Annotated in this window: 103 protein-coding genes (2 of these 103 cut by a window edge); 59 read left to right on the top strand and 44 right to left on the bottom strand. The window is 70.9% G+C overall.

The annotated features are described in order from the left end of the window. The 7 genes from BW996_RS05755 to BW996_RS05725 all read right to left on the bottom strand — a co-directional run. Window positions 1-1,088, bottom strand: the 5' portion of a protein-coding gene (locus BW996_RS05755; RefSeq protein WP_037480880.1) for an ABC transporter substrate-binding protein. Its footprint begins 730 nt before the window's first position; 1,088 of the gene's 1,818 nt are visible here — the first part of the coding sequence; its start codon is at window positions 1,086-1,088; its stop codon lies off the left edge, out of view. A gap of 62 nt (window positions 1,089-1,150) precedes the next feature. Then, window positions 1,151-1,975, bottom strand: a complete 825-nt coding sequence (pyrF, locus tag BW996_RS05750) for an orotidine-5'-phosphate decarboxylase (protein WP_037480882.1) — start codon at window positions 1,973-1,975, stop codon at window positions 1,151-1,153. 23 nt (window positions 1,976-1,998) lie between these two features. After that, on the bottom strand, window positions 1,999-3,375 hold the full coding sequence (gene purB / locus BW996_RS05745) for an adenylosuccinate lyase (RefSeq protein WP_037480883.1): 1,377 nt from the start codon (window positions 3,373-3,375) through the stop codon (window positions 1,999-2,001). A 134-nt stretch (window positions 3,376-3,509) separates the two neighbouring features. Then, window positions 3,510-4,415 carry a DUF7092 domain-containing protein gene (locus tag BW996_RS05740; protein ID WP_037480885.1) on the bottom strand — a complete coding sequence of 302 codons (906 nt, stop codon included), beginning with the start codon at window positions 4,413-4,415 and terminating at the stop codon, window positions 3,510-3,512. Window positions 4,416-4,510: 95 nt separating this feature from the next. Next, a complete protein-coding gene (locus BW996_RS05735) occupies window positions 4,511-5,614 on the bottom strand; it encodes a DUF898 family protein (RefSeq protein ID WP_037480887.1) in 1,104 nt (367 codons plus the stop codon). Between the two features lie 106 nt (window positions 5,615-5,720). Continuing rightward, the gene (locus BW996_RS05730; RefSeq protein WP_051631823.1) at window positions 5,721-6,803 is read right to left on the bottom strand and encodes a M48 family metallopeptidase; all 1,083 of its coding nucleotides are present in this window, start codon (window positions 6,801-6,803) and stop codon (window positions 5,721-5,723) included. After that, a complete protein-coding gene (locus BW996_RS05725; protein WP_037480889.1) occupies window positions 6,790-7,923 on the bottom strand; it encodes a YjgN family protein in 1,134 nt (377 codons plus the stop codon). The genes BW996_RS05730 and BW996_RS05725 overlap by 14 nt, the downstream gene beginning before the upstream one ends. A 137-nt stretch (window positions 7,924-8,060) precedes the next feature. Here BW996_RS05725 and BW996_RS05720 point away from each other — a divergent pair, with 137 nt between their 5' ends. The 5 genes from BW996_RS05720 to BW996_RS05700 are packed head-to-tail and all read left to right on the top strand — an operon-like array spanning window position 8,061 to window position 14,168. Next, on the top strand, window positions 8,061-9,101 hold the full coding sequence (locus BW996_RS05720; protein ID WP_037480891.1) for an SPFH domain-containing protein: 1,041 nt from the start codon (window positions 8,061-8,063) through the stop codon (window positions 9,099-9,101). Between the two features lies 1 nt (window position 9,102). Then, on the top strand, window positions 9,103-10,737 hold the full coding sequence (locus BW996_RS05715; protein WP_037480893.1) for a DUF4178 domain-containing protein: 1,635 nt from the start codon (window positions 9,103-9,105) through the stop codon (window positions 10,735-10,737). Between the two features lie 19 nt (window positions 10,738-10,756). After that, window positions 10,757-10,972 (top strand): DUF350 domain-containing protein, encoded by a 216-nt coding sequence (locus BW996_RS05710; protein ID WP_037480895.1) that lies wholly within the window; start codon window positions 10,757-10,759, stop codon window positions 10,970-10,972. Continuing rightward, window positions 10,969-12,555, top strand: coding sequence for a polyamine aminopropyltransferase (locus BW996_RS05705; protein WP_037480897.1), 1,587 nt, complete (start codon window positions 10,969-10,971; stop codon window positions 12,553-12,555). The genes BW996_RS05710 and BW996_RS05705 overlap by 4 nt, the downstream gene beginning before the upstream one ends. Continuing rightward, on the top strand, window positions 12,552-14,168 hold the full coding sequence (locus BW996_RS05700) for an FAD-dependent oxidoreductase (RefSeq protein WP_037480898.1): 1,617 nt from the start codon (window positions 12,552-12,554) through the stop codon (window positions 14,166-14,168). Before BW996_RS05705 ends, BW996_RS05700 begins: the two co-directional genes overlap by 4 nt. On the opposite strand, the gene speD is transcribed toward BW996_RS05700, so the two are convergent. Then, window positions 14,113-14,508 carry an adenosylmethionine decarboxylase gene (gene speD / locus BW996_RS05695; protein ID WP_051631824.1) on the bottom strand — a complete coding sequence of 132 codons (396 nt, stop codon included), beginning with the start codon at window positions 14,506-14,508 and terminating at the stop codon, window positions 14,113-14,115. The genes BW996_RS05700 and speD overlap by 56 nt on opposite strands. 206 nt (window positions 14,509-14,714) lie before the next feature. Between speD and rplC the strand changes: the two genes are divergently transcribed. The 11 genes from rplC (at window position 14,715) to BW996_RS05640 (ending at window position 20,161) form a co-directional block, all read left to right on the top strand. After that, on the top strand, window positions 14,715-15,386 hold the full coding sequence (gene rplC / locus BW996_RS05690) for a 50S ribosomal protein L3 (RefSeq protein WP_037480901.1): 672 nt from the start codon (window positions 14,715-14,717) through the stop codon (window positions 15,384-15,386). Further along, on the top strand, window positions 15,386-16,009 hold the full coding sequence (gene rplD, locus BW996_RS05685; protein ID WP_037480903.1) for a 50S ribosomal protein L4: 624 nt from the start codon (window positions 15,386-15,388) through the stop codon (window positions 16,007-16,009). The genes rplC and rplD overlap by 1 nt, the downstream gene beginning before the upstream one ends. Next, window positions 16,006-16,320: a 50S ribosomal protein L23 gene (gene rplW / locus BW996_RS05680; protein WP_037480905.1), complete on the top strand. Its 315-nt coding sequence runs from the start codon at window positions 16,006-16,008 to the stop codon at window positions 16,318-16,320. Before rplD ends, rplW begins: the two co-directional genes overlap by 4 nt. Next, window positions 16,320-17,144 (top strand): 50S ribosomal protein L2, encoded by an 825-nt coding sequence (gene rplB, locus BW996_RS05675; RefSeq protein WP_037480907.1) that lies wholly within the window; start codon window positions 16,320-16,322, stop codon window positions 17,142-17,144. Before rplW ends, rplB begins: the two co-directional genes overlap by 1 nt. Window positions 17,145-17,157: 13 nt before the next feature. Next, window positions 17,158-17,433, top strand: a complete 276-nt coding sequence (rpsS, locus tag BW996_RS05670; RefSeq protein ID WP_037480908.1) for a 30S ribosomal protein S19 — start codon at window positions 17,158-17,160, stop codon at window positions 17,431-17,433. Between the two features lie 12 nt (window positions 17,434-17,445). Next, on the top strand, window positions 17,446-17,775 hold the full coding sequence (rplV, locus tag BW996_RS05665; RefSeq protein ID WP_037480910.1) for a 50S ribosomal protein L22: 330 nt from the start codon (window positions 17,446-17,448) through the stop codon (window positions 17,773-17,775). 16 nt (window positions 17,776-17,791) lie between these two features. Continuing rightward, the gene (gene rpsC / locus BW996_RS05660) at window positions 17,792-18,616 is read left to right on the top strand and encodes a 30S ribosomal protein S3 (protein ID WP_037480912.1); all 825 of its coding nucleotides are present in this window, start codon (window positions 17,792-17,794) and stop codon (window positions 18,614-18,616) included. 12 nt (window positions 18,617-18,628) lie between these two features. Further along, complete coding sequence (gene rplP / locus BW996_RS05655) at window positions 18,629-19,045, top strand: 50S ribosomal protein L16 (RefSeq protein ID WP_037480914.1); 417 nt, start codon at window positions 18,629-18,631, stop codon at window positions 19,043-19,045. A gap of 15 nt (window positions 19,046-19,060) precedes the next feature. Further along, window positions 19,061-19,261 carry a 50S ribosomal protein L29 gene (gene rpmC, locus BW996_RS05650; RefSeq protein ID WP_037480916.1) on the top strand — a complete coding sequence of 67 codons (201 nt, stop codon included), beginning with the start codon at window positions 19,061-19,063 and terminating at the stop codon, window positions 19,259-19,261. Then, window positions 19,258-19,530 carry a 30S ribosomal protein S17 gene (gene rpsQ / locus BW996_RS05645; protein ID WP_037480918.1) on the top strand — a complete coding sequence of 91 codons (273 nt, stop codon included), beginning with the start codon at window positions 19,258-19,260 and terminating at the stop codon, window positions 19,528-19,530. The genes rpmC and rpsQ overlap by 4 nt, the downstream gene beginning before the upstream one ends. Before the next feature lie 124 nt (window positions 19,531-19,654). Beyond that, window positions 19,655-20,161, top strand: a complete 507-nt coding sequence (locus BW996_RS05640; protein ID WP_037480992.1) for a peroxiredoxin — start codon at window positions 19,655-19,657, stop codon at window positions 20,159-20,161. A gap of 22 nt (window positions 20,162-20,183) precedes the next feature. Here the strand turns inward: BW996_RS05640 and BW996_RS05635 are convergent, their stop codons facing one another. The 10 genes from BW996_RS05635 to BW996_RS05590 all read right to left on the bottom strand — a co-directional run bounded on the left by BW996_RS05635 (window position 20,184) and on the right by BW996_RS05590 (window position 30,821). After that, complete coding sequence (locus BW996_RS05635) at window positions 20,184-21,701, bottom strand: zinc-ribbon and DUF3426 domain-containing protein (protein WP_037480921.1); 1,518 nt, start codon at window positions 21,699-21,701, stop codon at window positions 20,184-20,186. Between the two features lie 27 nt (window positions 21,702-21,728). Further along, window positions 21,729-22,658 (bottom strand): 50S ribosomal protein L11 methyltransferase, encoded by a 930-nt coding sequence (prmA, locus tag BW996_RS05630; protein ID WP_037480923.1) that lies wholly within the window; start codon window positions 22,656-22,658, stop codon window positions 21,729-21,731. After that, a complete protein-coding gene (accC, locus tag BW996_RS05625) occupies window positions 22,658-24,013 on the bottom strand; it encodes an acetyl-CoA carboxylase biotin carboxylase subunit (RefSeq protein ID WP_037480926.1) in 1,356 nt (451 codons plus the stop codon). The genes prmA and accC overlap by 1 nt, the downstream gene beginning before the upstream one ends. A gap of 13 nt (window positions 24,014-24,026) precedes the next feature. Beyond that, window positions 24,027-24,488 carry an acetyl-CoA carboxylase biotin carboxyl carrier protein gene (gene accB, locus BW996_RS05620; protein ID WP_037480929.1) on the bottom strand — a complete coding sequence of 154 codons (462 nt, stop codon included), beginning with the start codon at window positions 24,486-24,488 and terminating at the stop codon, window positions 24,027-24,029. 395 nt (window positions 24,489-24,883) lie between these two features. Beyond that, window positions 24,884-25,447: a TlpA family protein disulfide reductase gene (locus BW996_RS05615; protein ID WP_037480932.1), complete on the bottom strand. Its 564-nt coding sequence runs from the start codon at window positions 25,445-25,447 to the stop codon at window positions 24,884-24,886. Continuing rightward, entirely contained in the window at window positions 25,447-26,052 is a 606-nt protein-coding gene (locus BW996_RS05610; RefSeq protein ID WP_037480935.1) for a hypothetical protein, read from the bottom strand. The genes BW996_RS05615 and BW996_RS05610 overlap by 1 nt, the downstream gene beginning before the upstream one ends. A 27-nt stretch (window positions 26,053-26,079) precedes the next feature. Continuing rightward, window positions 26,080-26,895 (bottom strand): transglycosylase domain-containing protein, encoded by an 816-nt coding sequence (locus BW996_RS05605; protein WP_051631825.1) that lies wholly within the window; start codon window positions 26,893-26,895, stop codon window positions 26,080-26,082. Between the two features lie 25 nt (window positions 26,896-26,920). After that, on the bottom strand, window positions 26,921-27,766 hold the full coding sequence (aroE, locus tag BW996_RS05600; RefSeq protein WP_037480937.1) for a shikimate dehydrogenase: 846 nt from the start codon (window positions 27,764-27,766) through the stop codon (window positions 26,921-26,923). Window positions 27,767-27,825: 59 nt separating this feature from the next. Next, window positions 27,826-28,710 carry an energy transducer TonB gene (locus BW996_RS05595; protein ID WP_037480939.1) on the bottom strand — a complete coding sequence of 295 codons (885 nt, stop codon included), beginning with the start codon at window positions 28,708-28,710 and terminating at the stop codon, window positions 27,826-27,828. Window positions 28,711-28,751: 41 nt separating this feature from the next. Next, complete coding sequence (locus BW996_RS05590; RefSeq protein WP_037480941.1) at window positions 28,752-30,821, bottom strand: RNB domain-containing ribonuclease; 2,070 nt, start codon at window positions 30,819-30,821, stop codon at window positions 28,752-28,754. Between the two features lie 256 nt (window positions 30,822-31,077). Here BW996_RS05590 and BW996_RS05585 point away from each other — a divergent pair, with 256 nt between their 5' ends. Beyond that, window positions 31,078-32,973 carry a bifunctional metallophosphatase/5'-nucleotidase gene (locus tag BW996_RS05585; protein WP_037480943.1) on the top strand — a complete coding sequence of 632 codons (1,896 nt, stop codon included), beginning with the start codon at window positions 31,078-31,080 and terminating at the stop codon, window positions 32,971-32,973. A 20-nt stretch (window positions 32,974-32,993) separates the two neighbouring features. Here BW996_RS05585 and fabG read toward each other — a convergent pair whose 3' ends face one another. From fabG to mpl, 3 genes are read right to left on the bottom strand one after another with little or no spacing between them, the layout of a single operon-like run. Further along, complete coding sequence (gene fabG / locus BW996_RS05580; protein WP_037480945.1) at window positions 32,994-33,734, bottom strand: 3-oxoacyl-ACP reductase FabG; 741 nt, start codon at window positions 33,732-33,734, stop codon at window positions 32,994-32,996. Next, entirely contained in the window at window positions 33,725-34,375 is a 651-nt protein-coding gene (locus BW996_RS05575) for a YqiA/YcfP family alpha/beta fold hydrolase (protein ID WP_051631826.1), read from the bottom strand. Before BW996_RS05575 ends, fabG begins: the two co-directional genes overlap by 10 nt. Before the next feature lie 2 nt (window positions 34,376-34,377). Then, a complete protein-coding gene (mpl, locus tag BW996_RS05570; RefSeq protein ID WP_037480947.1) occupies window positions 34,378-35,760 on the bottom strand; it encodes a UDP-N-acetylmuramate:L-alanyl-gamma-D-glutamyl-meso-diaminopimelate ligase in 1,383 nt (460 codons plus the stop codon). A gap of 124 nt (window positions 35,761-35,884) precedes the next feature. Between mpl and BW996_RS05565 the strand changes: the two genes are divergently transcribed. Next, window positions 35,885-36,946, top strand: a complete 1,062-nt coding sequence (locus BW996_RS05565) for a 6-phosphofructokinase (protein WP_037480949.1) — start codon at window positions 35,885-35,887, stop codon at window positions 36,944-36,946. 118 nt (window positions 36,947-37,064) lie between these two features. Here the strand turns inward: BW996_RS05565 and BW996_RS05560 are convergent, their stop codons facing one another. Then, window positions 37,065-37,985, bottom strand: coding sequence for a LysR family transcriptional regulator (locus BW996_RS05560; protein ID WP_037480951.1), 921 nt, complete (start codon window positions 37,983-37,985; stop codon window positions 37,065-37,067). 188 nt (window positions 37,986-38,173) lie between these two features. Here BW996_RS05560 and BW996_RS05555 point away from each other — a divergent pair, with 188 nt between their 5' ends. The 8 genes from BW996_RS05555 to BW996_RS05520 are packed head-to-tail and all read left to right on the top strand — an operon-like array spanning window position 38,174 to window position 45,341. Continuing rightward, window positions 38,174-39,169 (top strand): Bug family tripartite tricarboxylate transporter substrate binding protein, encoded by a 996-nt coding sequence (locus BW996_RS05555; protein WP_037480954.1) that lies wholly within the window; start codon window positions 38,174-38,176, stop codon window positions 39,167-39,169. Window positions 39,170-39,172: 3 nt separating this feature from the next. Beyond that, window positions 39,173-40,846, top strand: a complete 1,674-nt coding sequence (mdcA, locus tag BW996_RS05550) for a malonate decarboxylase subunit alpha (RefSeq protein WP_037480957.1) — start codon at window positions 39,173-39,175, stop codon at window positions 40,844-40,846. 52 nt (window positions 40,847-40,898) lie between these two features. Further along, on the top strand, window positions 40,899-41,234 hold the full coding sequence (mdcC, locus tag BW996_RS05545) for a malonate decarboxylase acyl carrier protein (RefSeq protein WP_037480959.1): 336 nt from the start codon (window positions 40,899-40,901) through the stop codon (window positions 41,232-41,234). After that, window positions 41,231-42,121, top strand: a complete 891-nt coding sequence (locus BW996_RS05540; protein WP_037480960.1) for a biotin-independent malonate decarboxylase subunit beta — start codon at window positions 41,231-41,233, stop codon at window positions 42,119-42,121. Before mdcC ends, BW996_RS05540 begins: the two co-directional genes overlap by 4 nt. Before the next feature lie 14 nt (window positions 42,122-42,135). After that, complete coding sequence (locus BW996_RS05535) at window positions 42,136-42,846, top strand: biotin-independent malonate decarboxylase subunit gamma (RefSeq protein WP_037480962.1); 711 nt, start codon at window positions 42,136-42,138, stop codon at window positions 42,844-42,846. A 13-nt stretch (window positions 42,847-42,859) separates the two neighbouring features. Continuing rightward, on the top strand, window positions 42,860-43,540 hold the full coding sequence (gene mdcG, locus BW996_RS05530) for a malonate decarboxylase holo-[acyl-carrier-protein] synthase (protein ID WP_037480965.1): 681 nt from the start codon (window positions 42,860-42,862) through the stop codon (window positions 43,538-43,540). Beyond that, complete coding sequence (mdcB, locus tag BW996_RS05525; protein WP_051631827.1) at window positions 43,537-44,409, top strand: triphosphoribosyl-dephospho-CoA synthase MdcB; 873 nt, start codon at window positions 43,537-43,539, stop codon at window positions 44,407-44,409. The genes mdcG and mdcB overlap by 4 nt, the downstream gene beginning before the upstream one ends. Continuing rightward, entirely contained in the window at window positions 44,406-45,341 is a 936-nt protein-coding gene (locus BW996_RS05520) for an ACP S-malonyltransferase (protein ID WP_037480967.1), read from the top strand. Before mdcB ends, BW996_RS05520 begins: the two co-directional genes overlap by 4 nt. Window positions 45,342-45,372: 31 nt before the next feature. Here the strand turns inward: BW996_RS05520 and BW996_RS05515 are convergent, their stop codons facing one another. Then, window positions 45,373-46,098 carry a hypothetical protein gene (locus BW996_RS05515; RefSeq protein ID WP_241461931.1) on the bottom strand — a complete coding sequence of 242 codons (726 nt, stop codon included), beginning with the start codon at window positions 46,096-46,098 and terminating at the stop codon, window positions 45,373-45,375. 150 nt (window positions 46,099-46,248) lie between these two features. On the opposite strand from BW996_RS05515, the gene BW996_RS05510 reads away from it, so the two are divergent. Then, a complete protein-coding gene (locus BW996_RS05510; protein WP_037480971.1) occupies window positions 46,249-46,896 on the top strand; it encodes a response regulator in 648 nt (215 codons plus the stop codon). Window positions 46,897-46,911: 15 nt separating this feature from the next. Here BW996_RS05510 and BW996_RS05505 read toward each other — a convergent pair whose 3' ends face one another. The 4 genes from BW996_RS05505 to thiD all read right to left on the bottom strand — a co-directional run bounded on the left by BW996_RS05505 (window position 46,912) and on the right by thiD (window position 51,912). After that, entirely contained in the window at window positions 46,912-48,660 is a 1,749-nt protein-coding gene (locus BW996_RS05505; protein ID WP_051631828.1) for an ATP-binding response regulator, read from the bottom strand. Between the two features lie 40 nt (window positions 48,661-48,700). Beyond that, entirely contained in the window at window positions 48,701-49,576 is an 876-nt protein-coding gene (locus BW996_RS05500; RefSeq protein ID WP_051631829.1) for a D-hexose-6-phosphate mutarotase, read from the bottom strand. A gap of 19 nt (window positions 49,577-49,595) precedes the next feature. Then, window positions 49,596-50,888, bottom strand: a complete 1,293-nt coding sequence (hemL, locus tag BW996_RS05495) for a glutamate-1-semialdehyde 2,1-aminomutase (protein ID WP_037480973.1) — start codon at window positions 50,886-50,888, stop codon at window positions 49,596-49,598. A gap of 88 nt (window positions 50,889-50,976) precedes the next feature. After that, window positions 50,977-51,912 carry a bifunctional hydroxymethylpyrimidine kinase/phosphomethylpyrimidine kinase gene (gene thiD, locus BW996_RS05490; RefSeq protein WP_037480975.1) on the bottom strand — a complete coding sequence of 312 codons (936 nt, stop codon included), beginning with the start codon at window positions 51,910-51,912 and terminating at the stop codon, window positions 50,977-50,979. A 146-nt stretch (window positions 51,913-52,058) separates the two neighbouring features. On the opposite strand from thiD, the gene BW996_RS05485 reads away from it, so the two are divergent. The 7 genes from BW996_RS05485 to BW996_RS05455 all read left to right on the top strand — a co-directional run bounded on the left by BW996_RS05485 (window position 52,059) and on the right by BW996_RS05455 (window position 63,263). After that, the gene (locus BW996_RS05485; protein WP_037480977.1) at window positions 52,059-52,211 is read left to right on the top strand and encodes a rubredoxin; all 153 of its coding nucleotides are present in this window, start codon (window positions 52,059-52,061) and stop codon (window positions 52,209-52,211) included. Between the two features lie 146 nt (window positions 52,212-52,357). Then, window positions 52,358-52,726 carry a response regulator gene (locus tag BW996_RS05480; protein WP_037481004.1) on the top strand — a complete coding sequence of 123 codons (369 nt, stop codon included), beginning with the start codon at window positions 52,358-52,360 and terminating at the stop codon, window positions 52,724-52,726. 14 nt (window positions 52,727-52,740) lie between these two features. Further along, window positions 52,741-53,106, top strand: coding sequence for a response regulator (locus BW996_RS05475; protein WP_037480979.1), 366 nt, complete (start codon window positions 52,741-52,743; stop codon window positions 53,104-53,106). 29 nt (window positions 53,107-53,135) lie between these two features. After that, window positions 53,136-53,666: a chemotaxis protein CheW gene (locus tag BW996_RS05470; protein ID WP_037480980.1), complete on the top strand. Its 531-nt coding sequence runs from the start codon at window positions 53,136-53,138 to the stop codon at window positions 53,664-53,666. Between the two features lie 61 nt (window positions 53,667-53,727). Further along, window positions 53,728-56,043: a methyl-accepting chemotaxis protein gene (locus BW996_RS05465; protein WP_037480982.1), complete on the top strand. Its 2,316-nt coding sequence runs from the start codon at window positions 53,728-53,730 to the stop codon at window positions 56,041-56,043. Window positions 56,044-56,053: 10 nt separating this feature from the next. Continuing rightward, window positions 56,054-62,152, top strand: a complete 6,099-nt coding sequence (locus BW996_RS05460) for a hybrid sensor histidine kinase/response regulator (protein ID WP_076458731.1) — start codon at window positions 56,054-56,056, stop codon at window positions 62,150-62,152. A 13-nt stretch (window positions 62,153-62,165) separates the two neighbouring features. After that, window positions 62,166-63,263, top strand: coding sequence for a GGDEF domain-containing protein (locus tag BW996_RS05455; RefSeq protein WP_081837901.1), 1,098 nt, complete (start codon window positions 62,166-62,168; stop codon window positions 63,261-63,263). Between the two features lie 21 nt (window positions 63,264-63,284). Here the strand turns inward: BW996_RS05455 and BW996_RS05450 are convergent, their stop codons facing one another. Beyond that, on the bottom strand, window positions 63,285-64,784 hold the full coding sequence (locus BW996_RS05450; protein ID WP_051631449.1) for a cryptochrome/photolyase family protein: 1,500 nt from the start codon (window positions 64,782-64,784) through the stop codon (window positions 63,285-63,287). A gap of 34 nt (window positions 64,785-64,818) precedes the next feature. Here BW996_RS05450 and BW996_RS05445 point away from each other — a divergent pair, with 34 nt between their 5' ends. Genes BW996_RS05445 through BW996_RS05405 form a run of 9 tightly spaced genes read left to right on the top strand, consistent with a single transcriptional unit; the run spans window position 64,819 to window position 71,175 of the window. Continuing rightward, window positions 64,819-65,400, top strand: coding sequence for a YqgE/AlgH family protein (locus BW996_RS05445; RefSeq protein ID WP_037477396.1), 582 nt, complete (start codon window positions 64,819-64,821; stop codon window positions 65,398-65,400). Then, window positions 65,397-65,879, top strand: a complete 483-nt coding sequence (ruvX, locus tag BW996_RS05440; protein ID WP_081837902.1) for a Holliday junction resolvase RuvX — start codon at window positions 65,397-65,399, stop codon at window positions 65,877-65,879. Before BW996_RS05445 ends, ruvX begins: the two co-directional genes overlap by 4 nt. Window positions 65,880-65,882: 3 nt before the next feature. Next, the gene (gene pyrR, locus BW996_RS05435; protein WP_037477398.1) at window positions 65,883-66,392 is read left to right on the top strand and encodes a bifunctional pyr operon transcriptional regulator/uracil phosphoribosyltransferase PyrR; all 510 of its coding nucleotides are present in this window, start codon (window positions 65,883-65,885) and stop codon (window positions 66,390-66,392) included. Then, window positions 66,392-67,354 carry an aspartate carbamoyltransferase catalytic subunit gene (locus BW996_RS05430; protein WP_037477400.1) on the top strand — a complete coding sequence of 321 codons (963 nt, stop codon included), beginning with the start codon at window positions 66,392-66,394 and terminating at the stop codon, window positions 67,352-67,354. The genes pyrR and BW996_RS05430 overlap by 1 nt, the downstream gene beginning before the upstream one ends. Continuing rightward, complete coding sequence (locus BW996_RS05425; RefSeq protein ID WP_037477401.1) at window positions 67,351-68,643, top strand: dihydroorotase; 1,293 nt, start codon at window positions 67,351-67,353, stop codon at window positions 68,641-68,643. The genes BW996_RS05430 and BW996_RS05425 overlap by 4 nt, the downstream gene beginning before the upstream one ends. Window positions 68,644-68,658: 15 nt before the next feature. Beyond that, complete coding sequence (locus BW996_RS05420; RefSeq protein ID WP_037477403.1) at window positions 68,659-69,417, top strand: lysophospholipid acyltransferase family protein; 759 nt, start codon at window positions 68,659-68,661, stop codon at window positions 69,415-69,417. Window positions 69,418-69,474: 57 nt separating this feature from the next. Next, window positions 69,475-69,798 carry a DUF1840 domain-containing protein gene (locus tag BW996_RS05415; RefSeq protein WP_037477405.1) on the top strand — a complete coding sequence of 108 codons (324 nt, stop codon included), beginning with the start codon at window positions 69,475-69,477 and terminating at the stop codon, window positions 69,796-69,798. Between the two features lie 43 nt (window positions 69,799-69,841). Then, window positions 69,842-70,483 carry a YbhB/YbcL family Raf kinase inhibitor-like protein gene (locus BW996_RS05410; protein WP_037477407.1) on the top strand — a complete coding sequence of 214 codons (642 nt, stop codon included), beginning with the start codon at window positions 69,842-69,844 and terminating at the stop codon, window positions 70,481-70,483. A gap of 14 nt (window positions 70,484-70,497) precedes the next feature. Further along, entirely contained in the window at window positions 70,498-71,175 is a 678-nt protein-coding gene (locus BW996_RS05405) for a histidine phosphatase family protein (protein WP_037477409.1), read from the top strand. Window positions 71,176-71,229: 54 nt separating this feature from the next. Here BW996_RS05405 and ruvB read toward each other — a convergent pair whose 3' ends face one another. The 4 genes from ruvB to BW996_RS05385 form a co-directional block, all read right to left on the bottom strand. Then, complete coding sequence (gene ruvB / locus BW996_RS05400; RefSeq protein ID WP_037477411.1) at window positions 71,230-72,303, bottom strand: Holliday junction branch migration DNA helicase RuvB; 1,074 nt, start codon at window positions 72,301-72,303, stop codon at window positions 71,230-71,232. A 59-nt stretch (window positions 72,304-72,362) separates the two neighbouring features. Then, complete coding sequence (gene ruvA, locus BW996_RS05395) at window positions 72,363-72,941, bottom strand: Holliday junction branch migration protein RuvA (RefSeq protein ID WP_037477413.1); 579 nt, start codon at window positions 72,939-72,941, stop codon at window positions 72,363-72,365. A 58-nt stretch (window positions 72,942-72,999) separates the two neighbouring features. Continuing rightward, window positions 73,000-73,671 carry a response regulator gene (locus BW996_RS05390; RefSeq protein ID WP_037477415.1) on the bottom strand — a complete coding sequence of 224 codons (672 nt, stop codon included), beginning with the start codon at window positions 73,669-73,671 and terminating at the stop codon, window positions 73,000-73,002. 169 nt (window positions 73,672-73,840) lie between these two features. Continuing rightward, window positions 73,841-75,889: a sensor histidine kinase gene (locus BW996_RS05385; protein ID WP_051631435.1), complete on the bottom strand. Its 2,049-nt coding sequence runs from the start codon at window positions 75,887-75,889 to the stop codon at window positions 73,841-73,843. 130 nt (window positions 75,890-76,019) lie between these two features. Here BW996_RS05385 and BW996_RS05380 point away from each other — a divergent pair, with 130 nt between their 5' ends. The 5 genes from BW996_RS05380 (at window position 76,020) to BW996_RS05360 (ending at window position 81,797) form a co-directional block, all read left to right on the top strand. Beyond that, on the top strand, window positions 76,020-77,027 hold the full coding sequence (locus BW996_RS05380; RefSeq protein WP_037477417.1) for a PhoH family protein: 1,008 nt from the start codon (window positions 76,020-76,022) through the stop codon (window positions 77,025-77,027). A gap of 61 nt (window positions 77,028-77,088) precedes the next feature. Then, window positions 77,089-77,550: an rRNA maturation RNase YbeY gene (gene ybeY, locus BW996_RS05375; protein WP_037477419.1), complete on the top strand. Its 462-nt coding sequence runs from the start codon at window positions 77,089-77,091 to the stop codon at window positions 77,548-77,550. Beyond that, complete coding sequence (locus BW996_RS05370; protein ID WP_037477421.1) at window positions 77,547-79,658, top strand: prolyl oligopeptidase family serine peptidase; 2,112 nt, start codon at window positions 77,547-77,549, stop codon at window positions 79,656-79,658. Before ybeY ends, BW996_RS05370 begins: the two co-directional genes overlap by 4 nt. A gap of 11 nt (window positions 79,659-79,669) precedes the next feature. After that, on the top strand, window positions 79,670-81,373 hold the full coding sequence (locus BW996_RS05365) for an ABC1 kinase family protein (RefSeq protein WP_037477423.1): 1,704 nt from the start codon (window positions 79,670-79,672) through the stop codon (window positions 81,371-81,373). A gap of 160 nt (window positions 81,374-81,533) precedes the next feature. Further along, a complete protein-coding gene (locus BW996_RS05360; protein ID WP_037477425.1) occupies window positions 81,534-81,797 on the top strand; it encodes a hypothetical protein in 264 nt (87 codons plus the stop codon). 90 nt (window positions 81,798-81,887) lie between these two features. Here the strand turns inward: BW996_RS05360 and BW996_RS05355 are convergent, their stop codons facing one another. After that, window positions 81,888-83,069, bottom strand: coding sequence for an acetyl-CoA C-acyltransferase family protein (locus tag BW996_RS05355; protein WP_037477427.1), 1,182 nt, complete (start codon window positions 83,067-83,069; stop codon window positions 81,888-81,890). A gap of 97 nt (window positions 83,070-83,166) precedes the next feature. Between BW996_RS05355 and BW996_RS21635 the strand changes: the two genes are divergently transcribed. Beyond that, window positions 83,167-83,328, top strand: a complete 162-nt coding sequence (locus BW996_RS21635; RefSeq protein ID WP_156027796.1) for a hypothetical protein — start codon at window positions 83,167-83,169, stop codon at window positions 83,326-83,328. Between the two features lie 100 nt (window positions 83,329-83,428). Next, window positions 83,429-84,859, top strand: coding sequence for an NYN domain-containing protein (locus BW996_RS05350; RefSeq protein WP_076458726.1), 1,431 nt, complete (start codon window positions 83,429-83,431; stop codon window positions 84,857-84,859). Here the strand turns inward: BW996_RS05350 and BW996_RS05345 are convergent. Then, window positions 84,841-85,479 (bottom strand): response regulator, encoded by a 639-nt coding sequence (locus BW996_RS05345; protein ID WP_037477429.1) that lies wholly within the window; start codon window positions 85,477-85,479, stop codon window positions 84,841-84,843. The genes BW996_RS05350 and BW996_RS05345 overlap by 19 nt on opposite strands. Beyond that, complete coding sequence (locus tag BW996_RS05340) at window positions 85,476-86,933, bottom strand: histidine kinase (RefSeq protein WP_051631436.1); 1,458 nt, start codon at window positions 86,931-86,933, stop codon at window positions 85,476-85,478. Before BW996_RS05340 ends, BW996_RS05345 begins: the two co-directional genes overlap by 4 nt. A gap of 171 nt (window positions 86,934-87,104) precedes the next feature. On the opposite strand from BW996_RS05340, the gene BW996_RS05335 reads away from it, so the two are divergent. Beyond that, the gene (locus tag BW996_RS05335) at window positions 87,105-89,453 is read left to right on the top strand and encodes an esterase-like activity of phytase family protein (protein WP_037477431.1); all 2,349 of its coding nucleotides are present in this window, start codon (window positions 87,105-87,107) and stop codon (window positions 89,451-89,453) included. A gap of 27 nt (window positions 89,454-89,480) precedes the next feature. Here the strand turns inward: BW996_RS05335 and icmF are convergent, their stop codons facing one another. Beyond that, the gene (gene icmF / locus BW996_RS05330) at window positions 89,481-92,771 is read right to left on the bottom strand and encodes a fused isobutyryl-CoA mutase/GTPase IcmF (protein ID WP_037477433.1); all 3,291 of its coding nucleotides are present in this window, start codon (window positions 92,769-92,771) and stop codon (window positions 89,481-89,483) included. Between the two features lie 485 nt (window positions 92,772-93,256). On the opposite strand from icmF, the gene BW996_RS05325 reads away from it, so the two are divergent. From BW996_RS05325 to BW996_RS05305, 5 genes are all read left to right on the top strand, one after another. Continuing rightward, a complete protein-coding gene (locus BW996_RS05325) occupies window positions 93,257-94,510 on the top strand; it encodes a CmpA/NrtA family ABC transporter substrate-binding protein (RefSeq protein ID WP_037477435.1) in 1,254 nt (417 codons plus the stop codon). Window positions 94,511-94,565: 55 nt separating this feature from the next. Then, window positions 94,566-95,465 (top strand): nitrate ABC transporter permease, encoded by a 900-nt coding sequence (gene ntrB / locus BW996_RS05320; RefSeq protein ID WP_076458723.1) that lies wholly within the window; start codon window positions 94,566-94,568, stop codon window positions 95,463-95,465. 34 nt (window positions 95,466-95,499) lie between these two features. Further along, window positions 95,500-96,321 carry an ABC transporter ATP-binding protein gene (locus BW996_RS05315; protein WP_037477437.1) on the top strand — a complete coding sequence of 274 codons (822 nt, stop codon included), beginning with the start codon at window positions 95,500-95,502 and terminating at the stop codon, window positions 96,319-96,321. 266 nt (window positions 96,322-96,587) lie between these two features. Continuing rightward, window positions 96,588-97,103, top strand: coding sequence for a hypothetical protein (locus BW996_RS05310; RefSeq protein ID WP_076458721.1), 516 nt, complete (start codon window positions 96,588-96,590; stop codon window positions 97,101-97,103). Window positions 97,104-97,183: 80 nt separating this feature from the next. Continuing rightward, the gene (locus BW996_RS05305; RefSeq protein ID WP_037477441.1) at window positions 97,184-97,954 is read left to right on the top strand and encodes a type III pantothenate kinase; all 771 of its coding nucleotides are present in this window, start codon (window positions 97,184-97,186) and stop codon (window positions 97,952-97,954) included. On the opposite strand, the gene BW996_RS22055 is transcribed toward BW996_RS05305, so the two are convergent. The 7 genes from BW996_RS22055 to BW996_RS05270 all read right to left on the bottom strand — a co-directional run bounded on the left by BW996_RS22055 (window position 97,933) and on the right by BW996_RS05270 (window position 106,871). After that, window positions 97,933-98,688: a potassium channel family protein gene (locus BW996_RS22055; protein ID WP_241461798.1), complete on the bottom strand. Its 756-nt coding sequence runs from the start codon at window positions 98,686-98,688 to the stop codon at window positions 97,933-97,935. The two genes, BW996_RS05305 and BW996_RS22055, sit on opposite strands and share 22 nt — an antisense overlap. Window positions 98,689-98,783: 95 nt before the next feature. Continuing rightward, window positions 98,784-101,108, bottom strand: a complete 2,325-nt coding sequence (locus BW996_RS05295; RefSeq protein WP_139330759.1) for a putative bifunctional diguanylate cyclase/phosphodiesterase — start codon at window positions 101,106-101,108, stop codon at window positions 98,784-98,786. Between the two features lie 162 nt (window positions 101,109-101,270). Next, window positions 101,271-102,650, bottom strand: coding sequence for an ATP-dependent protease ATPase subunit HslU (gene hslU / locus BW996_RS05290; protein WP_051631438.1), 1,380 nt, complete (start codon window positions 102,648-102,650; stop codon window positions 101,271-101,273). 14 nt (window positions 102,651-102,664) lie between these two features. Beyond that, window positions 102,665-103,207 (bottom strand): ATP-dependent protease subunit HslV, encoded by a 543-nt coding sequence (gene hslV / locus BW996_RS05285; RefSeq protein ID WP_037477443.1) that lies wholly within the window; start codon window positions 103,205-103,207, stop codon window positions 102,665-102,667. A gap of 104 nt (window positions 103,208-103,311) precedes the next feature. Then, entirely contained in the window at window positions 103,312-105,051 is a 1,740-nt protein-coding gene (locus tag BW996_RS05280; protein ID WP_037477445.1) for a hypothetical protein, read from the bottom strand. A 73-nt stretch (window positions 105,052-105,124) separates the two neighbouring features. Beyond that, window positions 105,125-105,598: an RNA polymerase-binding protein DksA gene (gene dksA / locus BW996_RS05275; RefSeq protein WP_037477448.1), complete on the bottom strand. Its 474-nt coding sequence runs from the start codon at window positions 105,596-105,598 to the stop codon at window positions 105,125-105,127. A 184-nt stretch (window positions 105,599-105,782) separates the two neighbouring features. Next, window positions 105,783-106,871, bottom strand: a complete 1,089-nt coding sequence (locus BW996_RS05270) for a CobW family GTP-binding protein (protein ID WP_037477450.1) — start codon at window positions 106,869-106,871, stop codon at window positions 105,783-105,785. A gap of 118 nt (window positions 106,872-106,989) precedes the next feature. On the opposite strand from BW996_RS05270, the gene BW996_RS05265 reads away from it, so the two are divergent. From BW996_RS05265 to BW996_RS05255, 3 genes are read left to right on the top strand one after another with little or no spacing between them, the layout of a single operon-like run. Then, window positions 106,990-107,859 carry a CorC family transporter gene (locus tag BW996_RS05265; RefSeq protein WP_037477452.1) on the top strand — a complete coding sequence of 290 codons (870 nt, stop codon included), beginning with the start codon at window positions 106,990-106,992 and terminating at the stop codon, window positions 107,857-107,859. Window positions 107,860-107,875: 16 nt separating this feature from the next. Then, complete coding sequence (gene lnt / locus BW996_RS05260; protein WP_139330758.1) at window positions 107,876-109,384, top strand: apolipoprotein N-acyltransferase; 1,509 nt, start codon at window positions 107,876-107,878, stop codon at window positions 109,382-109,384. Window positions 109,385-109,403: 19 nt separating this feature from the next. Beyond that, a complete protein-coding gene (locus BW996_RS05255) occupies window positions 109,404-110,624 on the top strand; it encodes an RtcB family protein (RefSeq protein WP_037477456.1) in 1,221 nt (406 codons plus the stop codon). A gap of 6 nt (window positions 110,625-110,630) precedes the next feature. Here the strand turns inward: BW996_RS05255 and BW996_RS05250 are convergent, their stop codons facing one another. Continuing rightward, on the bottom strand, window positions 110,631-111,371 hold the 3' portion of the coding sequence (locus BW996_RS05250; RefSeq protein WP_037477458.1) for a YbdK family carboxylate-amine ligase. The gene runs 375 nt beyond the window's last position; the window shows 741 of its 1,116 coding nt (coding positions 376-1,116); its start codon lies off the right edge, out of view; its stop codon occupies window positions 110,631-110,633.

Below are 111,371 nucleotides of genomic sequence, written 5' to 3'. Positions count from 1 at the left end.
AGGCCGCCGACCACCGGGTCTTCCATGTTGAAGACGGTCAGCGTGACGTCGCTGGCGGCGACCCGGCTGTGGCGGATGCCCTTCTTGGCCAGATGGGGCGCCAGCTCGCCCTTGACCAGCGCCTGCGGGATGTAGTCGGCCGGCACCCGCTCCAGCAGGTCCTGCTCGCCGTTGAGGAAGGCCAGCCAGCGCGGCTGCGCCTCCTCGATGATGGCGATCTCGACGCGGTCGATCATCGGCAGGCGCCGGCCCTTGAAGCGCGCCAGCAGCGCCTGGCCCTCGGCGTCGTCGGCGTTGGGCTGGGCGTCGTAGCGCACATCGCGGTAGCCGGTGAAGCGCTCCATGACGATCTTCGAGCTGCGCCGCCACTCGGCCAGCCGGAACGGCCCGGTGCCGACCGGGTGCTCCATGATCTTGTCGCCATAGGCCTCGACCACCTCGCGCGCCATCGCCGGCAGGCCGGTGAGGGTGTAGAGGAAGCGCGGGCGCGGCTCGCGCAGGCGGATGCGCAGCGTGTGGCGGTCGATCGCGGTCAGGCCCTCGACCGGGCGGTCGTAGTCGAAGGGCTGCTTCGACTTCAGCGCGGCCTCGCGCAGCTCGCGCAGGCCGATGATGCCCTGCTCCTCCAGCGAGCTGTGGCCGGGGCTCTTGGTCGCCGGGTCGTAGAAGCGCTTGATCGTGTAGATGTAGTCCTCGGCGACCAGCTCGCGGGCACGGCCCTTGAAGGCCGGATCGTCGTGGAACAGGATGCCCGGGCGCAGCCGCAAGGTGAAGCTGCGGTGGTCGTCGGCGATCTCGGGCAGGGCCAGCGCGGTGCCGGGCCGGATCAGGAAGGGCCGCGCCAGCGGGTCGTAGTCCAGCGGGGACTCGAAGACATGCGCGGTGACGGTCAGCGAGTAGACATCGCTGAGCTGGACTGGATCGAAGCCGGTCTCGGCGGCCGGGAAGGCGTAGCGCAGCACCTTCGGCGCGCCGCCGGCGCTGGCGCCATCGGGGCGAGCCGGGGCGGCGTGCAGCCAGTCCGGGGTGCCGGTCAGTCCGGCGCCGGCGGCGGCACCGGCCAGCAGATCACGTCGCGTCAGGGTCACGGCAGCGGCTCCAGCAAAGGCATCGCCGCCGATTATCGTCACCCCGGGCGCCGTGCTCCGCTTCAGGCCCGCGCGGCGTTGAGCTGGTCGCGGGTGGCCATCGCCACGCGGCGCGCCGCTTCGGCGAAGTCCTCGCCGCGGCTGGCGTAGAGCACCGCGCGCGAGCTGTTGACGACGATGGTGCCCTGCGCGGTCAGGCCGGCCTTCACCGTCGCCTCGGCGTCGCCGCCCTGTGCGCCCACGCCCGGGATCAGCAGCGGCAGCGTCGGCGCGATCTCGCGCACTCGCGCGATCTCGGCGGGGAAGGTGGCGCCCACCACCAGGCCGATCTGGCCGGTGCGGTTCCACTCGGTCTGCGCCAGGTGCGCCAGGTGCTCGAACAGCCGCGGCTGGCCTGGCACGTCGGACAGGCGCTGCATCTGCCAGTCGTTGCCGCCGGGGTTGGAGGTGCGGCACAGCAGGATCACGCCCTTGTCGGCGTAGGCCAGGAAGGGGTCGATCGTGTCGCGGCCCATGAAGGGCGAGAGCGTCACCGCATCGGCCTGGAAGCGCACGAAGGCCTCGCGGGCGTACTGCTCGGCCGTCGAGCCGATGTCGCCGCGCTTGGCGTCCAGGATGACCGGCACCTCCGGGGCGACCGCCTTCATGTGCGCCATCAGGCGCTCGAGCTGGTCCTCGGCGCGGTGCGCGGCGAAGTAGGCGATCTGCGGCTTGAAGGCGCAGACCAGGTCCTTCGTCGCGTCGACGATGGCGGCGCAGAAGTCGAAGATCCTCGAGGCGTCGCCGGCCCAGGCGCCGGGAAACTTCGAGGGCTCCGGGTCGAGGCCGACGCACAGCAGGGACTGGTTGAGCTGCGTGGCGCGGGCGAGCTGGTCGGTGAAGGTCATCGCGGGACTCCAGCGGCCGGGGGTCAGACGCGCTGCGCCAGCGCGGTGGCCAGGCCGGTGTAGCTGCCCGGCGTCATCGCCAGCAGGCGGTCCTTCTCGGCCTGCGGCAGGTCGAGGGCGGCGACGAAGCCGCGCATCAGCTCGGCGGTCATCGGCTGGCCGCGGGTGAAGGCCTTGAGCTGCTCGTACGGCTCGGGCAGGCCGTAGCGGCGCATGACGGTCTGGATCGGCTCGGCCAGCACTTCCCAGGCGCTGTCGAGGTCGGAGGCCAGCGCGGACTCGTTGAGCTCGAGCTTGTCCAGGCCGCGCATCAGGCTGTCGCAGCCCAGCAGCACGTAGCCCAGCGCCACGCCCATGTTGCGCAGCACCGTCGAGTCGGTCAGGTCACGCTGCCAGCGGCTGACCGGCAGCTTCTGCGCCAGGTGCGTCAGCAGCGCGCTGGCGATGCCGAAGTTGCCCTCGGCGTTCTCGAAGTCGATCGGGTTGACCTTGTGCGGCATGGTCGAAGAGCCGACCTCGCCCGCCTTGGTCTTCTGCTTGAAGTAGCCCAGGCTGATGTAGCCCCAGACATCGCGCGCCCAGTCGATCAGGATGGTGTCGACGCGGGTGAAGGCGTCGAACAGCTCGGCCATGTAGTCGTGCGGCTCGATCTGGATGGTGTACGGGTTGAAGCTCAGGCCCAGCGAGCCCTCGACCACCTGGCGGCTGAAGGCCTCCCAGTCGTGCTCGGGGTAGGCCGACAGGTGGGCGTTGTAGTTGCCGACCGCGCCGTTCATCTTGGCCAGCAGCTTGACGCCGGCGATGCGCTCGCGGGCGTTCTTCAGGCGCGCGACGACGTTGGCGACTTCCTTGCCGACGGTGGTCGGGCTGGCGGTCTGGCCGTGGGTGCGGCTGAGCATCGGCACCGCGGCGAAGGTGTGCGACATCGCGGTCATCTTGGCGATGATGCGGTCGAGCATCGGCAGCATCACCTCGTCGCGCGCGGCCTTGAGCATCAGCGCGTGGCTGGTGTTGTTGATGTCCTCGCTGGTGCAGGCGAAGTGCACGAACTCCTGCATGCGCTCGAGCTCGGCGTGGCCCGCGATGCGGCGCTTGATCCAGTACTCGACCGCCTTGACGTCGTGGTTGGTGGTCTTCTCGATGTCCTTGATCGCCTGGGCATCCTCTTCCTTGAAGTGGATGACCAGCGAGCGCAGCAGGCCACGGCTGGCTTCCGACAGCGCCGGGAATTCGGCGAATCCGGCATCCGACAGCGCGATGAACCACTCGATCTCGACCTGCACGCGGCGGTGCATCAGGCCGTACTCGCTCAGCAGCGGGCGCAGCGCGGTGAGCTTGCCCGCGTAGCGGCCGTCGAGCGGCGACAGGGCGTTGAGGGCGGTGAGCTGGGAGAAGGGCATGGTGGGGACTCGGGCGGGCTGGACAGGTGCAGGCGCGATCAGGCGCGGCACGCGCGGAGCCGGGGGTCGCGAGGCGATCCGGCGCGAAGGCAAAGGCGGGATTTTACGGCGGCGCCCGCGCCACCGCCCTGTGTTCAGCGCGTGCGCTCGATCGGCAGCCAGCGCGACAGCACCGGCCAGGCCACGGCCACGGTGGCGCTGAAATCCTCGAAGACCAGCCCGAGCAGCAGCGAGGCCGGCTCCTGGCGGGCCAGCGTGCGCAGGCCCTGGCGGCGCTGCACCTGCTGCAGCTCGCGGCACAGGGTGTCGAGCAGCGCCGGGGCGGCCTCGCCCGACAGGCTGGTCGGGCCGAGCCGGTCGTCGGTGATGACGATGGTGCCGCCGGGCAGGCCGAAGGCGCCGGCCACGCCGAGCTGGCCTCGCGCGCGGAACTGCGCCTCCCACGGCGCGGAGGCCACCGACGGGCAGTGGCTGGCGGCCTGCTGGCCCAGACGCAGGCGCAGGTGCTGCTGCTGCGTCGGCGGCAGCCGGCTGGGCTGCAGCCAGCCCTGGTCGAGCCGGCTGAGCATTTCACGGCCGATGTGGCGGTCGATCTGTGCCGGCACCCGGTCGACCAGGCGTTCGGCGGTGGCGGGCAGGGCCAGCCAGGCCATCAGCATCGCGATCAGCGCCAGCGCGGCCTGGCGGCGGCGTCGCCCTCTGGGACGTTCGAGGGTCTGGGGCAGGGCGAGCCACTGCTCGAGCCGCGCATCGGTGGGACAGTCGAGCATCGAGCCGTCGGGCAGCGTCAGCAGCATCCGGCCGGAGCTGCTGCGGTGGCCGATCCGGACCTGCGCGGCGGCCGGGCGCTCGGAAAAGCCCTGTCCGGTGATCTGCAGCACGCCGTCCTCGAGGCTCAGCGCGACCGGCTGCGGCGCACGGATCGCGCTGCCGAAGTAGTCGGCCTGCAGGCGCCAGTCGCTGCTGTCCTGCCGGCCGCCGTCCTGATGTTGCCGGCCTGCGGCCCGGAAGGCTCCGGTGCCCGCATGTGTCACGCCCATCCTGTTCTCCCTGTCGATGGAAGACCGCCATCATCGACATCACTCTAGCCGCCGCAGGGCGCGCTGGCAGTCCCCAGGAGGGTGGATGGATTGTTTCAATTCGTCCCAGGCAGGCGGCTCAGGGTGATCGACTCCAGCCGCAGCCGGGTGGTGGCGACCACCGCATGCGGCCAGTACAGCCCCAGCGTCAGCACGCACAGCAGCAGGTTCTTCAGCGACAGCAGCAGAAGGCGTGACAGTGGCAGGTGGCAGGCGAAGCGGTAGTGCGCGCTGCGGGTGTGGTTCCACAGCAGTGCCTGGGTGCCGGCGACCAGCCAGGCGCGCAGCGCCAGCAGCAGCGTCATGTCCAGCAGCAGGCCTGTGAGCACCGGTGCGGCAGCCAGCAGGGTGTCGATCCAGGTCGCGAACAGCAGGTTGATCAGCAGCGCCCCGGCCAGCCCGGCCAGCACGCCGCCATGCAGACGGTAGAAATGGCGCGGCTCCACGCTCGCGTCGAGCCCGGTGCGCTCGGCCTGCGCGGCCGGGCCTGTACCCGCGCCCGCGCCTGCGTCTGCGTTCAGGCCGAAATTCGCGTGGCGATAGCGGCTGAGCCGGGCATGCAGCCAGGGCAGCAGCGCCAGCAGCGCCAGCAGCGCCAGGCTGACCAGCGCGGGCATCAGCCAGCCGCCGCCGTCATCGAATTCGGCCTGTGGTCCGGCCAGCAGGGCCTGACCGATCAGCAGCACCGCCAGCGGCGCGGCTGCGGGCAGGAAGACCGCTCGCGCGCCGGCCGCATCGCCGTGAAAGGCCAGGCGCCGGCCGCGCCAGCGCGTGTGCGCCAGCCGCCAGCGCAGCGAGCGCAGCATCAGCGTCGGCCAGAACGGCAGCGCGCCCAGCAGCAGCAGCGCTGCGCCCAGCGGCATCTCATGGGCGATCAGGATGTAGAGCAGCAGCACCGCGCACAGCAGCAGGTGAGGGCGCAGCATCTCGCGGCCATCGCCGTCGAAGTCGAGCGCCTCGCCATCGACCTGGGTGTGCTGGCGAAAGAAGCGCAGCCGGTGCGCCCGTGCGAAAGGCAGGTAGAGCCCGAGCGTGATCAGCGTCAGGCCCAGGTTGCGCAGCCACAGCCGGGCATAGTCCCGCCCGGAGGCGGTGAAGCGGATCGGCAGCGTCTGCCCGGTGCCCGTGTGGTGCTGGTCTGGATCGGATGTGTTGGTCATGTGCGCAGGCCCCCCCGACGGTGCCGGGCCGCTTTATAAACAAATCCGCAGCGGGTCTGGCGGGAACCTGGAGGCTGGGGCGTCGAAAAGCGTCTGCGGGCGCGTGTCAGCGGGCCTCCGCGGCCTGCTGGAAGCGGGCGATGCGCTCGGCATCGGCCGGATGGCTGGCCAGCGCGATCGGCGGCGCGTTGTCGCGGCCGGTGCCGTCCGGGCCGGCCAGGCGCTCGAACAGCGTCACCATGACGGCCGGCGACAGGCCGGCGGCGCGCAGCAGCACGATGGCCTCGTCGTCGGCCTCGCGCTCGGCCTCGCGCGAGTAGGCCAGCTGGCCCAGCAGCAGCGGAATCTGGCCGACCAGGCTGCCGAAGTCGCCGAAGAGCACGCTGCCGGCCGCGCCCAGCAGCGTGGCCTGCACCAGCAGCCGCATGCCGTGGCGATGGCGAACGTGGCCGGCCTCGTGCGCGAGCACGCCCAGCAGCACATCCTCGCGGTCGTGCAGCAGCTCGACCAGCGCATCGGTCACCAGGATCGTGCCGCCGGGCAGGGCCAGCGCGTTCGGGCCGAGCTCGGCCTGCTCGCGGCTGCGGCACAGCCGCACCTGCACCGGAACGGGCGCCGGCCCGCCCTGATCGGCGCGCTGCTGCTGCGCCCGGGCCAGCGCCTCGCCGAGCCGCTGCGCGGTGGTGTCCGGCAGGTGGCTGGGCTCGCACCAGTGCTGCTCGATCTCGGCCAGCGTCGCCTGGCCGATCGAGGCATCGACCGATGCCGGCACCAGCACCAGCACGCCGCGCGCCAGCAGCGGCAGACCCAGCGCGTGGATCAGCCCGAGCGCCAGCACGCAGGCCAGCAGCGCCAGGGCGGTGGCGCGCCAGCTCTGCTGCAGCCGTTCGACCCAGGGGCGGCCGCCCGGACGCTGCAGCGCCCACCGGTCCCACACGGCGCCCTGGTGGCAGTGCAGCTGGCCGCCGTCGGGCAGATGCAGCAGCCGCGGGCCGTGGCGCTGGTGTTCGGGCCAGTCCAGGCGGTCGGCGGCATGCTCGGCGACGAGCTGGCCGCTGCTGCTGTCGAGAATGCGCAGGCGCAGGCCGTCCGGCGCCGGGACCAGCACCAGGCGGACCGCCCGGGCGGCCGCGCTGCGGCCGTCGAAATGCGCGACCGGCGCGGCCAGCGGGCGCTCAGAAGGCGACATCGATCCCCAGCAGGTCGTCGGCGGCCTCGCCGATGGCGCTCGGATCGCGGCGTGTCGACGTGCCGAGGAAATGCTCGACCGGGCAGTCGGTGGTGACCGACATCGCCTCGAGCTTCATGCGTGCGGCAGCCACCGCGGCGAACGGCCAGTACAGGCCCAGCGTCAGGCCGGTCAGCACCGCGTTCTTCAGCAGCAGGCCCCACAGCGCGCTGAACGAGAGCTGGCTGGCGAAGCTCAGATGCGCGCTGCGTGCGTGGTTCCAGAACAGGTTCTGCATCCGCGCGCCGGAGTAGGCCATCATCAGCGTGACCAGCGCCAGGTAGGCCAGCGGCCCGAGCACGAACATGGCCGGCGGCAGCACCATCGCCACCGCCATGCTGACCAGCGCCACGCCCAGGCCGGCGGCCATCATCAGCAGCATCGACTTGGCGCCGAGCTTCCAGAGATCGCGCACCCGCACGCCCTCCAGCCGGCTCTGCTCGCCGGCGAAGGTGAAGTGGTCGAAGCGGTAGCGCATCAGCCGCAGCAGGATCCAGGGGCCGCAGGCATAGAGGCCGAGCATCGCCGCCAGGAACAGGCCGATCAGCCAGATCGGCGGGGCGGCGGCCTCGCCCTCCGGCGTGACATCGGGTGCCAGCACCGGGCTCAGCGCCAGCACCGTGCCCAGCAGCACGATCAGCGGCAGGAAGACCCGGTAGGCTTCGGCGACCGTGCCGATGAAGCCGAAGCGCAGCCCGCGCCAGCTGGTCTGGCCGAGCCGGAAGCGCAGCGCCGAGCACAGCAGCCAGGGCCAGGCCAGCATGCCCAGCAGGGCGGCGCCGACCGCCAGCAGCGGCGCGAACTGGCTCCCCACCAGATAGACCAGCAGGGCCGCACCGATGATCAGGTAGCCGCGCAGCATCTTCCACGGGTCGCCGTGAAAGGCCAGCGGCGCGCCGTCGATCAGCGTGTTCTCGTGGAAGTAGCGCAGCTGCCGGGCTCGGGCGAAGGGCAGATAGAGCCCCAGCGTCATCACGGTCAGCAGCAGGTTGACCACCCAGATGCGGAAGTACTCGCTGCCCGAGGCGGTGAAGCGCAGCGGCAGCACGCGCGAAGACTGGCCGAGGTCCGGTTCCGTCATGGATCACTCCCTCCCTGAGCAGCTCAGGTTTTTCACTTTATAGCGTGTCGGCCGGTCGCGGACGATGAATTTCCTGTCGGCTGCGTATGATCCTGATCAGGGTCTCTGCCCCTTCCCCTGTTCGTCCGGAGTGCGCCATGTCGCTGTTCGATTTCATCCGCAAGCAGTTCATCGATGTCCTGGAGTGGACCGAGGCCGGCGACGGCACGCTGGCCTGGCGCTTCCCGATGGCCGACAATGAGATCCAGAACGGTGCCTCGCTCACGGTGCGCGAGTCGCAGATGGCGGTCTTCGTCAACGAGGGCCAGGTGGCCGATGTCTTCGGCCCCGGCCTGCACCGGCTGACGACGCAGACGCTGCCGCTGCTGACCAACCTCAAGAACTGGGACAAGCTCTTCGCCTCGCCCTTCAAGAGCGATGTCTATTTCTTCAGCACCCGCCAGCAGGTCGACCAGCGCTGGGGCACGCAGCAGCCGGTGACGATCCGCGACAAGGACTTCGGCGCGGTGCGGCTGCGCGCCTTCGGCAACTTCGCCTGGCGGCTGGTCGATCCGCGCGCCTTCATGAAAGAAGTCTCCGGCACGCGCGAGCGCTATACCGCCGCCGAGATCGACGGCCAGCTGCGCGGCTTCCTGCTGCAGCACCTGTCGGACGCGGTGGCGCAGTCGGGCATCCCCTTCCTGGATCTGGCGGCCAACCAGGTCGAGTTCGCCGCGCAGCTCAAGGCGGCGGCGGCGCCGGAGTTCGCCCGCCTGGGCCTGGCGCTGGAGACGGTGACGCTGCAGAACGTCTCGCTGCCGGAGGAGCTGCAGAAGATTCTCGACCAGAAGATCGGCATGGGCATGATCGGCCAGAACATTGGCCAGTTCATGCAGTACCAGGCCGCGCAGGCGCTCCCGAAGTTCGCCGAGAACGCCGGCCAGGGCAGCGGCATCGCCGGCGACGCGATGGGGCTCGGCGCGGGCATGGCGCTGGGCCAGACGATGGCGCAGGCGATGCAGCAGGGCCTGCAGCCGGCGCCCGCCGCTGCGGCGCCTGCGGCCGCGCCGGTCGCGGCGCTCCAGCCCGACGAGATCATGGCCACGCTGGAAAAGCTCGCCGACCTGAAGGCCCGGGGCATCCTCACCGACGAGGAGTTCACCGCCAAGAAGACCGAGTTGCTGAAGAAGCTGGTCTGAGGTGGCCGAGACCTACCGCACCTACCGCGCGGCCTGCCCGAACTGCGGCGCGCCGGTCGAGTTCCGCTCGGCGGCCTCGGCCAGCGCGGTGTGCGGCCACTGCCGCTCGACGCTGGTGCGCGAGGGCGAGGCGCTGCGCCGCATCGGCCAGAGCGCCGAGCTGTTCGACGACCACTCGCCGCTGCAGCTCGGCGTCACGGGGCGCTGGCAGGGCGCGGCCTTCACGCTGGTCGGGCGCGTGCAGTACGCCTATGCCGACGGCCGCTGGACCGAGTGGCATGCGCTGTTCGATGCCGGCGACGCCGCCTCGGGGCTGCGCAGCGCCTGGCTGTCGGAGGACAACGGCGCGCATGTGCTGGCGCTGGACCGGCCGCTCGACGACCGCGTGCCGCAGGCCGGCACGCTGTTCCCCGGCCAGAAGGCGCTGATCGACGGCCGCAGCTGGGAGGTCGCCTCGGTGGTGCAGGCGCAGGTGCACGCGGCCGAGGGCGAGCTGCCGCGCCCGCCGCAGCCTGCCGGCGCGCCGGCCGACCGCGAGTTCGTCATCGCCGACCTGCGCAACGCCCAGGACGAGGTCGGCACGCTCGACTACGCCGAGCCGGCGCGGCCGCAGTGGTCGGTCGGCCGCGCGGTGCGGCTGGCCGAGCTGCAGCTCGCCGGCCTGCGCGACCTGGGCAGCGAGAAGACGCTGGCGGGCCGCAGCATCGAATGCCCGAGCTGCGGCGCCTCGCTGGAGATCCGGCTGGACAGCACGCAGTCGGTCAGCTGCGGCCAGTGCCGCGCGGTGGTCGATGTCTCGCAGGGCGTCGGCGCCGATCTGGCGCATTTTGCGCAGAACGCGGTCATCGAGCCGCAGATCCCGCTGGGCACGGTCGGCACGCTGGCGCTGGGCGCGCCGCAGCCGCTGCCCTGGCAGGTGGTCGGCTACCTGGAGCGCTGCGACCTGCCCGCGCCGGGCAGCGACGACGAGCAGACCTTCTGGCGCGAATACCTGCTCTACCACCCGACCGAGGGCTTCGTCTTCCTGGTCGACACCGAGGAGGGCTGGAGCTGGGTGCGGCCGCTCACCGGCGTGCCGGTGGTGCAGGGCGACCGGGCCACCTGGGCCGGCGCGCGCCTGCGCCAGCGCTGGCGCTACCGCGCCAAGACGGTCCATGTGATCGGCGAGTTCTACTGGCGCATCCGCCGCGACGAGCCGGTCGAGGTCACCGACTACGAAGGCGAGGGACCGAGCCGGCGCAAGCGCCTGAGCCGCGAGCAGACCCCGGGCGCGGGCGGCGGCGAGGTCACCTGGTCGGCCGGCGAGACGCTGGAGGCCAGCGCGGTGGCCGCCGCCTTCGGACTGGACGCGCAGGCCGGGGCGGCCCTCAGGCGCGATGCCGCGCCGGTGGCGGCAGGTGCCAAGGGCCGCGGCCTGGGCTGCGCCGGTGTCATCATCCTGATCCTGCTGATCCTGTTCGTCGTGCTGCTGATCGCGCGCTGCAGCGAGGATCGCTGCGACGAGATCCGCAGCACCTTCGGCCCGGCCAGCGCCGAATACCAGCAATGCCTGGCGCGCCAGCGCACCTCGTCCGGCAGCGGCGCCTACGGCGGATCGTGGGGCAGCGGCGGCGGGGGCGGCGGCGGCCACAAGTAAGCTCAACCGGAGAGTCCCCATGGAGATGCTCAAGCCCGCCGTGATCCTCGGCTCCATCCTCTACGCCGTCATCGGCGTGGCGGTGCTGTGGATCAGCTTCATCGTCATCGACAAGCTCACGCCTTACAAGCTCTGGGAGGAGATCGTCGAGCACAAGAACCTGGCGCTGGCGATCGTCGTCGGCGCGATGTTCATCGCGATCGGGCAGATCGTGGCGGCGGCCATTCACGGGTGAGCGCTCCGGCCGACGCCCGCGCCGCGGCGGGTGCCGACGCGCGCATCTCGCCCGCCGAGGTCACGCTGCTGGCCTCGGTCTTCCTGATCGCCGCCTGCGGGCTGATCTACGAGCTGGCGGCGGGGGCGCTGGCGAGCTACCTGCTTGGCGACTCGGTGCTGCAGTTCTCCACCGTCATCGGCGCCTATCTGTTCGCGATGGGGATCGGCTCGTGGCTGAGCCGCTTCGTCGAGCGCCAGCTGGTGGCGCAGTTCCTGGGCGTCGAGCTGCTGGTCGGGCTGGTGGGCGGGCTGCTGCCGGCCGGGCTCTTCGTCGCGCACAACCTGCTGCCGAGCGGCGCCGACACCGCCTTTCGCACGCTCTTGTATGCGCTGGTGCTGCTGGTGGGTGCGCTGGTCGGGCTGGAGATTCCGCTGGTGATGCGCATCCTCAAGCGCCAGTTCAGCCAGCGCTATGCGCTGAAGGATCTGGTGTCGCAGGTGCTGACCTTCGACTATCTGGGCGCGCTGGCGGTGGCGCTGGCGTTTCCGTTGCTGCTGGTGCCGCACCTGGGGCTGATCCGCACCGGGCTGGTGTTCGGGCTGATGAACGCGGGCGTGGCGGTGTGGGCGCTGTGGCTGTTCCGGGGCGAGCTGCGTCGGGTGCGGCTGCTGGCGCTGGCCTGCGCCGGCGTGATCGGGCTGCTGCTGCTGGCACTGGCTGGCTCGGAGCGGCTGACCGCCTGGGCCGAGGACCGCTTCTACGGCGACCGCATCCTGCACGCCGCGTCGAGCGACTACCAGCGCATCGTCGTGACCGGCGGGCGCGCCGGCATCCGGCTCTTCCTCAACGGCAACCTGCAGTTCCACGAGCGCGACGAGTACCGCTACCACGAGGCGCTGGTGCATCCGGCGATGGCCGCGCACGGTGCGCCGCGCCGGGTGCTGGTGCTGGGCGGCGGCGACGGCCTGGCGGTGCGCGAGATCCTGAAATATCCCTCGGTCGAGCAGGTCACGCTGGTCGAGCTGGATGCGCAGATGACGCGGCTGTTCTCGGCCGAGTCGCGGCTGGTCGCCCTCAACGCCGGGGCGCTGCGCTCGCCGAAGGTCACGGTGGTCAATGCCGACGCCTTCACCTGGCTGGAGACGCAGCGCGACGTGGCGGCGGTCTGGGACGTGGTCATCATCGACTTTCCCGATCCGAGCAACTTCGCGCTCGGCAAGCTCTACTCGACCAGCTTCTACGCCATCGTCGATCAGCATCTGGCCGCGGGCGGCTTCCTGGCGGTGCAGACCACCTCGCCGCTGGTGGCGCGGCGCAGCTTCTGGACGGTGGCGGCGACGCTGGAGGCGGTCGGCCTGACGACCATGCCCTACCACGCGCTGGTGCCGAGCTTCGGCGAGTGGGGCTTCATCGTCGCCGGCCGGCGGCCGTGGCGGGCGCCGACGGCGCTGCCGGCGGGACTGCGCTTCCTGACCCCTGAGGTGATGGCCACGCTGCGCCATTTCCCGCCCGACATGGCGCGCACCGAGGAGGCGCCGAACCGCCTGTCCGATCAGCGCCTGGTGCGGCTCTTCGAGCAGGAGTGGGGGGCGCCGCATTGAGGCGCCGCGAGGTGCTGGCCGGGCTGGCGGCCACGGCCGCCATGACCGGATCGGGTCTGGCCGGCTGCGACGCCGCGCTGCCGGCGCTGGACGGCGGCTGGATCGGCGCGGACGCGGCCGCGCGCGGCCACCGGCTGCGCGAGCTCGGCGGCACCAAGTCGGGCGCGCTGCCGGCGCCGGCGGTCACGCGCCGCGCAGCGGTGCTGGTGGTGGGTGCGGGCATCGCCGGGCTGGCGGCCGCGCGTGCGCTCGATCGCGCCGGCGTCGACGACGTGCACCTGATCGAGCTGGAGGACGAGGCCGGCGGCCATTCGCGCGGCCATCGGCTGGCGGGCTTCGACTGCCCGCTGGGCGCGCATTACCTGCCGGTGCCGGGCGAGGCGGCGGCCGAGGTGCGCGAGCTGCTGCAGGACTTCGGCCTGGCGCGCGTCGCCCACGGCCGCTGGCACTGGGACGAGCGTCACCTGTGCCACGCGCCGCAGGAGCGGCTCTTCATCGACGGCGAATGGCATGAGGGCCTCCTGCCGCCGGCCGAGCCCGGCAGCCGCCTGCTGGCGCAGTACCGCGCCTTTTCCCGCCTCGTCGCCGAGGCGCAGCGGCAGATCGGCTTCTCGATGCCGGCGCTGCGCACGCCGTGGACGCCCGCCCACGCGGCGCTGGAGGCGCAGACCTTCGCCGCCTGGCTGGACGCGCACGGGCTGGACGAGCCGCGGCTGCGCTGGTACCTCGACTACGCGTGCCGCGACGACTACGGCGCCGATGCCGCGACCGTCTCGGCCTGGGCCGGACTGCACTATTTCGCCAGCCGCCACGGCTTCCACGCCCCCGGCGACGCCGAGGCCGAGCGCGAGCCGGTGCTGACTTGGCCCGAGGGCAACGCCTGGCTGGCGCGGCGGCTGGCAGCGCCCTTCGCGGCCGGGCGGCTGCACGCCGGGCGGGTCGCGCTGCGGCTGGACGAGGGGCGCGGGGGCGTGCAGGTGCTGGCCTGGGATGCACGCGCCGATCGCGTCGAGGCCTGGCAGGCCGGGCGGGTGGTGCTGGCGCTGCCGCTGCATGTGGCGGCGCGGCTGTGGCCTGACGCACCTGAGGCGCTGCGCCAGACGGCCGCGCAGGCGCGCCACGCGCCTTGGCTGGTGGCGAATCTGCATCTCGATGCGCCGCTGCTCGCGCGTGTCGGCGTGTCGTCCGCCTGGGACAGCGTCGCCTTCGGCACCGCCTTGCTCGGCTATGTCGACGCGATGCATCAGTCGACACGGCCGCACGCCGGCCCGACGGTGCTGACCGCCTACCTGCCGCTGTCCCCGGCCGAGCGGCCGGCGCTGCAGGGCGCGGACTGGCGCCCCTGGGCGCAGCGGGTGCTGGCCGATCTGCTGCCGCTGCATCCGGACCTGCCGCCCCGGCTGCGCCGCATCGAGCTGGCGCGCCACGGCCATGCGATGCGCATTCCGCTGCCGGGCACGCGCTCGGCGCCGGCGCACCGGGCGCTGACCCGGCTGGCGGGCCGCGTCGCGCTGGCCCATGCCGATCTGGCGGGCTATTCGGTCTTCGAGGAAGCCTTCACGCTGGGGACGCTGGCGGGTCGGCGCACGGCGGACCGAGCGCACCGCGGGTGATCTCGCGCTCCTCGACGCGGGCGGGGCGCAGCAGGGGCCGCAGCGCCTCCAGAACCTGGCGCGCCTGCGCCGAGTGGTCGCCCGAGCGGTTGCAGACATAGACGTCGAGCGTCACCGCCGCCAGCTCCGGCCAGGTGTGCAGCGCCAGGTGCGACTCGGCCAGCAGCACGACGCCGGTCACCCCGCCGGGCTCGGGAAAGGCGTGGAAGACCTCGCCGACGACGCTCAGGCCCGCCTCGCGCGCAGCGCGGACACCGGCCTCGCGCAGCGCGTCGCGATCGTGCAGCAGCACTGTTGCGGCGCAGTCATGCCACTCGGCGCAGAGGTGAAGTCCGTCCATGGTGCGGGTCCGTCATGCGACTAGCATACACATGCCTTGCGGGTCCGGGGTGTCTGTGCGATACTCGCGAGCTTTTCGGGTGTTGGGATTCCTGCGCCCCATTTCGCCGTTGCGCGAGCGGGTCTGCCTTCTGAGGAAGCAAACCTTGCGCGTGCAGCCAGACAGGTCAGCCCGGCCAATCGCTGTCGGGTTATTGGAGAAGAACCATGAGTCTTAGCAATCGCCTCGGGTTGCTGGGCCGCAAGGTGGGCATGATGCGCATCTTCACGGACGACGGTGACACCGTGCCCGTGACCGTGCTGGACGTGTCCAACAACCGCGTTGCCCAGGTCAAAACCGTGGAAACCGACGGCTACACCGCCCTGCAAGTGGCGTTTGGTACCCGTAAGGGTTCGCGCGTCAACAAGCCGGAAGCCGGTCACCTGGCCAAGGCCGGTGTCGAAGGCGCCGAGCTGCTGGAAGAGTTCCGCGTCACGCCGGAAGTCGCCGCTGAATACAAGGCTGGCGCCTCGCTGTCGGCCACGCTGTTCGCCGCTGGCCAGCTGGTCGACGTGCAGGGCACCTCGATCGGCAAGGGCTTCGCCGGCACGATCAAGCGCCACAACTTCGGTTCGCAGCGCGCTTCGCACGGCAACAGCCGTTCGCACAACGTCCCGGGCTCCATCTCGATGGCGCAGGATCCGGGTCGCGTGTTCCCGGGCAAGAAGATGACCGGCCACATGGGCGACGAGACCGTCACGACCCAGAACCTCGACGTCGTTCGCGTCGACGAGGCTCGCCAGCTGCTGCTGGTCAAGGGCGCTGTTCCGGGTGCCAAGGGTGGCTTCGTCACCGTCCGCCCGGCCGTGAAGGTCAAGGTCAAGAAGGGAGCCAACTGATGGCACAGCTGGAACTCCTGAACGAGCAGGGTCAGGCCGCGTCGAAGGTCGAGGCCGCTGACGCCGTGTTCGCACGTGACTACAACGAGTCGCTGATCCACCAGATCGTCGTCGCCTACCAGGCCAATGCCCGCCAAGGCACCCGCGCCCAGAAGGACCGCGAGCAGGTTCACCACTCGACCAAGAAGCCGTTCCGCCAGAAGGGCACCGGCCGCGCTCGCGCCGGCATGACCTCGTCGCCGCTGTGGCGCGGGGGCGGTCGCATCTTCCCGAACAGCCCGGACGAGAACTTCTCGCACAAGATCAACAAGAAGATGTACCGCGCCGGCATGGCCGCCATCTTCTCGCAGCTGGCTCGCGAAGGCCGTCTGGTCGTGATCGACTCGCTGTCGGTCGAGGCGCCGAAGACCAAGCTGCTGGCCGCCAAGCTGAAGGCGATGAACCTGGAACACGTCATGGTCATCGCCGACCAGGTCGACGAGAACCTGTTCCTGGCCGCCCGCAACCTGGCCAACGTGCTGGTCGTCGAGCCGCGTTACGCTGATCCGCTGTCGCTGGTCTTCTACAAGAAGGTCGTCGTCACCAAGGGCGCGATCGACAAGCTGCAGGAGATGTTCGCATGAGCGCACTGAAGTTCGAAGAAGGCCGTCTGGCCCAGGTGCTCGTCGCGCCGATCATCTCGGAAAAGGCCACCAGCGTCGCCGAGAAGCACAACCAGGTGATGTTCAAGGTCCTCCAGGACGCCACCAAGCCCGAGATCAAGGCCGCTGTCGAACAGATGTTCGGCGTGCAGGTCGCGTCGGTGCAGGTGCTGAACCAGAAGGGCAAGACCAAGCGCTTCGGCGGCCGTCCGGGTCGTCGCAACAACGTGCGCAAGGCCTATGTGTCCCTGAAGGAAGGCCAGGAACTCAACTTCTCCGGGGAGGCCGCGTAATGGCTGTCGTCAAGGTCAAACCGACTTCGCCTGGCCGCCGTGCCGTGGTGAAGGTGGTGCACAAGCACCTCCACAAGGGCAAGCCGGAAGCTTCGCTGCTGGAGCCGCAGAAGCAGAACGCCGGCCGCAACAACAACGGCCACATCACCACCCGTCACAAGGGCGGTGGTCACAAGCACCACTATCGCGTGGTCGATTTCGTCCGCAACAAGGACGGCATCCCCGCGAAGGTCGAGCGCATCGAGTACGACCCGAACCGCACGGCGCACATCGCTCTGGTGTGCTACGCCGACGGCGCGCGCTCGTACATCATCGCGCCGCGTGGCCTGGAAGTGGGCCAGACCGTGATCAGCGGCGCCGAGTCGCCGATCAAGGCCGGCAACACGCTGCCGATCCGCAATATCCCCGTGGGCTCGACCATCCACTGCGTCGAGATGCTGCCGGGCAAGGGCGCGCAGATCGCGCGTTCGGCCGGTGCCAGCGTCACGCTGATGGCTCGCGAAGGCACCTACGCCCAGGTCCGCCTGCGCTCGGGTGAAGTCCGCAAGATCCACATCGACTGCCGCGCCACCATCGGCGCCGTGTCGAACGAAGAGCACAACCTGCGTCAGTACGGCAAGGCCGGCGCGATCCGCTGGAAGGGCATCCGCCCGACCGTTCGCGGCACCGCCATGAACCCGGTCGATCACCCGCACGGTGGTGGTGAAGGTCGCACCGGCGAAGGCCAGGCACCTGTCTCGCCGTGGAACACCCTGACGAAGGGCTACCGTACCCGCAACAACAAGCGCACGCAGAACATGATCGTGTCGCGTCGCAAGAAATAAGGGGTAGCACGACATGTCTCGTTCGCTGAAGAAGGGTCCGTTCGTCGACCATCACCTGCTCGCCAAGGTCGAGAAGGCGGTCGCCACGAAGGACAAGAAGCCCGTCAAGACCTGGTCGCGTCGTTCGACGATCCTGCCGGAATTCATCGGCATCACGATCGCCGTGCACAACGGCCGCCAGCATGTGCCCGTGTACGTGACCGACCAGATGGTCGGCCACAAGCTCGGCGAGTTCGCACTGACCCGCACGTTCAAGGGTCACCCCGCGGACAAGAAGGCCAAGCGCTAAGGAGTCCTGACGATGGAAACGAAAGCAGTCGTCCGCGGCGTGCGCCTCTCTTGCGACAAGGGTCGCCTGGTGGCCGACATGATCCGTGGCAAGAAGGTCGACCAAGCGCTGAACATCCTGACGTTCACGCAGAAGAAGGCCGCCGGCATCATCAAGAAGGCGCTGGAAAGCGCGATCGCCAACGCCGAGCACAACGATGGCGCGGACATCGACGAGCTGCGCGTCACCTCGATCTATGTCGAGCAAGGTGCCACGCTGAAGCGCTTCACCGCCCGTGCCAAGGGCCGTGGCAACCGCATCAGCAAGCCCACCGCTCACATCTACGTGACCGTCGGCAACTGAGGCAGGAAAGAGAACCATGGGACAGAAAATCCATCCGATCGGTTTCCGCCTGCCGGTCACCCGCAACTGGTCGTCGCGCTGGTACGCTGGCAACCGCCAGTTCGCCGTGATGCTGGCCGAAGACATCGAAGTTCGTGAGTTCCTGAAGAAGAAGCTCAAGAACGCCGCTGTCTCGCGCATCCTGATCGAGCGCCCCGCCAAGAACGCCCGCATCACGATCTTCTCGGCTCGTCCGGGCGTCGTGATCGGCAAGAAGGGCGAGGACATCGAGAACCTGAAGGTGCAACTCGCCAAGATGATGGGCGTGCCGGTGGCCGTCAACATCGAGGAAGTGCGCAAGCCGGAAACCGATGCCCAGCTGATCGCCGAGTCGATCACCCAGCAGCTCGAGAAGCGCATCATGTTCCGCCGCGCGATGAAGCGCGCGATGCAGAACGCCATGCGTCTGGGTGCCCAGGGCATCAAGATCATGTCGGGCGGCCGTCTGAACGGCATCGAAATCGCGCGTACCGAGTGGTATCGCGAAGGTCGCGTGCCGCTGCACACGCTGCGCGCCGACATCGACTACGGCTTCGCCGAAGCCAAGACCACCTACGGCGTCATCGGCGTCAAGGTCTGGGTCTACAAGGGTGATCGCCTGGCCAATGGCGAGCTGCCGGCTGCCGCACGCGAAGAGCGTCCGGAAGACGACCGCCGCCGCCGTGGCCCGCGCAACGACCGTCCGGGCGAGCGCCGTGGTCCGCGTGGCAATGGTGACCGTGGTGACCGCCGTGGCGGTGGTGCGAACGCGGGCGGTGCCGACGGCGCTGTCAAGCGCGTGGTCCGCACGCCGGCCGCTTAAGGAGAACAAGGAATGTTGCAACCTTCGCGTCGCAAGTTCCGCAAGGAACAAAAGGGCCGCAACACCGGCGTCGCCACCCGTGGCGCCCAGGTGTCGTTCGGCGAGTTCGGACTGAAGGCCACCGAGCGTGGCCGCATCACCGCTCGCCAGATCGAAGCCGCCCGTCGTGCCATCAGCCGCCACATCAAGCGCGGTGGCCGCATCTTCATCCGCATCTTCCCGGACAAGCCGATCTCGCAGAAGCCGGCCGAAGTGCGTATGGGTAACGGCAAGGGCAACCCGGAGTACTACGTCGCTGAGATCCAGCCGGGCAAGGTGCTCTACGAGATCAACGGCGTGCCGGAAGCACTGGCTCGCGAAGCGTTCACGCTGGCTGCCGCGAAGCTGCCGCTGAGCACCACCTTCGTGACCCGCCAGTTCGGTTCCTGAGCCGGGAGAGATTGAATGAAAGCATCTGAACTCCGCGCCAAGGATGTCGCTGCGCTCGAAAAGGAAATCAGCGATCTGCTGAAGGCCCATTTCAGCCTGCGCATGCAGAAGGCCACTCAGCAACTGGCCAACAACACCCTGCTCGGCAAGACCCGCCGCGACATCGCTCGCGCCCGGACCATCCTGGCCGAGAAGAAGAAGGAGGCCGCGCAATGAGCGAAGCCCAAGCCACCAAGAACACGCGCACCCTGGTCGGCCGCGTGGTCAGCGACAAGCGCGCCAAGACGGTCACCGTCCTGGTCGAGCGTCGCGCCAAGCACGAGCTGTACGGCAAGATCGTCGCCCGTTCGCGCAAGTACCATGCGCACGACGAAAACGGCGACTACAAGATGGGTGATCTGGTCGAGATCGCCGAAGGCCGTCCGATCTCCAAGACCAAGAGCTGGGTCGTGACCCGCCTGGTCGAGAAGGCTCGTCTGGTCTGATCTTTCGCGATCAGTAGCGATCCATCGTTATCGCATGTTTTCCGGGGTCTTTTGATTCCGGTCAACACAAGAACCGGCACGCTGGGATACTGGCGGCCGGTTTTTTTCATTGGAGATGACCATCATGCTGAAGATCGGTGACACCCTGCCGTCCGCGACCGTCTACGAATACATCGAGGTCGAGGGCAATGGCTGCTCGCTCGGACCGAACGCCTTCGACGTGGCCAAGGCCTGCGCCGGCAAGAAGATCGCGATCTTCGCGCTGCCCGGTGCCTACACCCCGACCTGCTCGGCCCAGCATCTGCCCGGCTATGTGCAGGCTGCCGAGGCGTTCAAGGCCGCCGGTGTCGACGAGATCTGGTGCCTGTCGGTCAACGACGCCTTCGTGATGGGCGCCTGGGGCCGCGAGAACGCCGCTGGTGGCAAGGTGCGCATGATGGCCGACGGTTCGGCCGACTTCACCCGTGCGGTCGATCTGGTGCTCGACCTGACGGCCAAGGGCCTGGGCGTGCGCTCGCAGCGCTACTCGATGCTGGTCGACAACGGCGTGGTCAAGACGCTGAACATCGAAGGCCCGGGCAAGTTCGAGGTCAGTGACGCCGCGACGCTGCTGGCCCAGGCGCGCGCCTGATCCCGTCCGGGTTCCTGGCCCATCAGGGATAGAAGGCCGCGAGCGTGTAGCCGGTGATGCGGCTGTCGGTGCTGCTGAAGTCCAGCAGCCAGGTCGCATCGGTCTGGGCCTGCAGGCGCTCGGGCTGCCTGAAGTCCTGGGGCGACAGCACCCGGCGCAGCACCACCTGACCGCGCGTGTCGGTCAGGCTCAGCTCGATGTGCGGCGCGGCGATCGGGTGCGTCGCCTTGTTGCGCAGCGTCACGCCAAGCTGGAAGCCGGCACTCTCCTGAGGTCGCTTCAGCGTGGTGTTGTCCACCACCAGCGCATCCAGTTGCCGCGGTGCCTGCAGCCGGCATTGGCACAGCGCCTCGAGCACCGGGCTCAGCACGGGCCAGCGCGCTCCGGCCAGATCGCGCCAGTGCGTGCCAATCTGCGCCAGCAATCCGATCCCCAGCAGCAGCGCCGAGGCGCTCAGCGCGCCGCGCACCCAGGGGCGCTGCCAGCGTGCTTGGCTGTTGGCCTGGCGAATGAAGTCCAGCGTCGGCTCCGGATCGACTTGCACCGCAGGCGGCGACGGCAGCGGCATGGCCGCCGTCGTGGCTGCTGCGGCTTGCGCTTCTTCCTGCTCGCCCTGCCGTGACAGCGCGGGCGGCGTCGCTTCGCCGCTCAGGTCGAGGGTCTTCTCGAATGGGTCCGGCGAGGGCTGCGGGCTCGAGGCCGGTTCCGTGACCGGCTGCGGCACCGCCTCCGGCTCCGGCGTGACGGCAGACTCGGCGGGCAGCGGCGCTACGGTGGCCGCCACGGCCACGGGCTTGTCGTCAGGCTGTGGTGCCGTCGGCATCGGCCCCGCCGGTTCGCTGGGCGCCACGGGGGCGACCGCTTCGACAGGCGGCATCGGTTCGGCGGGTGCCGCAGGGATCGGCAGCGACAGATCCACGTCCGGCTGCCCCTGATGCTGGTCCAGACGGGCACTGGCGAAGGCGCTGAAGGCTTCGGAGCGGAATTCCAGCGTGGTGGCCGGATAGCCGGCATCCTCCCGCGGCTCGGGCTCCGGGGGCGCGGGCATCAGCAGGCTGTCGTCGGCCTCGGAGAGCGGTCGGGCCGGATCATCGGGATCGCGCAGCAGTCGCCAGGAGCCGGTGTCGGGCTGGGTCGGGGCCATCGACAGGCCGGAATCCTGCGCGGTCGGATCCCAGGTGCCCATCTGTCGGGTGCTGATGCGCACCTGCGGCGCGGCCGGTGCGTGCCGCGGCGGCAGAGGGGGAGGCGGTGGTGTGGAGGGGGCTTTCCTGTCACGGCCCGAGAACATCGCCGGCCGGGTTTCGGCCCAGGCGGGATCGTTCGGGTCGGGAATGGCGGTCGGGCGGGCCAGATCCGGGGGCGCCTGGCGGCTGCTGCTGCCCGAGGTCTCGCGCCGGTCCAGGTCGAACAGGCCTTCGAGCGCGTTGAAGACCTCCTGGCACTGGCCGCAGCGGACCCAGCCTTCGGAGGTCTTCAGCTGATCCTGCTGGACGCGGAAGACGGTGCCACAGGAGGGACAGGAGGTAGCCAGGCTCATGACCGGATCATGCCATCCGCCCCCGGATCAGGGGCGTCGGCCGCTCAGCAGGACCCAGCCTTCTTCACGATCTGCCACTTCCAGCGCGAGCCACGGTGCATAGGCTGCCTGCAGATCCTCGATCTGGCGCTCGAGCAGGCCGGCCATCACCAGCGAGCCACCCGGCGCGACATGCTGGCTCAGCAGCGGAGCCAGCAGCTTCAGCGGCGCGGCCAGGATGTTGGCCAGCACGACCGGATAGAGGCCCTCGGCCTGGTCGGGCAGGCCGACCCGGTTCAGGCTCACGCCGTTGGCCGCCGCATTGGCGCGGCTGGACTCGACCGCGGCGGGGTCGATGTCGACCGCGTCGATGCCGGTCGCGCCGTGCAGCCCGGCGCCGATGGCCAGGATTCCTGAGCCGCAGCCGTAGTCCAGCACCCGCGGCCACGGCGCCGACAGGTCGGCGTGGCGCGCGATCCAGCGCAGGCACATGCGCGTGGTCGGATGCGTGCCGGTGCCGAAGGCCAGGCCCGGATCGAGCCGCATCACGCGGGTTGCGCCTTCCGGCGCCTTGTGCCAGGACGGCACGATCCAGAAGTCCGAGGTGATCAGCACCGGCTCGAACTGCGACTGCGTCAGGCGCACCCAGTCCTGGTCGGCCACCGGCTGCAGGCCGTGAATGTGCAGATCGTCGAACAGCGTCGCGCCGCTGTCGTCGTCCTGCGCCAGCAGCAGCGTGGCGGCCTCGGTGGCGGCATCCTCGTCGGTGAACAGCGCCTTGACGATCGAGCGCTGCCAGCCGCCGATCTGCGACGACAGCGTCGCGGGCATGCCCGGCTCGCCGAAGATCGGCGCCTCGTCGGGCGTGTCGGCATCGGCATCCTCGACCGTGACGGCCAGGGCGTCGAGCTCGTCGGTCAGCGCGTCGCTCAGCGCATCGACCTGGTCGGCGCGGGCCAGCAGCACCAGCTCGATCATCACAGTGCCGCCTTTCGTGCGGCCAGCCAGCCTTCGAGGTAGTGGATGTTGGTGCCGCCGGCGATGAAGGCGGCATCGGCCATCAGCTGGCGGTGCAGCGGGATGTTGGTGTTGATGCCTTCGACCAGCATCTCGCTGAGCGCGCTGCGCATGCGCGCCATCGCCTGCTCGCGGGTGTCGCCGTGCACGATGATCTTGCCGATCATCGAGTCGTAGTTCGACGGCACCACATAGTTGCTGTAGGCATGCGAGTCCACCCGCACGCCCGGGCCGCCCGGCGGGTGCCACACCGAGATGCGACCCGGCGACGGGATGAACTTGTACGGATCCTCGGCGTTGATGCGGCACTCGATCGCGTGACCGCGCAGGCCGATCTGCTTCTGCGTGAAGGGCAGCGGCTCGCCGGCGGCGATGCGGATCTGCTGCTGCACGATGTCGATGCCGGTGATCAGTTCGGTCACCGGATGCTCCACCTGCACGCGGGTGTTCATCTCGATGAAGTAGAACTCGCCGTTCTCGTACAGGAACTCGAAGGTGCCCGCGCCGCGGTAGCCGATCTTGCGGCAGGCGGCGGCGCAGCGCTCGCCGATCTTCTCGATGGTCTTGCGCGGAATGCCCGGCGCCGGCGCCTCCTCGATGATCTTCTGGTGGCGGCGCTGCATCGAGCAGTCGCGCTCGCCCAGCCAGACGGCGTTGCCGTGCTGGTCGGCCAGCACCTGGATCTCCACATGGCGCGGGTTCTCGAGGAACTTCTCCATGTATACGGCCGGGTTGTTGAAGGCCGAGCCGGCCTCGGCGCGTGTCGTCTCGACCGAGTGGATCAGCGCCGACTCGCTGTGCACCACCCGCATGCCGCGACCGCCGCCGCCGCCGGCGGCCTTGATGATGACCGGATAGCCGATCTCGCGCGCCATGCGGATGATCTCCTTCGGATCATCCGGCAGCGAGCTGGCCGAGCCGGGCACGGTGGGCACGCCGGCCTTGATCATCGCGTCCTTGGCCGAGACCTTGTCGCCCATCAGGCGGATCGACTCGGGGCGCGGGCCGATGAAGGCGAAGCCGCTCTTCTCGACGCGCTCGGCGAAGTCGGCGTTCTCCGACAGGAAGCCGTAGCCGGGGTGAATGGCCTCGGCGTCGGTCACTTCCGCGGCCGAGATGATGGCCGGCATGTGCAGATAGCTCTTCTGCGACGGCGGCGGTCCGATGCAGACCGCCTCGTCGGCGAGCTTGACGTACTTGGCGTCGCGGTCGGCCTCGGAATAGACGATCACCGCCTGGATGCCCATCTCGCGGCAGGCGCGCTGGATTCGCAGCGCGATCTCGCCGCGATTGGCGATCAGGATCTTCTTGAACATGGCGCAGGCCCTGTTATTCGATGATGAACAGCGGCTGTCCGTACTCGATGGCCTGGCCGTTCTCGGCCAGCACCTTCGTGATCGTGCCGTCGAACTCGGACTCGATCTCGTTCATGATCTTCATCGCTTCGATGATGCACAGCGCCTGGCCCTTCTTGACCGTGGTGCCGACATCGGCCAGCGGCTTGGCGCCGGGGTTGGAGGCGCGGTAGAAGGTGCCGACCATCGGCGACTTGACGACCGTGCCGGCGATCTCTGCGGCAGCCGGGGCCGCCGCGGGGGCCGCGGCAGCGGGAGCGCCTGCGGCCGCGGCCGGGGCGGGCGCGCTGGCATAGACCGGCGCCGGCATCGCCACGACCTGGGTCGGGCTCTGCTTGACGATGCGCACCTTGCCGTCGGCTTCGGTGATCTCGAGTTCGGAGACGTTGGATTCCGACACCAGGTCGATCAGGGTCTTCAGCTTGCGAAGGTCCATGGAGGAGGCTCCGGGATTCTTGGGTTGCGGTGGACGACGGGAGACCGTGCAGGCGCCGCGTCAGGGCGGCGGATCTGCCTGCGCGCGCAGGCGCCGGTTCAGGTCGTGTCCGTGTGGAAAGGCCGTCGGCCGGCCCGGGTCGGCGCGGTATCGCTGAGGCCGGACCTCATCCCGCGGGGATGCGCGGGACGGACCGACGGGAAGCTCTGGAGGCTGCCGATATGCATGGATACCGCGAGTTTCTGGAGGAAGCCCCGACTTTACGCGCTTTTCGTTTCAAGTCGATCAGCGATGCAACGAATTTGCGATCGGGCAGGAACCGGCCGGATGGCGCGGGGGCGCGATGATGCCACGAGCGGCGATGGCTCGGAAACCTGTCGGGCCCATCTCCCGGCTCAGGACCGGGGGGACGATGCGTCCTGACGACGCCAGTCTTTCATTTCCTTCAGATCGGTGGCGCCGAGCTTGCGATGGATCACCTCGCCGTGTGCGTCGAGCACCACGGTGAAGGGCAGGCCGCCGCCGCCGTTGCCCAGGCTGCGCGCCAGCTCGGTGCCGCCGAAACCGGCCAGACCGACCGGAAAGCTCACCGGCGTGCGGGCCAGGAACTCGCGCACCGGGGTCGGGCCGTCCACCGCCAGGCCGATCACCTGCCAGCCGGACGGCCCCAGTGCAGCCTGCTCCTTGGCGAAGGCGTCGAGCTCGGGCATTTCCTTGACACAGGGCGGGCACCAGGTGGCCCAGAAGTTGATCAGCAGCGGGCGCCCGCGCAGCGCGGCCAGCGCCAGGCTGCCGCCTTCGGGCCGGTCGAACTGCATCGACCACAGCGTGCCCGCGCCGTCCGCCGGGGCGGTCGCCGCCGCCGGCACGTCATGCGCGGTCGAGCGCCACCAGAGCCCGGCCCCCGCGCTGGCCAGCGCGGTGCCGCCCGCCAGCATCATCCAGGTCCTGCGTCGCATCAGTCCTCCTCCGCCTGCTTGTCCAGAAGCCTGCGCAGCGCCGCCAGGTCGCCGCGCTGGGTCAGGCCGCGTGCGTCCGCCTTCAGCGCGCCGCGCAGGTCGTCATGATCGAGCACCGAGAGGAACACCGTCACCGTCTCGCCCAAGGCGGGACAGCGCGAGGCCAGCGACAGCACGTCGATGTCGCGCCCCTGCGGCCCGCGCGTGCTGGCGATGTCGAAGTCGACGCCGCGGTCGAGCAGTGCGATCTCGGCCGACTTGCCGTCGTCGCAGTAGAGCTCCAGGTGCAGTGCCGACAGCCGCGTGGCGGTGCCGCGCCAGACCGCGCCGGTCAGGTGCGGGCGAAAGGCGGCCATGCGCTCCATCCAGACGGTGGCCAGCTCGCGCAGCGCGCGCAGCTCCTCCGGCTGGGTGTCGGCGCAGAAGATGTCGAGGTACTCGCGCACCGCGTCCTCGACCTCGTCGTTGCCGGGCAGCTCGGTCTGGCGCGCGCCGCGGCCCAGGTCGCGGGCGGCGCGGCGCTTGGCCGGGCCGTACTCCAGTCCTTCCTCGACGACGAGGCGGGCGGCGGCGGCAGCGATCTCCGCAGTCAGTGGCGTGGACATCCTGGCGATCCTCGCAGGGTTGGGAACTCAGCGCGGTGGCTGCACCGCGCCCATGCGCGCGGCGATGGTGCCGGCGCGGCTTGTCAGATAGCCCGAGCCGGGCCGGCGCTCGAAGCGCTTGGGCGCGGGCAGCATGACCGCCAGCCGCGCGGCCTGCACCGCCCCGAGCCGGCGCGCATCGGTGCGGAAGTAGTGGCGCGCGGCGGCCTGCGCCCCGAACAGGCCCTCGCCCCACTCGACATGGTTCAGGTAGATCTCGAGGATGCGCCGCTTGCTCAGCAGCGCCTCGAGCATGAAGGTGATGACAAATTCCTGCGCCTTGCGCGCTGCGGTGCGCTCGCCCGACAGGAAGAGGTTCTTGGCCAGCTGCTGGGTGATGGTCGAGCCGCCGACCACCTTGGGTTCGACCCGCGGCGGCGGCTCGGCCGGCGCCCGGCCGCGCGCCAGCGCCTGCTGCTGGCGCCGCTCGAGCTGCTCGTTGCGGCGCTCGGCCACCGCCTCGGCGCGCTGGTTGCGCTCCCAGGCCTTCTCGATCGCGTCCCACTCTACGCCGCTGTGCTCGACGAAGCCGGCATCCTCGCTGGCGATGACCGCGCGCGCGATCGGCAGGCCCAGTTCCTCGTAGTCGCGCCAGTCCTGCGCCCAGTCGACGCTGCCCTGGGTGGTGGCCAGACGCCAGATCTCGCTGCGCTGGAAGGTGGTCGAGGCCGGATCGATCACCGTCATCAGCGCGATGCGCAGCAGGAAATACAGCTGCAGCGCCAGGCCTGCGAGCAGCACCAGCACCAGCAGCCGGCCCAGCCGGGCCGGCCAGGACAGCGTCGCGACAGGGGCGTCCGACATCGCGGGTCTCTCCGGGCGGGCTGTTTCAGCGCGGTGCGTCGACCAGCGCGCGCAGCTCGGCCAGCACCGGCGCGGTGTCGGGCCGCACGCCGCGCCAGGCCAGGAAGGCTTCCGCCGCCTGCTCGACCAGCATGCCCAGGCCGTCGCGGCCGGTGGCGCCGTGCGCGCTCGCCCAGGCCAGGAAGCCGCGTGCGCCCGAGCCATACATCATGTCCAGCGCCAGCGCGCCCGGGCGCAGCACCTCGGCCGGCACCGGCACGCCCGCGCCCGACAGGCTGGAGGCGGTGCCGTTGATCACCACGTCGAAGGCCTCGCCGGGCGCCTCCAGCGCCGCGATCTGCAGCGCCACGCCGTGCTCGCGCGCCAGCGCGGCATGGCGCAGCGCCAGCGCCTGGGCCTTCTCGGCGGTGCGGTTGGCGATGACGATGCCGGCGGGCCGCGCCTCGATCAGCGGCCCGAGCACGCCCGCGGCCGCACCGCCGGCGCCGATCAGCAGCACGCGCCGGCCGGCCAGCGCGACACCGGCGTTCACCGTGATGTCGCGCACCAGGCCGGCGCCGTCGGTGTTGTCGCACCACCAGCCGCCGTCGGCCTCGGCGTCGAAGCGCAGCGTGTTGGCGGCCTGCGCCAGCTCGGCGCGTGGCGTGCGGCGCGCCGCCAGCTGCCAGGCCTCGAACTTGAACGGCACGGTGACATTGCAGCCGCGCCCACCGGCCGCAGCAAAGCCGCGCACCGTCCCGGCGAAGTCGTCCAGCGGGGCCAGCAGGCGCTCGTAGACCAGCGTCTGGCCGGTCAGGGCGGCGAAGCGGGCGTGGATGGCGGGGGAGCGGCTGTGCTCCACCGGGTGGCCGATCACGACATAGCGGTCCATGGCAGCAGGCGGGCGTGAGAGTGACTGAATGAAGAAGGGCGCGGGCGAGGGGCGGCGCGTCAGCGGCCCTGCGGCGCGTTCTGGTTTTCCTCGACCGTCGCCTGCAGGCCCTGCTCGCGGGTGAAGCGGAAGCGCGAGACAAAGACCAGCCGGTCGAACTGCGCGCGCATCTGCGGCGTGAAGTGGCCGTAGGGGCCGGCGCCGCGCACGATCGACTGCGCCTTGCGGTCGAGCAGCCGATTGCCGGAGGTCTGGATGATCTCGGCCTCGACGACGCGGCCCAGGCTGTCGATCTCCAGCAGCATGCTCAGCTCGCCGTAGAGCTTGACGCCCTTGTCCTCGGGAAAGTTGCGCGTGCCGATGTCCTCGATGCGGCTGCGCAGCGTGTCGTAGTAGATCGCGTGCACGCCCTCGCGGGCCGAGGGGCTGACATAGCGCCGGCGCGGGCGGGCGTTCTCGTCGTTGATGCGCTTCTCGATCTGCGCGAGCTGGTCGAGCAGCTGGCGGCGGCGCTCCTCTTCGGCGCGTGCGGCCGGACTGTCCTGCGCCGAAGGCCGAGCCGGGTCGGTGGCGGCCAGACGGGCGAGCTCGCGCTTCATCTGCGCCAGCAGCTGCATCTGCTGCAGCTGCATCTGCTCGATCTGGCGCTGCGTTTCCTCGAGCGAATCGCCCGCCTGATTGACCGGTGCCGGCGGCAGCGGCGAGGTCGCCCGGCCCTGCTCGGCATCGCCCCCGCCGGCCAGGTTGCGCTGCGCGATCACCTGCGCCTGGGTCGGCGCCTCGGCGGAGCTGGCGTTGACCAGCACCACCTCGAGCGAGGTGTCCTGCAGGATGCGGTCGAAGGCTTCCGGATCGACCACCCGCAGCGTCAGCAGGGCGGCATGCACGCCCAGCGACAGCAGCAGGGCGATCTGGAGGTTCGAGAGTTGCTTGAGGCGCTGCATCGGCGGGGCGTGGAGGCGGGGAGGAGGCAAAGGGGCCGGGCTCAGGCGGCCGGCGCGCCGCCGTCGGCCGCGGCCGGCGTGTCGGCATCGGCCACGTCGATGGCCAGGGCCAGGCCAGTGGCGGCGGCCTCGGCGCCTTCCTCGGCCTCGTCCTCGAGCGCGGCGTCGTCGTCCGCGCGGGTCGGATCGTCCAGGCGGGCGATGACGCTGCCGCCGATCTCCAGCGTCAGCAGGTCCGGCTCGCCCAGGCGCACCCGCACCCGCGCGCCACGCGGCAGGCCGTCGGCGCCGACCGCGCGCAGCACCAGGGGCAGCGTGTCGGCGCGCACCAGGCCGTCCTTCATCGCGGCGCAGTCGAGCTCGGTCACGCCGTTCTGCTGCAGCCAGCGCAGCGTCCAGTAGCGCTCGATGCCGTTCTGGAAGCCGTTGTAGGCCGAGTAGGCCGCGTCGAAGCCCGAGATGATCGCGAACAGCGCGGTGTCCTTGGGCTTGAAGTGCGCCGCCAGCGCCGCGGTGCGACCGTGGCGCGCGCAGGCGATGATCTGCCACTGGTTGACCAGATCGACATAGCGGCGCAGCGGCGAGGTCGCCCAGGTGTAGTGCGCCACGCCCATGCCGGCGTGCGGCAGCGCCTTGGTCGACATGCGCACCTTCACGCCCGGCGCCATGCTGGCCTGGCTGCGGTAGATGCCCGGCACGCCCAGCTCGGCCAGCCAGCCGCCCCAGGTGTTGTTGGCCAGGATCATCGCCTCGGCGACGATGGTGTCGAGCGGCGCGCCACGGCGGCGCTCGCTGATGAGCACCGTCTCGCGGCCCTCGGGCGGCGCCACCGGCGACTGGCCGTCGGCATCGACGAGGCGGAAGTTGTAGTCCGGCCGGTTGAAGTTCTCCGGCTTGCCGCGCACCACCTCGCGCTGGGCCTTCAGATGCTTGGCCAGGCGCCAGCCGAAGGCCAGCTCGGGCGCGAAGTCGAAGTCGGCGGGCGCCTCGCCGCTCAGCGCCGCCTCGGTCACCACCGCGTCGAGCTTGTCATGGCGCAGGTTGGCGACGATGGGCACGCGTTCGAGCTTCGTCTCGGTGGACTTCACCGCCAGCGTCGCCTCGTCCATCGTGACGTAGAGCGACACCGCCGGGCAGTCGCGGCCCTCCTGCAGCGTGTAGCTCTGCACCACCTCGTCGGGCAGCATGGTCAGCTTCCAGCCCGGCATGTAGACGGTGGAGAAGCGATCGCGCGCTACCTTGTCCACGGCCGAGTCCGGCTGGATCGCCAGCGCCGGCGCGGCGATGTGCACGCCGAAGACGATGGTGCCGCTGCCCAGGCCCTGCACCGAGAGCGCGTCGTCGATCTCGGTGGTGGCCGAGTCGTCGATCGAGAAGGCGCGCACGCCCGCCGCCAGCGGCAGCTCGTCGCGGATCTCGGGGGCCACCAGCGAGGCGGGGAAGTTCGTGCCCTTGGGGAACTGCTCGAACAGGAAGCGGCGCCAGTGGAACTGGTAGGGGCTGTCGATGGCGCCCGCGGCCACCAGCAGGTCCAGCGGCGCGCGCTGGGCCTTCTTCGCGGCGTCGACCACCGCCTTGTATTCCGGCGCGTTCTTGTCCGGCTTGAACAGGATCTTGTAGAGCTGCTCGCGCACCGGCTGGGGGCACTGGCCGGCGACCAGCTCGGCCGCCCAGCCTTCGATCTGCGCGGCGAGCTGCGCCTTCTTCTCGATCGCGAGCAGGGCCGCCTTCACGATGTCCTCGGGCGCCTTGCGGAACTGGCCGCGGCCCATGCGGCGGAAATAGTGCGGCGCGCCGAACAGGCGGAACAGCGCCGCGGCCTGGTGCGTCAGGCCGGCGCCGGCGTCGAAGTAGTCGCGCGCCAGATCCGCGAAGCCGAACTCGCCCTCGGGCGCAAATTCCCAGGCCAGGTCCAGGTCGATCTCCTCGGCCAGGCGCTGGCCCTCGGCGATCAGCACCGCCGGCGCGGGCTTGTCGAACTTCAGCAGCACGTTGGCCGCCTTGACCTTGACACGCTTGCCCGAGTCCAGCTCGACCTGCATCGAGCTCTCGGCCTCGGACAACACGCGGCCGGCGAGGAACTTCCCGGCGTCTTCGAAGAGGGCATTCATAGGGCCCGGATTGTCGCCGATGGCGAGCCCGCCCGGCGTGGCTGCCCGCCTGCGCGGGCATGACGGTGCAAGCTTGCCCGTCACCCTCGCGGAGGCCGTGGCCCACGCGCGCCCGCCCCGTCACCCTCGCGCAGGCGAGGGCCCACGCAGGGCACCCGCACCCCGGCCACCCCGGCACGCCCTCTGCATGTCATGACCCGTTCACCCTCATCACGCAGCATCGCGACATTTCTTCACATCCGCCCGGAGCCGCTCCATGCCCTGCCTGCGTCCCACCTCTGCCCGCCGTTTCCGGCCGACCCTGCTGGCGCTGATGGCCGCTGCCGTGCTGGGCGCCTGCGCGACCGATGATAGCGACAGCAGTGTCGCGCCCGCGCCGAGCTATGCCGCGCTGGAGCTCAACATCGCCCACATCAACGACCACCACTCGCAGCTGGAGGCTTTTGCCGGCACCGAGCTGACGCTCGACGGCGTGGCCACGCAGGTCGACCTGGGCGGCTTTGCCCGGCTGACGACGCTGTTCAAGGCGCAGCAGCAGGCCGGCACGAAGAACCTGCTGAAGCTGCATGCGGGCGATGCGCTGACCGGCTCGCTGTACTACACCTTCTTCAAGGGCGAGGCCGACGCGAAGATGATGAACACCGTCTGCTTCGACGCGGTCGGCTACGGCAACCACGAGTTCGACGACGGCGACGGCGTGCTCAAGACCTTCGTCGACCAGCTGCTGGGCGGGGGCTGCGGCACCACGGTCGTCTCGGCCAACGTCGTGCCGGCGACCGGCTCGCCGCTGGCGCCGACGGGCACGCCGGTGCACCAGCCCTACCTGATCAAGACCTACGACGGCGTGCAGGTCGGCATCATCGGCATCGACATCGCCGGCAAGACGACCAATTCCTCGCGCCCGCTGGCGACGACGCAGTTCCTCGACGAGACCACCACCGCGCAGAAATACATCGACGAGCTCAAGGCCCGCGGCGTGCGCCACATCGTGCTGCTGACCCACCAGGGCTACGAGGCGGACAAGAAGATGGCCGCGGCGCTGAGCGATGTCGACGTGATCATCGGCGCGGATTCGCACACGCTGCTGGGCGACTTCACCCGCTTCGGCCTGAGCAGCTCGGGCGCCTACCCGACCGTCGTGCAGAACCGCTCCGGCGAGACGGTCTGCATCGGCCAGGCCTGGGAATACAGCAAGGTCTTCGGCCTGATGAATGTCAAGTTCGACACCCGCGGCGCGGTGGCGAGCTGCGGTGGCCAGGCCTCGCTGGTGATCGGCGACAGCTTCAAGCGCAAGAACACGGCCGGCACCTTCGTCGCGGTGGATGCCGCGACCCAGGCGACGCTGAGCGCCCGGCTGGCCACCGACGCTGGCATCCAGGTGACGGCGCCTGACACGGTGGCCGCCGGCGTGCTGGCCGGCTATACCGCGCAGGTGGATGCCCAGAAGGCCCGGACCATCGGCACCGCCAGCCAGGCGCTGTGCCTGGTGCGGGTGCCGGGCGAGACGACCAACCGCTCCGGCGGCGTCGCCGGCTGCGAGAGCGCCAACACGCTGGCACGCGGCAGCGATGCGGCGCAGGTGGTGGCCGAGGCCTTCCTGCGCGCGAGCAAGCGCGCCGACATGGCGCTGCAGAACGCCGGGGGCGTGCGCACCGCGATCGCCGCGGGCCCGATCACGATGAACACCGCGTTCACCGTGCTGCCCTTCACCAACGTGCTGGTCGAGCTGGAGGTCACCGGCGCGCAGATCGTCGCGGCGCTGGAGGACGGGGTGGCCAACCACCTCGACAGCGCGCAGTCGAACGGCTCGCACCCCTACGCGGCCGGCCTGCGCTGGACGCTGGACCTGAGCCAGCCCAAGGGCAGCCGCTTCAGCCAGGTCGAGGTGAAGAACCGCAGCACCGGCGCCTGGTCGGCGATCGATCCGGCCCGCAGCTATGTGCTGGTCACCAACGACTTCGTCGCCAGCGGCAAGGACGGCTACGCCACCTTCGCGCCGATCTACGCGGCGGGCAAGTTCGTCAACACCTATCTGCTCTACACCCAGACCTTCGCCGACCATGTCACCGCGCTGGGCACGGTCGCCCGGCCGGCGGCGGCGGACTACTCGCACCAGAAGGTGACGACGAAGGCGGGCGTGGTGCTGCCCTGAGCCCGGAGCGGGGGGGCGCCTCAGACCGTCAGCCCGCCCGCCACTTCCAGCACCGCGCCATTCACATAGCTGGCATCGTCGCTGGCGAGGAAGGCGTAGACGCTGGCGATCTCCTCCGGCCGGCCCAGGCGGCGCAGCGGTACCTCGGCGCGCATCTGGTCCATCACCTTGTCGGGAATGGTCGAGAGGATCGGTGTCTCGATGAAGCCCGGGGCCACCGCGTTGACGCGGATGCCCTTCGGCCCCAGCTCGCGGCTCCAGGTCTTGGTGAAGCCGATGACGCCGAACTTGGCGGCGGCATAGTTGGTCTGACCGAAGTTGCCGTAGATGCCGACGACCGAGCTGGCGTTCAGGATCACGCCCGAACCCTGCTCGACCATCGTGTCCGTCACCGCCTGGGCGCAGTGGAAGACCGCGCGCAGGTTGACGTCGATGACCGCGTCGAACTGCTCGAGCGTCATCTTCTGCAGCCGCGCGTCGCGGGTGATGCCGGCGTTGTTGATCAGCACGTCGATGCGGCCGAACTGCGCCTTGACGGCGGCGACCATCGCATCGACCGCCGCGCGGTCGGTGACGTCGACCGCAAAGCCTGTCGCCTGCGCGCCGGCCTCGCGACACTGTGCGACCGCGGCGTCCACCGCCTCGGGCTTCATGTCGCAGACGATGACGATCGCGCCCTCGGCGGCGAACTTCAGCGCGGTGGCCAGGCCGATGCCCTGGGCGGCGCCGGTGATGATCGAGACCTTGTCCTTCAGTCGCATGCGTGTCTTTCGGCAGGGGGGTGGGAATCGTGGGGCAGGCGCAGGAAGCGCAGCATCGCGTCGCGGTGATCATCGAAGCTGCTGAGCGCGTGGTCGCCGCCCTCGAGCACATGCAGCTCGGTGGCGGCGTGGCGCGCGGCCATCTCGCGCCAGTCCAGCACCTCGTCGCCCTGCGCGACCCAGGTCTGCATCCGGCGCGCCGTCGTGGCCGCAGCGGCGCGGGCGGCCGCGTCGATCGTCTCCAGCTCGGCGATGAATTCCGGGCGGAAGAAGAAGCGCGTCTGCGGATCGTGCCAGGCGGTCTGCTCGCCGATGTACTTCGCCAGGTCGCGCGCCGGGTGCACCGCCGGGTTGATCAGCACCGCGCGCCAGCCGCCGTCGCCCGCCAGCGCGGCCGCGTAGAAGCCGCCCAGCGAGCTGCCCATCACCGCGCGCCGGTCGACCGGCCAGTCGCGTGTGCCTTCGCGCACCAGGGCCATCGCCTCGGCCGGCGAGGGCGGCAGCTGCGGGCACCACCAGGTGAGTCCGGGCTGCGTCGCCGCCCAGGTCGCCATCTTGGCCGCCTTCATCGACTGCGGCGACGAGCGGAAGCCGTGCAGGTAGAGCAGGTGCGTGGTCGGAGGGCGCGCGGCGCCGGTCATGCTCAGGCCTTCTTCGCGGCCAGCGCGTCCAGCAGCTTGGCGTGGATGCCGCCGAAGCCGCTGTTGCTCATGCACAGCACATGGTCGCCGGGGCGCGACAGCCGCACCACCGCATCCACCAGCTCGGGGATCGAGCCGTAGACCCGCGCCTGCTTGCCCATCGGCGAGAGCGCCTCGGCCGCGTCCCAGCCCAGGCCGCCGCTGTGGCAGAAGGACAGGTCGGCCTCCTCCAGCGCCCACGGCAGCTGCGACTTCATCGTGCCGAGCTTCATCGTGTTGGAGCGCGGCTCGAAGACGGCCAGGATGCGCGCCTGGTCGCCGACGCGCCGGCGCAGGCCGTCCACCGTGGTGCGGATCGCCGTCGGATGGTGGGCGAAGTCGTCGTAGACCTTGATGCCGCCGGCCTCGCCGCGCAGCTCCATGCGCCGGCGCACGTTCTCGAAGCGGCCCAGCGCCTCGGCGGCCACCGCCGGCGCCACGCCGACATGCTCGGCCGCGGCGATGGCGGCCAGCGCGTTGAGCTGGTTGTGCTCGCCCAGCAGGCTCCACTCGACGCGGCCGACCTTCAGGCTGCCGCGCAGCACGTCGAAGGCATGCGGCTCGCCGCGGGCGCGCAGCGCGCCGGGCTCTTCCTTGCGGGCGCCGAAATGCTGCACCGGGCTCCAGCAGCCGCGCGCCAGCACCCGCTTGAGCGCCTCCTCGCGGATGTTGACCACCAGCCGGCCCTGCGACGGCACGGTGCGCACCAGGTGGTGGAACTGCGTCTCGATGGCGGCCAGGTCGGGGAAGATGTCGGCGTGGTCGTGCTCGAGGTTGTTCAGGATCGCGGTGCGCGGGCGGTAGTGGACGAACTTGCTGCGCTTGTCGAAGAAGGCGGTGTCGTACTCGTCGGCCTCGATGACGAAGGGCGTGCGCTCGCCGGTCGCCCCGAGGCGGCCCAGCCGCGCCGACACGCCGAAGTTCTGCGGCACGCCGCCGACCAGGAAGCCCGGCTGCAGCCCGGCGGCCTCGAGGATCCACGCCAGCATCGAGGTGGTGGTCGTCTTGCCGTGCGTGCCGGCCACCGCCAGCACATGCCGCCCGGCCAGCACGTTCTCGGCCAGCCACTGCGGTCCGCTGACATAGGGCAGGCCGGCGTCCAGGATGGCCTCCATCAGCGGGTTGCCGCGGCTGACGACATTGCCGACCACGAACAGGTCGGGCTTCAGCGCCATCTGCTCGGGCGCGAAGCCCTCGATCAGGTCGATGCCGAGCGCGCGCAGCTGGTCGCTCATCGGCGGGTAGACGTTGGCGTCACAGCCGGTGACGCGATGACCGGCCTCGCGGGCCAGCGCCGCGACGCCGCCCATGAACGTGCCGCAGATGCCGAGGATGTGGATGTGCATGACGGCGATTCTAGGATCCGGCTCAAGGTCCGCCGAGCGGAGTCCCCCTAGACTGGCAAGCTTCCGGGCCCCGCATCTGCCGGGGCTGTGGCTTGACCGAAATGAAAACCGAGAGGTACCTCTGATGCGCATCGGCATGCTCACCGGCGGCGGCGACTGCCCCGGCCTGAACGCGGTCATCCGCGCCGTCACCAAGTCGCTGATCCGCCAGTGCGGCGCCGAGGTGATTGGCATCGAGGACGGCTTTCTCGGCCTGATCGAGCGCCGGGTGCGCCCGCTGGGCTGGGACGAGGTCAGCGGCATTCTGGCCACCGGCGGCACCATCCTGGGCACCAGCAACACCGCCAGCCCGTTTGCCTGGCGCGGCCGCGACGTCTCGGCCGAGGTCGTCGCCTACCAGCACGAGCTCGGGCTCGACGCGCTGGTGACCATCGGCGGCGACGGCACGATGACGATGGCGGCGCGGCTCGGCGAGGTTGGCGGCGTGCCGATGGTGGGCGTGCCCAAGACCATCGACAACGACATCGCCGGCTGCGAGCGCAGCTTCGGCTTCGACACCGCGGTGGCCACCGTGACCGAGGCGCTCGAGCGCGTCCAGACCACCGGCCAGAGCCACGGCCGGGTGATGATCGTCGAGACGATGGGCCGCTACGCCGGCTGGATCGCGCTGGAGGCGGGCCTGGCCGGCGCGGCCGACGTGATCCTGCTGCCGGAGATCGACTTCGATGTCGAGCGCATCGCCGCCGTCTGCCGCGAGCGCCATGCGCGCCGCCGCGCCACGCTGATCTGCATCGCCGAGGGCGCCAAGCCGGTCGGCGGCGCGCTGACGGTCGAGCGCACGGTGGCGGGCAGCCCCGACCCGATCCGGCTGGGCGGCGTGGCGCACCTTCTGCGCGAGCGGCTGCAGCCGCTGGTCCAGGCCGAGGTGCGCGCCACCGTGCTCGGCCATGTGCAGCGCGGCGGCAGCCCCACGCCCTTCGACCGGGTGCTGGCGACGCAGTACGGCAACGAGGCCGCGCACCTGCTGCGCCGGGGCCAGTTCGGGCGGATGGTCACGCTCCAGGGCGGTCAGCTCGCCAGCGTGCCGCTGGCCTCGGTGGCGGGTCAGAACCGCCGCGTGCCGCTGGATCACCCGCTGCTGGTCTGCGCGCGGGAGATCGGGGTGAGTCTGGGAGAGGCCGGCTGAGGCCTTGGCCGCGCTGCCGTCATCCTCGCGAAGGCGAGGACCCACGCCTGCCGCCGGCTTTGGCTCGTCGTGGGTGCCCGCCTTCGCGGGCATGACGATCTGCCGGGGCCAGATCGGCTCATGGCGACCGTGTGCTCTCGCCCAGCGCCGCCTCGATCATCGCCACCAGCGCCTCGGCCGACGGCGAGAGGTCGGCGCGGCGGCGCATCGCCAGCAGCAGCTGGCGCTCGACCGCCATGCCGTGCAGCGGCTGCACCTTCAGGTCGAGGGCCTGCGCGTACAGCGCCGCCGCGGCCTCGGGCAGGATGGCCAGGCCCAGGCCGCAGGCGACCATGCGGCACATCGAGTCGAAGCTGCGCACCTGCACGCGAATGCGCGGCGTGTGGCCCGCCGTCTCGGCCGCGGCCATGACCTTGCGGGTCAGCGAGGCGCTGCGCGGCAGCGTGACCAGGTCGTGCGCGAAGGCGGCCGCCACCGGCACGCTCGCGCCCTGCGCCAGCGCATGCGCCCGGGGCACCAGCAGCACCAGCCGGTCGATGTTGCACAGCCGCGTCTCCAGGCCCTCGCAGGGCACGTTGTCGCCGATGACCGCCAGCTCGGCCAGGCCCTTCTGCACCGCGCGCACGCCGTCCTCGCTGAGCGCGTCCTCCAGGTCGATGCGCACCTGGGGGTGGCGCGCCGCATAGGCCGACAGCAGCCGGGGCAGGAAGCCGCCGAAGGCCGAGGGGTTGGCCCACAGCCGCAGGTGCGCGTCGGCGCCGCCGTGCACGTCCTCGACCGCCAGCGCCAGCTGCTCCAGCCGGGCGATCACCTCGATGGCGTGGCGGTGCAGCAGCTGGCCGCTGGCGGTGGTGCTCACGCCGCGCTGGCCGCGCTGCAGCAGCGTCAGGCCGCAGTGCTGCTCCAGCTCGTTGATGCGCTTGCTGGCCGCTGCCAGCGAGATGCCGAAGCGGTCGGCGCCGGCCGTCAGGCTGCCGGCGTCCACCACCGCGACGAACAGGCGCAGCGAGACAAGGTCGAAACGGTTCAGGTTGATCACGGGGCAAGGGCTCCAGCGCCGGGCGGCGCGCCCTCAACGCAGGTCGAAGGCGGCCTCAATCGATGGCGAATGGCGCGATCGTGCCTGATGTCCGACGATGCGTGCAGCCCGGCCCGTCCGGGTCATGGATCGCAGATACCGCAGATACCAAGCCGAGGCAGCGCGCGCTGCCCACCAGGAGACAAGCCATGCCCCTTTCCCTCGTGTCGCGCCGCCCGGTGCTGGCGCTGTGCGCCGCAGCGGCGGCCGCCGCCGCCCTGCCGCTGCCGGCGCTCGCCCAGGCCGCCTGGCCGAACAGGCCGATCACGCTGGTCGTGCCCTTTCCGGCCGGCGGCGGCACCGATGCCTTCGCGCGGCCGCTGTCGGCGCAGCTCACGAAGCAGCTCGGCCATCAGGTCATCATCGACAACAAGGGCGGCGCGGGCGGCAACCTGGGCGCGGGCGTGGCGGCCAAGGCCGCGCCCGACGGCCAGACCTGGTTCATGGGCGGCGTGCACCACACCATCGCGCCGTCGATCTACCCGAAGCTCGACTACCACCTGGCGAACGACTTCGTGCCGGTCGCGCTGGTGGCCAGCGTGCCGCAGGTCATCGTCGTCAACCCGCAGAAGGTGCCGGTCAAGGACCTGAAGGAGCTGCTGGCCTTCATCCGCTCCAAGCCGGGGCGGCTGACCTACGGTTCGGCGGGCAACGGCTCCTCGCACCACCTGGCCGGCGAGCTGTTCAAGATGCAGACCGGCACCTTCATCACCCACATCCCGTACCGGGGCGCCGGCCCGGCGCTGCAGGACCTGATGGGCGGGCAGGTGGACATGATGTTCGACGGCCTGGGCTCATCGGCCACGCATCTCAAGGGCGGGCGGCTGCGCGCCATCGCGGTGGCCGGCGACAAGCGCGCCCCCGGCTTTCCCGACATCCCGACCGCGGCCGAGGCGGGCGCGCCGACCTACAAGGTCGCGACCTGGTACGGCCTGTGGGCGCCGAAGGGCACGCCCCGGGAGATCGTCGACAAGATGGGCGCCGAGCTGAGGACGGTGCTGGCCAGCCCCGAGCTGAAGGCGGCGTGGAACAACCTTGGCGCCGAGACGCCGACGCTGGCCGGCAAGGACTTCGGCGACTTTGTGGCGGCCGAGACCAAGCGCTGGGCCGAGGTGGTCAAGGCGGGCAACATCAAGGCCGACTGAGCGATGGATCACCGCCCCTGGAACCAGCGCCAGCAGGACCGCCAAGCCCGCCTGGCCCGCGCCGCCGAGGCGCTCGGCCCGCGACTGAGCGGCCGTCATGTCGCCACCGGCGCCGTGACCGACCTGTTGCACGCGGTGATCGAGCCGCACGACCGCGTCTGCCTCGAAGGCAACAACCAGAAGCAGGCCGACTTCCTGGCCCAGGCGCTGGCCAGCCTCGACCCGGAGCGGGTGCACCACCTGCACATGGTGCAGTCGGTGCTGGCGCTGCCCGAGCACCTCGACCTGTTCGAGCTGGGCCTGGCCTCGCGGCTGGACTTCAGCTTCTCCGGGCCGCAGGGCGCGCGGCTGGCGCGGCTGGTGTCGCAGGGGCGCATCGAGATCGGCGCCATCCACACCTACCTGGAGCTGTTCTCGCGCTACTTCGTCGATCTCACGCCGAAGATCTCGCTGGTGGCGGCGCAGGCGGCCGACCGGCACGGCAACCTCTACACCGGCCCGAACACCGAAGACACCCCGGCCATCGTCGAGGCCACTGCCTTCTCGGGCGGCATCGTCATCGCGCAGGTCAACGAGGTGGTGGACGGCGCGCTGCCGCGCGTGGACATTCCCGCCGACTGGGTCAGCTTCGTGGTTCCGGCGCCGCGGCCGAACTTCATCGAGCCGCTCTTCACCCGCGACCCGGCGCAGATCAGCGAGATCCAGGTGCTGATGGCGATGATGGCCATCAAGGGCATCTACGCCCGCTACGGCGTGCAGCGCCTGAACCACGGCATCGGCTTCGACACCGCCGCCATCGAGCTGCTGCTGCCCACCTACGGCGAGTCGCTGGGCCTGAAGGGCAAGATCTGCCGGCACTGGGCGCTGAACCCGCACCCGGCGCTGATCCCGGCCATCGAGGCCGGCTGGGTCGAGTCGATCCATTCCTTCGGCTCGGAGCTGGGCATGGAGGACTACATCCGCGCCCGCTCGGACGTGTTCTTCACCGGGCCGGACGGCAGCCTGCGCAGCAACCGCGCCTTCAGCCAGGCCGCGGGCCACTACGCCTGCGACCTGTTCATCGGCTCGACGCTGCAGATGGACCTCGACGGCAACAGCTCGACCGCCACGCTCGGGCGCATCGCCGGCTTCGGCGGCGCGCCGAACATGGGCGCCGACGCGCGCGGGCGACGCCACGCCAGCCCGACCTGGCTGCAGGCCGGCGAGGAGTCGCGCCGCGGCCGCCACGGCGCCGCGGGCACGCCGCGCGGCCAGAAGCTGGTGGTGCAGATGGTGGAGACCTTCCGCGAGCACATGCAGCCGGCCTTCGTCGAGCGGCTCGACGCCTGGACGCTGGCCGAGCAGGCGCGCATGCCGCTGCCGCCGATCATGATCTACGGCGACGACGTGACCCACATCCTCACCGAGGAGGGCATCGCCAATCTGCTGCTGTGCCGCAGCGACGAGGAGCGCGAGCAGGCCATCCGCGGCGTGGCCGGCTACACGCCGGTGGGCCTGGGCCGCGACCGGCGCCTGGTCGAGAACCTGCGCGACCGCGGCGTGATCCAGCGTCCGGCCGACCTGGGCATCGATCCGCGCGACGCCACCCGCAACCTGCTGGCCGCGCGCAGCATGCGCGACCTGGTGCGCGCCTCGGGCGGTCTGTACCGCCCGCCCCAGCGCTTCCGCAACTGGTGAACCGGCCGCCTGGTGACGGCCTGGTGGCGGCGAGAGATCGGAGAACACGACGATGAACACCCCCCCCGCAGGGATCGAAACCCTGGACTTCTCGTACGAGGGGCGCCATCCGGTCGGCCCCTTCGCCCCCGTGCTGGTCGGCGTGGTCGGCTCGGGCCACCTGGAGGTGCTGCTGGAGCCGGCCGAGCCGCCGGCCTGCCGGGTGCAGGTCGAGACCTCGGCGCATGGCTTTCGCCCCATCTGGCAGGCGGTGATGGACGACTTCCATGCCCGCCACGGCCTGGCCGGCGTGCGCGTGTCCATCCACGACATGGGCGCGACCCCCGCGGTGGTGAGCCTGCGGCTCGACCAGGCGGTGGCCGAGCTGTCCGCGGGAGGCCGGCCATGAGCGCGATCAGCTATTCGGAATGCACCGCGCGCGAGCGCGTCGCCCACCTGGCCGACGCTGGCAGCTTCCACGAGTGGCTGCCGCCGGCCGAGCGCCTGACCAGCCCGCACCTGGCGCAGCTCGGCGTGCCCTCGGCCTTCGATGACGGCGTCGTCATCGGCCGCGCCACGCTGGGCGGGCGGCCGGTGTTCCTGGCGGCGCAGGAGGGCGCCTTCCTGGGCGGCGGCGTGGGCGAGGTGCATGGCGCCAAGCTCGTCGGCCTGCTGCGGCGCGCGCTGCGCGAGCGCCCCGACGCGGTGCTGCTGCTGGCCGACTCGGGCGGCGTGCGGCTGCACGAGGCCAACGCCGGCCTGATCGCGGTGTCGGAGGTGATGCGCGCGGTGCTGGACGTGCGCGCCGCCGGCATCCCGGTGGTGGTGCTGGTGGGCAGCGCCAACGGCTGCTTCGGCGGCATGGGCATGGTCGCGCGCTGCACCGACCATGTCGTGATGAGCGACATCGGCCGGCTGGCGATGTCCGGCCCCGAGGTGATCGAGTCCTCGCACGGCGTCGAGGAGTTCGACGCCCGCGACCGCGCGCTGGTCTGGCGCACCACCGGCGGCAAGCACCGCTGGCTCACGGGCGACTGCGACGCGCTGGTCGAGGACACGGTGGCCGATTTCCGCGCCGCCGCCCTGGCCGCGCTGGATGCCCGCGCGCCGGTGACGCTGGCCGTGCTGGAGGCCGAGCATGCGCTGCTGCGCCGCCGCCAGGCGCTGCTGGAGGCCACGCCCGTGCCCGCGGGCGAGGACGACGCGGTGACGCTGTGGCGCCGCCTGGGTGTGGCCGAGGCCGCGCGGGTGTCCGATCTGAACGTGGACGAGGTGCGCGGCCTGCGCACCGTCTGAAGAAGGCCCCTCCCATGAACTGGACCGCATTGGCCGAGGCGCTGTTCGGCACCGGCCCCGCGCCGCACGGCATCACCCAGGACGGCGACTTCCTGCACGGCACGGTCGTCTTCGACGGCGCGCCGCTGACGGTGGTCGGCACCACGAACCACGCGCCCATCGGCGTGGACCTGGCGCTGCGCCAGGCCCGCGTGGTGCTCGACACCGTGCGCGATCACCCCGGACGACCCATCCTGCTGCTGATCGACACCCAGGGCCAGCAGCTGCGCCGCCGCGACGAGCTGCTGGGCATCCACCGCGCCATGGCCCATCTTGGCCAGGCCATCGACCTGGCGCGTCGCCAGGGCCACCGGGTGCTGGGGCTGGTCTATGACCAGGCGCTGTCGGGCGGCTTCATCACTTCGGGCCTGATCGCGGACGCGTGCGACGCGCTGCCCGGCGCCGAGATCCGGGTGATGCGCCTGCCGGCGATGGCGCGCATCACCAAGCTGGCGCCCGAGCGGCTGGAGGCGCTGTCGCGCGACAACCCGGTGTTCGCGCCCGGCGTGGACAACTACGTGGCGATGGGCGGCGTGCGCCGCCTGTGGACGGGCGACCTGGCCGCCGCGCTGCGCGCCGCCCTGGCCGAGGCGCCCCGCACCGACGTGCGCGCCGACGACGGCCGGGCGCGCGGCGGCCGGCGCCTGGCCGCATCGGTGATCCAGCGCGTGCTGGACGCGGCGTGAAGGCGCGGCCGCCATGCCCCCGCTGCACCGCCATCAGCTCGTCCACCTGAGCGCCTCAGGCTGGGCCGGCGTGCTCGACCAGCCCCAGGTGCCGCTCGCGCGGTCCTGCCTGACCTTCTGGGCCCAGAACGACCTGCCGCTGGTCGTGACCCGTCAGCCCGACGGGCGGGCCGCCTCCTCGGCGCCCGCGATGCTGGCGCTGGGCCTGCCCGCGCCTACCGCCTGGCAGCGCCTGCGCCTGGCGCTGCAGGTGCCGGCCACCGCGGTGGCCTGGCTGGACGAGTTTCCCGCAGCGAGCCAGGTGATGCGCCTGCTGCCGGCGGCGGCCCGCGCGCCGATGCAGCAGCTGCTCGCGGACCTGGCGGCCGTGTCGTGCCCGGCGCGGGTGCATGGCAGCCACGGCTGGCAGCTGGTCAGCGGCCAGGACTGCCTGCGCCCCGGTTCCGATCTCGACCTGTGCCTGCCGGTGCGCGAGGCCGCCCAGGCCGATGCGGTGGTGACGGCGCTGGCGGCGCAGGAGCGCTCGGCGCTGCCGCGCCTGGACGGCGAGCTGACCTGGCCGGACGGCTCGGCGGTGGCCTGGCGCGAATGGGCCGCCTGGCGCGCCGGGCGCACCCGCGAGGTGCTGGTCAAGCGGCTGCACGGCGTGGCGCTGGAGCGGCCCGAGCATCGCCTGGCCAGGGAGCGGGCATGAGCGCGCTGCCTTGCCTGCCGCTGCTTGCCGCCGCGGTCGAGCGCTCCGACGCCGCGCTGATCCTGGGCCGCGCCGCCACCGTCGCCCTGCACGACGAGCTGGCGCTGGCCCCCAAGCCGGGGCTGGTGTCCTTCGTCGACAGCGGCAGCCACACCGACATGGACGCCTCGACCTTCCTGCGCAGCCTGTTCTCGCTGCGCCGGGCCTTTCCGGCCTTTGCCCGGCTGGGCGCGGCCGGGGCACCCTTCGCCGCGCTGGAGCAGGAGGGCCTGGCGGCCGAGGCCCGCATGCTGCGCGCCACCGGCGGCATCAACACCCACCGCGGCGCGATCTTCACGCTGGGCCTGCTGTGCGCGGCGGCGGGGCGGCTGCGCGCGCGCGGGCAGGCGCTGCGGCCTGAAGGCGTGCGCGAGTCGCTGCGCCAGGGCTGGGGCGAGGCGCTGGCGGCACGGGCCGAGCGGGCGGCGGGCGCGTTGTCGAACGGCGCGATCGCCGCGCGCCGCCACGGCCTGCGCGGCGCCGGCATCGAGGCGGCCGAGGCCTTCCCCGCGCTGTTCGAGGTGGTGCATCCGGCGCTGGAGGCCGCCCTGGCGCGCGGCCTGGGCGCCGAGCGCGCGCGGCTGCAGGCGCTGTTCGCAGCGATGGCGGTGCTCGACGACACCAATCTGGCCCACCGCGCCGGGCTGGCCGGGCTGCGTGACGTGCAGCAGCGCGCGCGCGACTTTCTCGCCGCCGGCGGCGCGGCCGCGCCCGAGGCGATCGAGCGCGCTCGGGCGCTGCACCGCGACTTCGTCGCGCGGCGCCTGTCGCCCGGCGGCGCGGCCGACATGCTGGCCGCCGCCTGCTGGCTGCACCGGGTGAGCCGGTGACGCTGGCACTGCTGTTTCCCGGCCAGGGCACGCAGCACCCGGATCTGCTGCCGTGGCTGGAGCGCACGCCCGCCTGCGCGCCGGTGCTGGCGGCGATGGTCGCGCGGATCGGGCCCGACTGGCGCGCGGTGCTGGCCGACGCCGAGCGCGCCAGCGACAACCGCTTCGCCCAGCCGCTGCTGACCGGCCTCTCGCTGGCGTGCTGGGCGGCGCTGGCGCCGGGGCTGCCGGCGCCGGGCGTGATCGCCGGCTACAGCGTGGGCGAGCTGGCCGCGGCCAGCGCCGCCGGCCTGTGCGACGCCGCCACCGCGCTGACGCTGGCCGCGCAGCGCGCCGAGCGCATGTCGCAGGCGGCGGCGCTCACGCTGCCGGGGCGTGCCTCGGGGCTGCTGGCGCTCTCCGCGCTGGACGAGGCGCGGCGCGAGGCGCTGTGCGCCCGCCACGGCCTGGCGCTGGCGATCCGCATCGCGCCCGACAGCGCGATCGTCGGCGGCCCGGCCGAGGCGCTGGACGCCGCTCAGGCCGAGCTGGAATCGCAAGGGGCGGGCGTGCGCATCACCCGGCTGGCGGTGCGCATCGCCTCGCACACGCCCTGGATGGCGCCGGCGGCGACCGCCTTCGCCGAGGATCTGGCCGCGGCCGGGCTGCTGGCGCCGCGCACCTGGCTGGTCGGCAACGCCGATGGCGCGGCGCGGCGCGACCGGGCCGGCGTGCTGCGCGGGCTGGCCGCGCAGATCGCCGCGCCGGTGCGCTGGGACGTCTGCCTGGACAGCGTGGCCGAGCGCGGCGCGCGCTGCGTGCTGGAGGTCGGCCCCGGGCGCACGCTGGCGAAGATGTGGCAGGCGCGCCATCCGCACATTCCGGTGCGCTCGGTCGAGGACTTCGGCTCGCCCCAGGCGGTGGTGGACTGGGTGGAGCGCACGCTGCGGTGAAGGCCGTTCGGCCTTCCCGGGCGCCCGTCGATCAGAGGCTGGCCAGATACTTGGTCAGGGTCGCGACGTTCTTGTCGTAGGCCGTCGATTCGCCGAGGGACAGGCTCGGCTTGCGCACGAAGAACTCGAACGGCAGCTCGCGCGTCGCGAAGAACGGCAGGAGATTGTCAGGCTGCAGCGTGTCGCCATTCAGGCCGATCGCCCAAGTCTTGCTCTTATATTCGTTGAGGACGGCGATCGTGGCATTGACCAGCGCCTTTTCGTTGGCCTTGACCTTGTTGGTATAGGAATTCAGGACATTGATGTTCTTGTCATAGGCGCTGGCGTCGCCGAGGCTCACGTCCTTGCAGCGGACATAATAGGTGAAGGGCAGCTCGCGATTCGTGAAGAACGCCAGGAAACTGTCGGGGACGAGGGTATTTCCCGTCAAGCCGATACCCCAGTTCTTCGTCTTGTAGTCATTCAGCGCGGCGATGAGGGTCGTGATCGACTTGATCTCGGTCTTGGCGTTGACATTGATGCTCATGGTAGCTCCCTTTGATAAGACAAGAAAATTGAAAGATGTTTTCCTACTCGTCTGGCTTTTCGGTTCCGCCCCGGACTGATGTGGTTTCCGGATTCCACTGAAATGATTTTTGTCGTCGATGTCGTCGATGAATTGATTCTTCCGGATCTGGAAGGGGTTGCCAATGAGGCTTTGGTCGTAGGTTCGGGCCAGGGCTGGGACCTTGGTCCCGGCGAGCGTGTGCGAATTCATGCGGTCTCGGGTCGGTGCGCCAGGGGCTGCCCCTTGGGCAGGGGGGATCCGTGAGATCTGTTGGGACAGCAGGGGCTCCGACCGATCCGGTCCTAGGCACCCATGCCCTGAAGTGATCAAATCATCTGATTCCCGTTACCACGCTGTCCGATGAAGTTTCTGCTTGTGGATGACCACCCGATGTGGCGGCAGGGCATGGTCTTGTTCCTGCGGGGTCATGCGGCCGCGACGGACGTGCTGGAGGCGGCCAGCGGCCTCGAGGCGCTGGATCTGGTCGAGCGGCATGACGATCTGGCTCTCGCTCTGGTCGATCTCGACATGCGCGGCATGGGCGGGCTGGAGACGGTCACGCGGCTGCGCGAGCGCCGTCCCGGGCTGCGGTCGGTGGTGCTGTCGGCCTCGGACCGGCAGGACGACGTGTGGCGAAGCCTGTCGGCGGGGGCCTGCGGCTTCATCTCGAAGTCGGCCGATCCTCAGGAGATGAAGTCGGCCCTCGGCGAGGTGATGGGCGGGCGGCCCTGCGTGCCGACGCTGGGGACGCCGAGCGGGGCGGCCGTCGTTCCGGGTCAGGCCTCCCGGGCGGCGTCACCCTGCAGCCTGACGCTGCGGCAGCAGGAGGTCATGTCGCTGATGTGCCGTGGCCTGCCCAACAAGAGCATCGCGCAGGAGCTGTCGCTGACCGAGAAGACCGTCAAGGTCCACGTCGGGGCGATCTTCAAGGTCCTGGGCGTGACGAACCGGACCCAGGCGGTGATCGCCGCACGCGGTGGCGCCGGATGGGGCGCGGCGCTCCTGTAGGGCCGGCGGCGGTGGTCAGGGCGTGCCGGGCCCGGCCAGGCGGGCGATCGTGGCCTTCAGCAGATCGGGATCGACCGGCTTGTGCAGCAGCTGGTGACCGGCGGCGCGGGCCTCGCGCAGGCGCTCGGGCGCGGTGTTGCCGGTGATCAGCAGGGCGGGCAGGTCGGTGTTGAATTCCTCCCGCAGCGCCTCGATGGCCTCCAGGCCACCGGCGCCGTGTTCCAGGCCGAGGTCGGAGATGATCAGGGCGGGCAGGTCCGGGTCGCGGGTGGCGGCCGCCCGCAGGGCGTCCAGCGTGCCGGCTAGGACCGGCTGCCAGCCCCAGCGCGCCAGCAGCAGGCCCAGCGCGGCCAGGATCGACGGGTCGTCGTCGAGCACCAGCACGCGCCGGCCGGCGGTGCCGGGAGCGGGCGGGGGCACAGGTGGCGCTTCTGCGGGTTCGGGCCGCGGGTCGGGCGCCGTCATCGGCAGCACGACGCCGATGGCCGTGCCGTGGCCGGGCCGCGAGCGCATCTGGATCGGATGGTCGAGCAGCCTTGCCAGGCGCTGCACGATGGCTAGGCCCAGCCCGATGCCCTGCCGCTCCGCGGACGGCGCCTGAAGCTGGACGAACTCCTGGAAGCAGCGGCGCTGCTCCTCCTCGCTCATGCCGAGGCCGGTGTCGATGACCTGCACTTCGATGTGTGCGCCCCGCCGGCGCCCGCCCAGCACGACGCGACCCCGCTCGGTGTAGCGGACGGCGTTCGACAGCAGGTTGCGCACGATGCGCTCGAGCAGAACGGGGTCGGTCCGCACCGTGAGCTCGGGGGCGTGCAGGCGCAGATCCAGGCCCTTGGCCTGGGCCAGCGGCCGGGCCTCCTCGGCCAGCCGCCGCAGCAGCGGGCGCAGCGCTACGGCATGCGGCCGGACTTCCACCACGCCGGCGTCCAGGCGCGAGATATCCAGCAGCGACGAGAACAGCGTGCCCAGCGTGCGCACCGCCTCGCCGATGTGCTCGACGATCGGGCGCGCCGGCGTCGGCAGCGTCTCCTGCCGCAGTGTGCCCACCAGCAGCGACAGCGTGTGCACCGGCTGGCGCAGATCGTGGCTGGCGGCGGCCAGGAAGCGCGACTTGGCCAGATTGGCCTGCTCGGCGGCCTCTTTCTGCTCGCGCAGGCGCTCGGCCAGCATGGCGATCTCGAAGCGGGCCCGCAGCGACTCGACCAGCTTGCCGTTGAGCGTGCGCGCGAAGCGGATCGTCAGCAGCGAGTAGGCGAACACGGACAGCGCCACCGCCTGATAGAGCGAGCCGCCCAGCCAGAGGCTGCCGCTGACGGCGCCGATCGCGCAGGGCACGAAGAAGGCCATGAAGGCGGGCAGGTGGATGGTCTGCGAGTGCAGCGAGCTCGACACCATGCCCGCCAGCATGAAGATCACCAGCAGGTGGTGCTCGATCCGGCCATGCGGCAGGAAGACCAGCGCACCGCCGGCCCACAGCAGGCCGGAGCTCAGCGAGATCGCGGTGTGTCGCCGCAGCAGCGACTCGGCCTGGGTCGGCCAGTCCTGGCGCCGGGCGGCGTGGCGCCACAGCAGCAGGCGCAGCGCCGAGTGCAGCGCGAGCAGGGCCAGCCAGACGCCCAGCCACGCGTGGGGCACGACGCCGGCCAGCACGCCCGTCTGCGCGGCCGCCACCAGCAGGCTGCCGAGCACGATGAAGGGCGTGTTGCGCTGGAGCGCGGCCAGCTGGTGCAGCCGGACGCGGCGGGCATGCGGATCCTCGGGCATGGCGCGCGGCGTCGGCGTGGGGGGGCGGCTGGCGGGAGGCTCAGTCCTCGACGACCAGCGTCTGCATGCCCGTCCACTCCTCGCCCGGGCTCAGGCGCACCGGGTTGCCGATCTGCGCGGCCTCGACGCAGAGCATCTGCGGCCAGTCCTCGTCGGGCATGTCGGGCAGGCTGGCGCACTTCTCGGGGCCGGGGTTCCAGACCACCGTGTCCTCGAACTGGCTGGCGATGATGCGCACCTTGCGGCCGGCCTCGCGCAGCAGCAGCTCGCGCGGCGCCTCCCAGTAGATGCGGTCGAGCTCCTGGGCGATGGTCACCACATCGACCCACTGCTGGCGCGGCTGGTCGAGCACCGCGTCCTGGTAGTTCACGCCCTGCAGGCCTTCGAGCTGCGCGCGGCCCACGTCGCCGCAGCGCAGGTAGGTGTGCAGCGCGGCCTGGAAGTCGATCGTGCTGTCGCCGGTGTTGATGACGGCCAGCTCCATTTCCAGGCGGCGGCTGTCCACGCTGACGGTCATCTCCAGCGCGAAGCCGTGCGGCCAGATCGCGCGGGTGGCCTCGTCGGCCTCCAGGCGCAGCACCGCGAAGGCGTGCTCGCCGCGCATGGTGGCCTCCTGCAGCGTCCAGGCGCGGTTGCGCGCGAAGCCGTGCTTGGGCAGCGGACCCTGCTGGTTGAACTGCGGGAAGATCACCGGCACGCCGCCGCGCACCGCGGCCGTGCCGCCCAGCGCGCTGGTAGGCGAGAGGTAGAGCTGCTCCTCGCCGAGCGCGGGGATCCACGACACGACATGCGCGCCGTGCAGCAGGACGGTGGCCTGCGCGCCGGCGGGCGAGCGCAGGTGCACGGCCGGCTGGCCGTCGAACAGGCAGGCGCCGGTGGGTTGCGAGGCGCGGGGCAGGGCGGTGTCGTCGCTCATCGTGCGTGGGGAGCTGGGATCAGAGGGTGCGGAAGACCTCGGCGGCGGCGGCCACCGTCGCGGCGATGTCGGCGTCGGTGTGCGCGGCGCTGACGAAGCCGGCCTCGTACAGCGCCGGCGCCAGGTAGATGCCGCGCTCCAGCATGCCGTGGAAGAAGCGGTTGAAGCGCGGCTGGTCGGTGGTCATCACCGTGGTGTAGTTCTGCGGCAGCTCCGGCATCAGGAAGAAGCCGAACATGCCGCCCTGGCTGTCCACGCAGAAGGGCACGCCGGCGGCGTCGGCCGCGCCCTTCAGGCCCTCGACCAGCGCGCGCGTCCGGGCGCCCAGCGCGTCGAAGAAGCCGGGGCGGCTGATCTCGCGCAGCGTGGCCAGGCCGCAGGCGGTGGCCACCGGGTTGCCGCTGAGCGTGCCGGCCTGGTAGACGCCGCCCAGCGGCGCCAGGTGGGCCATGATGCGCCGCGAGCTGGCGAAGGCCGCCAGCGGCATGCCCCCGCCGATGACCTTGCCGAAGACCGAGATGTCGGGCTGGAAGCCAGGGATCGCCTGGGCGTACAGGCTCTGCGCCGAGCCCAGCGCCACCCGAAAGCCCGTCATCACCTCGTCGAAGATGAACAGCGCGCCGTGCTGGTCGCACAGCTCGCGGATGCGGCGCACGAAGGGCACCTGCGCGCGCACGAAGTTCATGTTGCCGGCGATCGGCTCGATCATCACGCAGGCGATCTCGGGGCCGTGCGCCTTGAAGGCCGCCTCGATCTGCTCGACGTTGTTGTACTCGAGCACCAGCGTGTGCTGCACCACCTCGGCCGGCACGCCGGCGCTGGTGGGATGGCCGAAGGTCGCCAGGCCCGAGCCCGCCTTGACCAGCAGCGCGTCGGCGTGGCCGTGGTAGCAGCCCTCGAACTTGATGATCTTCGAGCGGCCGGTGGCGCCGCGCGCCAGGCGGATCGCGCTCATGCCGGCCTCGGTGCCGGAGCTGACCAGGCGGACCTGCTCGATGCTCGGGACGTGGCGGATGATCTCCTCGGCCAGCTCGACCTCGCGCTCGGTGGGCGCGCCGAAGCTGAAGCCCTCGACCGCGGCCTTCTGCACCGCCTCCAGCACCGCCGGGTGGCCGTGGCCCAGGATCATCGGGCCCCAGGAGCCGATGTAGTCGATGTACTGCGTGCCCTCGGCGTCCCACATGTGGGCGCCCTGGGCGCGGGCGATGAAGCGCGGCGTGCCGCCGACGGCGCGGAAGGCGCGCACGGGGGAATTGACGCCGCCGGGAATCACCTGGCGGGCGCGCTCGAACAGCTGGTCGTTGGTGGTCATCGGTCGCGGGCCGGTCGGAGCCGGCGGTCTTGTGGGAGCCGCGGGCGTCCGTCCGGTCCGGGCAGACCCCGATCGGCCGAAGGAAGAATCAGTGGATGCTGCGCGGCTTGCCGGGCGCGGGCTCCAGGCCGACGGCCATCGGATCCTCGGCGCCTTCTTCGCCTTCCTCGTCCTCGGGCGGCAGTGCCCAGAAGAAGCGGTCGGGCACGACATTGCCCATGCCGGGGCGGAAGCCGGCGTCGAGCGACTGGTCGAGGAAGGCCAGGGCCTCCGACACCGCCAGGTGCAGCTCCTGCCCGGTGGCCAGGAGTGCGGCCAGCGCCGCCGACAGCGTCTCGCCGGCGCCGATGAAGCTGGTGTCGAAGCGCTCGAACTTCTCGCCGGTGATCGCGCCCTGCGGCGAGGCCAGCACATTGTCGACCTGGTTGTTGGGCAGCTGCACGCCGGTCACCAGCACATAGCTGGCGCCATGCTCGCCGGCGGCCACCGCCAGCTCGCGGGCGGAGGGCGGGCGCTCGGCATCCCACTCGGGCAGCAGGAAGTCGGTCAGCGTCTTCTGGTTGCCCACCAGCACCTCGGTCTGCGGCAGCACCAGCTCGCGCAGCGCGTCGAGGTAGGCCAGGGCCTCGTCCTCGTCGTCCATCCAGGACAGCGTGGGCAGGTAGGTGACCAGCGGCACGTCGGGGTAGTCGGAGAGCACCTCGGCGACGGCGCCGACCGTCTCGGCATTGCCGAGAAAGCCGACCTTCCAGGCCGAGATCGTCACATCTTCCAGGACGCCGCGGGCCTGCTCGGTCACCGCCTCGGCCTCGAGCGTGACCTGCTCGAAGACCTCGGCGGTGTCGCGCATCACGATGGTGGCGACCACCGGCAGCGCATGCGCGCCCATCGCGGCGATGGTGGCGATGTCGCCGGCGACGCCGCCGGCACCGGTGGCGTCACTGGCATTGAAGCTCATCACGCAAGCCGGGGCCGGCAGGTCCTGGGGGTCTTCGCTGGCGGGATCGGTTGCGATGGGGTTCATCCGGGGGTATTCGGGCGCGGGAGGTTTCTGGGAATTGTTGCGGAGCTTGCTGCCTGTTCTTGCTTTTCGGGCAAGGCCAGTGGCTACAATCCTCAGCCATTGTAGTGACAAGCTGACCCTCTGCCGTGAGTTCCCCGAAAACCTGGATGTGCCTGATCTGCGGCTGGATCTATGACGAGGCCGCCGGTGATCCCGAGCACGGCATCGCGCCCGGAACCGCCTGGGCGGACGTGCCGATGAACTGGACCTGCCCGGAGTGCGACGCCCGCAAGGACGACTTCGAGATGGTCGAGATCTGACCCCCGCAGGGTCCGCGGACCGGCGCCTGCTCCGCGGTGGCCGGCCCTGGCCCTGCAACGCTGACGATGGCTTCAACCGAGGAAAGGTCGCCGTGGAACTGGAACCTGATTCGACGCCCCTCGATGCGGCACGCGAGCGCACCGCGATGCGGGTGCTGGTCATCGACGACAGCAACACCATTCGCCGCAGCGCCGAGATCTTCCTGAAGCAGGGCGGCTGCGAGGTGGTTCTGGCCGAGGACGGCTTCGACGCGCTGGCCAAGGTCAGCGACCACCGTCCCGACCTGATCTTCTGCGACATCCTGATGCCGCGCCTGGACGGCTACCAGACCTGCGCGATCATCAAGCGCAATCCGCAGTTCGCTGGCGTGCCGGTGATCATGCTGTCGTCCAAGGACGGGTTGTTCGACAAGGCGCGCGGCCGCATGGTCGGCTCCGAGGACTATCTGACCAAGCCCTTCACCAAGGACCAGCTGCTGCAGGCCGTGCAGCAGCATGGCCGGGTCGAGGCGTGAGCGGGGCTGACCCGATGACCATCCGCAGCATCCTGCTGGTCGATGATTCCCGCACCGAGCTGCATGTGCTGTCGGACCTGCTGGTGCGCCAGGGCTACCGTGTCCGCACCGCCGAGAACGGCGACGAGGCGCTGCGCCGCATCGCCGAGGAAAAGCCCGACCTGATCCTGATGGATGTGGTCATGCCCGGGCAGAACGGCTTCCAGCTCACCCGCACCATCACCCGCGACCCGCGCTATGCCGACGTGCCGGTGATCATGTGCACCAGCAAGGGCCAGGAGACCGACAAGGTCTGGGGCATGCGCCAGGGTGCGCGCGACTATGTGGTCAAGCCGGTCGATCCGGGCGAACTCGTCCAGAAGATCCGGGCCTTCGGCTGAGCCGGCCCACCACAGGACGGGACGCGACGATGGCCAACAAGGAAGCGCTCAGGGCCCTGCAGGGGCGCCTGGCCGAGCGGCTGCAGGAGGTGCGCAGCCTCGAGCATGTGTCGGGCTGGCTGGCGGTCGAGTGCGCCGGCCAGGCGCTGCTGTTCCCGCTGGCCGAGGCCGGCGAGATCTTCCAGCCCGGTGCGCTGCTGGAGGTGCCGCACACCGAGCCCTGGTTCCTGGGCGTGGCCAATCTGCGCGGCTCGCTGACCGGGGTGATCGATCTGGCCGGGGTGCTGGGCCTGCGCGAGCGCTTGCCCGCCGCGGTGCGCGACCAGGCGCATGTGGTGGCCTTCAACCCGAGCCTGGACATCAATGTGGCGCTGCTGGTCGATCGGCTGGCCGGGCTGCGCCATCCTGAGCAGATGCAGGCGGTGGCATCGGCCGACGCGACGGCGCCCGCCTTCGCCGGGGGCTGCTGGCGCGACGGGGCCGGGCGGCTGTGGCAGGAGATCCGGTTGTCGATGCTGCCGCGCGAGGAGCGTTTCCTGCGCATCGTCGCCGCTCGATGACCCCGCCGGTCGCCGCTGTCGGCCCCGGACGACGACAAGACACAGGAAAGACGAGGCGTGGATGAGTTTCATGGACAGGCTCAAGGGGCGCGGCCGCAAGGACCGCGAGGCCGTGCAGCACGAGGATTCCTCGCTCTCCGGTCCGTACTCGGGCCTCGAGGCCGATCTGCGCGACACCATCCAGGACAGCGGGCTGGGCACCACCGTGTCGGTGCCTGACGCGATCATCAGCGAGGCCTCGCCCTCGGTGCTGGCGGTGGCCGGGCCGCGCCGCGCGGCCGAATCCCTCGAGCGCCAGCCGCAGCCGGGATCGGGCGCGCGTCTGCCGTTGATCGGCCACTGGTCGTCCGATCGCCAGCAGCGCCTGCTCGGCGGCGTGCTGGCAGCGGGCGTGCTCGGCCTGGTGCTGGCCTCGGTGCTGACCGCGCGCTCGGCCGGGGGCAGCGCCGCGCAGGTCGGCGCGACCGGCCAGGCGCTGATGCAGTCGCAGCGGCTGGCCAAGTCGGTGCTGCAGGCGGTGGCCGGCCGGCCCGAGGCCTTCGCCGAACTGCGCGATGCCGCCGCGGTGCTGTCGGCCGATGTGCGCGGCCTGCACGGCGGCCGGCCCGAGACCGGCCTGCAGGCGCTGCCGCTGCACGCACGCGGCCAGATCGAGCCGCTGCTGGCGGTGGTCGAGAAGACCGAGCGCCATGCCGCCACCGTGCTGGCGCAGGAAAAGCTGCTGACCCAGGTCTCGCAGGCGCTCAAGGCGATCAACCGCCAGTCCGGCGAGCTGCTGGAGACGGCCGAGGCGGTGGCCGCGGCCAAGGTGCAGCAGGACGCGCTGCCGGCCGAGGTGTCGGCCGCCGGCCGGCTGGTGATGCTGACCCAGCGCATCGGCAAGTCCGCCAACGAGGCGCTGACGATCGAGGGCGTCTCGCCGGAGGCGCTGTTCCTGCTCGGCAAGGATCTCAACAGCTTCCGCGACATCGCCCGTGGTCTGCTCGATGGCAATGCCGACCTGCGCCTGACCGCCACCCGCGACCCGGCGCTGCGCGCCCGGCTCGAGGCGCTGCTGAAGGCGCATGACGAGCTGCGCATCCAGGCCGGCGCGATCCTGGGCAATCTGCAGGGACTGGTGTCAGCCCGCGAGGCCCAGGCCGCGATCATCACCGACACCGAGGTGCTGCGCCTCGGCCTGGAGCAGGTGCGCACCGGCATCGGCTCGGCCGGCGGGCTGGGCTGGTTCAATGTGGCGCTGCTGGCGGTGTCGCTGCTGCTGGGCGCGGTCGGCGGCATCGGCCTGCTGATGGTCTTCACCCATGACCAGCGCACCCGCGCGCTGCTGTCGGACAGCCAGCGTCTGGAGGCCGAGCGCCAGGAGCGCGAGGCCAAGCGGGTCAACGACGCCAACCAGGCTGCCATCCTGCGCCTGATGAACGAGCTGCAGACCGTGGCCGAAGGCGACCTGACCCAGCAGGCCACCGTGACCGAGGACATCACCGGCGCGATCGCCGATTCGGTGAACTACACCGTGGAAGAACTGCGCTCGCTGGTCTCGCAGGTGCAAGGGACGGTCGCGCGGGTGACCGACACCACGCAGCAGGTCGAGGCCACCTCCACCGAGCTGCTGGCCGCCTCCGACGAGCAGCTGCGCGAGATCCGCGAGACCGGCGAGGCGGTGCTGCAGATGGCGGGCCGCATCCAGCGCGTGTCGGGCCAGGCGCAGCAGTCGGCCGATGTCGCGCGCCACTCGCTGTCGGCGGCGACCTCCGGCCTGACCGCGGTGCTCGACACCATCGGCGGCATGAACACCATCCGCGAGCAGATCCAGGAGACCTCCAAGCGCATCAAGCGCCTGGGCGAGTCCTCGCAGGAGATCGGCGAGATCACCGAGCTGATCTCCGACATCACCGAGCAGACCAATGTGCTGGCGCTGAACGCGGCGATCCAGGCCGCGTCGGCCGGCGAGGCGGGGCGCGGCTTCTCGGTCGTGGCCGAGGAGGTGCAGCGCCTGGCCGAGCGATCGGCCGACGCCACCCGCCAGATCGCGGCGCTGGTCAAGACCATCCAGACCGACACCGCCGATGCGGTGGTGGCGATGGAGCGCTCGACCCAGGGCGTGGTCGAGGGCGCCAAGCTCTCCGACAACGCCGGCACCGCGCTGACCGAGATCGACCGCGTCTCGCGCCAGCTCGCCGAGCTGATCGAGGCCATCTCGGCGCAGTCCCGTCTGGAAGCCGAGTCGGCGACCATCGTCGCGCAGAACATCCAGCACATCTTCGCGGTCACCGAGCAGACCGGCGAAGGCACCCGGTCCACCGCGCAGCTGGTCCGGCAGCTCTCGCGCACGGCCGAGGAGCTGCGGCAGTCGGTGGCGCGCTTCAAGATCAGCTGAGCGAGTTCCCATGTCATCGCCCCGAGACACTGCCCCGACCGACGATCTCAGCGCACTCGCCTGGGTCCATGACGAGCTGCGCCGCACGCTGGAGTCGGCCCAGAAGTCGCTGCGCCGCTACCTGCGCGAGGTCGGCGAGGCCGACCGCTCGGACCTCGACGATGTCGATCCGTCCATCCTGCGCCAGGCCCGCCAGCAGATCCATCAGGGCGCCGGTGCGCTCGAGCTGGTCAACCTGCCGGAGGCCGCGCTGGTGATGCGCTCGGCCGAGCAGCTGGTGCAGCGCTTCGTGGCGCGGCCGCAGCGCCTGGACAGCGCCGGCGTCGAGGCGGTCGAGAAGGCGCTGTTCGCGCTGCTCGACTTCCTGGCCCGCAAGCTCGCCGGCCAGCCGGTGCAGCCGGTCGGGCTGTTCGCGCAGTGGCGCACGCTGCTGGAGCTGACCGGTGCCGAGCGCATCCATCCGGCCGATCTGTGGCGGCGCGACTGGCAGTGGCATGCGCTGCCGGCCGCGGTCGAGGTGCCGGCGGCGCTGGTCAAGCCGGCCGACGCGACGCAGCTGGCGCGCTTCGAGAAGGCGCTGCTGGTGCTGATGCGCCAGAACCATCCGGGTGCCGCGGCCGCGCTGTCGCGCGAGTGCGCGGTGCTGGGCGCTACCAGCGCAGGTCACGAGCAGGCGCTGTGGCGGCTGGCTGCGGCCTTCTTCGAGGCCTGGGCGCTGGCGCTGCTGACGCCCGACCTGTATGTGAAGCGCAGCGCCTCGCGGGTGATGGCGCAGCTGCGCGGCCGGGTCAAGGGCGATCCGGACCTGTCCGACCGCCTGGCCCAGGATCTGCTCTTCCACTGCGCGCGCGCCTGGCCGGCCGAGGCGCAGGCGGCGCCGTGGCTGCGTGCGGTCCATGCCGCCTGGCATTTGTCGCGCGAGCCGCTGGTCAGCTACGACGAGCCGCTCTACGGCCGGCGCGATCCGGCGCTGGTGCTGCAGGCGCGCCGTCGCCTGCAGGCCGCCAAGGAGGCCTGGGATGCGGCCGCGGCCGGCGATGCGCAGCGCATGCTGCATCTGGGCGAGACCTTCTCGCTGGTGGGCGACTCGGTCAGCCGGCTCTATGCCGATGGCCGTGCGCTGGCCGATGCCCTGCGCCAGGCGGCCGAGACGACGCTGCGCAGTGGCCGCGCCCCCCAGCCCGAGCTGGGCATGGAGGTCGCGACCAGCCTGCTCTATCTCGAGGCGGCCATCGACGAGGGTGATTTCGACGGCGGCGTGGCCGCGCCCGCGCATCGGCTGGCCGAGCGCATCGGCCGGGTGCTGTCCGGCCATCCCGCCCAGCCGCTCGAGCCCTGGATGGAGGAGCTCTACCGCCGCGTCAGCGACCGCCAGACCCTGGGCAGCGTGGTGCAGGAGCTGCGTGGCGCGCTGCTCGAGGTCGAGCGCCAGATCGACCAGTTCTTCCGCTCTCCGCACGAGAGCGGCCTGCTGGCGCCGGTGCCGGGCCAGCTTGGCGCGATGCGCGGCGTGCTCTCGGTGCTGGGGCTCGATGCCGGCATCTCGACGCTGCAGCGCATGCGCGCCGATGTCGAGCAGCTGCTGCACGACGACCGCGGGCCGCAGGATCCGGTCACGCTGGGCGCCTTCCAGCGTCTGGCGGCCAATCTGGGCGCGCTCGGTTTCCTGGTCGACATGCTGGGCGTGCAGCCGCAGGTGGCGCGCACGCTGTTCGTCTTCGACGAGCGCCTGGGCGTGCTGGCGCCGCTGATGGGGCGCTCTGCGGTCGATGCCGAAGTGATCGAGCGCGCCGAGGCGCTGGTCGAGGCGGTGCGCGAGGCGACGTTGCCGCTCGACCAGATCTCCTCGCAGCTGCAGGCGCTGCAGGACGAGTCGAGGGTGGCGGCGGTGCCGGCGCTCAGCGACCGCCTCGATGCGGCCCGCCAGGCGCTGCAGCAGGCCGATGGCGCCGGGCTGGCGCAGGCGGTGCAGGACTTCGTCGCCACCGCGACCGCGCCGCTGGACTTCGATCCGCTCGGTCCGCCGCTGACCGAGCGGCCGCTGGCGCCGCCGCCGCTGGCCGAGCCGCCCGCCTTCGCGCCGACCGGCCTGGAGGACGATCACGAGATGCGCGACGTCTTCCTCGAGGAGTCGCGCGAGGTGATCGCCGATGCGACCGACGCGCTGCGGCAGCTCGAGGCCGATCCGGCCAGCCTCGCGCTGATCACCCGGCTGCGCCGCGCCTTCCATACCCTGAAGGGCAGCGCGCGTATGGTCGGGCTGAACGCCTATGGCGAGGCCGCCTGGTCCTGCGAGCAGCTCTACAACCACTGGCTGGCGGCCCAGGTGCCGGCCACGCCGAACCTGCGCACGCTCACCGGTGACGCCATCGCCTACCTGTCGGCCTGGACCGAGGCGATCGCCGGAGGCGACGCGCAGATCTTCCTGCCCGAGCCGCTGATCGCCGCCGCCGAGGCCATGCGCCAGGCCGGCGAGCTGATGCGGGTGGTGCTGCCGGGCGAAAGCCGGCCGCTGCCGATGCCGGCGCAGGCGCACACGCCCTCCGGCCTGTCCGGCGCCGAGCAGGCGGTGGATCTGGAGGTCGACCTGGAAGTGCCGATCGGCACCCAGACCGCGCCGCTGATGGAGCCGCTGCAGGCCACCCGGCCGATGGATCTGCCGCTGCTGCTGCCCGAGGCCGCGCACGAGGGACCGTCGCCGGTCGAGCTGCTGGATCTGGATCTGGATGCACCGCACCCGGTGTCGCAGGACGCCACGGCACTGGATCTGGACCTGGGCCTGGATCTCGACCTGACGCCTGAGCCTGCGCGCGATCCTGCGCCGGTCGAGCCGGTGACGGTGATCGCCGAGGCCGTGGTGGTCGACACCCAGTCTCCGGCCACCACGCATGCGGGCGGCCTGATGGCCGAGTCCGATCTGGTGCGCGAGCCGGTCGGTCCGATCACCGAGCTCGAGCCGCTGACGCTCGAGATGGCTGCCGCCGATGCGGCGCCGGCCGGGGCCGAGGTGATCCAGCTCGAGGAATTCCGGGCCCAGGTCGGCGCCGAGGTGCTGCGTGCGGCCCAGCCCGAGCGCGATCCGGATGCCGACCAGATCAAGGTCATCGGGCCGCTGCGGCTGCAGATCCCGCTGTTCAACATCTATCTGAACGAGGCCGACGAGGTCTCGCGCCGGCTTGGCACCGAGCTGACGCTGTGGTCGATGGAGCTGCCGCGCGCGCTCGATGCCGAGGTGGTGGTGCTGGCGCACCGGCTGGCCGGCAACTCCGCCACCGTGGGCTTCACCGATCTGGCCCAGCTGGCGCGGCTGCTCGAGCAGGCGCTGCAGCAGGTGTCCTCGCTGCAGCGCCATGCCCTGCTCGAGGCGGGCGATGCCGAGCTCTTCGTCACCGTCAGCGACGACATCCGCCGGCTGCTGCACCAGTTCGCCGCCGGCTTCCTGCGGCCGGCCTCGCCAGCGGTGCTCGAGCGGCTGCAGGCCTGGATCGACGAGGTGCCACGCCGTCTGCCTGCGCCGACGGACGGTCTGACCGGGGACCGGCGGGTGGACGCGGCGTCTGACGCGCCGCAGCAGCAGCAGCCTCTGCCCGTCCCGGCATCGTCGTCCGCGCGCCAGCCGGATCCCGAGCTCGAGGCCGACATCGACCAGATCGACCAGGTCGATGCCGACCTGTTCCCGGTCTTTGCCGAGGAGGCCCAGGAGCTGCTGCCGCTGATCGAGATGCAGGGCGCCGCCTGGCTGCGTGATCTCGACCTGCGCGAGCCGGCGCCGGCGCTGATGCGGGCGCTGCACACCTTCAAGGGCGGGGCCCGGCTGGCCGGCGCGATGCGCCTGGGCGAGATGGCACACCGCCTGGAGTCGGCGGTCGAGGCGCTGGGCATGGCGCCCGAGGTGGCGGGGCTGCAGCGGCTGTCGCGCCAGATCGATGCGCTGTCGGCGGCCTTCGAGGCGCTGTGTGCCCGCCAGGCCGGCGCACCCTCGACGCTGACGGTGTCCTGGGCCACCCGGCCGGCACCGCTGCCACCGGTCGAGCCGAGTCGCCCCAACCATCCGCCGGAAGCGGCGATGATCTCGCTGGTCGACCCGCCCCGGACGGCCACGACGCCCGCCGGTGCCGAGGCGGGGTCTGCGCCGCCGCCCGCCGAGTCCGCGCCCGTGCTGCCACCGGCGCAGCCCGGCGAGGGCGTCGACTGGAGCCGCTACCTGGCCGCTGCCGCCGCGATGCCGGCAATGCCGCAGCCGCCCGAGCGCGCGCCGGTCAACCCGCAGCCGCTGCGGGTGCGTGCGCCGCTGCTGGACCGGCTGGTCAACCTGGCCGGCGAGGTCAGCATCACCCGCTCGCGGCTGGAGTCCGAGCTGGCCCAGATCCGCGGCTCGCTGGGCGATCTCACCGACAACCTCGAGCGCCTGGGCCGCCAGCTCCATGATGTGACGCTGCAGGCCGACACCCAGCTCGAGTCGCGCCAGGCGGCCGCGCGTGCGGCGGCGCAGGAGTTCGACCCGCTCGAGCTCGACCGCTACACCCGGCTGCAGGAGCTCACCCGCATGATGGCCGAGTCGGTCAACGACGTGGCCACCGTGCGCGGCGCGCTGCAGCGCACGCTGCAGACCGCCGAGGACGAGCTGGCCGCGCAGGCCCGGCTGACCCGCGAGCTGCAGGGCGATCTGCTGCGCACCCGCATGGTCGAGTTCGAGAGCCTGTCCGAGCGGCTGTACCGCGTGGTGCGGCTGGCGGCCAAGGAGACCGGCCGCCAGGTGCGCTTCGACATCGTCGGCGGTTCGATCGAGGTCGACCGCGGCGTGCTCGATCGCATGAACGCGGTGCTCGAACACCTGCTGCGCAACTGCGTCACCCACGGCATCGAGCCGCCCGAGCAGCGCCAGGGCGCCGGCAAGGATCCGACCGGCAGCATCGTCATCCTGCTCGAGCAGGAAGGCAACGAGGTCAGCGTCGAGGTCCGCGACGATGGCGCCGGGCTGGATCTGCCGCGCATCCGCCGCCGTGCGGTCGAGATGGGCCTGATCGCCGAGGGCGCCCGGCTCGACGAGCATGAGCTGGCGAACCTGATCTTCGCGCCGGGGCTGTCCACGGTCGAGGTGCTGACCGAGGTGGCCGGGCGCGGCGTCGGCATGGACGTGGTCAAGTCCGAGGTGCAGGCGCTGGGCGGGCGCATCGAGATCCTCAGCCGCGCCGGGCGCGGCACGCGCTTCCGGCTGGTCATGCCGCTGACGACGGTGGTCACGCAGGTGGTGCTGCTGCGTGCGGGCAGCCGCTCGATCGCGGTGCCGTCCCACCTGGTCGAGCTGGTGCAGCGCCAGCCGCTCGAGCAGGTGCAGCAGGCCGCGCATGACGGCCAGTACCTGTATGGCGGCCTGCGCCTGCCGTTCTACTGGCTCGGCGCGCTGCTGGGCGGCAGCGGGCACAGCCTGGAGATGGCCGGCGCGCGCACCCTGCCGCTGGTGGTGGTGCGCTCGGCGCAGCAGCGGGTGGCGCTGCAGGTCGACGAGGTGCTCGGCAGCCATGAAGTGGTGGTCAAGAACCTGGGGCCGCAGCTCTCGCGCCTGCCGGGGCTGGCCGGCATGACGCTGCTGGCCTCCGGGGCGGTCGCGCTGATCTACAACCCGGTCACGCTGGCGGCGGTCTACGGTGCCGAGGCGCAGCAGCTGATGCAGGTGCCCGAGGCCCTGCCGCAGGGCGCCGCGCCGCTCGAGCCGGTGCGGCCGGCGCCGCTGGTGCTGGTGGTCGACGACTCGCTCACGGTGCGCCGCATCACTCGGCGGCTGCTCGAGCGCGAGGGCCTGCGGGTCGCGCTGGCCAAGGACGGCATGGAGGCGCTGGAGCTGCTGGCCGGCGAGCGTCCGGCGGTGGTGCTGTCCGACATCGAGATGCCGCGCATGGATGGCTTCGACCTGCTGCGCAACATCCGCGGCGATTCGGCCCTGGCGGACCTGCCGGTCATCATGATCACCTCCCGGATCGCGCAGAAGCATCGTGATCTTGCGCACGAGCTGGGCGCCGACGGCTATCTGGGCAAGCCCTATGGCGAGGAGGAACTGCTAAGGCTGATCCGTCGACATGCCGATGTAGCGGCACCTCTCCCGCTCTGACGGAGTTTTCCAGATGTCCCAGAACCCACCTAGCCGGTGTGCACCGTCCATCGCGGCACCGCTGGATCTGCTGATCGAGATGACCTGCACCCGCGAGCGGGTCATGATCGACTCGGCCCTGCTGGCCGCGCTGTCGGACACCGACGGGGTGCAGGAGGTGCGGCTGTGGCGGCTGATCGGCGAGGCCGACGGCCCGCGCTTCTGGATCCTGTGCGGCATCCAGCGTGCCGGCCGCGAGCCGCCGATCGTGGCCGACCAGCTGCCCGACGACGAGCGCGATCCGCTGGTGCTCTCCAGCCTGCCCTCGCACTGGCACTGCTTCGAGCGGGCCGAGGTGACGACGACCGTGCAGGGCGACCGGCATCTGCTGCTGCTGCCGATGGCCGGCGACCTGCACACCGCCGGCGTGCTCGAGGTCTGCTCCTCGCGGCCGGTCAGCGACTCGGTGCGCACGCTGCTGGCCTGCGTGCTGCGGGTGCACGGCAACTACATGTCGCTGCTCGATTACAGCGAGCGCGACACGCTGACCGGTCTGCTCAACCGCAAGAGCTTCGACTCCACCTTCCTGCAGGCCACGGTGGTCGACGCGCACCGGCTTTATTCGGTGCACGATGTGGCCGCCACTGCGACGACCGTGCCTGAGCGTCGCCAGGACCGGCCGCGCCGCTACTGGCTGGGTGTCATCGACATCGACCACTTCAAGCAGATCAACGATCGCTTCGGCCATCTGGTCGGCGACGAGGCGCTGACGGTGCTGGCGCGGCTGATGCGCTCGACCTTCCGCTATGACGACCGCCTCTACCGCTTCGGTGGCGAGGAGTTCGTCGTGCTGCTGTCGGCGCCCGACGAGGACAGCGCCCGCGCTGCCTTCGAGCGTTTCCGCCACGCGGTGGAGAGCCACTACTTCATCGGCATCGGCCGCTCGACGGTCAGCATCGGCTTCAGTGACGTGCGCGCGGGCGACACCCCGCAGGCCTGCTTCGACCGGGCCGACAAGGCGGTCTACTACGGCAAGACCCACGGCCGCAACCAGGTCTGCTCGCAGCTCGCGCTGGTGGCGGCCGGCGAGCTCGAGGACAACATGAAGTTCGGCTCGGTCGAGCTGTTCTGAGCCCGGTCGTGTTGCTGCGGCTCAGCGCCGCGCCGCGACCTTCTTCACCGTCTCGAAGCGCGCCAGCGTGCGTGCCCGCGCCTCGTCATGGTCGACGACCGGCTGCGGATAGGTCTTGCCCAGCTCGACGCCTGCCGCCAGCCGCTCCATCGGCCGGGCCTGCCAGGGGGCGTGGATCGCGTCATCGTCCAGCCCGGCCAGCTCCGGCACGTAGCGGCGGATGAAGCGCCCCTCCGGGTCGAACTTCCGGCTCTGCGTCATCGGGTTGAAGATGCGGAAATAGGGCTGCGCGTCGCAGCCGGTGGACGCCGCCCACTGCCAGCCGCCGTTGTTGGCCGCCAGATCGAAGTCGTTCAGATGCCGCGCGAACCAGGCCTCGCCGCGGCGCCAGTCCAGTCCCAGATGCTTGGTCAGGAAGCTGGCGGTGATCATGCGCAGCCGGTTGTGCATGTAGCCGGTCTGCGCGAGCTGGCGCATCGCCGCGTCCACGATCGGGTAGCCGGTCTGCCCGGCGCACCAGGCCTCGAACAGCGCCTCGGCCGCCTTGCCGTGCTCCCAGCGGATCGCGTCGTACTCCGGCTTGAAGCAGTGGCCGACCACGCGCGGATGGTGGTGCAGGATCTGGAAGTAGAAGTCGCGCCAGATCAGCTCCGACAGCCAGACCTCGGCGCCGCGCGAGCCTGCCGTCATGCGCTCGTGCGCCAGCCGCGCGAGCTGGCGGATCGACACCGTGCCGAAGCGCAGGTGCACGCTCAGGTAGCTCGGGCCCTTGATGGCGGGAAAGTCGCGCGTGCTGTCGTAGCGGTCGATGCGCTCGAGAAAGTCGAGCAGCAGGTGCTCGCCGCCGGAGGCGCCGGGGTGCAGCCGCGCGGCCATGTCGGTGGGCGCGAAGCCGAGCGCCTCCAGCGTCGGGATGCCGAGGTCGAAGTCGGCCGGCACCGCCGCCAGGTGGCGCGCGTGGCGCTCGACCGGATAGGCCTTCAGGTAGAAGCCGCCGCCCTCGGCCAGCTTCTTCAGCCAGGCGTTGCGGTAGGGCGTGAAGACCGAGAAGGGCGTGCCGGCCGCGGTCAGCACCTCGTCGGTCTCGAAGATCACCTGGTCCTTCCAGCTCAGGAAGGAGATGCCGGCGTCGGCCAGCGCGCCGCGCACCCGGGCGTCGCGTGCGATCGCGTCGGGCTCGTGGTCGCGGTTGACATGCACCGCCTGCACATGCAGCGCCCGCGCCAGCCGCGGGATCTCTTCGCGCGGGTCGCCCTGGCGCACGATCAGGCCGCCGCCGAATACGCGCAGCCGCCGGTCGAGCTCGTGCAGCGCATGCCAGATGAACTCGACCCGGCGGTCGGCCTTCGGCAGGCCGGCCAGGATCGTGGTGTCGAGGATGAAGACGCACCAGACCTGGCGGGCCTGGCGCAGCGCGCGGTGCAGCGCGGCATGGTCGTCGACGCGCAGGTCGCGGCGCAGCCAGACCAGCGCCCGGTCGACCGGGTCGAGCGTGGGGGAGGGGGGCAGTCGCGTGGGCATCTGCGCAGTGTGCGTGATCGCTACAATCCGCGCCATGTCCGGCCTTGGCAGCATCAACCTCACCAACCAGTTCCTGATCGCCATGCCCGGCATGGCCGACGATCATTTCGCCGGCTCGGTCGTCTACCTGTGCGAGCACACCGAGCGCGGCGCGCTCGGACTGGTCATCAACAAGCCGATCGACATCACGATCGCCAATCTGTTCGAGCGTGTCGAGATGGCGCTGGACCGCGAGGACCTGGCCGCCGTGCCGGTGCATTTCGGCGGACCGGTCCAGACCGAGCGCGGCTTCGTGCTGCACGACCGCCCGGCCGACGACGCGGCGGCCTACGCCTCCTCGCTGCTGGTGCCCGGCGGCCTGGCGATGACCACCAGCCGCGACGTGCTCGAGGCGCTGTCGGGCGGCAACGGCCCGCGCCGGGTGCTGATCACGCTGGGCTACGCCGGCTGGGGCGCCGGCCAGCTCGAGGACGAACTCTCGCGCAACGGCTGGCTGACGGTCGACGCCGATCCGGCCATCATCTTCGACACGCCGGCCGAGCAGCGCTACCAGCGCGCGCTGTCGCTGCTGGGCATCGACCCGGCCTTCCTGGCGCAGGAGGCGGGACACGCATGACCGCGCCGATGACCGCGCCGCGCCCGCCCGAGACCTACCTCGCCTTCGACTACGGCCTGCGCCGCACCGGCGTGGCCAGCGGCAGCCGCATGCTGGGCCGCGGCGCGCCGCTGACGACCGTCACCGCCGAGGGCAACGCCCGCTTCGCGCCGATCGAGGCGCTGATCCGCGAGTGGCGCCCCGACGCGCTGGTCGTGGGCGTGCCGCGTCACCCCGACGGCGCCGACCACGAGAACACCCGGCGCGCGCAGCGCTTCGCCCGCCAGCTGCAGGGCCGCTTCGGCCTGCCGGTGTTCGAGGTCGACGAGCGCTACAGCACCACCGAGGTGCTGGCCGCCGGCGCGCGGGACGCCGATGCGGCCGCCGCGGCGCTGCTGCTGACGCAGCACTTCGACGAGCTCGACCGGGCTACGCGGGTCGCTGCGCTCACGTCGCCGCAAGAACAAGACCCCGAAGAAACGAACCCACCGAAGGATTGATCCATGAGTCTGCATCTCGATGCCGAGGCGCTCTATGGCGAGCTGCTGGCCGGCGTGCGCGGGCTGCTGGAGCCTGACGCCGTTCTGGTCGGCGTGTGGTCCGGCGGCGCCTGGCTGGCCGAGCGGCTGCAGCGCGACCTGGGCCTGGCCACGCCCCACGGCGTCATCTCCAGCACGCTGCACCGCGACGACTTCAGCTCGCGCGGTCTGGGCTCGACCACCGACGCGACCAACCTGCCGTTCAGCGTCGACGGCCGCCCCATCGTGCTGATCGACGACGTGCTCTACACCGGCCGCACGACGCGCGCGGTCATCAACGAGCTGTTCGACTTCGGCCGGCCCTCCTCGGTGCGGCTGGCCGTGCTGGTGGACCGGGGCGGGCGCCAGCTGCCGATCCAGGCCGCCTTTGCCGCCGCGCGCATCGCGCTGCCGGCCACCCAGCAGATCGCGCTTGACCGCGACGAGACCGGCCGTTTCCGCTTCACGGTCCGCGACACCCAGGAGACCCGCTGATGCTCTCGCGCCGCAATCCCCAGCTCAACAAGCACGGCGAGCTGATCCATCTACTGTCGATCGAGGGCCTGCCCCGGTCGGTGCTCACGCACATCCTCGACACCGCCAGCACCTTCCTGGCGGTCAACGACCGCGAGGTCAAGAAGGTGCCGCTGCTGCGCGGCAAGTCGGTGTTCAACCTGTTCTTCGAGAACTCGACCCGCACCCGCACCACCTTCGAGATCGCCGCCAAGCGCCTGAGCGCGGACGTGATCAACCTCGACATCGCCAAGTCCAGCGCCTCCAAGGGCGAGAGCCTGCTCGACACCATCGCCAACCTGTCGGCGATGCATGCCGACATGTTCGTGGTGCGCCACAGCGAGTCGGGCGCGCCCTATCTGATCGCGCAGCACTGCGCGCCGCATGTCCACGTCGTCAACGCCGGTGACGGCCGCCACGCGCACCCCACGCAGGGGCTGCTGGACATGTACACCATCCGCCACTACAAGAAGGACTTCACCCAGCTGCGGGTGGCCATCGTCGGCGACATCGTGCACAGCCGCGTGGCGCGCTCGGACATCCATGCGCTGACCACGCTGGGCGTGCCCGAGATCCGCGCGGTCGGCCCGAAGACGCTGGTGCCGGGCAACCTGGCCGAGATGGGCGTGCAGGTCCACCACGACCTGGCCGAGGGCATCCGCGACGCCGACGTCATCATCATGCTGCGCCTGCAGAACGAGCGCATGAGCGGCGCGATGCTGCCCAGCGCCGGCGAGTACTTCAAGAGCTACGGCCTGACCGAGGAGAAGCTCGCGCTGGCCGCGCCCGACTGCATCGTGATGCACCCGGGCCCGATCAACCGCGGCGTCGAGATCGACTCGGTGGTGGCCGATGGCCAGCACAGCGTGATCCTGCCGCAGGTGACGTTTGGCATCGCGGTGCGCATGGCGGTGATGTCGATCATCGCGGGGAACGAAGCATGAAGATCCTGATCCAGAACGGCCGCGTCATCGATCCGGCCTCGGGCCGCGACGAGCTGGCCGACGTGGCGATCGCCGCCGGGCGCATCGTCGCCATCGGCGCGGTGCCGACCGACTTCCAGCCCAGCCGCACCCTCGACGCGCGCGGCTGCGTCGTGGCGCCCGGCCTGGTCGATCTGGCCGCGCGGCTGCGCGAGCGCGGCATGCTCGAGAGCGAGCTCAACGCGGCGGCCGCCGGCGGCGTGACCAGCCTGGTCTGCCCGCCCGACACCGATCCGGCGCTCGACGAGCCCGGCCTGGTGGAGATGCTGAAGTTCCGCGCCCGCAAGCTCTCGCTGTGCCGGCTGTTCCCGCTGGGCGCGCTGACCCGCGGCCTCAAGGGCGAGGCGCTGACCGAGATGGCCGAGCTGACCGCCGCCGGCTGCGTCGGCTTCTCGCAGGCCGAATCGGCGATCAAGGACACCCTGGTGCTGCAGCGCGCGATGATGTACGCCTCGTCGCACGACCTGTCGCTGTGGCTGCGCCCGGTCGATCCGTGGCTGGGCAAGGGCGTGGCCGCCAGCGGCGCGGTCGCCACCCGGCTGGGCCTGTCGGGCGTGCCGGTGGCCTCCGAGACGATCTCGCTGCACACCATCTTCGAGCTGATGCACGCCACCGGCGTGCGGGTGCACCTGTGCCGCCTCTCCAGCGCTGCCGGCGTCGAGCTGGTGCGCCAGGCCAAGGCCGAGGGCCTGCCGGTCACCGCCGACGTCAGCATCAACTCGCTGCACCTGACCGATGTCGACATCGGCTACTTCAATCCGGCGATGCGCCTGACGCCGCCGCTGCGCCAGGGCCGCGACCGCGACGCGCTGCGTGCCGGTCTGGCCGACGGCACGATCGACGCGCTGGTCTCCGACCACACGCCGGTCGAGGGCGACGCCAAGACGCTGCCCTTCGGCGAGGCCGAGCCGGGCGCGACCGGTCTGGAGCTGCTGCTCAGCCTGGCGCTGAAGTGGGGCCAGGACCAGGGCCTGACGCTGGCGCAGACGCTCGAGCGCGTCACCGCCGCGCCGGTGCGGGTGCTGGGCGACGCGCTGGGCTCGCTGGCCTCGAGCGCCGGTCGGCTGGTCGAGGGCGGCGTGGCCGACGTCTGCATCTTCGATCCCGAGGAGACCTGGCCGGTCACGCCCGACGTGCTGCACAGCCAGGGCAAGCACACCCCGTTCGCCTTTGCCGACACCGGCATGGCGCTGCCGGGCCGGGTGCGCGCGACGCTGGTCGCCGGCACCATCGCGCACGAGCTGCGCTGACCCCGGGCGGACCGCGTGCTGCGCAGCCTGAGGGCGGTCTGGCGCCTCGGCCGGGTGCTGGTGCACATCCTGCACGGTGTCTGGGTGGCCTGGCGGGAGTTCGACGGCGCCAGCGCCGCGCACCGCTGCGCGCGCATCCAGTGGTGGTCGGCCAAGCTGCTGGCGCTGCTGGGTCTGCGGCTGCGGCCGGACGGGCGCTTCGCGCCGGGTGCGCACCTGATCGCCGCCAACCATGTCTCCTGGCTGGACATCACCGCGGTGCACGCGGTCTGCCCGCAGGCGCGCTTCGTCTCGAAGGCCGACGTGAAGGCCTGGCCGGTGCTGGGCTGGCTGATCACGGCCGCCGGCACGATCTTCATCGAGCGCGAGAGCAAGCGCGACGCGCTGCGGGTGGTGCACCAGTCGGCCGAGGCGCTGACCGCCGGTGACACGGTGGCCTTCTTCCCGGAAGGCACCACCTCCGACGGCCATCATCTGCTGCCTTTTCACGCCAACCTGCTGCAGGCGGCGGTCACCGCGGGGGTGCCGGTGCAGCCGCTGGCGCTGCGCTTCTCCGAGCCCGGCCACCCGGTCAGCCCGGCGGCGGCCTACATCGGCGACACCACGCTGCTGCAGAGCCTGTGGCGCATCGCCTCGGCCGATGCGATCGAGGTGCGCATCGGCATCCTTGCGCCGATCGAGTCGGCCGGCCTGGACCGCCGCGCGCTGTCGCAGCGGCTGCGCGAGCGCATCGCCGCCGCGCTCGGCATCGCGTCCGACACGCCGCCGACCTGAGCCTGGGGCAGAATCGACCGGATCCGGCCACGACGAATCGATCGAGAAAGTCCGCCCATGCTCTACAAGTTCCGCTCCAAGGCCTCCGGCGACGTGATCATGACCTCCGAGGTCGGCGACCGGCTGATGCGCCTGATCGGCCGCGAGCCTGCACCGCAGGGCATCTTCCAGCCGGCGCAGATGCCCGAGCTGATCCGCCTGCTGGAGGCGGCCGTGCATGACGAGGAGGAGGCGCGCCGCCGCGCCGAGGCCGAGGCCGCCGCCGAGGGCCGCACGCTGCCTGCGCCCAAGGGCGTGAGCCTGCGCCAGCGCGTCTGGCCGCTGGTCGACATGCTGCGCCGCTGTGCGGCCGAGGACAAGGACATCGTCTGGGGCGTCTGAGCCTCGTCCCCCGTTCCCTCACCCTGGAAGGAGACCTGTTCCCATGCAACTGCGCAGCGACAGCCTGACCGACGGCGCCGCCATTTCCGCCCGCTTCGCCGCCGGCCGCCCCGACGAGGCCAGCATCGTCACCTTTTCCGACAACCTCAGCCCGCACCTGGCCTGGAGCGATCTGCCGGCCGGCACCCAGAGCTTGGTGCTGATCTGCCACGATCCGGACGTGCCCAGCCGCGGCGACGACGTCAACCAGACCGACCGCGAAGTGCCGGCCGACCTGCCGCGCGTCGACTTCTTCCACTGGGTGATGGTCGACCTGCCGCCAGCGCTGGGCCAGATCGCCGAGGGCGAGTTCAGCCAGGGCTTCACCGCCCGCGGCAAGGCCGGCCCCGAGACGCTGCACGGCGCGCGCCACGGCCTGAACGACTACACCGGCTGGTTCGCCGGCAACGCCGACATGTCAGGCCAGTACTTCGGCTACGACGGCCCCTTCCCGCCGTTCAACGACAGCCTGGTGCACCACTACGTCTTCACGCTGTATGCGCTGGATCTGGCGCGCTGCCCGGTCGAGGGCGCCTTCACCGGCGCGCAGGTGCGCGAGGCGATCGCCGGTCATGTGCTCGGCCAGGCCGAGATCACCGGCTCCTACACCCTGAACCGGCGCCTGGGCGCCGGCGCAGGAGCCTGACGGGACGGCGCGGCATGGGCCACGGCACCCGCATCCTCGCCATCCGTCACGGCGAGACCGCCTGGAACGTCGACACCCGCATCCAGGGACAGCTCGACATTCCGCTCAACGACACCGGCCGCTGGCAGGCCGGGCGGGTCGCCGAGGCCCTCGCCGGCGAGGACATCGCCGCGATCTACGCCTCCGACCTGGTCCGCGCCGCCGACACCGCCGCGGCGATCTCGGCGCGCGTCGGCCTGCCGGTCGTTCACGACCAGGGGCTGCGCGAGCGACGCTTCGGCCTGTTCCAGGGGCGCACGGTGGCCGAGGTCGAGGCGATCCACCCGGACCTGGTCCGGCGCTGGAAGTCGCGAGAGCCCGACTTCGAGCCCGAGGGCGCCGAGTCGCTGCGGGTCTTCTACCAGCGCTCGGTCGATGCCGCCCAGCGCCTGGCGGCGGCTCATCCTGGCCAGACCGTGGTGATGGTCGCGCACGGCGGCGTGCTCGACTGCCTCTACCGCGCCGCCTGCGGCATGCCCATCGAGGCGCCGCGCACCTGGCAGCTCGGCAATGCGAGCATCAACCGGCTGCTGTTCACCGGGGAGCGGCTGACGATGATCGGCTGGGGCGACATCCAGCACCTCGAAGGCGACGCCCTCGAGGAAAGCAGCGATGGCGGCCGCAGCCTCACGCCGGCGCACAGCCTGTCCTGAGCGCCTGTCGCGGCCCCCCGCCTGCGCGGGGGTGACGGGGTGGGGCGGTGTCCATCATTCGCCGAACAGGTCGGGGCCGCCGCTGACCAGCCCGGCGCGCTGCGGCGGCGTCACGCCCAAGTGGCGCCAGGCCGCCAGCGTCGCCACCCGGCCGCGCGGGGTGCGCTGCAGGTAGCCCTGCTGGATCAGGTAGGGCTCGATCACGTCCTCGATCGTGCCGGCGTCCTCGCCGATGGCGGCGGCGACGTTCTCCAGCCCGACCGGACCGCCGTCGAAGCGGTGCACCACCGCCTCCAGGAACTTGCGGTCCATCAGGTCGAAGCCGACCGGGTCGACGTCGAGCATGGTCAGCGCGCGGTCGGCCACCGTCTTGACGATGCGGCCGTCGCCCTTGACCTCGGCATAGTCACGCACCCGGCGCAGCAGCCGGTTGGCGATGCGCGGCGTGCCGCGCGAGCGCCGCGCCAGCTCCATCGCGCCCTCGACGTCGATCGGCGCGCCCAGCAGCCCGGCCGAGCGGGTGACGATCTTGGCCAGCTCCTCGGGCGTGTAGAACTCCAGCCGCGCGATGATGCCGAAGCGGTCGCGCAAGGGGTTGGTCAGCATGCCCGCGCGGGTGGTCGCGCCCACCAGCGTGAAGGGCTGCAGGTCGAGCTTGATCGAGCGCGCCGCCGGGCCCTCGCCGATCATGATGTCGATCTGGTAGTCCTCCAGCGCCGGGTAGAGGATCTCCTCGACCACCGGGCTCAGGCGGTGGATCTCGTCGATGAACAGCACGTCGTTCTTCTCGAGGCTGGTCAGGATCGCCGCCAGGTCCTTGGGCTTCTCGAGGACCGGGCCGCTGGTCTGGCGCAGGTTCACGCCCAGCTCGGCGGCGACGATGTGGCTCAGCGTCGTCTTGCCCAGCCCCGGCGGGCCGAACAGCAGCACGTGGTCGAGCGCCTCGCGGCGTTTCCGGGCCGCGCCGATGAAGATCTCGAGCTGCTCGCGCGCGCGCGCCTGGCCGATGTATTCGTCGAGCAGCTTCGGGCGCAGCGCGCGCTCCAGCGCTTCTTCCTGGGGCGTGCCGGCAGCGGCGCTGACGATGCGTTTCGGGGGCGCGGCGAAGTCGTCGGTCTGGATGGCCATGGCGGGAATTGTCCGTCAAAGCCGGCCGACGACCGGCCGGAAACCGTGCAAAGGACTGTCTATTTCACCAGTGATTTCAGCGCCGCGCGGATGCCGTCGCTCACGCCGATGTCGGCCGGCAGCGCCTTGATGGCGGCGGCCGCGTCCTTGTCGCTGTAGCCCAGCGCGACCAGGGCCTGGACGATGTCGGCCTGCGCGTCGCTGGTGACGACCGAGCCGGCGGGCACGCCCAGATCCGGCGCGAGCTTGCCCTTGAGTTCGAGCAGCAGCCGCTCGGCGGTCTTCTTGCCGATGCCGGGCACCTTGACCAGGCGGCCGGGCTGCTGCTGGCTCACCGCCTGCGCCAGCTCCTGCGCGCTCATGCCCGAGAGCACCGCCAGCGCGATGCGCGGGCCCACGCCGCTGATGCGGATGAGCTGGCGGAAGGTCTCGCGCTCCTCCAGCGTCAGGAAGCCGTAGAGCAGCTGCGCGTCCTCGCGCACCACCATGTGGATGTGCAGCGTGGTGCGCTCGCCCAGGTGCGGCAGGTTGTAGAAGGTGCTCATCGGCACGTCGACCTCGTAGCCGACGCCGCCGACATCCACGAGCACGAGCGGCGGGGATTTCTCCGCCAGGGTTCCGGTGAGTCGTCCGATCATGGGACGCGATTATGCGAGCGGCGCGCCGCAGGCGGATCAGCGGTGGATCAGCGGTGGATCAGCGGCGGAACAGTCCCAGGCGCTGCGCCTCGAGCGCCGCCTCGGCGCGCGAGCTCACGTTGAGCTTGCGGTAGATCTGCTTGACGTAGTCGGCGATGGTGTGGCGGCTCAGGCTGAGCTGCACGCCGATCTCCGGCAGCGTGAAGCCCTTGGCCACGCGCAGCAGCACCTCGCGCTCGCGCTCGGTGAGCTGTACGTTGGGCATCAGCGCGTCCTGGGTCTGCTGCGGCTGCAGCGCCGGGCGGTTCGCCTGCGCCGAGAAGTAGGAAATCATCCGGCGCGCGATCGAGGGCGACAGCGGCGGCTCGCCCTGGCTGATGCGCTGCAGGTGCTCCATCAGCTGCTCGCGCGGCTGCTCCTTGAGCAGGTAGCCGTAGGCGCCGGCCTGCAGGGCGGGGAAGAGGTGATCGTCGTCGTCGTGGATGGTGACCACCACCGACTGCGCGTCGGGCTGGGCCTCGCGCAGCGCCTGCACCACCTTGACGCCCGAGCCGTCGGGCAGGCCCAGGTCGATCATCGCCAGATCGAAGCGGTGGGCGCTGACCTGCTGCAGCGCGTCATGCACCCGCGCGGATTCCACCACCGTCGAGCCGGGAAACACCTGCACCACCAGGGCACGCAGCCAGGCACGGATTTCGGGAAGGTCTTCGAGCAGCAGGATCGTTTTCATCGTCTTTTCCTCGGGAGCGTTCGGCCGGATGGGAGTGTGGACCCGGCCGGGCCGACTGGAGCCCCACGGCGGATCTGGTTACGAAAATGACCGGATTTCGTGAAAGATCACTGGCGTTGCCAGGGCATTGGTACTTGGTGGTTTACATGATTCGCATGATTCACGCCGGTCACAGCGGCAGCGTCAGCCGGATCGTCGTGCCGTAGCCGGGGCCGGATTCCACCAGGCACTGGCCCTGGAGCTGCTTGGCGCGGCCCTTCATCGTCGACATGCCGTGGCCGCGGTCGAGCTTGCCGTCGAGCTCCATCGGGATGCCGCGGCCGTTGTCGGAGATGGTCAGCTCGAAGTCGTTGATGTCCATGCGCATCGAGATCTCGCAGTGGGTGGCGCCGCTGTGCTTGAGCACGTTGCTGACCGCCTCGCGCAGGATGCGGGTGGTCTGGACGTAGGCGCGTGCGCTCATCGCGCGCTCGCTCATCAGCAGGTCGTCGGGCGTGTTCCAGTTGAGCTCCACGCCGCCCTGGCTCAGGCGCATCATGACCTCGCTGCGCCAGTCGCCGATGGCGTCGCCGAGCTGCACCGCGCGGCCGGTCAGGCCGCGCACCGACAGCCGCATCTCCTCGAGCGCCTCGCGCGCCAGCGTGGCGATGCGCTCGCTCTCGCTGGTGTGCACGATGGTCAGCAGCTTGGCGCCGAGGTCGTCGTGCAGGTCGGCGGCGATGCGCTTGCGCTCCTTGGCGGTGACCTGCTCGACGCGCATCTCGGCCATGTGGCTGTAGTTGCGCTCCATGTCGCTGGTGATCTCCTCGACCCGGCGCTCGGCGGCCAGCCGGCCGGCCTCGGCCGCGCCGACCGCGGCCTGCATCTGCTGCAGCATGCGCAGCACCATGCCGGCGAACATCACCACCGCGCCGATGCTGATCGCACGCACGCCGGGCAGCAGGATCTCGTCGGCCACCATCATCCGCTCGAAGGCTGCGCCCACCAGCGTCATGCCCAGCGCGAAGCCGACGACGCGGAAGTCGGCCGGCGAGCGCATCCAGGCCCGGTGCAGGAACACGCCCAGCGCCACCAGCACCTCGAGCGAGAGGATCACCATCCACGGCTGGGTGATGGTGCTGATGCGGTCGGGCGCGGCGATCAGCAGGCTCAGCGGCACCACGATGCTCTGCAGTGCCACCGACAGCTCGATCCAGCGCACCTGGATGCCGCTGTAGCGCATCAGCGAGAGGATCGCCGCCACCGCGATCGGCGGCATCAGCGCGCCAGTCAGCCATTCGTAGGCGGGCACCGACAGCGGCAGGTGGGCGCCGGTCAGCAGCGCGCACAGCATCGCCCAGCCCAGGCACGCCGCGCCGAAGTAGCCGAGATAGGGCAGGCGGCTGAGCGCGGCCAGCAGCAGCGCGGCGGTGCCCACCGCGCCGACCAGCATCGCCAGCGCCTGGGTGACCCCGGTGTGCAGGGTCTGCAGGCGGCGCTGCATGCCCTCGAGCTGATGCATCGGGCCGATGCGCACCGGCGACAGGTAGCCGGCATGCTCGCTGACCGCCACCTGCGAGCGCACCTGCGCGGCCAGGATGATGTCGAGCTGGTTGTCGGCCTGTCGCAGCATCGCCGGCGGCAGCGCCACCAGCACCGGGTCGAGGCATTCATTGGGCCGTGGCGCGTCGAGCCGCCCCCGCACCGCCAGGCGCCAGCCGTTGAGTCGGATCTCGTGCGCGCCGCACAGGCGCTCGATGTACAGGCCCGCCAGGCCTGCGGCGCCCGCAGCGGACGCGCGGCGCGTCGGCAGATCGAAGCGGACCCGGTAGCCCAGCGGTGCCGACAGCCGCGGCGAATGATCCCAGGCGTGCGGCAGGGTGATCAGCCGGGGGGCGCCGGCCTGCGGCCGCTCGGGCGTCGGCATCGCCATCAGCGTCGCGCTGCGGATGACGGTCATGTCGTCCTGGCTGCCGCGGCTGCCGAGCTCGACCAGCCACAGGCCAGCGACGATCAGCGCCAGCACCAGCAGGCCCCAGCGCGCCGGGTGCAGGGCGGCCAGCAGCGATCCTCCCGTCAGACGCTCGATCCTCTGGCGCAGCGAGGGCCGGACGGCGCCCGCATCGGGCATCACAGGCTCGGGCAAGGCGCCTGGCGCGGCGGACTCGGGCGGCGTGTCGGTCGCCTGCGAGGCATGGATCGTCGGGACGTCGGCGGCCGGAACGGGAGGCGGGGTCACGGAAATGTGAAATCCGGAAGAGGTGGCAGAGGTGGCGGGCGGGCGCCCGATTCTGCCGGACCGCCCCGGAGGTCGGCGCGCGGCGACAATCGTGGCTCCGGCCCCGTGCCTCATAGTTCACACTCGACCCGTGATCCTGCGCCACGCCTTCATTCCCCACGACAACCAGCGCCTCGCCCATGTCTGCGGCGCGCTGGACGAGCACCTGCGCACGATCGAGGCGGCCTTCGACGTCAGCATCCGCCGGCGCAACGAGTCCTTCCGCATCGAGGGTGCGCGCCGCGCCGCCGAACGTGCGGTCGCGGTGCTGCAGCAGCTCCACGAGCGCGCCGCCGCGCCGATCGAGCCAGCCGAGCTGCAGCTGCTGCTGGTGCAGGCCCTGCAGGACGAGGGCCCGGCGCTGCGGGTGGTGCAGTCCGGCGAGACGGTGATCGAGCCGGCCGGCGAGGCGCCCGAGATCGTGCTGAAGACGCGCCGCGCCGAGCTGGCCGGGCGCACCCGCAACCAGGTCGCCTACCTGCGCAACATCCTCGGCCACGACATCACCTTCGGCCTGGGGCCGGCGGGCACCGGCAAGACCTTCCTGGCGGTGGCCTGCGCGGTCGATGCGCTCGAGCGCGGCAGCGTGCAGCGCATCATCCTGACCCGCCCGGCGGTCGAGGCCGGCGAGCGCCTGGGCTTCCTGCCCGGCGACCTGGCGCAGAAGGTCGACCCCTACCTGCGCCCGCTCTACGACGCGCTCTACGACCTGATGGGCATGGAGCGGGTGGCCAAGGCCTTCGAGAAGGGCCAGATCGAGATCGCGCCGCTGGCCTTCATGCGCGGGCGCACGCTCAACCACGCCTTCGTCATCCTCGACGAGGCGCAGAACACCACGCCGGAGCAGATGAAGATGTTCCTGACGCGCATCGGCTTCGGCAGCCGCGCGGTGGTCACCGGCGACACCACGCAGGTCGATCTGCCCCGGGGCCAGAAAAGCGGCCTGGTGGACGCCGCGCAGGTGCTGCGCCAGGTGCGCGGCATCGCCATGACCCGCTTCACCGCCGCCGACGTGGTGCGCCATCCGCTGGTGGCGCGCATCGTCGAGGCCTACGATGCGGCGCGGCCGCGCCCGGTGGGTGACCGGCCCGAGGCCTGAGCCGCCTGTCGATCTGTCTTTCGATCCGCTCTTCGATCCGATCCCGAGAAAGTCCCGCCCCATGCCCGTTGCCCGCCCCGAACTGAGCCTGTCGCTGCAATTCGCCGATCCGCGCCACCGCGCGCTGCTGCCGCGCCACAAGGTCGCGCGCTTCGTGCGCGCCGCGCTGGAGCGGCCCGGCGAGATCACCGTGCGCATCGTCGGCGCCGAGGAAGGCCAGACGCTCAACCGCGAGTACCGCCAGAAGGACTACGCGACCAACGTGCTGACCTTCGACTACGCCGACGAGCCGGTGGTGATGGCCGACCTGGTGCTGTGCGCGCCGGTGGTCGAGGCCGAGGCTGCCGCCAACGGCAAGGATCTTCTGGCCCACTACGCGCACCTGCTGGTGCACGGCACGCTGCACGCCCAGGGCTACGACCACGAGGACAGCGAGGAGGAGGCCGAGGCGATGGAGCAGCGCGAGCGCGAGGTGATGGCCGCGCTGGGCTTCGCCGATCCGTACGCGGAAGGTGCGGCATGAGCGCCGTCGACCGCCCCGAGGGCGATGCCCCAGACCTTTGGCTGGAGGAGGTTCACGGCGAGGCCGCGCTGGCCTGGGTGCGCGAGCACAACGCCCGCACCGAGGGCGAGCTGGGCGCGCGCGCCGACTACGCCGAGTTCCGCCCGCGCCTGAAGGCGCTGATGGACGCGCGCGAGCGCATTCCCTACGTCAGCCGCATCGGCCACGACTTCTACAACTTCTGGCAGGACGCCGAGCACCCGCGCGGCCTGTGGCGGCGCACGACGCTGGCGAGCTACCGCCTGGCCGAGCCGGTCTGGGAGACGGTGCTCGACCTGGACGCGCTGGCGGCGGCCGAGGGCGAGAACTGGGTCTGGCACGGCGCGGACGTCTGCACACCGGCGCGTGACGCCGAGAGCCGTCCGGTCTGGCGCCGCTGCCTGATCGACCTCTCGCGCGGCGGCGCCGACGCCACCGTGGTGCGCGAGTTCGACCTGGTCGAGCGCCGCTTCATTCCGGCAGGCGAAGGCGGCTTCACGCTGTCCGAGGCCAAGAGCAGCGCGAGCTGGATCGATGCCGACACGCTGGCGGTCGGCACCGACTTCGGGCCGGGCTCGATGACCGACTCGGGCTATCCCCGTGTCATCAAGGCCTGGAAGCGCGGCACGCCGCTGGCGGACGCGCCGACGATCCACGAGGGCGAGGCCGGCGACGTCTCGGCCTGGGTCAGCATCGACGACACGCCCGGCTTCGAGCGCACGGTGCACGGCCGCTCGATCGACTTCTACACCACCGCGATGTGGCTGGTCGCGCCGGATGGCAGCCGCCGCGCGGTCCCCAAGCCGGCCGACGCCAGCCTGGGCTTTCACGAGCGCTGGGCGGTGATGGAGCTGCGCAGCGACCTGACGCTGGCGGACGGCGCGCGCCATCCGGCCGGCTCGCTGCTGGTGGCCGAGATCGACGCGCTGATGGCGCAGGGCTGCGAGGCGGTGCGCTGGACGGCGCTGTTCACGCCGACGCCGACCTGCTCGCTGGGCGGCAGCGCCTGGACGCGCGGCCATGTGCTGCTGAACCTGCTCGACAAGGTCGCCAATCGGGTCGAGGAACTGCGCTTCGACGCCGCCAGCGGCGGCTGGACGCGCCGCGCGGTGGCGCTGCCGGGGCCGGGCACGCTGGGGCTGGGCGCGCTGCACGAGCCGCACCTGCCCGACGATCCGCTGGCCGAGCACTACTGGGTCACCTACGCCGACTTCCTGACGCCGGACTCGCTGATGCTGGCCGAGGCCGGACGCGACGCGCCCGAGGTGCTCAAGCAGCGCCCGCGCTACTTCGACGCCGCCGGGCTGGCGGCCGAGCAGCGCTTCGCCACCAGCGCGGACGGCACGCGCGTGCCGTATTTTGTCGTGCGCCCGAAGGACGCGCCGATGGACGGCAGCACGCCCACGCTGCTCTACGGCTACGGCGGCTTCGAGGTGTCGATGCAGCCCTGGTACTCGGGCGGCTTCGGCCTGGCCTGGTACGAGCGCGGCGGCGCGCTGGTGGTGGCCAACATCCGCGGCGGCGGCGAGTTCGGCCCGGCCTGGCACCAGGCGGCGGTCGGCGAGCACAAGCCCCGCAGCCACGAGGACTTCATCGCGGTGGCCGAGGACCTGATCGCCCGCGGCCTGAGCTCGCCGGCGCGGCTGGGCATCATGGGCGGCAGCAACGGTGGCCTGCTGGTGGGCGCGGCGATGACGCGCCGCCCGGACCTGTTCGGCGCGGTGGTCTGCCAGGTGCCGCTGCTCGACATGCTGCGCTACCACCGCCTGCTGGCCGGCGCCTCGTGGATGGCCGAGTACGGCGACCCCGACCAGCCCGAGCAGCGCGCCTGGATCGAGCGCTACAGCCCCTACCAGGCGCTGCGCGAGGGCGTGCGCTATCCGCGTGCGCTGTTCACCACCTCGACCCGCGACGACCGGGTGCACCCGGGCCACGCGCGGCGCATGGTCGCGAAGCTCGAGGCGCTCGGCCAGCCGGTGCTCTACTACGAGAACATCGAGGGCGGCCACGGCGGCGCGGCCGACAACGCCCAGCGCGCGCACCTGCAGGCGCTGGAGTTCGCCTACCTCTGGTCGCGTCTCGGCCACTGACATTCACGCGCATGGCATTCCCCACGCTGACCGCCGCCCGTGACCTCGGCCGGCTGCAGGAGATCGCGGCGGTCTTCATCCGCCACGGTCTGGGCGATCTGGTGCGCCGGCTCGGCTGGGCCGATCGCCTGGCCCGCGCCGGCCATGTGCTGCGCATGGACCACGCCGCCGACCTGGCGCGGCTGGAGCCGCCGGTGCAGCTGCGCATGGCGCTGGAGGACCTGGGGCCGACCTTCGTCAAGCTCGGCCAGATCCTGGCCGGCCGTGCCGATCTGTTCGGCCCGGCCTGGATCGCCGAGCTCGAGAAGCTGCACAGCCAGGCGCCGACGGTGCCGCTCGAGGTGGTGCGCGCCCAGCTCGCCGAGGACCTGGGCGCGCCGCCCGAGGAGGTCTTCGCCCGCTTCGACGCCGAGCCGCTGGCGGCGGCCTCGATCGCGCAGGTGCATGGCGCGCAGCTGCACGACGGCACCGAGGTCATCGTCAAGGTGCGCCGGCCCGGCATCCGCCCGGTCATCGAGGCCGACCTGCGCCTGCTCGAGCGCCTGGCGCAGCTGGCCGAGGACGAGTGGCCTGACCTGCGCCCCTACCAGCCGGTCGGCCTGGTGCGTCAGCTCGGCCGCTCGCTGCGCCGCGAGCTGGACCTGCAGAGCGAATGCCACAACGCCGAGCGCATCGCTGCCCATTTTGCCGGGCGAGAGCACATCGTCATCCCGACCGTCTACTGGGACTGGACCGGCGAGCGGGTCAATGTGCAGCAGCGCATCGACGGCATTCCGGGCCACGAGCTGGCGCGGGTGGACGCCGCCGGGCTCGACCGCATGCTGCTGGCGCAGCGCGGCGCGCAGGCGGTGCTGAAGATGATCATCGAGGACGGCTTCTTCCACGCCGATCCGCATCCCGGCAACGTCTTCTACCTGCCGGGCAACCGGCTGGCCTTCATCGACTTCGGCATGATGGGCCGGCTCAGCGACGCGCGCCGCGACCAGCTGCTGTCGCTGATGCTCGGCCTGGTGCAGCGCGACCCGCAGGCGGTGGTCGAGGTGCTGATGGAGTGGACCGAGGATGCCGGCCACACCGACATGGAGGCGCTGCAGCAGGATGTGGTCGCCTTCGTCGACCAGTACCGCGGCACCGCGCTGGCCAAGCTCAGCCTGGGCGGGATGATGAACGACGTCACCACCATCCTGCGCGAGTACCGGCTGGCGCTGCCGGCCGACCTGGCGCTGCTGGTCAAGACCTTCATCACGCTGGAGGGGCTAGGGCGCTCGCTGGCGCCCGACTTCCACATGGCCACCGAGGCCGAGCCGCTGCTGGAGGCGGCGGTGCGGGCGCGCTACTCGCCCCGGGTGCTGGCCGAGCGCGGCTGGACCTCGGCGGTGCACGGCCTGCGCCTGCTCGGGCGCCTGCCGCGCGAGCTCGCGCGCATGCTGCGCCAGACCAAGCGCACCGGCGTGCAGGTGCATGTCGAGGTGCGCCATCTCGAGCGGGTGGTCGACCAGCTCGACCGCGCGGTCAGCCGGCTGACGGTAGCGATGGTGGTGGCGGCGCTGATCGTCGGTTCGTCCATCGTCATGACGGTGCGGGGCGGGCCGATGCTGTTCGGGCTGCCGGCCTTCGGGCTGCTGGGTTTCCTGATCGCCGGCATCGGCGGCATCTGGCTGGCCTGGTCGGTACTGCGCAGCGGCCGGGCCGCACGGGTGGCACATCGGGATTGATGCGGGATTGATGCGGAATTGATGTACCCGTTCCGTAACCGAAAAGGATTTTCATAGACCAAGTCAATAGGATGGTCTTTTGCGGCTCCTCTTGATCAATGACCTGGGGTTTACCCTAAACTCCAGCCATCAACCAAGGGTTTTCCCTAAGGAGTTCGTGATGGCCCAGATCCTTGTTCCCGTTCAGTCGCAGGCTTTTGCTGCCGCCCAGGCACCGTTGGTCCGTCTGGTCGGCTGGCTGGTCGATCAGTGGCAGGCCGCGATGAAGGCCGCCAAGAGCAGCCTGCAGCCGCGCGAGCCGCGCACCGCCGAAGAGCTGATCGAGTGGGCCGGCCGCTACGAGGCGACCCAGCCGTCGTATGCCGCCGACCTGCGTGCCGCCGCGGTGCGCGCCCAGCAGATCTCTGGCAGCCGCTACATCTGACGCCGGCGCAAAAAAGGCCGGTCGTCGCCGACCGGCCTGTGAACGACCTCTGAATCGAGGCACGCATGAAAGAGAGAGGGCGCTGGCGGATCAGCAGCGCTCGAAGATCGCCGCGATGCCCTGGCCGCCGCCGATGCACATCGTCACCAGCGCGTAGCGGCCGCCGGTGCGCTGCAGCTCGTAGACCGCCTTGGTGGTGATGATCGCGCCGGTGGCACCGATCGGGTGGCCCAGCGAGATGCCCGAGCCGTTCGGGTTGACCTTGGCCGGATCCAGGCCGAGTTCCTTGTTGACTGCACAGGCCTGGGCGGCGAAGGCCTCGTTGGCCTCGATCACGTCCATGTCGGCGACCGTCAGGCCGGCGCGCTCGAGCGCCTTGCGCGAGGCCGAGACCGGGCCGATGCCCATGATGGTCGGCTCCACGCCGGTGTGGGCGTAGGAGACCAGGCGCGCCAGCGGCCGCAGGCCATGGCCCTTGACGGCTTCGCCGCTGGCCAGCATCACCGCGGCGGCGGCGTCGTTGATCCCCGAGGCATTGCCGGCGGTGACCGCGCCGTCCTTCTTGAAGGCCGGGCGCATCTTGGCCAGGCTCTCGGCGGTGGTGTCGGCCTTGATGTGCTCGTCGGTCACGAAGCTGATCGTGCCCTTGCGGCTGGCGATCTCCACCGGGACGATCTGCTCGGTGAAGTAGCCGGCAGCGGTGGCGGCCGCCGCGCGGCGGTGGCTCTCGGCCGCGGCCTCGTCCATCTGCTGGCGGCTGATGCCGAACTGCTCGCCGACGTTCTCGGCGGTGATGCCCATGTGGATCTTGTGGAAGGGGTCGTGCAGCGCGCCGACCATCAGGTCGACGATCTGCGCGTCGCCCATGCGGGTGCCCCAGCGCGCGCCCGGCATCAGGTAGGCGCCGCGGCTCATGTTCTCGGCGCCGGCGCCGATCGCCACCTCGCAGTCGCCCAGCAGGATGGCCTGCGAGGCGGAAATGATGGCCTGCAGGCCCGAGCCGCACAGGCGGTTGACGTTGAAGGCCGGCGTCTCCTTGGGCAGACCGGCGTTGACCGCGGCGACGCGGCTCAGGTAGCAGTCGCGCGGCTCGGTGACGACGACCGTGCCCATCGCGAGGTGGCCGACGGCGTCGGCCGGCGCGCCCGAGCGGGCGAGGGCCGCCTTGACGGCGGTGGTGGCCAGATCGGCCAGAGGAACGTCCTTCAGCGTGCCTCCGAACGTGCCGATCGCGGTGCGCGCGGCGCTGACGACAAAGACTTCACGTGCCATGGCTGTCTTCCTCCGGAAAAATCGGTGTGCGGGACTGCCACAGTACTTGTCCTCCTCTACAGCGAACTGACGCCGGGCAATGTCACACTGCGGCGTCATGGATACCCCGCAGCCTTCTTCGCCTGTCGCCGCGCCCGGCGAGTCGGCGGCGCTGCGCCGCGATCTGGCCTATTCGCACATCTTGCAGGGCTGGCCCGAGCTGCTCGACCCGATCTGGGTCAGCGAGGAGTGGGTCGGCAGCTCGCGCTGCTGCGGCTGAAATCGCCGCCTGCGGCCTGAGGCGAGGTGGCGCGGTGCGGGCTGCGTACACTGCGCCCCTCGCGATCCCGCTCCTGATCCTCCGATCCTGACCCCACACCATGAAGTCGGCCCTCTTCGTTGATTTCGACAATGTCTACTCGGGCCTGCGCAAGCTGGATCCTGCGGTGGCCGAGCGCTTCGGCCGCCATCCGCTGGAATGGATCGGCTGGCTGACCGACGGGCTGGGCCTGCCCGAGGGGCTCGACGCCGCCGAGGCGCGCACCCGGCGCCGGCTGCTGGTGCGCCGCGTCTACCTCAATCCGCAGGTCTACCAGCGTTTCCGCCCGTCCTTCAACCATGCCGGCTTCGAGATCGTCGACTGCCCGTCGATGACCAGCGAGGGCAAGACCAGCACCGACATCCACATGGTGCTCGACATGGTCGAGCTGCTGCAGCATCCGGTGCACTACGACGAGTTCATCGTCTTCTCGGCCGATGCCGACTTCACGCCGGTGCTGCGCAAGCTGCGCCGCTGGGATCGCCGCACCACGGTGCTGGCGGTGGGCTTTCCGTCGGCGGCCTACCGCGCCTCGGCCGATCTGCTGATCGAGCCCGACCGCTTCATCCGCGAGGGCCTGGGCTTTGGCGCCGAGGTCGACGAGGCACCGGGGCCTGCTCCGGGGCCCGCATCGGCGCCGACCGCCACGGTGCCGGAGGCGAGCGAGCCGGCATCGCCCGGCCCCACCGCGGCGGCGATGACCCTGGAGCTGCCGCTGCAGCAGATGACCGCCTGGCTGCGCGCCGAGGTCGAGCGTGCCGATCAGCCGGTGCCCTGCGCCCGGCTGGCCTCGCGGCTGATGGCCGGCCATCCCGGCCTGGCGCCGGAGTGGGGCGGCCAGGGCAGCTTCCGGCGCTTCCTGGAGGCGCTGCCGCTGGCGCCGCTGCGCCTGGACTGGAGCGGCTCGGGCGGCCATCTCTACGACCCGGCGCGCCATGTGCCGCCGCGCCCGCTGGCGGCGCAGCAGACGCTGCGCACGCCTCCGGCCGCCTCGGCCTGGGGCGCGGATCCGGCGCTGTTCGCGCTGGCGCGCCAGATGCACGATGCGATCGGCATGCCGCTGCTGTCGCCGCGCGATTTCCGCGCGCTGCTGGAGATGATCGCGGTCGATGTCGCGGCCCAGCCCTTCCAGCTCAACGAGACCGGCAAGCGGGTGCGCGACCGCTGCCGCGACGCCGGTCACGAGGTCAGCCGCGAGGCGGTCAACTGGGTGCTGCGTGGCCTGCTGCTGTGTGGCCACGAGTTCGGCCGGGGGCATGACGATCTGCCCACGCTGTCCTACCGGCTGGTCGGCAACCTGCTGAACCTGTGCCGGCGCGAGCAGATGGTGATGGACGAGGGCGCGCCAGCGCTGCTGCAGCGCTGGGTCAGCGGCAAGATCGCGCCTGCTGCCGCACCTGACGCCGAACTGGATGCCGCACCTGAAGCCGCCGCCCCGGCGCCTGCCCATCCCGAGCCGGCCACGGCAGCCGATCAGTCCACCCAGCCCTGACGCCAGGCCAGCCGCGCCAGCTCGAAGTCGCTCGGGGTGTCGAGCTTGGACTTGATCTGGTAGTGAATGTTGTGCACCGTCTTGACGCTCAGGCACAGCGTCTCGGCGATCTGGCGCGGGCTGCAGCCGGCCAGCAGCAGGCGCAGCACCTCGAACTCGCGCGGGGTCAGGCCATGTGGCGTGGCGGTCGGGTGCTCGATCAGGTGGCGCGCCACCTCGCCGGCGATGTCGCTGCCCAGCACCCGGCGCCCGGCATGCACTTCGCGCACCGCGTGGACCAGCTGCGCCGGATCGCTGCTCTTGGTGACATAGCCGAGCGCACCGGCCCGCAGCGCCTGCGTGACCCAGACCGCATCGCGGTACATGCTGAAGGCCAGACAGCGCACCTCGGGGTCGCGCTGGCGCAGCCGGCCGATCAGCTCCAGCCCGCCCATGCCCGGCAGCGCCAGGTCGATGACCAGCACCGCCGGACGCGGCTGCATCGTGCGCCACTGCAGCAGCGCGCTCTCGGCGTCGGCCGCCTCGGCCGTCACCTGCAGGTCCTCGTGCAGCTCCAGCAGCCGCCGGTAGCCCTCGCGCACCACCGCATGGTCGTCGACCAGCATCACCTCGATCGTCATGTCCTGTCCTCCATCGGCGCCGGGGGGCGGATCGGCAGCCGCACGCGCAGCCGCATGCCCCCGGCCTCGGGCCGATCCAGCGCCAGCGTGCCGCCGAGCGCCTGCACCCGCTCGTGCAGGCCGAGCAGGCCGTGGCCCGGCACCGGGCCGTCCGGGCCGGGGCCGCGGCCGTCGTCGGCGATGTCGATCAGCAAGGTGGCCTGCGGGTCGATGTCCCGGTCCAGCCGCATCTGCACCTGCACCGCGCGGGCCTCGCCGTGGCGCACCGCGTTGGTCAGTCCCTCCTGGACGATGCGGTAGACATGGACCGCCATGTCCGCCGGCACTGCCTCCAGCCCGCCGGGCGGCAGCTGCAGCGTGCAGGCGGGCAGGGCGCCGTCGACCTCGCGGCGGCGCGGCTGCGCGACCAGCGCCTCCAGCGCCGCGCCGAGGCCGAAGCGGTCGAGCATCGTCGGGCGCAGCGCCTGCAGCACGCCCTGCAGCGCCTCCTGAAGCTGCGCGCACAGCAGGGCGATGCGGCCGGCGGCCTGCTGCAGCGCCGGGGTGCCGGTGCGCGCGGCCAGCGCGCCGATCACCGCAGTCTCGGCGCGCAGCGCGCTCAGGCTCTGCGCCATCTCGTCATGCAGCTCGCGGGCGAGGTGGCGGCGCTCCTCCTCGCGGGTGTGCAGCAGCCGGCCGGCGAGCTGCTGCTGGCGCGCCAGCAGCTCGGTCCAGCGCTGCGCCAGCCGGTTGAAGCACAGCGTCAGCTCGCGCAGCTCGCGCAGCGGCGGCACCGGCAGGCGCACCTCGCGCTCGCCGGCCTCCAGCCGGGCCAGCGCCGCCAGGATCTGCCGCGTCGGCCGCAATGCCCGGCCGACCGGCCAGCTCAGCGCCAGTCCGGCCGCACCCAGCAGCAGGCCGAGCCCGAGCAGCAGCAGCAGCCGTTCCGCCCAGGCCAGACCGACCTGATCCCAGTGCACGCCGACCTCGATGGTGCCGGCCTTGATGCCGGCCGGCAGCAGCAGCGGCAGCCGCACCCGGTCCGGCCGATCGGCGCTCGCCAGCGCCGCCAGCTGCCGGCCCAGCCAGCGCGCCGGGGCCGCGACCGGCGTGTCCGGCCCGCAGTGCGCGCCGATCTCCCGCTCGTCGATCGCCCGCAGCCGCACGCACAGCGGCAGCCGTCGCTCCAGGTCGGCCAGCACCTCCAGGCGCACCGGCACCTGCTCCAGATCGCGCTCGAAGGCGCTGAGCTGCCGGGCCAGATCCTGATGCAGCAGCTGCGCCACCAGCCGCGCGGTGGCCGGCAGCGCCACGCGCTCGGCCCGGCCCAGCGCCTGCCCCGACCACAGCCCCAGCCCGAGCAGCAGCAGCGCCACCAGCAGCGCGCCGCGACGCAGCAGCGTGCGCTGCAGGTCGAGCGCGGGCTGCAGCGCGTCGGGCGCGATCGCAGGGGCGGGGACGGCGTTCTCTGGCATGGCGGCAGGCAGGTTCGTGATCTTGCCCGAGGCGAGCGGGGGCGCACGGCGCGCCGGTGATGGCGGGCAAGTTGCCCGGTCGGCGCTGTCACCGGCAATTCATGGCACTGTCACCGGCCCTTGCCAGCATCGCGGCTTCACTTTTCTTCAAGACTTCAACAGGAGCCGGACATGTCATTTCCCCGCCTGCGCCAGACGGCGATCGCCCTGGCCGTGTCGATGATGGTCGGACTGAGCGCCTGCGGCGGCGGCAGTGACGATCCGGCGCCGACGACGCCCGTCGTCGCGGCCTCGGTGCCGGACACGAGCATGCACTTCAACCGGGTCGCCACCTTCACGGTCTGCGCGCAGGTCGGTGCGTCCTGCGAATCGGCCACTCCCGTCAACGCCGAGATCGTGGCCGCCAGCAGCGATGGCATGACGCTGATCTACACCAGCGGCCTGAGCCAGCAGATCGGCTTCGTCGACATCACCGACCCGGCCGCACCGGTCGGGCTGGGCGCGCTGGCGCTGGGCGGCGAGCCGACCTCGGTGGCCGTGGTCGGGGCACATGCGCTGGTGGCGGTCAACACCTCGGCCTCGTTCACCGCGCCGTCGGGCAAGCTGGTGGTGGTGCACATCGCCACGCGCACCAAGGTGGCTGAACTTGACCTCGGCGGCCAGCCGGATTCGGTGGCGGTCAGCAAGGACGGCCGCTACGCCGCGATCGCGATCGAGAACGAGCGCGACGAGAGCGTCAACGGCGGCGCGATCCCGCAGCTGCCGGCCGGCCGGCTGGCCATCATCGACCTGGTCGGCGCCCCGACCGCCTGGACCCGCCGCGATGTGGCGCTGACCGGCCTGGCCGCGCTCTACGGCACCGACCCGGAACCCGAGTACGTCTCGATCAACGAGGACAACATCGCCGTCGTCACGCTGCAGGAGAACAACCACATCGCGCTGGTCGATCTCGCCACCGGCCAGGTCCGCGGGCATTTCTCCGCCGGCAGCGTGACGCTGAGCGATGTCGATCTGACCGACGAGCGGCCGAACCTCATCCAGTTCAACCAGACCCAGGCCGACCGCCTGCGCGAGCCCGACGGCGTGACCTGGGTATCGAAGACCCGCTTCGCCACCGCCAACGAAGGCGACCTCAACGGCGGCAGCCGCGGCTTCACCGTGTTCAACACCGACGGCAGCGTGGCCTTCGATGCCGGCATGGACCTGGAATACCGTCTGGCCCGCATCGGCCACACCAACGATCGCCGCAACGATGCCAAGGGCAACGAGCCGGAAAACGTCGCCTTCGGCCGCTTCGGCAGCACCGACTATCTGTTCGTGGCGTCCGAGCGCTCCAGCGTGGTGGCCGTCTACGACATGAGTCAGCCGACCGCGCCGGTCTACAAGCAGGCGCTGCCCGGCGCGCTCAGCCCGGAAGGCCTGCTGACGATTCCGTCGCGCGGCCTGCTGATCTCCGCCAGCGAGATCGACGATCGCAGCCTGCCGGCCCGTGCTGCCCTGAACATCTACGCCTACCAGAAGGCGGCACCGGCCTATCCGACGATCCAGTCCGCCGACCGCGCGGACGGCAAGCCGATGCCCTGGGCCGCCCTGTCTGGCATGGCTGCAGCGGCCAGCGGCAATACGGTCTACGCGGTCGATGACAGCTTCTTCCGCGCCAACCGCATCTTCACGGTCGATGTCGGCGTCACGCCCGCCGTCATCCGCAGCGAGCTGCGCATCACCGACGCCAACGATGTGCTCAAGACCTTCGGCGCCACGCTGCCGGCCGCCAAGGACAACCAGGCCTTCGACCAGACCGACGTGGCGGTGATGATCAACGCCGACAAGACGGTCAACCTGGATCCGGAGGGCATCTCGCTGGCCAGCGCCGGGGGCTTCTGGATCGCCTCCGAGGGCGCGGGCTCGAAGACGGCCTACGAGACGGGGCGCAACATCACCTCGGCCAACCTGCTGCTGCGGGTGTCGGCCACTGGCGTGATCCAGGAGGTGGTGACCCTGCCGGACGCGGTCAACGCGCTGCAGGCCCGCTACGGCTTCGAGGGCGTGGCCGAGTCGAACGGCAAGCTGGTCGTGCCGATCCAGCGCGCCTGGCTGGGCGAGACGATGCCGCGCATCGCGGTGTACGACCTCACCGCCAAGACCTGGCAGTTCCACTTCTACCCGCTGGACCCGGCGACCTCGCCCAACGGCGGCTGGGTGGGCCTGTCGGAAATCACCGCGTTGGGCAACAACCGTTTTCTGGTGGTCGAGCGCGACAACCAGAACGGCCCGGACGCCCGCATCAAGCGCCTCTACCGCATCGACCTGACGGGGGCCGTGGACGGCGGCACGCTGACCAAGACGCTGGTGCGCGACCTGATGCCCGATCTGCGCGCCACCAAGGGCCCGGTGCTGGAGAAGATCGAGGGCCTGGCGGTGCTGGCCAGCGGCGAGGTGCTGTTCGTCACCGATAACGACGGCGTCAACGACAGCAGCGGCGAGACCCAGCTGGTGCGGCTGGGCAAGATCCTGAACTGAAGTTGAGAGGGCGGGCCGCCCTCGGTTTCACATCGAGCGCCGATACTGCCCGCCGACCTCGAACAGCGCGCTGGTGATCTGCCCCAGCGAGCACACCCGCACCGCGTCCATCAGCACCTCGAACACATTGGCGTTGTCGATCACCGCCTGCTGAAGCCGCTTGAGCATCGCCGGCGCTGCCGCGGCGTTGCGGGCGTGGAAGTCGTTCAGGCGCTGGAGCTGCGACTGCTTCTCTTCCTCGGTGGAGCGCGCCAGCTCGATCGTTTCCGGGATCTCGTCGCCCTTCGGGTTGCGGAAGGTGTTGACGCCGATGATCGGGTACTCGCCGGTGTGCTTGAGCATCTCGTAGTGCATCGACTCTTCCTGGATCTTGCTGCGCTGGTAGCCGGTCTCCATCGCGCCCAGGACACCGCCGCGGTCGGCGATCTTCTCGAACTCGGCTAGCACGGCTTCCTCCACCAGCTCGGTCAGCTCGTCGATGATGAACGCGCCCTGGTTCGGGTTCTCGTTCTTCGCCAGGCCCCACTCGCGGTTGATGATCATCTGGATCGCCATCGCGCGGCGCACCGACTCCTCGGTCGGCGTGGTGATCGCCTCGTCGAAGGCGTTGGTGTGCAGCGAGTTGCAGTTGTCGTACACCGCGATCAGCGCCTGCAGCGTCGTGCGGATGTCGTTGAACTGGATCTCCTGCGCGTGCAGCGAGCGGCCGGAAGTCTGGATGTGGTACTTCAGCTTCTGGCTGCGGTCGTTGGCGCCGTACTTGTCGCGCATCGCCACCGCCCAGATCCGCCGCGCCACGCGGCCGAGCACGGTGTATTCCGGGTCCATGCCGTTCGAGAAGAAGAACGACAGGTTGGGCGCGAAGTCGTCGATGTGCATCCCGCGCGCCAGATACGCCTCGACGAACGTGAAGCCGTTCGACAGCGTGAAGGCGAGCTGGCTGATCGGGTTCGCGCCGGCCTCGGCGATGTGATAGCCGCTGATCGACACCGAGTAGAAGTTGCGCACGTCGTGGTGGACGAAGTAGGACGCGATGTCGCCCATGACTTTGAGGCTGAACTCGGTCGAGAAGATGCAGGTGTTCTGGCCCTGGTCTTCCTTGAGGATGTCGGCCTGCACCGTGCCGCGCACATTCGCCAGCACCCAGGCCTTGATCTTCGACGCCTCGTCGGCCGTCGGCTCGCGGCCGTTGTCGGCCTTGAACTTCTCGAGCTGTTGGTCGATGGCCGCGTTCATGAACATCGCCAGGATGCTCGGCGCCGGGCCGTTGATCGTCATGCTCACCGAGGTGGTCGGGTTGCACAGGTCGAAGCCCGAGTACAGCACCTTCAGGTCGTCCAGCGTCGCGATGCTCACGCCCGAGTTGCCGACCTTGCCGTAGATGTCCGGGCGCGGATCGGGGTCGGCGCCGTACAGCGTGACCGAGTCGAAGGCGGTGGACAGGCGCTTGGCGGGGATGCCCTCGCTCACCAGCTTGAAGCGGCGGTTGGTGCGGAAGGCGTCGCCTTCACCCGCGAACATGCGCGTCGGGTCTTCGCCTTCGCGCTTGAACGCGAACACGCCTGCCGTGAACGGGAAGCTGCCCGGCACGTTCTCCAGCATCAGCCACTTCAGCAGCTCGCCGTGGCACTCGAAGCCGGGCAGGGCGACCTTGCGGATCTTGTTGCCGCTGAGCGTGGTGTGGATCAGGCCGGTGCGGATCTCCTTGTCGCGGATCTTCACGACGTATTCGTCACCGGCGTAGGCCTTCTGCATCTCGGGCCACAGGGCGAGCAGCTTCTTCGCACCGGGGTCGAGCCGGGCTTCGCGCTCATCGGCGAGTTCGGTCAGTGCCTCGACGCCGCGGTTCTTGGCGGGATTGGACTGCTTGAACATCACCGCACTGGCGCGCAGCTGCTGGATCTCGCGGGCGAGCGTGGCCTGCTGGCGCACGCGGGCCTTGTAGCCGCGCACCGTGTCGGCGATCTCGGCGAGGTAGCGGGTGCGCGCCGGCGGCACGATCGGTGTCTGGTGCGTGCTGTGGCGGGTGCTGACCCGCGGCAGGCGGCCTTCGCTCAAGCTGAGGCCGAGTGCGCCCAGGCGGACCTTGAGCGCCTGGTACAGCGCCGTCACGCCGTCGTCGTTGAAGCGGCTGGCCATCGTGCCGAACACCGGCATCTGGTCCGGCATGACGGTGAAGGCTTCGCGGTTGCGCTGCACCTGCTTGGCGACATCGCGCAGCGCGTCGAGTGCGCCCTTGCGGTCGAACTTGTTGATCGCGACGAACTCGGCGAAGTCGAGCATGTCGATCTTCTCGAGCTGGCTGGCGGCGCCGAACTCGGGCGTCATCACGTACATCGGCACGTCGACGAAGGGCACGATCGCCGCGTCGCCCTGGCCGATGCCGGAGGTCTCGACGATGACCAGATCGAAGCCGGCCGCCTTGGCAGCGGCGATCACGTCGGGCAGTGCCGCCGAGACTTCCGAGCCGGTGTCGCGGGTGGCCAGGCTGCGCATGTAGACCCGCGCGCCGTTCGACCACGGGCCGGTGGCGTTCATGCGGATGCGGTCGCCGAGCAGCGCGCCGCCGCTCTTGCGCCGCGAGGGGTCGATCGAGATGACGGCGATGCGCAGCGCGTCGTCCTGGTCCAGGCGCAGGCGGCGGATCAGCTCGTCGGTCAGGCTGGACTTGCCGGCGCCACCGGTGCCGGTGATGCCGAGCACGGGCGTCTTGCTCGTCTTCGCCGCTTCATGCACGGCGGCGACCAGGCCCGCGTCGGCCTGGCCGTTTTCCAGCGCGGTGATGAGCTGCGCCAGCGCGCGCCAGGCGGCTTCGGTGTGGCCTTGCAGTGCGCTCAGGTCGGTGGGGGCGTAGCCCGACAGATCCTGGTCGCAGCGCATCATCATCTCGCCGATCATGCCGGCCAGGCCCATGCGCTGGCCGTCTTCGGGGCTGAAGATGCGCACGCCGTGGCTGTGCAGGTCGCGGATCTCGGCCGGCACGATCACGCCGCCGCCACCGCCAAAGACCTGGATGTGCGCGCCACCGCGCGCGCGCAGCAGCTCGACCATGTACTTGAAGTACTCGACATGGCCGCCCTGGTAGGAGCTGACCGCGATGCCCTGCACGTCTTCCTGCAGCGCGGCGGTCACCACCTCGTCGACCGAGCGGTTGTGGCCGAGGTGGATCACCTCCGCACCCATGCCTTGCAGGATGCGTCGCATGATGTTGATCGAGGCGTCATGCCCGTCGAACAGGCTGGCCGCGGTCACGAAGCGGACCTTGTGCGTCGGGCGGTAGCTGGCCAGGGCCTTGTGGTCGGCGGCGAGATCGGTCATCTGAGGGCTCCGAGGAACATCCGGACCGCGATTTTCGATTGACGTTTACGTAAACGTCATCTGGGGGGAACCCTTGTTGCACCGATCCGAACGACCGGGTGCCGGCTTTTGCACCGATCTGCGGCGAGGTGCACGGCCACGGGGCGCCAGCGCGATGCATCGACTTGAACCGCGGCGCTTCATCTGCGTGCGCTCGGCCCGGCGCATGCCTGTCGATGGTGCGCTGCACCCGTCGCTGGCACGCCGGCTTCGCTGCGGCGCGAAGATTTCGGCACGAAAGATCGTCTACGCCCGGGTTTTCAGGGGTTGGCACGGTCCCTGCAATACATGCAACGAGGCCTCGGCGACGGGGCTTCACTAGGTGGGACATTTTTGGACAACGGCGTCCGATCGTCCCGATGACCGGCGCAAGCCGGGTGTCGGACAACGATCGTGACGCCGCTTTTTTTTGCCGTCCCCGATTCTTCCCCTGGAGAGAGATTCCCATGACGACGCCCTCGATTCCTGTCAACCCGTCCCGACGCGACTTCATCCAGCGTGCCGCCGCCGTGACGGCTGCAGGCAGCGCGGTCGCCCTGCCCGGTGGTGCCTGGGCCGCCGGCTCCGATGCACCCGAGAAGAAGGAAGTGCGCATCGGCTTCATCCCGCTGACCGACTGCGCCTCGGTGGTGATGGCGTCGGTCATGAAGTTCGACGAGAAGTACGGCATCAAGATCATTCCGTCCAAGGAATCGTCCTGGGCCGCGGTGCGCGACAAGCTGGTCAACGGCGAGCTGGATGCGGCGCATGTGCTCTACGGTCTGGTCTACGGCGTGCACCTGGGCGTGAGCGGCCCGAAGAAGGACATGGCGGTGCTGATGACCCTGAACCACAACGGTCAGGCCATCACGCTGTCGAAGAAGCTGGCCGACAAGGGTGCGGTCGATGGCGCCGGTCTGGCCAAGGTCATGAAGGCCGAGCCGCGTGAATACACCTTCGCGCAGACCTTCCCGACCGGCACCCACGCGATGTGGCTGTACTACTGGCTGGCCGCCAACGGCATCAACCCGATGACCGACGGCAAGGTCATCACCGTGCCGCCGCCGCAGATGGTGGCCAACATGCGCGTGGGCAACATGGACGGCTTCTGCGTCGGCGAGCCGTGGAACCACCGCGCCATCATCGACGGCATCGGCGTGACCGCCACCACCACCCAGGACATCTGGAAGGATCATCCCGAGAAGGTGCTGGGCACGACGGCCGAGTTCGTCCAGAAGAATCCGAACACCGCACGCGCCATGATCATGGCCATCCTGGAGGCCAGCCGCTGGATCGACACCGGCCTGCAGAACAAGATGAAGATGGCCGAGGTCATCGCCGAGAAGTCCTACGTCAACACCTCGGTCGACGCGATCAACCAGCGCATCCTGGGCCGCTACCAGAACGGCATGGGCAAGACCTGGGACGATCCCAACCACATGAAGTTCTTCAACGACGGTGCGGTCAACTATCCCTACCTGTCGGACGGCATGTGGTTCCTGACCCAGCATCGCCGCTGGGGCCTGCTGAAGTCCGATCCGGACTATCTGGCCGTCGCCAAGACCATCAACAAGACCGATCTGTACAAGCAGGCCGCCGCGCAGCTGAAGATCAACGTCCCGAAGAGCGACATGCGCTCGAGCAAGCTGGTCGACGGCACGGTGTGGGACGGCACGAATCCGGCGAAGTACGCCGCCGGCTTCAAGATCCGGGCCGCCTGAGCGCGGTCCGCGACGACAAGAGACGCCCTGTCCCCCGTCCCAGGAGGTTCCCGACATGAATGCCGCCACCCTGACCGTTGCCGCATCCGCCGCACCGACCGCCCCGGCGACCCCGACCGCTCCGGTGCTCGACGCCGAGACCCAGGCCCGCATGAAGGCCCAGGCCGAAGCCATGGCCCGTGCCCAGCGCCTGCGCACGCTCACCCGCATGGCGGCCCCGGTGCTCGGTTTCGCCTTCTTCCTGCTGGTGTGGCAGGCGGTGGCGCACAGTGGCGACAAGCAGCTGCCCGGCCCGATTCCGGTCTGGGAGGCGGCGGTCAAGCTGTTCTCCGACCCGTTCTATGTCAACGGCCCGAACGACCAGGGCATCGGCTGGAACGTGCTGTCGTCGCTGCAGCGCGTGGCGGTGGGCTTCGGCCTGGCGGCGGTGGTGGGCATTCCGCTGGGCTTCCTGATCGGCCGCTTCTCGTTCTTCAACCAGATGCTCGACCCGATCATCAGCCTGCTGCGTCCGGTGTCGCCGCTGGCCTGGCTGCCGATCGGCCTGATGGTGTTCAAGGCCGCCAACCCGGCCGCGATCTGGACGATCTTCATCTGCTCGATCTGGCCGATGGTCATCAACACGGCGGTAGGGGTGCGGCAGGTGCCGCAGGATTACCTCAATGTCGCCCGTGTGCTGAACCTGTCGGAGCTGACGATCATTCGCAAGATCCTCTTCCCGGCGGTGCTGCCCTACATGCTGACGGGCGTGCGCCTGGCGGTGGGCACGGCCTGGCTGGTGATCGTGGCGGCCGAGATGCTGACCGGCGGGCAGGGCATCGGCTTCTGGCTGTGGGACGAGTGGAACAACCTGAACGTCGCGCACATCCTGATCGCGATCTTCGTGATCGGGGGGGTCGGCCTGCTGCTCGAGACGCTGCTGGTGGCGATCGCCCGCCGCTTTGACTACACCTGATTCACCGACTTCCGATTCTTCGGGGACCCTCACCATGAGCCAAGCCAATCGCTTCCTGCGCATCGAGAACGTCGGCATGTCCTTTCCGACCAAGAAGGGCACCTTCATCGCGCTGCGCGACATCAACCTGGAGGTGGCCCGCGGCGAGTTCATCTCGCTGATCGGCCACTCCGGCTGCGGCAAGTCGACGCTGCTGAACCTGGTCGCCGGCCTGACCACGCCGACCTCGGGCGTGCTGCTGCTCGACGACCGCGAGCTCAAGGGGCCGGGCCCGGAGCGCGCTGTGGTGTTCCAGAACCACTCGCTGCTGCCGTGGCTGACCTGCATGGAGAACGTCTATCTGGCGGTCGAGCGGGTGTTCGGCGCGACCGAGAACAAGGCCAAGCTGCGCGAGCGCTCGCTGGCGGCGCTGGATCTGGTCAACCTGAGCCACGCCAAGGACAAGCGCCCGGGCGAGATTTCCGGCGGCATGAAGCAGCGCGTGGGCATCGCCCGGGCGCTGGCGATGGAGCCGAAGATGCTGCTGATGGACGAGCCCTTCGGCGCGCTCGACGCGCTGACCCGCGCCAAGCTGCAGGACGAGATGATGAAGATCGTCGCCACCACCGGCTCGACCGTCATGATGGTCACGCACGATGTGGACGAGGCGGTGCTGCTGTCGGACCGCATCGTCATGCTGACCAACGGCCCGGCGGCGACCATCGGCGAGATCCATCAGGTGCCGCTGCCGCCGATCCGCGAGCAGTTCCGCCCGCGCCTGGAGATGGCGCATGACGCCGGCTACCTGGCCTCGCGCGAGGCGGTGCTGGAGTTCCTGTATCACAAGCAGGCGCATGTCGAGAAGGACGCGGCCTGAGCCGGGCACCGCCCGGTACAGCCTGGTACGGGGCTGAAGCGTTGTTTCTGCAACACAACCCGGATCACGGCTTGTCACGCGGGTGACGCATTGGCCTTGTGAAAACCTGACCCGACGGTACCCCGTCGGGTTTTTTCTTGTGCCAATCTGAAACAGCATGTCAGGGCTTCATGGGTCGGATCTGGCAGTTCTGGGCGCACAATCGGCTCATGCCGTGTGCGGAATGACGATGGCCAGCATCGCGCCGACACCGGCCGGAGGCATCCTTGGGCATTCCGTGCAAGACAGCGGCCGGCCACGCCGAGATGGCGGCCCGCGAGCAGCGCCTGTCGCAGCGTCACCGGCTGCTGCTGCTGCTGGTCGACGGACAGCGCACCCTCGAGGAGGTGGTCGAGCAGGGCCGGCGCTGCGGCGTGCCGCGCGGCTACATCGACGAGCTGTTCGCGCTCGGCCTGATCGTCATCGGGCCGCCGCCGACCGCGCCGATGCCGCTCGACGGGCCCGACACCGTCGGGCCGGGCAGTGCGGTCAGCGACACCGAGCTGGCCCGGCTCGATGCCACCGACGGCAGCTTTGCCCAGGCGCGCCAGGCGCTGCTGGATCTGCTCCGGGCCCATGCCCCGGTGTCAGGGGCAGTGATGATGCTGAGGGTCAGACGCGCTCGCTCTCGCGCAGAATTGCGGTCCCTGCTGCCTGACGTGCAGGTGCGACTGCAGCGCGTGCGGCCGCAGGGCGAGATGCGCGAGCAGCTGCTGCGCGTCGAGTCGCTGCTGGCGTCCTGAATCGCTGAAGTCCTGAATCCGGTCAGGCGTCAGGTGCCGGCTCCTCGATTCCTGTCTCTCTGCTGTCCTGTGGCGTTCTCATGAGTTTCCTGGTCATCGACATCGGCAACACGCGTCTCAAGTGGGGCCTGTACGAGGCGCCCCGGCCCGAGGCGGCCTTGATCGCGCAAGGGGCGGTCTTTCTCGAGGCCATCGATCGGCTGGCCGAGGAGGAGTGGGCTCGGCTGCCGGCGCCGCAGCGCATGCTGGGCAGCGCGGTGGCCGGTCAGGGCGTGCGCCGCCGCGCGGAGGAGCAGCTCGACCTGTGGGATCTGACGCCGCGCTGGGTGGTGTCGCAGCCGCAGGATGCCGGCGTGGTCAACGGCTACGAGCATCCGGCCCGGCTGGGCTCGGACCGCTGGCTGGCGCTGATCGGCGCACGCGCGCGGGTGCTGGCTGCGGGGCCGGCGCGGCCTGCGCTCGTGGTGATGGTCGGCACCGCGGTGACGATCGACGCGATGGATGCCGAGGGGCGCTTCCTGGGCGGGCTGATCCTGCCGGGCTTCGGGCTGATGCTCAAGGCGCTGGAGTCGGGCACGGCCGGACTGAAGGTGCCCACCGGCGAGGTGCGCGAGTTCCCGACCAACACCAGCGACGCGCTGATGAGCGGCGGCACCTACGGCATCGCCGGCGCGATCGAGCGCATGCACCGCCACCTGCTGCGCCGCTGCGGGGCCGAGCCGATGCTGCTGATGGGCGGTGGCGCGGCCGTCAAGCTCGCGCCCGAGACCGATCTGCCTTTCGAGCTGGTCGACACGCTGATCTTCGAGGGCCTGCTGCGCCTCGGGGCTCAGGAGTTCCCGGGCGGCTGATCGTCGTGCGCGGCAGGCGTCGGCGGCAGCCGGCGCTGCAGTGCCTGCAGCTCGGCGTGGGTGGCGTGCAGCTCGGTGCGCAGCCGACCGATCTCGGCGTGCAGGTCCTGCAGGATGTCGCGCTCGACCTGGCGCTCGGTGGTCTCGACCCACATTGCCGCAATCGAGGCCGTCACCAGCGACAGGATGCCGAAGCCCAGCAGCACGACGAAGACCGAGAAGATCTTCGAGGCTGGCGTGCTCGGCACCACATCGCCGTAGCCGACGGTCGCCGCGGTGGTGAAGGCCAGCCACAGGCCGTCAGCCAGCGTCGGCGTGAGCGGCTCCAGCCACCAGAAGCCGGCGCCGCACAGCAGCAGCACGCCCAGCGCGGTGCCCAGCATGGCCGGCAGGCTGTCGCGTGCGAGCAGGTGACGCAGGCACCAGACCATGTGCATCAGCGTCAGTGCGGCCGTCAGCGAGCGCAGCACCAGTGCGGGCGTCGAGGTCGAGCTGGGCGGCAGCAGGGCCGAGATGAGTAGCCCGCCGATCAGCAGTCGCGCCAGGAGCCGGCGCAGCCGTGGCGTTTGACCGTGGTGCCGGCGCTCGGCGAGCACGACGACCAGCGCCGCGATCAGGTAGGTCGCGGCGGCGGCGGGCGAGCCGCTGCCTGACAGCAGTTCGAGATAGAAGGCGGGAATCGTCGCGACCAGGCTGCACAGCAGCAGCCAGTGCCGCGGCAGGCGCGAGGGCATGAACGAGAGTGTCGACGGTGATCGCTCCGGAGCCATGCGATCAGCCTAGCAGAGCGCGCCCGCAGGCCGGTGCGTCCGGACCTGCCGCACCGGGTTCAGGGCGGGGCGACGGTGCGGGCGCGCTGCCAGGCCTGCAGGGCCGCGGCGTCCATCGGCGCGCCGATGCCCATGCCCTGCAGCTGGTCGCAGCCATGCGCGAGCAGGAACTCGCGCTGCGCCTCGGTCTCGACGCCCTCGGCGACGACCGTCAGGCCCAGGCCGCGTGCCAGCTCGATGATCGCGCCGGCGATCGCTGCCGATTCGCGCTGATGCGGCAGCTCCCGCACGAAGGAGCGGTCGATCTTCATCTTGTCGATCGGCAGCTCCTTCAGATGGCTCAGCGAGGAGTAGCCGGTGCCGAAGTCGTCGACCGAGAGCTTCACCCCGAGCTGGCGCAGCTGGGCCAGCCGCGCCAGCACGCCGGGCACATCGTCCATCAGCATGCGTTCGGTCAGCTCGAGCTCGAGCCAGCCGGGAGGCAGGGCGGTCTCGGCCAGCAGCTGCTCGATCGAGGCGACGAAGTCGGGCGCCTGGAACTGCAGCGTCGACAGGTTGACCGCCACCGTCAGCGGCAGACCGGCCTCATGCCACAGGCGCGCCTGGCGCGCGGCCTCGCGCAGCACCCAGGCGCCGATCGGCACGATCAGCCGGTGCTGCTCGGCCAGCGCGATGAAGGCGTCGGGCACCAGCAGGCCGCGCTCGGGATGATTCCAGCGGATCAGCGCCTCGACGCCGACGAAGCGGCCATCGCGGGCACAGACCTGCGGCTGGAACAGCAGCGCGAACTCCTGCTGTGCGATCGCCTGGCCGAGCTGGCCCTCCAGCACCAGGTTGTCCCGCGCCAGGCTGACCTGGCGGGGCTCGAAGAAGACGCTGTGGGCACGGCCTTGGGCCTTGGCCGCATGCAGCGCCGCGTCGGCATGCTGGATCAGCACATCGGGCGTGTCGCCGTCGTCCGGATAGACCGCGATGCCGATCGAGGGCGTGATCGAGATGTCCTGCGACGAGCCGGCGATCCGCACCGGACGCGCCAGCGCCTCGAGCAGCTTGCGCGCCACATGGGCGATTGCCTCGCGGCTGCGCACGCCCGGCAGCAGCACGATGAACTCGTCGCCGCCGAAGCGCGCCACCCGGTCGGTGCTGCGCACCCGCTCGCCCAGGCGGCTGGCCAGGGTCTTGAGCAGCGCATCGCCCGCGGCATGGCCGAGCGAATCGTTGACCCGCTTGAAGTGGTCGAGGTCGATGAACAGCAGCGCCAGCCGGGTGTCGGAGGCCCGGGCGGCGACCATCAGATGCTCGAGCTGACTGAACAGCGCGTGGCGGTTGGCCAGGCCGGTCAGCGCGTCGTGATGCTCCAGGTAGTGCAGCTGGTCCTGCACGTCGCGGCGCTCGCGGATGTCGCGCAGCACCGTCATGCGCATCGGCGCGCCGCGCTGCAGCGTGCCGCGCTCGATCAGCTCGACCGGAATGCGCCGGCCGTCCTTCGCGATCAGGCTGGTCTCGATGCACAGATCCTCCTGCGCATCGAGCCGGCGCGCCAGCCGGGACTGGCATTCCGGCGCGATCAGACCCAGCAGCGGCCGGTCCAGCAGCTCGTGCAGCGACTGGCCGATCAGCGTGCACAGCGCCGGATTGGCATCGACGATGTGGCCGTCGCGGTGGAAGACGATGCCCTCGACGCCTGCCTGCATGAAGCGCGCAAGCCGCTCCTCGGACTCGAGCAGCGCCCGCTCGGCATGGTGGTGGCGGCTGTGGTCGCTGACCAGCAGGTACAGGCCGTGGCGGCGACCGCGTGCGTCGACATGCGGCGCCAGCGTCAGCTCGGCCCAGATCACGGTGCCGTCGGCCAGCGTGAGCCACTGCTCGTTGCAGACCGCCTCGCCATCGCGTTCGAGCTGCGCGGTGGCGGCCTGCAGCCAGTCGGCCAGATCCGGGGTGACCGCGCCGGCCAGCGGCTGGCCGATCGGGCCGCGTTCAGAGGCGGCCGGGCACAGCGACTGCACGAAGGCCCGGTTGGCATAGCTGCAGCGCAGCGCCTCGTTCTCGCAGTAGGCCATCAGCACCGGGGCGCTGTCGGCCAGCCAGCACAAGCGGTCGCGCTCCCGGCGAAAGGTCGGCTCGGCCACCTGCGGCGCGCCGACCTCGCGCACCAGCGCCAGCGCCTGAGCGGCCTGTGCACCGGCCGGCCAGGACAGGTCCAGCTGCAGCCAGCGCCCGGCTGCGGCCTGCAGCGGCTCGATCGGCCCGCGGTGCCGGTCGGCCAGCGCCGCGAGCAGCCGCTCGCGTCCGGCCGGCTCGAGCATGAGCCCGGCGCCCGCCAGCTCCTGCCCGCGCAGGTCGAGCGCCACCGCGGGCAGGCCGAGCAGGGCGGCGGCGGCCAAGGCAGTCTCGAGTTCCGGGGCAATCGGGCAGGGCATGTCGAAAATGATGAAATCGCCCCGCATCCGGGCGCAATCCGGGCGGGGCCGGGTCATCATATCGGTCACGCCCCGGTCCGGCCGGGGTGTTCCCTCCCCCTGTTCAGGGTGGTACCGCGTGGAATGTCAGAGGATGTAACGCGACAGATCCTCATTGCCGGCCAGCTCGCCCAGGCGTGCATCGACCTGCGTGGCGTCGATCGACACCGTCTCGCCGCTGCGCCGCGGCGCGTCGAAGGAGATGTCGTCGAGCAGGCGCTCCATCACGGTCGAGAGCCGGCGTGCGCCGATGTTCTCGGTGCGCTCGTTGACGCCGTGCGCGATCTCGGCGATGCGCCGGATCGCGCCGGGCTGGAAGTCGAGCGTCACGCCCTCGGTGGCCAGCAGCGCCTGGTACTGCTTGAGCAGGCTGGCGTGCGTGCTGCTGAGAATCGCCTCGAAGTCGTCCACGCTCAGCGAGCCCAGCTCGACGCGGATCGGGAAGCGCCCCTGCAACTCCGGGATCAGGTCGCTCGGGCGCGACAGGTGGAAGGCCCCCGAGGCGATGAACAGGATGTGGTCGGTGCGCACCATGCCGTGCTTGGTCTTGACGGTGGTGCCCTCGACCAGCGGCAGCAGGTCGCGCTGCACGCCCTGGCGCGAGACGTCGGCGCCGCCGCTGCCCTCGCCCCGGCTGGCGACCTTGTCGATCTCGTCGATGAAGACGATGCCGTTCTGCTCGGTGCTGTGCAGCGCGCGGGTGACGATCTCCTCCTCGTTGACCAGGCGCTGCGCCTCCTCGTCGATCAGCAGGCGGCGCGCCTCGGCGATGGTCAGCTTGCGGGCCTTGCGCTTGCCCTGACCGAGCTGCGAGAACATGCCCTTCAACTGCTCGGCCATGTCCTCCATGCCGGCCGGGCCCATGATCTCGACCGCGGGCCGCGCCTCGGCGACCTCGATCTCGATCTGCTTGTCCTCCATTGAGCCCTCGCGCAGGCGCTTGCGGAAGGTCTGGCGCGCGGTGCTGTCGACCGGCGCTGGCGCGGGGGCCGCCGGCTCGGCGAAGCCGAAGCCCAGGCCGCCCAGGCCGGGTGCGGCGGCCGGGCGCGGCGGCGGCACCAGCACGTCGAGAATGCGCTCCTCGGCGGCGTCCTCGGCGCGGTGGCGCATCAGCTTCACCTGGCGGTCGCGCTCCTGCTTGACGGCGCTCTCCACCAGGTCGCGGATGATGGTGTCGACGTCCTTGCCGACATAGCCCACCTCGGTGAACTTGGTGGCCTCGACCTTGATGAAGGGCGCGTCGGCCAGTCGGGCTAGGCGCCGGGCGATCTCGGTCTTGCCCACGCCGGTCGGGCCGATCATCAGGATGTTCTTCGGCGTGATCTCGGGGCGCAGCTTCTCGTCGACCTGCTGGCGGCGCCAGCGGTTGCGCAGCGCGATGGCCACGGCGCGCTTGGCGCCTTGCTGGCCGACGATGTGGCGGTCGAGCTCGGAGACGATCTCCTGCGGGGTCATGGCGCTGCTCATGGGGGTGCTCCGGCTCATTCCAGGGTTTCGATGGTATGGGACTGGTTGGTGTAGATGCACAGGTCGCCGGCGATCTCCAGCGAGCGCTTGACCACCTCGGCCGGCGCCATCTCGGTGTGCTGCAGCAGCGCGCGGGCGGCGGCCTGCGCATAGGCGCCGCCTGAGCCGATCGCCACGATGCCGTGCTCGGGCTCGAGCACGTCGCCGTTGCCGGTGATGATCAGCGAGGCGCTGCGGTCGGCCACCGCCAGCATGGCCTCGAGGCGGCGCAGCACCCGGTCGGTGCGCCAGTCGCGCGTGAGCTCGACGGCGGCGCGTACCAGATGGCCCTGGTGCTTTTCCAGCTTGGCCTCGAAGCGCTCGAACAGCGTGAAGGCGTCGGCGGTCGCACCGGCAAATCCGGCCAGCACCTGCTCGCGGTAGAGCTTGCGCACCTTGCGCGCGCTGGACTTGACGACGATGTGGCCGAGCGTGACCTGGCCGTCGCCGCCAATGGCCACGGTGTTGCCGCGACGCACGCTGACGATGGTCGTGCCGTGAAAGGATTCGGTGGACATGATAGGGCGTGGGCTCGCTGAGGGCGTGGACAAGGCAGAGGGCAGATGGGGCGCGCCGCAGCGCTTGCAAGGGCTGCGGTGGCGGGGCGCGGCGAGGAGGGCGCTCAGTCGCGGCGGATGGCCACGCGCGCCTGTTCGGTGATGCCCATGGCGCCGCAGAACAGCGCCACCAGCCGGTGCGCATCGACGAAGGTGACGTGGCGACCCTCGCCACGCCGGCCGATGACCCAGTTGAGCAGGTCGCCGGCGGCGATGAAATCGATGCGCATCAGCCGCGCGCAGGAGATGTGGATGATGCTCGACTTGCCGATCTGCTCGTCCATCGACAGCAGCAGCCGGCTGATGTCGCCGAGCAGCTGGCCGTTGAGCTCGACCTGCGCCACCTCCAGCATGCCCTCGTCGGGCGACTGCGACTCCATGAAGCTGGTGGCGACATCGGCGATGCCGGTGGTGGGCGTCTCGACCACCACCTGCCCGGAGGCGTCCGACAGCCGCACGCTGCAGCGAGCCGGCATCCAGGAGGGCGGCGAGACCTCGTAGGTCATGCAGTAGTCGATCGCGGCCTGATCGAATTCGTTGGTGCGGTGCGCCAGGCGCAGCGCTTCCATGCGCAGCAGCCAGAAGGCCGGGTCGGCGTCGCGCATGCCGTTGGGCGCCATCTCGGCCAGCACCGCCAGCATGCGGTCGGCGCCGATCCAGCGCATCTCGATCGGCTCGTCCGACCATTCATGCAGCAGCCGGTGCAGCATGCCGGCGGCCTGCGGCTCGATGCGCCGCAGCGGCCGCCAGTCCAGCACCCAGGGCAGCGGCATCTGCAGCAGCTGGGCGCGCAGCTGGCCGACCGCATCGACCTCGAGCCGCTCCGGGCTGACCCAGCCGAGATGGCCATCGATCTGGGCCGGCATGCCCGGGTTGCCGGACGCATGCTGCGTGTCCTGGCGCTTCGCGTCGGAGGCGAGCTGCGGGATCGAGAACCACTGCGGCGGCGACATGCCGAAGCGCTCCTGGTAGTCGAGCGCAGCCGCATCGAAGCGGGTCTGGTTGCCGGTGGCGCGGTAGTGGTCGAACAGCACATGCCAGGTCTCGGCATGCCGGGCTCGCGGCCCGCTCAGGCTGATCAGCGCCAGCAGCGAGCGTTCGCACAGCTCGAAGTCGGCATTGGCGAAGGCGATGACCGCCTCGTCCAGGTCGGGATCATGGGCCAGCTCGGACACCAGCACCTGATCGCCGCCCTCGACACCGGGGCCGTGCACGCTGATGCGTCCCGGGTTGGCGGTGCTCGGGCCGCTGTCGGTGCGCATCAGCACCGATTCCATCTGCATCGGCGCCGTTGGCTTGAAGGCGTCCGACAGGTGCGGGCTGGTGGCCATGACCTGCGGCGCGGTGGTGGCGTCGAAGCGCGACTCGATGCGCGGTGGCGCAGGCCGCCCCATGACCGCGGCGCCGCGGCGCTGCGTCAGGCCTTCGCCGACCATCTGGCGCTCGATCGCGTCGATCTTGTCCTTGACGTCGTCGCCGTCGGGGCGGGTGCCGTAGCTGTCGTGGCTGCGCACCTCGGAGTCGTCGAGGTGGGACAGGCCCTCCAGGCCCTCGAGGCCGGCGAGCCGGTCGCCGGTCAGGCCTTCACGGCGGATGCGGCGCAGCGCGTCGAACTCGCGCTTGCGCACGAAGTCGTTGCGGCGCTTGCGCTCGATCATCGCCTTGAGTTCCGAGCGGGCGTAGTCGTCCTGACGGGAGTCGGATTCGCTGCCGTTCAGATCTGCCCAGTCGGTGGTCGGGTTGAGCGCGAAGCGCACCACCTTGCGGAAGAACCCGCTTTTCGGGGAGTCCTTGGAGTCAGCCATGTGTGTTGCCTGATGGCGCTGCTGACGGCGCTTCGCGCGGACTCCGGCCGTCTCCCCGGAACATCGTCTGCGGTCAGTCGCCGAAGAGCTTTTGTTTCAGTTCCCTGCGCTGCTGCGCTTCCAGCGACAGTGTAGCGGTCGGGCGTGCCAGCAGGCGGCCCAGGCCGATCGGTTCGCCGGTTTCGTCACAGTAACCGTAGTCACCGGCATCGATGCGGCTGATCGACTGCGAGATCTTCTTCAGCAGCTTGCGCTCGCGGTCGCGTGTGCGCAGCTCCAGGGCGTGCTCTTCCTCGATGGTGGCGCGATCGGCCGGATCGGGCACGATCGAGGTGTCCTCGCGCAGGTGCTCGGTGGTCTCGCCGGCGTTGGCCAGCAGGTCCTCCTTCTGCCGCTGCAGGCGCGAGCGGAAGAACTCGAGCTGCTGGTCGCTCATGTACTCGCTGTCGGGCATGGCCAGCAGCTCGGCATCCGTCAGGTCGCGGCCCGCCTTGGTCTTCCAGGCGTTGGCGAGGTTCGGGTCGGTCTTCAGGTCGTTCTGGGGCATGGGAGCCTCGGGTGGCTGGCAGTGGAGAAGGCCGTGATGGCCACCGGGTCGATCGTGCCGATTCCGGGCGCGCGGATTGTAGCGATCTCGGCCTGCGCAACGCTGATCCGCGGCAGGGCGTGGCGCATCCGCTGCATTTGCTTCATCCGCTCGGGGGAAGGGTCGCCAGCGATTGTCGCCAGCCTCAGGCCAGGCACTGGCTCAGGCCAGCCTGGAACACGTCGCGCGGCAGGTCGATGCCGATGAAGACCATGCGGCTCTCGCGCTTCTCGCCGGGCATCCATTTCGGACCCAGATCGCTGCCCATCAGCTGGTGCACGCCCTGGAAGATCACCTTGCGCTCGGTGCCCTTCATGTTCAGCACGCCCTTGTAGCGCAGCATCTTCGGGCCGTAGATCTGCACCACCGAGCCGAGGAAGTCCTCCAGCTTGGCCGGATTGAAGGCCTTGTCCGAGCGGAAGACGAAGGACTTGACGTCGTCGTCGTGGCGATGGTGATGCGCGTGATCGCAGGCTTCGCCGGGCGCGTGGTCGTGGCCGCAGTCGTGACCGTGCTCATGACCGTGCTCATGACCGTGGTCATGGTCGTGATGGGGGTGGCCGTGGTCGTCGGCGTCGAGGAAGGCCGGGTCGATCTCGAGCTTGGCGTTGAGGTTGAAGCCGCGCAGGTCGAAAACGTCCTTGATCGGCACGACGCCGAAGTCGACGCGGTGCTGCGGCGCGCGCGGGTTCATGTGCTTGATGCGGTGCGACAGCGCGTCGAGCGTGCCAGCGTCCACCAGGTCGGCCTTGCTGAGGAAGATCTGGTCGGCGAAGCCCACCTGGCGGCGCGCCTCCTGGCGGGTGTCGAGCTGCGTGTCGCCGTGCTTGGCATCGACCAGCGTCAGGATCGAGTCGAGCAGGAAGCTCTCGGCGACCTCGTCGTCCATGAAGAAGGTCTGCGCGACCGGGCCCGGATCGGCCAGGCCGGTGGTCTCGATGACGATGCGGTCGAACTGCAGCTCGCCCTTGCGGCGCTTCTCGGCCAGCGTGGCCAGCGTCGAGCGCAGATCCTCGCGGATGGTGCAGCAGACGCAGCCGTTGCTCATCTGGATGATCTGCTCCTCGGTGTCGGCGACGAGGATGTCGTTGTCGATGTTCTCCTCGCCGAACTCGTTCTCGATGACGGCGATCTTCTGGCCGTGCGATTCGGAGAGCACGCGCTTGAGCAGCGTCGTCTTGCCCGAGCCGAGAAAGCCGGTCAGGATGGTCGCGGGAATGAGGCCGTTGGACATGGCGGGCAGCAGGTCAGGGGAAAAATGGATGGACGACTGTCTGTCAAGCCCCCGGGCCTGTCAAGTCGACCCCGGTCCTTGCGGTATTCTTCGTCCATCTTCACTTCCGGCACACACCGTGTCCGAACCCCAGCCGAGTTCCCGCAGCACTGCGGACCACCGCAGCCTGTTCGCGCGGGTGATCGAGTTCATCTCTCCCGGCCCCGACTCGCGCGACGAGCTGATGGAGACGCTGGCCGACGCGGAGCGGCGCGAGCTGATCGATCCCGAATCACGCGCGATGCTCGAGGGCGTGATCCGCATGGCCGACCTGACAGCAGGCGATGCGATGGTGGCCGCACCCCGCATCGACATGATCGACATCGCCACCCCGTTCGACGAGGTGCTCGACGCGGTGGCCAGCACCGGACATTCGCGCTTTCCGGTCTTCGAGGACTCGCGCGACAACATCATCGGCGTGCTGCTGGCCAAGGATCTGCTGCGCACGCGCGGCCTCGGCGCGCCCGACCTGCGCACGCTGCTGCGCCCGGCGCTGTTCGTGCCCGAGTCCAAGGGCCTCAACGAGCTGCTGCGCGACTTCCGCTCCAACCGCAACCACCTCGCCATCGTCATCGACGAGTTCGGCGGCCTGGCCGGCATGATCACCATCGAGGATGTGCTCGAGCAGATCGTCGGCGAGATCGAGGACGAGCACGACGAGAAGCGCGAGGGCGAGTCCGGTCTCTACACCCTGACCGATGGCAGCTCGCGGGTGGCGGGCGACGCGGCGGTGGTGGCGGTCAACGCCCATTTCGCCACCGACCTGCCGGCCGACGAGTTCGAGACCATCGGCGGGCTGGTGGCGCACAGCAACGGCCGCGTGCCGCGCCGCGGCGAGAGCGTCGACGTCGGTCCGCTGCGCTTCGTGGTGATGCTGACCCGCGGCGGCGCGGTGCGCTGGTTCCGGGTGTCGCGCGTGTCTGCGGGCGACGACGCCAGCGGTGGCTGAGCGCGGCCTGTCTCGCATGCCGGCGCCGGTCGTCGGGCTGCTTGCGCTCGGCGCCGGTGGCCTGCAGGCCCTGTCGCTGGCCCCTGAGCCGCGCGGCGTGCTGCAGGTGCTGGGCGCGGCGCTGCTGGCAGCGCTGGTGGCGCAGGCCGCACCGCGGCGCGCCTTCGTGCTGGGGGCGCTGGCGGGCGTGGCCTGGCTGGCGGGCACCTTCTGGTGGCTGTTCATCAGCATGCATCGCTACGGCAACCTGCCGGCCTGGCTGTCGGCCGGCGCGGTGCTGGCACTTGCCGCGGCGCTGTCGCTCTATCTGGCGGGCGCGATGGCGCTGTTCGCGCGCTGGCGCGGGCGCGGCGGCTTCGGGCACGACCTGCTGCTGTGGAGCGCGCTGTGGCTGCTGGCCGAGCTGGCGCGCGCGCAGCTGCTGACCGGATTTCCCTGGGGCGCCGCGGGCTACGCGCATGTCGACGGGCCGCTGGCGCTGCTGGCGCCGTGGCTGGGTGTGCATGGCATGGGCGCGGCCGGCGCGGCGCTGGGCTTCGTGCTGGCGCGGCTGGTGCTGCAGCCGCGCCAGCCGGCCCGGGCCGCGGCGCTGGGGCTGACCGCGGCGCTGGCGTTGGCCCCGGCGCTGCGCGGGCCGGACTTCACCCGCGCCACCGGCGGCCTGGCGGTCACGCTGCTGCAGGGCAATGTGCCGCAGGACGAGAAATTCGACTTCAGCCGGCTGCCGCAGACGCTGGACTGGCATGTGCGGGCGCTCTTCGCCTCGACCGCCGATCTGGTGGTGGCGCCCGAGACGGCCATTCCACTGCTGCCGGCGCAGCTGCCGCAGGGGCTGTGGCAGGGCCTGGAAGCCCATTTCTCGCGTCGCACCACCTCGGCGCTGGTCGGCGTGCCGCTGGGCGATGCCGACAGCGGCTACAGCAACTCGGTCGTCGGCTTCGGGCCCGGCCGGGCTGGCGCCGATCTCTACCGCTACGACAAGCACCATCTGGTGCCCTTCGGCGAGTTCATCCCCTGGGGCTTCCGCTGGTTCGTCGACATGATGCGCATGCCGCTGGGCGACTTCTCGCGCGGGCCGCTGGCCGCGCCGTCCTTCGCGGTCGGCACCGAGCGGGTCGGGCCGAACATCTGCTACGAGGATCTGTTCGGCGAGGAGCTCGCCACCCGCTTCGTCGACGCCGCGCAGGCGCCGACGGTGCTGGCCAATGTCAGCAACATCGGCTGGTTCGGCGAGACGGTGGCGGTCGACCAGCACCTGCAGATCTCGCGCCTGCGCACGCTGGAGCTGCAGCGGCCGATGGTGCGCGCCACCAACACCGGCGCGACGGTGGCGATCGACCACCGCGGCCGCGTCACCCACCGGCTGGCTCCGCATGTGCGCGGCGTGCTGGAGGCGCAGGTGCAGGGCCGCGAGGGCACGACGCCGTTCGCTTGGTGGGCGGGGCGCTTCGGGCTGCTGCCGCTGTGGGCGCTCGGGCTGGCTGTCGTCGCGTCGACCGGCTTCCGGTCGAGACACCGTGGCTGACCGACAAGGAGCATTCGAGATGTCTTCCCCCATCGAACAGGACGTGCCCGGCGGCGTGCCGCTGAAGCTGTGGACCGAGGGCGTGCCGGTCGAGCCCGCCGCGATGGCGCAGCTGGCCAACACCGCGCGGCTGCCGATCGTGTTCCGCCATGTCGCGGCGATGCCCGACGTGCATCTGGGCATCGGCGCGACCGTCGGCTCGGTCGTGCCGACGGTGCGGGCGATCATTCCGGCGGCTGTCGGCGTCGACATCGGCTGCGGGATGATGGCCTGCCGCACCTCGCTGCGCGCCGAGGACCTGCCCGACAGCCTCGGCCCGATGCGCGCGGCCATCGAGCGCGCGGTGCCGCATGGCCTCAGTCCGCGTCGCCAGGGGCGGGACCGCGGCGCGTGGGAGACGCCGCCCGACGAGGCCGATGCCGCCTGGGCCGGCCTGGCCGACGAGTTCGCCGAGATCTGCCGCGACCATCCGCGCCTGGAGAAGACCAACAACCACCGGCACATGGGCACGCTGGGCAGCGGCAACCACTTCATCGAGGTCTGCCTCGACGAGGCCGGGGCGGTGTGGTTCATGCTGCATTCGGGCTCGCGCGGCGTCGGCAACGCGATCGGCACGCTCTTCATCGAGCTGGCGCGCGAGGACGCGATGCGCAACGACGTGCATCTGCCCGACCGCGACCTGGCCTATCTCGAGGAGGGCGCGCGCTACTTCGGCGACTACGTGCGCGCGGTCGGCTGGGCACAGCGGTTCGCCCGCGCCAACCGCGAGGTGATGATGCAGCGGGTCATCGCTGCGGTGCGTGGGGTGCTGGGCCGGCCCTTCGAGGCGCAGCTGGAGGCGGTCAACTGCCACCACAACTACGTGCAGCGCGAGACGCACTTCGGCCAGGAGGTCTTCGTGACGCGCAAGGGCGCGGTGCGCGCCGGCCGGGGCGAGATGGGCATCATCCCGGGCAGCATGGGCGCGCGCTCCTACATCGTGCGCGGCAAGGGCCACCCGGAGAGCTTCGAGAGCTGCAGCCACGGTGCTGGACGGGTGATGAGCCGCACGCAGGCCAGGCAGCGCTACACGGTGGCCGATCAGATCGCCGCGACCGAGGGCGTCGAGTGCCGCAAGGACGAGGCGGTGATCGACGAGATCCCGATGGCCTACAAGGACATCGACGCGGTGATGGCCGCGCAGCAGGATCTGGTCGAGGTGGTGCACACGCTCCGGCAGGTGCTGTGCGTGAAGGGCTGAGGCGCTCTACGCGCCGCTCCAGCGCCGGGCGGCGGTCTCCACCACCTCCGACAGCGGCATGCCGGTGCGGTGCAGCCGGCGCAGCCAGGTGGCGTCGTTGCCCTCGCCGAGCGAGTCGCGGATCTGCTGGCAGGCGTCCCAGGACTTCAGGTCGACCGCATGCGCGTCGACCTTGGCCAGCGTGCGCACGATGTCGTCGCGCAGCCGCGAGCGCTGCTTGGTCTGCGGATTGACCACCTCGCCGTCCAGCCCGAAGCGGCAGGCCTGGAAGCGGTTGTAGGTGTAGACCAGATAGTCGTCCTCGGCCGGCTCGAAGGGGCGCTCCTGGATCAGGTAGCGGCAGATCGCCTGCAGGTAGCAGGCCAGCGCCGCGGCCTTCTCCACCGTCAGCGGCGTGTCGCACACGCGCAGCTCGATGGTGCCGTACTCGGGCTTGGGGCGGATGTCCCAGTAGAAGTCCTTCATCGACTTGACCACGCCGGTGTCGGTCATCTTGTCGAAGTAGGTGCCGAACTCGGACCAGCTGCGCACGAAGGGCGCGCGCCCCGACAGCGGGAAGGCGAAGACCGCGTTCAGCCGCGCCGAGTCGAAGCCGGTGTCCTGCCCCTGCACGAAGGGCGAGGAGCCCGCCAGCGCGATGAAATGCGGCACATAGCGCGACAGCGCATGCAGCAGCCACAGCGCGTCGTCGCCGTTCGGGCAGCCGACATGCACATGCTGGCCGAAGACGATGAACTGCTTGGCCAG

The sequence above is a fragment of the Sphaerotilus natans genome (assembly GCF_900156335.1).
GTDB classification, from domain to species: domain Bacteria; phylum Pseudomonadota; class Gammaproteobacteria; order Burkholderiales; family Burkholderiaceae_C; genus Sphaerotilus; species Sphaerotilus natans.
This window is presented reverse-complemented; position numbering and strand designations above follow the sequence as displayed.

What these genes read in the sequence shown, in the direction of transcription:
- pyrF (WP_037480882.1), bottom strand. Translation starts at nt 1,975, where the DNA reads ATGACCTTCACCGACCAGCTCGCCCGCGCCACGCAGCTCAACCAGTCC.
- purB (WP_037480883.1), bottom strand. Translation starts at nt 3,375, where the DNA reads ATGCCCTTCTCCCAGCTCACCGCCCTCAACGCCCTGTCGCCGCTCGAC.
- BW996_RS05740 (WP_037480885.1), bottom strand. Translation starts at nt 4,415, where the DNA reads ATGGGCGTGACACATGCGGGCACCGGAGCCTTCCGGGCCGCAGGCCGG.
- BW996_RS05735 (WP_037480887.1), bottom strand. Translation starts at nt 5,614, where the DNA reads ATGACCAACACATCCGATCCAGACCAGCACCACACGGGCACCGGGCAG.
- BW996_RS05730 (WP_051631823.1), bottom strand. Translation starts at nt 6,803, where the DNA reads ATGTCGCCTTCTGAGCGCCCGCTGGCCGCGCCGGTCGCGCATTTCGAC.
- BW996_RS05725 (WP_037480889.1), bottom strand. Translation starts at nt 7,923, where the DNA reads ATGACGGAACCGGACCTCGGCCAGTCTTCGCGCGTGCTGCCGCTGCGC.
- BW996_RS05720 (WP_037480891.1), top strand. Translation starts at nt 8,061, where the DNA reads ATGTCGCTGTTCGATTTCATCCGCAAGCAGTTCATCGATGTCCTGGAG.
- BW996_RS05710 (WP_037480895.1), top strand. Translation starts at nt 10,757, where the DNA reads ATGGAGATGCTCAAGCCCGCCGTGATCCTCGGCTCCATCCTCTACGCC.
- speD (WP_051631824.1), bottom strand. Translation starts at nt 14,508, where the DNA reads ATGGACGGACTTCACCTCTGCGCCGAGTGGCATGACTGCGCCGCAACA.
- rplC (WP_037480901.1), top strand. Translation starts at nt 14,715, where the DNA reads ATGAGTCTTAGCAATCGCCTCGGGTTGCTGGGCCGCAAGGTGGGCATG.
- rplD (WP_037480903.1), top strand. Translation starts at nt 15,386, where the DNA reads ATGGCACAGCTGGAACTCCTGAACGAGCAGGGTCAGGCCGCGTCGAAG.
- rplW (WP_037480905.1), top strand. Translation starts at nt 16,006, where the DNA reads ATGAGCGCACTGAAGTTCGAAGAAGGCCGTCTGGCCCAGGTGCTCGTC.
- rplB (WP_037480907.1), top strand. Translation starts at nt 16,320, where the DNA reads ATGGCTGTCGTCAAGGTCAAACCGACTTCGCCTGGCCGCCGTGCCGTG.
- rpsS (WP_037480908.1), top strand. Translation starts at nt 17,158, where the DNA reads ATGTCTCGTTCGCTGAAGAAGGGTCCGTTCGTCGACCATCACCTGCTC.
- rplV (WP_037480910.1), top strand. Translation starts at nt 17,446, where the DNA reads ATGGAAACGAAAGCAGTCGTCCGCGGCGTGCGCCTCTCTTGCGACAAG.
- rpsC (WP_037480912.1), top strand. Translation starts at nt 17,792, where the DNA reads ATGGGACAGAAAATCCATCCGATCGGTTTCCGCCTGCCGGTCACCCGC.
- rplP (WP_037480914.1), top strand. Translation starts at nt 18,629, where the DNA reads ATGTTGCAACCTTCGCGTCGCAAGTTCCGCAAGGAACAAAAGGGCCGC.
- rpmC (WP_037480916.1), top strand. Translation starts at nt 19,061, where the DNA reads ATGAAAGCATCTGAACTCCGCGCCAAGGATGTCGCTGCGCTCGAAAAG.
- rpsQ (WP_037480918.1), top strand. Translation starts at nt 19,258, where the DNA reads ATGAGCGAAGCCCAAGCCACCAAGAACACGCGCACCCTGGTCGGCCGC.
- BW996_RS05640 (WP_037480992.1), top strand. Translation starts at nt 19,655, where the DNA reads ATGCTGAAGATCGGTGACACCCTGCCGTCCGCGACCGTCTACGAATAC.
- BW996_RS05635 (WP_037480921.1), bottom strand. Translation starts at nt 21,701, where the DNA reads ATGAGCCTGGCTACCTCCTGTCCCTCCTGTGGCACCGTCTTCCGCGTC.
- prmA (WP_037480923.1), bottom strand. Translation starts at nt 22,658, where the DNA reads ATGATCGAGCTGGTGCTGCTGGCCCGCGCCGACCAGGTCGATGCGCTG.
- accC (WP_037480926.1), bottom strand. Translation starts at nt 24,013, where the DNA reads ATGTTCAAGAAGATCCTGATCGCCAATCGCGGCGAGATCGCGCTGCGA.
- accB (WP_037480929.1), bottom strand. Translation starts at nt 24,488, where the DNA reads ATGGACCTTCGCAAGCTGAAGACCCTGATCGACCTGGTGTCGGAATCC.
- BW996_RS05615 (WP_037480932.1), bottom strand. Translation starts at nt 25,447, where the DNA reads ATGCGACGCAGGACCTGGATGATGCTGGCGGGCGGCACCGCGCTGGCC.
- BW996_RS05610 (WP_037480935.1), bottom strand. Translation starts at nt 26,052, where the DNA reads ATGTCCACGCCACTGACTGCGGAGATCGCTGCCGCCGCCGCCCGCCTC.
- BW996_RS05605 (WP_051631825.1), bottom strand. Translation starts at nt 26,895, where the DNA reads ATGTCGGACGCCCCTGTCGCGACGCTGTCCTGGCCGGCCCGGCTGGGC.
- aroE (WP_037480937.1), bottom strand. Translation starts at nt 27,766, where the DNA reads ATGGACCGCTATGTCGTGATCGGCCACCCGGTGGAGCACAGCCGCTCC.
- BW996_RS05595 (WP_037480939.1), bottom strand. Translation starts at nt 28,710, where the DNA reads ATGCAGCGCCTCAAGCAACTCTCGAACCTCCAGATCGCCCTGCTGCTG.
- BW996_RS05590 (WP_037480941.1), bottom strand. Translation starts at nt 30,821, where the DNA reads ATGAATGCCCTCTTCGAAGACGCCGGGAAGTTCCTCGCCGGCCGCGTG.
- BW996_RS05585 (WP_037480943.1), top strand. Translation starts at nt 31,078, where the DNA reads ATGCCCTGCCTGCGTCCCACCTCTGCCCGCCGTTTCCGGCCGACCCTG.
- fabG (WP_037480945.1), bottom strand. Translation starts at nt 33,734, where the DNA reads ATGCGACTGAAGGACAAGGTCTCGATCATCACCGGCGCCGCCCAGGGC.
- BW996_RS05575 (WP_051631826.1), bottom strand. Translation starts at nt 34,375, where the DNA reads ATGACCGGCGCCGCGCGCCCTCCGACCACGCACCTGCTCTACCTGCAC.
- mpl (WP_037480947.1), bottom strand. Translation starts at nt 35,760, where the DNA reads ATGCACATCCACATCCTCGGCATCTGCGGCACGTTCATGGGCGGCGTC.
- BW996_RS05565 (WP_037480949.1), top strand. Translation starts at nt 35,885, where the DNA reads ATGCGCATCGGCATGCTCACCGGCGGCGGCGACTGCCCCGGCCTGAAC.
- BW996_RS05555 (WP_037480954.1), top strand. Translation starts at nt 38,174, where the DNA reads ATGCCCCTTTCCCTCGTGTCGCGCCGCCCGGTGCTGGCGCTGTGCGCC.
- mdcA (WP_037480957.1), top strand. Translation starts at nt 39,173, where the DNA reads ATGGATCACCGCCCCTGGAACCAGCGCCAGCAGGACCGCCAAGCCCGC.
- mdcC (WP_037480959.1), top strand. Translation starts at nt 40,899, where the DNA reads ATGAACACCCCCCCCGCAGGGATCGAAACCCTGGACTTCTCGTACGAG.
- BW996_RS05540 (WP_037480960.1), top strand. Translation starts at nt 41,231, where the DNA reads ATGAGCGCGATCAGCTATTCGGAATGCACCGCGCGCGAGCGCGTCGCC.
- BW996_RS05535 (WP_037480962.1), top strand. Translation starts at nt 42,136, where the DNA reads ATGAACTGGACCGCATTGGCCGAGGCGCTGTTCGGCACCGGCCCCGCG.
- mdcG (WP_037480965.1), top strand. Translation starts at nt 42,860, where the DNA reads ATGCCCCCGCTGCACCGCCATCAGCTCGTCCACCTGAGCGCCTCAGGC.
- mdcB (WP_051631827.1), top strand. Translation starts at nt 43,537, where the DNA reads ATGAGCGCGCTGCCTTGCCTGCCGCTGCTTGCCGCCGCGGTCGAGCGC.
- BW996_RS05515 (WP_241461931.1), bottom strand. Translation starts at nt 46,098, where the DNA reads ATGAATTCGCACACGCTCGCCGGGACCAAGGTCCCAGCCCTGGCCCGA.
- BW996_RS05510 (WP_037480971.1), top strand. Translation starts at nt 46,249, where the DNA reads ATGAAGTTTCTGCTTGTGGATGACCACCCGATGTGGCGGCAGGGCATG.
- BW996_RS05505 (WP_051631828.1), bottom strand. Translation starts at nt 48,660, where the DNA reads ATGCCCGAGGATCCGCATGCCCGCCGCGTCCGGCTGCACCAGCTGGCC.
- BW996_RS05500 (WP_051631829.1), bottom strand. Translation starts at nt 49,576, where the DNA reads ATGAGCGACGACACCGCCCTGCCCCGCGCCTCGCAACCCACCGGCGCC.
- hemL (WP_037480973.1), bottom strand. Translation starts at nt 50,888, where the DNA reads ATGACCACCAACGACCAGCTGTTCGAGCGCGCCCGCCAGGTGATTCCC.
- thiD (WP_037480975.1), bottom strand. Translation starts at nt 51,912, where the DNA reads ATGAACCCCATCGCAACCGATCCCGCCAGCGAAGACCCCCAGGACCTG.
- BW996_RS05485 (WP_037480977.1), top strand. Translation starts at nt 52,059, where the DNA reads ATGTGCCTGATCTGCGGCTGGATCTATGACGAGGCCGCCGGTGATCCC.
- BW996_RS05480 (WP_037481004.1), top strand. Translation starts at nt 52,358, where the DNA reads ATGCGGGTGCTGGTCATCGACGACAGCAACACCATTCGCCGCAGCGCC.
- BW996_RS05475 (WP_037480979.1), top strand. Translation starts at nt 52,741, where the DNA reads ATGACCATCCGCAGCATCCTGCTGGTCGATGATTCCCGCACCGAGCTG.
- BW996_RS05470 (WP_037480980.1), top strand. Translation starts at nt 53,136, where the DNA reads ATGGCCAACAAGGAAGCGCTCAGGGCCCTGCAGGGGCGCCTGGCCGAG.
- BW996_RS05465 (WP_037480982.1), top strand. Translation starts at nt 53,728, where the DNA reads ATGAGTTTCATGGACAGGCTCAAGGGGCGCGGCCGCAAGGACCGCGAG.
- BW996_RS05460 (WP_076458731.1), top strand. Translation starts at nt 56,054, where the DNA reads ATGTCATCGCCCCGAGACACTGCCCCGACCGACGATCTCAGCGCACTC.
- BW996_RS05455 (WP_081837901.1), top strand. Translation starts at nt 62,166, where the DNA reads ATGTCCCAGAACCCACCTAGCCGGTGTGCACCGTCCATCGCGGCACCG.
- BW996_RS05450 (WP_051631449.1), bottom strand. Translation starts at nt 64,784, where the DNA reads ATGCCCACGCGACTGCCCCCCTCCCCCACGCTCGACCCGGTCGACCGG.
- BW996_RS05445 (WP_037477396.1), top strand. Translation starts at nt 64,819, where the DNA reads ATGTCCGGCCTTGGCAGCATCAACCTCACCAACCAGTTCCTGATCGCC.
- ruvX (WP_081837902.1), top strand. Translation starts at nt 65,397, where the DNA reads ATGACCGCGCCGATGACCGCGCCGCGCCCGCCCGAGACCTACCTCGCC.
- pyrR (WP_037477398.1), top strand. Translation starts at nt 65,883, where the DNA reads ATGAGTCTGCATCTCGATGCCGAGGCGCTCTATGGCGAGCTGCTGGCC.
- BW996_RS05430 (WP_037477400.1), top strand. Translation starts at nt 66,392, where the DNA reads ATGCTCTCGCGCCGCAATCCCCAGCTCAACAAGCACGGCGAGCTGATC.
- BW996_RS05425 (WP_037477401.1), top strand. Translation starts at nt 67,351, where the DNA reads ATGAAGATCCTGATCCAGAACGGCCGCGTCATCGATCCGGCCTCGGGC.
- BW996_RS05415 (WP_037477405.1), top strand. Translation starts at nt 69,475, where the DNA reads ATGCTCTACAAGTTCCGCTCCAAGGCCTCCGGCGACGTGATCATGACC.
- BW996_RS05410 (WP_037477407.1), top strand. Translation starts at nt 69,842, where the DNA reads ATGCAACTGCGCAGCGACAGCCTGACCGACGGCGCCGCCATTTCCGCC.
- BW996_RS05405 (WP_037477409.1), top strand. Translation starts at nt 70,498, where the DNA reads ATGGGCCACGGCACCCGCATCCTCGCCATCCGTCACGGCGAGACCGCC.
- ruvB (WP_037477411.1), bottom strand. Translation starts at nt 72,303, where the DNA reads ATGGCCATCCAGACCGACGACTTCGCCGCGCCCCCGAAACGCATCGTC.
- ruvA (WP_037477413.1), bottom strand. Translation starts at nt 72,941, where the DNA reads ATGATCGGACGACTCACCGGAACCCTGGCGGAGAAATCCCCGCCGCTC.
- BW996_RS05390 (WP_037477415.1), bottom strand. Translation starts at nt 73,671, where the DNA reads ATGAAAACGATCCTGCTGCTCGAAGACCTTCCCGAAATCCGTGCCTGG.
- ybeY (WP_037477419.1), top strand. Translation starts at nt 77,089, where the DNA reads ATGCCCGTTGCCCGCCCCGAACTGAGCCTGTCGCTGCAATTCGCCGAT.
- BW996_RS05370 (WP_037477421.1), top strand. Translation starts at nt 77,547, where the DNA reads ATGAGCGCCGTCGACCGCCCCGAGGGCGATGCCCCAGACCTTTGGCTG.
- BW996_RS05365 (WP_037477423.1), top strand. Translation starts at nt 79,670, where the DNA reads ATGGCATTCCCCACGCTGACCGCCGCCCGTGACCTCGGCCGGCTGCAG.
- BW996_RS05360 (WP_037477425.1), top strand. Translation starts at nt 81,534, where the DNA reads ATGGCCCAGATCCTTGTTCCCGTTCAGTCGCAGGCTTTTGCTGCCGCC.
- BW996_RS05355 (WP_037477427.1), bottom strand. Translation starts at nt 83,069, where the DNA reads ATGGCACGTGAAGTCTTTGTCGTCAGCGCCGCGCGCACCGCGATCGGC.
- BW996_RS21635 (WP_156027796.1), top strand. Translation starts at nt 83,167, where the DNA reads ATGGATACCCCGCAGCCTTCTTCGCCTGTCGCCGCGCCCGGCGAGTCG.
- BW996_RS05350 (WP_076458726.1), top strand. Translation starts at nt 83,429, where the DNA reads ATGAAGTCGGCCCTCTTCGTTGATTTCGACAATGTCTACTCGGGCCTG.
- BW996_RS05345 (WP_037477429.1), bottom strand. Translation starts at nt 85,479, where the DNA reads ATGACGATCGAGGTGATGCTGGTCGACGACCATGCGGTGGTGCGCGAG.
- BW996_RS05340 (WP_051631436.1), bottom strand. Translation starts at nt 86,933, where the DNA reads ATGCCAGAGAACGCCGTCCCCGCCCCTGCGATCGCGCCCGACGCGCTG.
- BW996_RS05335 (WP_037477431.1), top strand. Translation starts at nt 87,105, where the DNA reads ATGTCATTTCCCCGCCTGCGCCAGACGGCGATCGCCCTGGCCGTGTCG.
- icmF (WP_037477433.1), bottom strand. Translation starts at nt 92,771, where the DNA reads ATGACCGATCTCGCCGCCGACCACAAGGCCCTGGCCAGCTACCGCCCG.
- BW996_RS05325 (WP_037477435.1), top strand. Translation starts at nt 93,257, where the DNA reads ATGACGACGCCCTCGATTCCTGTCAACCCGTCCCGACGCGACTTCATC.
- ntrB (WP_076458723.1), top strand. Translation starts at nt 94,566, where the DNA reads ATGAATGCCGCCACCCTGACCGTTGCCGCATCCGCCGCACCGACCGCC.
- BW996_RS05315 (WP_037477437.1), top strand. Translation starts at nt 95,500, where the DNA reads ATGAGCCAAGCCAATCGCTTCCTGCGCATCGAGAACGTCGGCATGTCC.
- BW996_RS05305 (WP_037477441.1), top strand. Translation starts at nt 97,184, where the DNA reads ATGAGTTTCCTGGTCATCGACATCGGCAACACGCGTCTCAAGTGGGGC.
- BW996_RS22055 (WP_241461798.1), bottom strand. Translation starts at nt 98,688, where the DNA reads ATGCCCTCGCGCCTGCCGCGGCACTGGCTGCTGCTGTGCAGCCTGGTC.
- hslU (WP_051631438.1), bottom strand. Translation starts at nt 102,650, where the DNA reads ATGAGCAGCGCCATGACCCCGCAGGAGATCGTCTCCGAGCTCGACCGC.
- hslV (WP_037477443.1), bottom strand. Translation starts at nt 103,207, where the DNA reads ATGTCCACCGAATCCTTTCACGGCACGACCATCGTCAGCGTGCGTCGC.
- BW996_RS05280 (WP_037477445.1), bottom strand. Translation starts at nt 105,051, where the DNA reads ATGGCTGACTCCAAGGACTCCCCGAAAAGCGGGTTCTTCCGCAAGGTG.
- dksA (WP_037477448.1), bottom strand. Translation starts at nt 105,598, where the DNA reads ATGCCCCAGAACGACCTGAAGACCGACCCGAACCTCGCCAACGCCTGG.
- BW996_RS05270 (WP_037477450.1), bottom strand. Translation starts at nt 106,871, where the DNA reads ATGTCCAACGGCCTCATTCCCGCGACCATCCTGACCGGCTTTCTCGGC.
- lnt (WP_139330758.1), top strand. Translation starts at nt 107,876, where the DNA reads ATGCCGGCGCCGGTCGTCGGGCTGCTTGCGCTCGGCGCCGGTGGCCTG.
- BW996_RS05255 (WP_037477456.1), top strand. Translation starts at nt 109,404, where the DNA reads ATGTCTTCCCCCATCGAACAGGACGTGCCCGGCGGCGTGCCGCTGAAG.